115 protein-coding genes and 3 tRNA genes (2 of these 118 only partly in view) are annotated in these 113,584 nt (G+C 53.4%); 58 read left to right on the top strand and 60 right to left on the bottom strand.

Features of this window, described 5'->3' with window-relative positions; genetic code table 11:
• The 3 genes from AB9F27_RS11760 to AB9F27_RS11750 all read right to left on the bottom strand — a co-directional run.
• On the bottom strand, positions 1 to 355 hold the 5' portion of the coding sequence (locus AB9F27_RS11760; RefSeq protein WP_369757727.1) for a hypothetical protein. It extends 152 nt beyond the left edge of the window; 355 of the gene's 507 nt are visible here — the first part of the coding sequence; it begins with the start codon at positions 353 to 355; the stop codon falls past the left edge of the window.
• 52 nt (positions 356 to 407) lie between these two features.
• Complete coding sequence (locus tag AB9F27_RS11755; protein WP_335585428.1) at positions 408 to 614, bottom strand: hypothetical protein; 207 nt, start codon at positions 612 to 614, stop codon at positions 408 to 410.
• A gap of 208 nt (positions 615 to 822) precedes the next feature.
• Positions 823 to 2,517, bottom strand: a complete 1,695-nt coding sequence (locus AB9F27_RS11750) for an alkaline phosphatase family protein (RefSeq protein WP_335585429.1) — start codon at positions 2,515 to 2,517, stop codon at positions 823 to 825.
• Positions 2,518 to 2,862: 345 nt separating this feature from the next.
• On the opposite strand from AB9F27_RS11750, the gene AB9F27_RS11745 reads away from it, so the two are divergent.
• The 5 genes from AB9F27_RS11745 to AB9F27_RS11725 all read left to right on the top strand — a co-directional run bounded on the left by AB9F27_RS11745 (position 2,863) and on the right by AB9F27_RS11725 (position 5,835).
• The gene (locus AB9F27_RS11745) at positions 2,863 to 3,348 is read left to right on the top strand and encodes a fasciclin domain-containing protein (protein ID WP_335585430.1); all 486 of its coding nucleotides are present in this window, start codon (positions 2,863 to 2,865) and stop codon (positions 3,346 to 3,348) included.
• Between the two features lie 83 nt (positions 3,349 to 3,431).
• Positions 3,432 to 3,935, top strand: coding sequence for an aggregation factor core (locus AB9F27_RS11740; RefSeq protein WP_335585431.1), 504 nt, complete (start codon positions 3,432 to 3,434; stop codon positions 3,933 to 3,935).
• Positions 3,936 to 3,963: 28 nt separating this feature from the next.
• Positions 3,964 to 4,374, top strand: a complete 411-nt coding sequence (locus AB9F27_RS11735; protein WP_369757725.1) for a thiol-disulfide oxidoreductase DCC family protein — start codon at positions 3,964 to 3,966, stop codon at positions 4,372 to 4,374.
• A gap of 169 nt (positions 4,375 to 4,543) precedes the next feature.
• The gene (locus AB9F27_RS11730; RefSeq protein ID WP_335585433.1) at positions 4,544 to 5,206 is read left to right on the top strand and encodes an SDR family NAD(P)-dependent oxidoreductase; all 663 of its coding nucleotides are present in this window, start codon (positions 4,544 to 4,546) and stop codon (positions 5,204 to 5,206) included.
• 71 nt (positions 5,207 to 5,277) lie between these two features.
• On the top strand, positions 5,278 to 5,835 hold the full coding sequence (locus AB9F27_RS11725; RefSeq protein ID WP_335585434.1) for a CIA30 family protein: 558 nt from the start codon (positions 5,278 to 5,280) through the stop codon (positions 5,833 to 5,835).
• A gap of 774 nt (positions 5,836 to 6,609) precedes the next feature.
• On the opposite strand, the gene AB9F27_RS11720 is transcribed toward AB9F27_RS11725, so the two are convergent.
• Positions 6,610 to 7,299 carry a hypothetical protein gene (locus tag AB9F27_RS11720; protein WP_335585435.1) on the bottom strand — a complete coding sequence of 230 codons (690 nt, stop codon included), beginning with the start codon at positions 7,297 to 7,299 and terminating at the stop codon, positions 6,610 to 6,612.
• 2,176 nt (positions 7,300 to 9,475) lie between these two features.
• Here AB9F27_RS11720 and AB9F27_RS11715 point away from each other — a divergent pair.
• Positions 9,476 to 10,336 carry a c-type cytochrome gene (locus tag AB9F27_RS11715; RefSeq protein WP_335585436.1) on the top strand — a complete coding sequence of 287 codons (861 nt, stop codon included), beginning with the start codon at positions 9,476 to 9,478 and terminating at the stop codon, positions 10,334 to 10,336.
• Positions 10,337 to 10,420: 84 nt separating this feature from the next.
• Here AB9F27_RS11715 and AB9F27_RS11710 read toward each other — a convergent pair whose 3' ends face one another.
• The 4 genes from AB9F27_RS11710 to AB9F27_RS11695 form a co-directional block, all read right to left on the bottom strand.
• Entirely contained in the window at positions 10,421 to 10,675 is a 255-nt protein-coding gene (locus tag AB9F27_RS11710) for a GlsB/YeaQ/YmgE family stress response membrane protein (RefSeq protein WP_335585437.1), read from the bottom strand.
• Between the two features lie 160 nt (positions 10,676 to 10,835).
• Positions 10,836 to 11,210 carry a rhodanese-like domain-containing protein gene (locus tag AB9F27_RS11705; RefSeq protein ID WP_335585438.1) on the bottom strand — a complete coding sequence of 125 codons (375 nt, stop codon included), beginning with the start codon at positions 11,208 to 11,210 and terminating at the stop codon, positions 10,836 to 10,838.
• A gap of 178 nt (positions 11,211 to 11,388) precedes the next feature.
• Positions 11,389 to 12,162 carry an L-iditol 2-dehydrogenase gene (locus tag AB9F27_RS11700; protein WP_335585439.1) on the bottom strand — a complete coding sequence of 258 codons (774 nt, stop codon included), beginning with the start codon at positions 12,160 to 12,162 and terminating at the stop codon, positions 11,389 to 11,391.
• A gap of 129 nt (positions 12,163 to 12,291) precedes the next feature.
• Complete coding sequence (locus AB9F27_RS11695; protein ID WP_335585440.1) at positions 12,292 to 12,933, bottom strand: TVP38/TMEM64 family protein; 642 nt, start codon at positions 12,931 to 12,933, stop codon at positions 12,292 to 12,294.
• Positions 12,934 to 13,546: 613 nt separating this feature from the next.
• Here AB9F27_RS11695 and AB9F27_RS11690 point away from each other — a divergent pair.
• Positions 13,547 to 13,816, top strand: coding sequence for a hypothetical protein (locus AB9F27_RS11690; RefSeq protein ID WP_369754519.1), 270 nt, complete (start codon positions 13,547 to 13,549; stop codon positions 13,814 to 13,816).
• Between the two features lie 461 nt (positions 13,817 to 14,277).
• On the opposite strand, the gene AB9F27_RS11685 is transcribed toward AB9F27_RS11690, so the two are convergent.
• The 6 genes from AB9F27_RS11685 to AB9F27_RS11660 form a co-directional block, all read right to left on the bottom strand.
• Positions 14,278 to 17,412, bottom strand: coding sequence for a multidrug efflux RND transporter permease subunit (locus AB9F27_RS11685; RefSeq protein WP_335585442.1), 3,135 nt, complete (start codon positions 17,410 to 17,412; stop codon positions 14,278 to 14,280).
• Between the two features lie 3 nt (positions 17,413 to 17,415).
• Positions 17,416 to 18,567, bottom strand: coding sequence for an efflux RND transporter periplasmic adaptor subunit (locus tag AB9F27_RS11680; RefSeq protein WP_335585443.1), 1,152 nt, complete (start codon positions 18,565 to 18,567; stop codon positions 17,416 to 17,418).
• A 182-nt stretch (positions 18,568 to 18,749) separates the two neighbouring features.
• On the bottom strand, positions 18,750 to 19,652 hold the full coding sequence (locus tag AB9F27_RS11675) for a DUF2950 family protein (RefSeq protein WP_335585444.1): 903 nt from the start codon (positions 19,650 to 19,652) through the stop codon (positions 18,750 to 18,752).
• Between the two features lie 4 nt (positions 19,653 to 19,656).
• A complete protein-coding gene (locus AB9F27_RS11670; RefSeq protein ID WP_335585445.1) occupies positions 19,657 to 21,021 on the bottom strand; it encodes a DUF3300 domain-containing protein in 1,365 nt (454 codons plus the stop codon).
• A gap of 54 nt (positions 21,022 to 21,075) precedes the next feature.
• Positions 21,076 to 21,537 (bottom strand): hypothetical protein, encoded by a 462-nt coding sequence (locus tag AB9F27_RS11665; RefSeq protein ID WP_335585446.1) that lies wholly within the window; start codon positions 21,535 to 21,537, stop codon positions 21,076 to 21,078.
• Between the two features lie 2 nt (positions 21,538 to 21,539).
• The gene (locus AB9F27_RS11660; RefSeq protein WP_335585447.1) at positions 21,540 to 21,812 is read right to left on the bottom strand and encodes a hypothetical protein; all 273 of its coding nucleotides are present in this window, start codon (positions 21,810 to 21,812) and stop codon (positions 21,540 to 21,542) included.
• A 227-nt stretch (positions 21,813 to 22,039) separates the two neighbouring features.
• On the opposite strand from AB9F27_RS11660, the gene AB9F27_RS11655 reads away from it, so the two are divergent.
• Both AB9F27_RS11655 and AB9F27_RS11650 read left to right on the top strand, forming a co-directional pair.
• Complete coding sequence (locus tag AB9F27_RS11655; protein ID WP_335585448.1) at positions 22,040 to 23,149, top strand: AI-2E family transporter; 1,110 nt, start codon at positions 22,040 to 22,042, stop codon at positions 23,147 to 23,149.
• Between the two features lie 12 nt (positions 23,150 to 23,161).
• Positions 23,162 to 23,497: a TfoX/Sxy family DNA transformation protein gene (locus AB9F27_RS11650; protein WP_335585449.1), complete on the top strand. Its 336-nt coding sequence runs from the start codon at positions 23,162 to 23,164 to the stop codon at positions 23,495 to 23,497.
• A 214-nt stretch (positions 23,498 to 23,711) separates the two neighbouring features.
• Here AB9F27_RS11650 and ndk read toward each other — a convergent pair whose 3' ends face one another.
• Complete coding sequence (gene ndk / locus AB9F27_RS11645; protein ID WP_335585450.1) at positions 23,712 to 24,134, bottom strand: nucleoside-diphosphate kinase; 423 nt, start codon at positions 24,132 to 24,134, stop codon at positions 23,712 to 23,714.
• A 127-nt stretch (positions 24,135 to 24,261) separates the two neighbouring features.
• Between ndk and AB9F27_RS11640 the strand changes: the two genes are divergently transcribed.
• The 3 genes from AB9F27_RS11640 to AB9F27_RS11630 are packed head-to-tail and all read left to right on the top strand — an operon-like array spanning position 24,262 to position 27,358.
• Positions 24,262 to 26,115, top strand: coding sequence for an ABC-F family ATP-binding cassette domain-containing protein (locus AB9F27_RS11640; RefSeq protein WP_335585451.1), 1,854 nt, complete (start codon positions 24,262 to 24,264; stop codon positions 26,113 to 26,115).
• A 2-nt stretch (positions 26,116 to 26,117) separates the two neighbouring features.
• Positions 26,118 to 26,750, top strand: a complete 633-nt coding sequence (locus AB9F27_RS11635) for a MarC family protein (protein ID WP_335585452.1) — start codon at positions 26,118 to 26,120, stop codon at positions 26,748 to 26,750.
• Between the two features lie 23 nt (positions 26,751 to 26,773).
• Positions 26,774 to 27,358 carry a TIGR02281 family clan AA aspartic protease gene (locus AB9F27_RS11630; protein ID WP_335585453.1) on the top strand — a complete coding sequence of 195 codons (585 nt, stop codon included), beginning with the start codon at positions 26,774 to 26,776 and terminating at the stop codon, positions 27,356 to 27,358.
• Here AB9F27_RS11630 and AB9F27_RS11625 read toward each other — a convergent pair.
• Positions 27,355 to 27,816, bottom strand: coding sequence for a DNA polymerase III subunit chi (locus tag AB9F27_RS11625; protein ID WP_335585454.1), 462 nt, complete (start codon positions 27,814 to 27,816; stop codon positions 27,355 to 27,357). The genes AB9F27_RS11630 and AB9F27_RS11625 overlap by 4 nt on opposite strands.
• On the bottom strand, positions 27,816 to 29,282 hold the full coding sequence (locus AB9F27_RS11620) for a leucyl aminopeptidase (RefSeq protein WP_335585455.1): 1,467 nt from the start codon (positions 29,280 to 29,282) through the stop codon (positions 27,816 to 27,818). Before AB9F27_RS11620 ends, AB9F27_RS11625 begins: the two co-directional genes overlap by 1 nt.
• 128 nt (positions 29,283 to 29,410) lie before the next feature.
• Here AB9F27_RS11620 and lptF point away from each other — a divergent pair, with 128 nt between their 5' ends.
• Genes lptF through rsmA form a run of 6 tightly spaced genes read left to right on the top strand, consistent with a single transcriptional unit; the run spans position 29,411 to position 36,894 of the window.
• The gene (lptF, locus tag AB9F27_RS11615; RefSeq protein WP_335585456.1) at positions 29,411 to 30,535 is read left to right on the top strand and encodes an LPS export ABC transporter permease LptF; all 1,125 of its coding nucleotides are present in this window, start codon (positions 29,411 to 29,413) and stop codon (positions 30,533 to 30,535) included.
• The gene (lptG, locus tag AB9F27_RS11610; protein WP_335585457.1) at positions 30,532 to 31,629 is read left to right on the top strand and encodes an LPS export ABC transporter permease LptG; all 1,098 of its coding nucleotides are present in this window, start codon (positions 30,532 to 30,534) and stop codon (positions 31,627 to 31,629) included. Before lptF ends, lptG begins: the two co-directional genes overlap by 4 nt.
• The gene (locus tag AB9F27_RS11605; RefSeq protein ID WP_369757724.1) at positions 31,629 to 33,797 is read left to right on the top strand and encodes an LPS-assembly protein LptD; all 2,169 of its coding nucleotides are present in this window, start codon (positions 31,629 to 31,631) and stop codon (positions 33,795 to 33,797) included. The genes lptG and AB9F27_RS11605 overlap by 1 nt, the downstream gene beginning before the upstream one ends.
• Before the next feature lie 47 nt (positions 33,798 to 33,844).
• Positions 33,845 to 35,071, top strand: coding sequence for a SurA N-terminal domain-containing protein (locus AB9F27_RS11600; RefSeq protein ID WP_335585459.1), 1,227 nt, complete (start codon positions 33,845 to 33,847; stop codon positions 35,069 to 35,071).
• Complete coding sequence (gene pdxA / locus AB9F27_RS11595) at positions 35,068 to 36,042, top strand: 4-hydroxythreonine-4-phosphate dehydrogenase PdxA (RefSeq protein ID WP_335585460.1); 975 nt, start codon at positions 35,068 to 35,070, stop codon at positions 36,040 to 36,042. The genes AB9F27_RS11600 and pdxA overlap by 4 nt, the downstream gene beginning before the upstream one ends.
• A 9-nt stretch (positions 36,043 to 36,051) precedes the next feature.
• The gene (gene rsmA / locus AB9F27_RS11590; RefSeq protein ID WP_335585461.1) at positions 36,052 to 36,894 is read left to right on the top strand and encodes a 16S rRNA (adenine(1518)-N(6)/adenine(1519)-N(6))-dimethyltransferase RsmA; all 843 of its coding nucleotides are present in this window, start codon (positions 36,052 to 36,054) and stop codon (positions 36,892 to 36,894) included.
• Positions 36,895 to 36,958: 64 nt separating this feature from the next.
• Here the strand turns inward: rsmA and AB9F27_RS11585 are convergent, their stop codons facing one another.
• From AB9F27_RS11585 to AB9F27_RS11565, 5 genes are all read right to left on the bottom strand, one after another.
• Complete coding sequence (locus AB9F27_RS11585; protein WP_335585462.1) at positions 36,959 to 37,681, bottom strand: DUF4167 domain-containing protein; 723 nt, start codon at positions 37,679 to 37,681, stop codon at positions 36,959 to 36,961.
• A 233-nt stretch (positions 37,682 to 37,914) separates the two neighbouring features.
• Positions 37,915 to 38,763 (bottom strand): peptide chain release factor N(5)-glutamine methyltransferase, encoded by an 849-nt coding sequence (prmC, locus tag AB9F27_RS11580; protein WP_335585463.1) that lies wholly within the window; start codon positions 38,761 to 38,763, stop codon positions 37,915 to 37,917.
• The gene (gene prfA, locus AB9F27_RS11575; RefSeq protein ID WP_335585464.1) at positions 38,760 to 39,809 is read right to left on the bottom strand and encodes a peptide chain release factor 1; all 1,050 of its coding nucleotides are present in this window, start codon (positions 39,807 to 39,809) and stop codon (positions 38,760 to 38,762) included. Before prfA ends, prmC begins: the two co-directional genes overlap by 4 nt.
• Before the next feature lie 299 nt (positions 39,810 to 40,108).
• Complete coding sequence (locus AB9F27_RS11570; protein ID WP_335585465.1) at positions 40,109 to 40,513, bottom strand: DUF1499 domain-containing protein; 405 nt, start codon at positions 40,511 to 40,513, stop codon at positions 40,109 to 40,111.
• Between the two features lie 25 nt (positions 40,514 to 40,538).
• On the bottom strand, positions 40,539 to 41,702 hold the full coding sequence (locus AB9F27_RS11565; RefSeq protein WP_335585466.1) for a M20 aminoacylase family protein: 1,164 nt from the start codon (positions 41,700 to 41,702) through the stop codon (positions 40,539 to 40,541).
• Positions 41,703 to 41,771: 69 nt separating this feature from the next.
• Here AB9F27_RS11565 and mazG point away from each other — a divergent pair, with 69 nt between their 5' ends.
• The 4 genes from mazG (at position 41,772) to AB9F27_RS11545 (ending at position 46,248) form a co-directional block, all read left to right on the top strand.
• Entirely contained in the window at positions 41,772 to 42,599 is an 828-nt protein-coding gene (mazG, locus tag AB9F27_RS11560; RefSeq protein WP_335585467.1) for a nucleoside triphosphate pyrophosphohydrolase, read from the top strand.
• Positions 42,600 to 42,720: 121 nt separating this feature from the next.
• Positions 42,721 to 43,719 carry a Fe(3+) ABC transporter substrate-binding protein gene (locus tag AB9F27_RS11555; RefSeq protein WP_335585468.1) on the top strand — a complete coding sequence of 333 codons (999 nt, stop codon included), beginning with the start codon at positions 42,721 to 42,723 and terminating at the stop codon, positions 43,717 to 43,719.
• Positions 43,720 to 43,848: 129 nt separating this feature from the next.
• The gene (locus AB9F27_RS11550; RefSeq protein ID WP_335585469.1) at positions 43,849 to 44,802 is read left to right on the top strand and encodes a nucleoside hydrolase; all 954 of its coding nucleotides are present in this window, start codon (positions 43,849 to 43,851) and stop codon (positions 44,800 to 44,802) included.
• A gap of 27 nt (positions 44,803 to 44,829) precedes the next feature.
• Positions 44,830 to 46,248 (top strand): protein adenylyltransferase SelO family protein, encoded by a 1,419-nt coding sequence (locus AB9F27_RS11545; protein WP_335585470.1) that lies wholly within the window; start codon positions 44,830 to 44,832, stop codon positions 46,246 to 46,248.
• 59 nt (positions 46,249 to 46,307) lie between these two features.
• On the opposite strand, the gene AB9F27_RS11540 is transcribed toward AB9F27_RS11545, so the two are convergent.
• The 9 genes from AB9F27_RS11540 to phhA form a co-directional block, all read right to left on the bottom strand.
• A tRNA-Asp gene (locus AB9F27_RS11540) sits at positions 46,308 to 46,384 on the bottom strand.
• Positions 46,385 to 46,415: 31 nt separating this feature from the next.
• Positions 46,416 to 46,492 (bottom strand) — tRNA-Asp (locus tag AB9F27_RS11535).
• Positions 46,493 to 46,735: 243 nt separating this feature from the next.
• A tRNA-Val gene (locus AB9F27_RS11530) sits at positions 46,736 to 46,811 on the bottom strand.
• A 53-nt stretch (positions 46,812 to 46,864) separates the two neighbouring features.
• Positions 46,865 to 47,458 carry a histidine phosphatase family protein gene (locus tag AB9F27_RS11525; protein WP_335585471.1) on the bottom strand — a complete coding sequence of 198 codons (594 nt, stop codon included), beginning with the start codon at positions 47,456 to 47,458 and terminating at the stop codon, positions 46,865 to 46,867.
• 179 nt (positions 47,459 to 47,637) lie between these two features.
• The gene (locus AB9F27_RS11520; protein WP_369757723.1) at positions 47,638 to 48,003 is read right to left on the bottom strand and encodes an HU family DNA-binding protein; all 366 of its coding nucleotides are present in this window, start codon (positions 48,001 to 48,003) and stop codon (positions 47,638 to 47,640) included.
• 172 nt (positions 48,004 to 48,175) lie between these two features.
• Positions 48,176 to 50,587: an endopeptidase La gene (gene lon / locus AB9F27_RS11515; RefSeq protein WP_335585473.1), complete on the bottom strand. Its 2,412-nt coding sequence runs from the start codon at positions 50,585 to 50,587 to the stop codon at positions 48,176 to 48,178.
• 304 nt (positions 50,588 to 50,891) lie between these two features.
• Positions 50,892 to 52,022: a tRNA guanosine(34) transglycosylase Tgt gene (gene tgt, locus AB9F27_RS11510; RefSeq protein ID WP_335585474.1), complete on the bottom strand. Its 1,131-nt coding sequence runs from the start codon at positions 52,020 to 52,022 to the stop codon at positions 50,892 to 50,894.
• A gap of 117 nt (positions 52,023 to 52,139) precedes the next feature.
• Positions 52,140 to 52,499: a 4a-hydroxytetrahydrobiopterin dehydratase gene (locus tag AB9F27_RS11505; RefSeq protein ID WP_335585475.1), complete on the bottom strand. Its 360-nt coding sequence runs from the start codon at positions 52,497 to 52,499 to the stop codon at positions 52,140 to 52,142.
• Between the two features lie 21 nt (positions 52,500 to 52,520).
• A complete protein-coding gene (gene phhA / locus AB9F27_RS11500) occupies positions 52,521 to 53,336 on the bottom strand; it encodes a phenylalanine 4-monooxygenase (RefSeq protein WP_369757731.1) in 816 nt (271 codons plus the stop codon).
• Positions 53,337 to 53,445: 109 nt separating this feature from the next.
• Between phhA and AB9F27_RS11495 the strand changes: the two genes are divergently transcribed.
• The 4 genes from AB9F27_RS11495 (at position 53,446) to tpiA (ending at position 55,701) form a co-directional block, all read left to right on the top strand.
• On the top strand, positions 53,446 to 53,907 hold the full coding sequence (locus tag AB9F27_RS11495; RefSeq protein ID WP_039000465.1) for an Lrp/AsnC family transcriptional regulator: 462 nt from the start codon (positions 53,446 to 53,448) through the stop codon (positions 53,905 to 53,907).
• Between the two features lie 99 nt (positions 53,908 to 54,006).
• Positions 54,007 to 54,372, top strand: a complete 366-nt coding sequence (locus AB9F27_RS11490) for an SUF system Fe-S cluster assembly protein (protein ID WP_039000466.1) — start codon at positions 54,007 to 54,009, stop codon at positions 54,370 to 54,372.
• A gap of 49 nt (positions 54,373 to 54,421) precedes the next feature.
• A complete protein-coding gene (locus AB9F27_RS11485) occupies positions 54,422 to 54,811 on the top strand; it encodes an iron-sulfur cluster assembly accessory protein (protein ID WP_039000467.1) in 390 nt (129 codons plus the stop codon).
• A gap of 155 nt (positions 54,812 to 54,966) precedes the next feature.
• Positions 54,967 to 55,701 carry a triose-phosphate isomerase gene (tpiA, locus tag AB9F27_RS11480; protein WP_335585476.1) on the top strand — a complete coding sequence of 245 codons (735 nt, stop codon included), beginning with the start codon at positions 54,967 to 54,969 and terminating at the stop codon, positions 55,699 to 55,701.
• Positions 55,702 to 55,808: 107 nt separating this feature from the next.
• Here tpiA and AB9F27_RS11475 read toward each other — a convergent pair whose 3' ends face one another.
• The 5 genes from AB9F27_RS11475 to AB9F27_RS11455 form a co-directional block, all read right to left on the bottom strand.
• Complete coding sequence (locus AB9F27_RS11475) at positions 55,809 to 57,203, bottom strand: TRAP transporter large permease (RefSeq protein WP_335585477.1); 1,395 nt, start codon at positions 57,201 to 57,203, stop codon at positions 55,809 to 55,811.
• A complete protein-coding gene (locus AB9F27_RS11470; RefSeq protein WP_335585478.1) occupies positions 57,203 to 57,871 on the bottom strand; it encodes a TRAP transporter small permease in 669 nt (222 codons plus the stop codon). Before AB9F27_RS11470 ends, AB9F27_RS11475 begins: the two co-directional genes overlap by 1 nt.
• A gap of 88 nt (positions 57,872 to 57,959) precedes the next feature.
• Positions 57,960 to 58,961, bottom strand: coding sequence for a DctP family TRAP transporter solute-binding subunit (locus AB9F27_RS11465; protein ID WP_335585479.1), 1,002 nt, complete (start codon positions 58,959 to 58,961; stop codon positions 57,960 to 57,962).
• A gap of 233 nt (positions 58,962 to 59,194) precedes the next feature.
• Positions 59,195 to 60,418: a sigma-54 dependent transcriptional regulator gene (locus tag AB9F27_RS11460; protein ID WP_335585480.1), complete on the bottom strand. Its 1,224-nt coding sequence runs from the start codon at positions 60,416 to 60,418 to the stop codon at positions 59,195 to 59,197.
• Between the two features lie 4 nt (positions 60,419 to 60,422).
• Complete coding sequence (locus tag AB9F27_RS11455) at positions 60,423 to 62,189, bottom strand: ATP-binding protein (RefSeq protein WP_335585481.1); 1,767 nt, start codon at positions 62,187 to 62,189, stop codon at positions 60,423 to 60,425.
• 89 nt (positions 62,190 to 62,278) lie between these two features.
• On the opposite strand from AB9F27_RS11455, the gene AB9F27_RS11450 reads away from it, so the two are divergent.
• Positions 62,279 to 63,460: a cytochrome P450 gene (locus AB9F27_RS11450; protein ID WP_335585482.1), complete on the top strand. Its 1,182-nt coding sequence runs from the start codon at positions 62,279 to 62,281 to the stop codon at positions 63,458 to 63,460.
• A 66-nt stretch (positions 63,461 to 63,526) separates the two neighbouring features.
• Here the strand turns inward: AB9F27_RS11450 and AB9F27_RS11445 are convergent, their stop codons facing one another.
• Positions 63,527 to 63,988 carry an Lrp/AsnC family transcriptional regulator gene (locus AB9F27_RS11445; protein WP_335585483.1) on the bottom strand — a complete coding sequence of 154 codons (462 nt, stop codon included), beginning with the start codon at positions 63,986 to 63,988 and terminating at the stop codon, positions 63,527 to 63,529.
• A gap of 205 nt (positions 63,989 to 64,193) precedes the next feature.
• Here AB9F27_RS11445 and AB9F27_RS11440 point away from each other — a divergent pair, with 205 nt between their 5' ends.
• From AB9F27_RS11440 to AB9F27_RS11420, 5 genes are all read left to right on the top strand, one after another.
• Positions 64,194 to 64,502, top strand: a complete 309-nt coding sequence (locus AB9F27_RS11440; protein WP_335585484.1) for a DUF2849 domain-containing protein — start codon at positions 64,194 to 64,196, stop codon at positions 64,500 to 64,502.
• Positions 64,495 to 66,165 (top strand): nitrite/sulfite reductase, encoded by a 1,671-nt coding sequence (locus AB9F27_RS11435; RefSeq protein ID WP_335585485.1) that lies wholly within the window; start codon positions 64,495 to 64,497, stop codon positions 66,163 to 66,165. Before AB9F27_RS11440 ends, AB9F27_RS11435 begins: the two co-directional genes overlap by 8 nt.
• On the top strand, positions 66,155 to 66,937 hold the full coding sequence (locus AB9F27_RS11430) for a phosphoadenylyl-sulfate reductase (RefSeq protein WP_335585486.1): 783 nt from the start codon (positions 66,155 to 66,157) through the stop codon (positions 66,935 to 66,937). Before AB9F27_RS11435 ends, AB9F27_RS11430 begins: the two co-directional genes overlap by 11 nt.
• On the top strand, positions 66,934 to 67,353 hold the full coding sequence (locus AB9F27_RS11425; protein ID WP_335585487.1) for a DUF934 domain-containing protein: 420 nt from the start codon (positions 66,934 to 66,936) through the stop codon (positions 67,351 to 67,353). The genes AB9F27_RS11430 and AB9F27_RS11425 overlap by 4 nt, the downstream gene beginning before the upstream one ends.
• 65 nt (positions 67,354 to 67,418) lie before the next feature.
• Positions 67,419 to 68,237 carry a ferredoxin--NADP reductase gene (locus tag AB9F27_RS11420; RefSeq protein WP_335585488.1) on the top strand — a complete coding sequence of 273 codons (819 nt, stop codon included), beginning with the start codon at positions 67,419 to 67,421 and terminating at the stop codon, positions 68,235 to 68,237.
• Between the two features lie 94 nt (positions 68,238 to 68,331).
• Here the strand turns inward: AB9F27_RS11420 and AB9F27_RS11415 are convergent, their stop codons facing one another.
• Positions 68,332 to 68,958, bottom strand: coding sequence for a translation initiation factor 3 (locus AB9F27_RS11415; protein ID WP_369757721.1), 627 nt, complete (start codon positions 68,956 to 68,958; stop codon positions 68,332 to 68,334).
• A 190-nt stretch (positions 68,959 to 69,148) separates the two neighbouring features.
• Here AB9F27_RS11415 and infC point away from each other — a divergent pair, with 190 nt between their 5' ends.
• Positions 69,149 to 69,694 carry a translation initiation factor IF-3 gene (gene infC / locus AB9F27_RS11410; RefSeq protein ID WP_082802370.1) on the top strand — a complete coding sequence of 182 codons (546 nt, stop codon included), beginning with the start codon at positions 69,149 to 69,151 and terminating at the stop codon, positions 69,692 to 69,694.
• A 145-nt stretch (positions 69,695 to 69,839) separates the two neighbouring features.
• Here infC and AB9F27_RS11405 read toward each other — a convergent pair whose 3' ends face one another.
• From AB9F27_RS11405 to AB9F27_RS11385, 5 genes are all read right to left on the bottom strand, one after another.
• Positions 69,840 to 70,394 carry an outer membrane beta-barrel protein gene (locus AB9F27_RS11405; protein WP_335585490.1) on the bottom strand — a complete coding sequence of 185 codons (555 nt, stop codon included), beginning with the start codon at positions 70,392 to 70,394 and terminating at the stop codon, positions 69,840 to 69,842.
• Between the two features lie 289 nt (positions 70,395 to 70,683).
• Positions 70,684 to 71,469 (bottom strand): xanthine dehydrogenase family protein subunit M, encoded by a 786-nt coding sequence (locus tag AB9F27_RS11400; RefSeq protein ID WP_335585491.1) that lies wholly within the window; start codon positions 71,467 to 71,469, stop codon positions 70,684 to 70,686.
• A 176-nt stretch (positions 71,470 to 71,645) separates the two neighbouring features.
• Complete coding sequence (locus tag AB9F27_RS11395) at positions 71,646 to 72,107, bottom strand: (2Fe-2S)-binding protein (RefSeq protein WP_335585492.1); 462 nt, start codon at positions 72,105 to 72,107, stop codon at positions 71,646 to 71,648.
• A gap of 101 nt (positions 72,108 to 72,208) precedes the next feature.
• Complete coding sequence (locus tag AB9F27_RS11390; RefSeq protein WP_335585493.1) at positions 72,209 to 73,198, bottom strand: molybdopterin-binding protein; 990 nt, start codon at positions 73,196 to 73,198, stop codon at positions 72,209 to 72,211.
• Complete coding sequence (locus AB9F27_RS11385) at positions 73,195 to 74,172, bottom strand: XdhC family protein (RefSeq protein ID WP_335585494.1); 978 nt, start codon at positions 74,170 to 74,172, stop codon at positions 73,195 to 73,197. Before AB9F27_RS11385 ends, AB9F27_RS11390 begins: the two co-directional genes overlap by 4 nt.
• Positions 74,173 to 74,420: 248 nt before the next feature.
• Here AB9F27_RS11385 and AB9F27_RS11380 point away from each other — a divergent pair, with 248 nt between their 5' ends.
• The 4 genes from AB9F27_RS11380 (at position 74,421) to AB9F27_RS11365 (ending at position 78,345) form a co-directional block, all read left to right on the top strand.
• Positions 74,421 to 74,708 (top strand): hypothetical protein, encoded by a 288-nt coding sequence (locus AB9F27_RS11380; RefSeq protein WP_335585495.1) that lies wholly within the window; start codon positions 74,421 to 74,423, stop codon positions 74,706 to 74,708.
• 174 nt (positions 74,709 to 74,882) lie between these two features.
• Entirely contained in the window at positions 74,883 to 76,094 is a 1,212-nt protein-coding gene (locus tag AB9F27_RS11375) for an acyl-CoA dehydrogenase (protein WP_335585496.1), read from the top strand.
• Positions 76,095 to 76,199: 105 nt separating this feature from the next.
• A complete protein-coding gene (locus AB9F27_RS11370) occupies positions 76,200 to 77,270 on the top strand; it encodes a glycosyltransferase family 2 protein (RefSeq protein ID WP_335585497.1) in 1,071 nt (356 codons plus the stop codon).
• A gap of 121 nt (positions 77,271 to 77,391) precedes the next feature.
• Complete coding sequence (locus tag AB9F27_RS11365; protein WP_335585498.1) at positions 77,392 to 78,345, top strand: phosphoadenosine phosphosulfate reductase; 954 nt, start codon at positions 77,392 to 77,394, stop codon at positions 78,343 to 78,345.
• Between the two features lie 10 nt (positions 78,346 to 78,355).
• Here AB9F27_RS11365 and ureG read toward each other — a convergent pair whose 3' ends face one another.
• The 4 genes from ureG to AB9F27_RS11345 all read right to left on the bottom strand — a co-directional run bounded on the left by ureG (position 78,356) and on the right by AB9F27_RS11345 (position 80,420).
• A complete protein-coding gene (ureG, locus tag AB9F27_RS11360) occupies positions 78,356 to 78,967 on the bottom strand; it encodes an urease accessory protein UreG (protein WP_335585499.1) in 612 nt (203 codons plus the stop codon).
• 72 nt (positions 78,968 to 79,039) lie between these two features.
• Positions 79,040 to 79,663, bottom strand: a complete 624-nt coding sequence (locus AB9F27_RS11355; RefSeq protein WP_335585500.1) for an urease accessory UreF family protein — start codon at positions 79,661 to 79,663, stop codon at positions 79,040 to 79,042.
• A 6-nt stretch (positions 79,664 to 79,669) separates the two neighbouring features.
• Positions 79,670 to 80,182, bottom strand: coding sequence for an urease accessory protein UreE (locus AB9F27_RS11350; protein WP_335585501.1), 513 nt, complete (start codon positions 80,180 to 80,182; stop codon positions 79,670 to 79,672).
• Positions 80,183 to 80,201: 19 nt separating this feature from the next.
• Positions 80,202 to 80,420: a DUF1127 domain-containing protein gene (locus AB9F27_RS11345; RefSeq protein ID WP_335585502.1), complete on the bottom strand. Its 219-nt coding sequence runs from the start codon at positions 80,418 to 80,420 to the stop codon at positions 80,202 to 80,204.
• Positions 80,421 to 80,625: 205 nt separating this feature from the next.
• Between AB9F27_RS11345 and AB9F27_RS11340 the strand changes: the two genes are divergently transcribed.
• On the top strand, positions 80,626 to 80,955 hold the full coding sequence (locus tag AB9F27_RS11340) for a hypothetical protein (RefSeq protein WP_335585503.1): 330 nt from the start codon (positions 80,626 to 80,628) through the stop codon (positions 80,953 to 80,955).
• Positions 80,956 to 81,012: 57 nt separating this feature from the next.
• Here the strand turns inward: AB9F27_RS11340 and ureC are convergent, their stop codons facing one another.
• The 4 genes from ureC to AB9F27_RS11320 all read right to left on the bottom strand — a co-directional run bounded on the left by ureC (position 81,013) and on the right by AB9F27_RS11320 (position 84,290).
• Positions 81,013 to 82,722 carry an urease subunit alpha gene (gene ureC, locus AB9F27_RS11335; protein ID WP_335585504.1) on the bottom strand — a complete coding sequence of 570 codons (1,710 nt, stop codon included), beginning with the start codon at positions 82,720 to 82,722 and terminating at the stop codon, positions 81,013 to 81,015.
• 75 nt (positions 82,723 to 82,797) lie between these two features.
• A complete protein-coding gene (locus AB9F27_RS11330; RefSeq protein WP_039000498.1) occupies positions 82,798 to 83,103 on the bottom strand; it encodes an urease subunit beta in 306 nt (101 codons plus the stop codon).
• Positions 83,104 to 83,121: 18 nt separating this feature from the next.
• Entirely contained in the window at positions 83,122 to 83,424 is a 303-nt protein-coding gene (locus AB9F27_RS11325) for an urease subunit gamma (protein WP_335585505.1), read from the bottom strand.
• Positions 83,425 to 83,432: 8 nt separating this feature from the next.
• Complete coding sequence (locus AB9F27_RS11320) at positions 83,433 to 84,290, bottom strand: urease accessory protein UreD (RefSeq protein WP_335585506.1); 858 nt, start codon at positions 84,288 to 84,290, stop codon at positions 83,433 to 83,435.
• Between the two features lie 206 nt (positions 84,291 to 84,496).
• On the opposite strand from AB9F27_RS11320, the gene pyrC reads away from it, so the two are divergent.
• The 12 genes from pyrC (at position 84,497) to AB9F27_RS11260 (ending at position 95,565) form a co-directional block, all read left to right on the top strand.
• Entirely contained in the window at positions 84,497 to 85,534 is a 1,038-nt protein-coding gene (pyrC, locus tag AB9F27_RS11315; protein WP_335585507.1) for a dihydroorotase, read from the top strand.
• A 19-nt stretch (positions 85,535 to 85,553) separates the two neighbouring features.
• On the top strand, positions 85,554 to 86,231 hold the full coding sequence (locus AB9F27_RS11310; RefSeq protein ID WP_335585508.1) for an orotate phosphoribosyltransferase: 678 nt from the start codon (positions 85,554 to 85,556) through the stop codon (positions 86,229 to 86,231).
• A gap of 150 nt (positions 86,232 to 86,381) precedes the next feature.
• Positions 86,382 to 87,890 carry a replicative DNA helicase gene (locus tag AB9F27_RS11305; RefSeq protein WP_335585509.1) on the top strand — a complete coding sequence of 503 codons (1,509 nt, stop codon included), beginning with the start codon at positions 86,382 to 86,384 and terminating at the stop codon, positions 87,888 to 87,890.
• Between the two features lie 70 nt (positions 87,891 to 87,960).
• On the top strand, positions 87,961 to 89,010 hold the full coding sequence (alr, locus tag AB9F27_RS11300; protein ID WP_335585510.1) for an alanine racemase: 1,050 nt from the start codon (positions 87,961 to 87,963) through the stop codon (positions 89,008 to 89,010).
• Positions 89,007 to 89,798, top strand: a complete 792-nt coding sequence (locus tag AB9F27_RS11295) for an ABC transporter permease (protein WP_335585511.1) — start codon at positions 89,007 to 89,009, stop codon at positions 89,796 to 89,798. Before alr ends, AB9F27_RS11295 begins: the two co-directional genes overlap by 4 nt.
• Positions 89,795 to 90,541 (top strand): ATP-binding cassette domain-containing protein, encoded by a 747-nt coding sequence (locus AB9F27_RS11290; RefSeq protein ID WP_335585512.1) that lies wholly within the window; start codon positions 89,795 to 89,797, stop codon positions 90,539 to 90,541. The genes AB9F27_RS11295 and AB9F27_RS11290 overlap by 4 nt, the downstream gene beginning before the upstream one ends.
• 99 nt (positions 90,542 to 90,640) lie before the next feature.
• Entirely contained in the window at positions 90,641 to 90,970 is a 330-nt protein-coding gene (locus AB9F27_RS11285) for a hypothetical protein (RefSeq protein WP_335585513.1), read from the top strand.
• A 47-nt stretch (positions 90,971 to 91,017) separates the two neighbouring features.
• A complete protein-coding gene (locus AB9F27_RS11280; protein ID WP_335585514.1) occupies positions 91,018 to 91,464 on the top strand; it encodes a paraquat-inducible protein A in 447 nt (148 codons plus the stop codon).
• 13 nt (positions 91,465 to 91,477) lie between these two features.
• Positions 91,478 to 92,842 (top strand): DNA repair protein RadA, encoded by a 1,365-nt coding sequence (gene radA / locus AB9F27_RS11275; protein ID WP_335585515.1) that lies wholly within the window; start codon positions 91,478 to 91,480, stop codon positions 92,840 to 92,842.
• 18 nt (positions 92,843 to 92,860) lie between these two features.
• Positions 92,861 to 93,469 carry a CvpA family protein gene (locus AB9F27_RS11270; RefSeq protein ID WP_335585516.1) on the top strand — a complete coding sequence of 203 codons (609 nt, stop codon included), beginning with the start codon at positions 92,861 to 92,863 and terminating at the stop codon, positions 93,467 to 93,469.
• A 210-nt stretch (positions 93,470 to 93,679) separates the two neighbouring features.
• Positions 93,680 to 95,146 carry an amidophosphoribosyltransferase gene (gene purF / locus AB9F27_RS11265; protein ID WP_039000510.1) on the top strand — a complete coding sequence of 489 codons (1,467 nt, stop codon included), beginning with the start codon at positions 93,680 to 93,682 and terminating at the stop codon, positions 95,144 to 95,146.
• Positions 95,146 to 95,565, top strand: coding sequence for a DUF1284 domain-containing protein (locus AB9F27_RS11260; RefSeq protein WP_335585517.1), 420 nt, complete (start codon positions 95,146 to 95,148; stop codon positions 95,563 to 95,565). The genes purF and AB9F27_RS11260 overlap by 1 nt, the downstream gene beginning before the upstream one ends.
• Positions 95,566 to 95,729: 164 nt before the next feature.
• Here AB9F27_RS11260 and AB9F27_RS11255 read toward each other — a convergent pair whose 3' ends face one another.
• Positions 95,730 to 96,326, bottom strand: a complete 597-nt coding sequence (locus tag AB9F27_RS11255; RefSeq protein ID WP_335585518.1) for a biotin transporter BioY — start codon at positions 96,324 to 96,326, stop codon at positions 95,730 to 95,732.
• Positions 96,327 to 96,432: 106 nt separating this feature from the next.
• Here AB9F27_RS11255 and AB9F27_RS11250 point away from each other — a divergent pair, with 106 nt between their 5' ends.
• From AB9F27_RS11250 to AB9F27_RS11235, 4 genes are all read left to right on the top strand, one after another.
• On the top strand, positions 96,433 to 97,113 hold the full coding sequence (locus tag AB9F27_RS11250) for an SDR family NAD(P)-dependent oxidoreductase (RefSeq protein WP_369757730.1): 681 nt from the start codon (positions 96,433 to 96,435) through the stop codon (positions 97,111 to 97,113).
• A gap of 176 nt (positions 97,114 to 97,289) precedes the next feature.
• Positions 97,290 to 98,078, top strand: a complete 789-nt coding sequence (gene surE, locus AB9F27_RS11245; RefSeq protein WP_039000514.1) for a 5'/3'-nucleotidase SurE — start codon at positions 97,290 to 97,292, stop codon at positions 98,076 to 98,078.
• Positions 98,075 to 98,716: a protein-L-isoaspartate(D-aspartate) O-methyltransferase gene (locus tag AB9F27_RS11240; protein WP_039000516.1), complete on the top strand. Its 642-nt coding sequence runs from the start codon at positions 98,075 to 98,077 to the stop codon at positions 98,714 to 98,716. The genes surE and AB9F27_RS11240 overlap by 4 nt, the downstream gene beginning before the upstream one ends.
• A gap of 78 nt (positions 98,717 to 98,794) precedes the next feature.
• On the top strand, positions 98,795 to 100,006 hold the full coding sequence (locus AB9F27_RS11235; protein WP_335586318.1) for a LysM peptidoglycan-binding domain-containing M23 family metallopeptidase: 1,212 nt from the start codon (positions 98,795 to 98,797) through the stop codon (positions 100,004 to 100,006).
• 72 nt (positions 100,007 to 100,078) lie between these two features.
• On the opposite strand, the gene AB9F27_RS11230 is transcribed toward AB9F27_RS11235, so the two are convergent.
• The 7 genes from AB9F27_RS11230 to AB9F27_RS11200 all read right to left on the bottom strand — a co-directional run bounded on the left by AB9F27_RS11230 (position 100,079) and on the right by AB9F27_RS11200 (position 106,404).
• On the bottom strand, positions 100,079 to 100,918 hold the full coding sequence (locus tag AB9F27_RS11230) for an ATP-binding protein (protein ID WP_335586317.1): 840 nt from the start codon (positions 100,916 to 100,918) through the stop codon (positions 100,079 to 100,081).
• The gene (gene tatC, locus AB9F27_RS11225; protein WP_335586316.1) at positions 100,911 to 101,837 is read right to left on the bottom strand and encodes a twin-arginine translocase subunit TatC; all 927 of its coding nucleotides are present in this window, start codon (positions 101,835 to 101,837) and stop codon (positions 100,911 to 100,913) included. The genes AB9F27_RS11230 and tatC overlap by 8 nt, the downstream gene beginning before the upstream one ends.
• Entirely contained in the window at positions 101,834 to 102,472 is a 639-nt protein-coding gene (gene tatB / locus AB9F27_RS11220; protein WP_335586315.1) for a Sec-independent protein translocase protein TatB, read from the bottom strand. Before tatB ends, tatC begins: the two co-directional genes overlap by 4 nt.
• A gap of 35 nt (positions 102,473 to 102,507) precedes the next feature.
• Entirely contained in the window at positions 102,508 to 102,726 is a 219-nt protein-coding gene (locus AB9F27_RS11215) for a twin-arginine translocase TatA/TatE family subunit (protein ID WP_039000520.1), read from the bottom strand.
• 206 nt (positions 102,727 to 102,932) lie between these two features.
• Positions 102,933 to 104,006 (bottom strand): ABC transporter ATP-binding protein, encoded by a 1,074-nt coding sequence (locus tag AB9F27_RS11210; RefSeq protein WP_335586319.1) that lies wholly within the window; start codon positions 104,004 to 104,006, stop codon positions 102,933 to 102,935.
• A gap of 93 nt (positions 104,007 to 104,099) precedes the next feature.
• Entirely contained in the window at positions 104,100 to 105,482 is a 1,383-nt protein-coding gene (locus AB9F27_RS11205; protein WP_335586314.1) for a sodium:proline symporter, read from the bottom strand.
• A gap of 142 nt (positions 105,483 to 105,624) precedes the next feature.
• Positions 105,625 to 106,404: an SDR family NAD(P)-dependent oxidoreductase gene (locus AB9F27_RS11200; RefSeq protein ID WP_335586313.1), complete on the bottom strand. Its 780-nt coding sequence runs from the start codon at positions 106,402 to 106,404 to the stop codon at positions 105,625 to 105,627.
• 228 nt (positions 106,405 to 106,632) lie between these two features.
• Between AB9F27_RS11200 and AB9F27_RS11195 the strand changes: the two genes are divergently transcribed.
• From AB9F27_RS11195 to AB9F27_RS11180, 4 genes are all read left to right on the top strand, one after another.
• Positions 106,633 to 107,682 carry a Hint domain-containing protein gene (locus AB9F27_RS11195; protein WP_335586312.1) on the top strand — a complete coding sequence of 350 codons (1,050 nt, stop codon included), beginning with the start codon at positions 106,633 to 106,635 and terminating at the stop codon, positions 107,680 to 107,682.
• A gap of 70 nt (positions 107,683 to 107,752) precedes the next feature.
• A complete protein-coding gene (locus tag AB9F27_RS11190; RefSeq protein WP_335586311.1) occupies positions 107,753 to 109,360 on the top strand; it encodes a peptide chain release factor 3 in 1,608 nt (535 codons plus the stop codon).
• Positions 109,361 to 109,481: 121 nt separating this feature from the next.
• Positions 109,482 to 110,285, top strand: a complete 804-nt coding sequence (locus AB9F27_RS11185; protein WP_335586310.1) for a hypothetical protein — start codon at positions 109,482 to 109,484, stop codon at positions 110,283 to 110,285.
• A 176-nt stretch (positions 110,286 to 110,461) separates the two neighbouring features.
• Positions 110,462 to 111,964 (top strand): DEAD/DEAH box helicase, encoded by a 1,503-nt coding sequence (locus AB9F27_RS11180; RefSeq protein ID WP_335586309.1) that lies wholly within the window; start codon positions 110,462 to 110,464, stop codon positions 111,962 to 111,964.
• A 98-nt stretch (positions 111,965 to 112,062) separates the two neighbouring features.
• On the opposite strand, the gene AB9F27_RS11175 is transcribed toward AB9F27_RS11180, so the two are convergent.
• Positions 112,063 to 113,584 carry the 3' portion of a ribonuclease J gene (locus AB9F27_RS11175; RefSeq protein WP_335586308.1) on the bottom strand. 155 nt of this gene lie beyond the right edge of the window, so only the last 1,522 of its 1,677 coding nucleotides appear in the window; its start codon lies off the right edge, out of view — the gene reads right to left on this strand; it ends in the stop codon at positions 112,063 to 112,065.

Raw genomic sequence — 113,584 nt, 5'->3', positions numbered from 1 at the left:
TAATAGAGTTCTTGACGCATGATACCTCAGGCGTATTGTCAAACTCTAAAGGCTCAAGTGTGAAACTAAAACACCATCCTTGGCCTTCGTGAATGACGTAAGCCCCCGATGTATGGCGGTATAAATTAGAACCACGCCACCACCCAGTATCTGACATCAGTTCTTTGGCAATCCGTTTGCCACTATATTCCACGAAAATTTTTCGCTTCCAATCGCTATGTATTCCGAACATTGGCGAGATCGACATTGTTATTTTTGGTCCTTTAGTCAGTTTCGCAGTCGCTTCATACGACCTAGGCCAAAGAGAGAATGCGCTAACCAAAGCAACACACAGAGCAAAAAGCCACTTCTTCATAATCAATGCTCCTATTCGATATTTCGATAGCTAATCCAAACCGTGAAATTCATCAACTTTTCATGGAAATGCCGTCCGCTTTGGGCTTTTTCCGGACTTTAGCTGCGGTGAATACCAAGGGCGGCTTGGGGAGTTCGCGACCGTGACGGTCAATCTCAATCGGGCTTATTCGAACGAGGCTACCGGCGGCCACATCCGCTGCCGTCATTCTCAAATCCGCAAGGATCACGGCTTGCCCCGACAGGGCCGCGTCAAACATGAATGCGCGGCTTACGTACGCGATAGCTCTCTCAGGATTGGCAATTTTCGACCCTGACGCCTTGGCACAAGCAGACCAATCTTCGCGCCATCGCCGACCACTGGCCAGTGGTAAGGCTAAAACATCATCTGCAGACAAAGGTGCCGTCGGAGAACTTGAACTTGAACTTGAACTTGAACTTGCATCTGGGCCCCGTGATCTAAGCAAGCTACTGTCCCAAGACCTCGAGCAAAACCTCTCCTGTGGCACCTGACGGTGGCCGTGTGCCGGCGAGGACGGAAAGAGTCAGCGCCACGTCGATTGGATGAACCCTTCGTGACACGGTTTGTGGAGAGATCCCCTGCCCGGCAAACAAGATTGGTACGAACGTGTCGTAGCGCCATGGTGATCCGTGGGTAACTGTCACCGACAACCCATCCATATCATTGATGAACGATTCCGGCTGGAACACGACATAGATATCGCCGGATCGGTCCGGGTGATAGTTGTTCAACACGGCTTGCATCAAGGCGTTGTCAGGGAGCGAACCTTCTCGCAGGCGTGAACTTGGCACCGCATAGGCCACGCCTTCGAAGGAAACCAATTCATCTGCAACGGCGCTCTCAAGTGCAACCCTGTCGATTTCGGGGTTATCGCGAACATCTGCGGCCAAGGTCAAATAGGGGTGATCATAGCCTTCGAAAAGTGGGCCGGTTATGCCAAACCTTGTTTTGATCCGCTTAATCGCAGGCGCGGTGTCCCATTCATCGGGCGAAACATAGCTTCCCGGCATCCCGATCGAGGCCAGATAGCCGGGTGCTTCAGGAGCCCCGTGGTCGGCCGCCAGTACAATCAGGGTGTTCTCAAGACCCACCTCGGCATCAACGTAGGCAAAGAGATCGGCCAGCGTGCGATCTAGTTGAAGCAGATTATCTTCGGCTTCGAGGCTTGAGGGGCCGAAGAAATGGCCAACGTAATCGGTGACAGAGAAACTGACACTAAGGAAGTCGGTCACGTCGTCATCGCCCAGTCCCTCTGCGTCGATTAGCGTTTTTGCGAAATCGGCCGTCATCTGGTCCCCAAAAGGGCTCAGCGTCAGCATAGTCGTATAGTATTTATCCTCTGTCGTTCCCAGCGGATGCGGAAAGGTGCGACCAAACCCTGCGAAATCCGGTTCCCAATCCTGATCATCGCGTTCGCCGAACAGATAGGTGCCAATCGGGTTCAAAAGTTCCCACGACAGGCCACTGTAGCTTTGAGGTAGACCCTTAGCGTTCCAATCCTCAACCCATGTTGGATATGCATCATAGTAGTAGTTGCTTGTTACGAATTGACCCGCCGCTTTTGAGAACCAGAAGGCCTTGCCAGCGTGTCCGGCCATTGAAACCGCGCCACGATCCTTGATTGAGACACCGAAGACTTTTGCTTGCCCAACTGTACTGACTGCCAGCTCATCGCCAAATGTCGATGTGAGAATAGTTCGCGGTGAACGCCCTTCGCTTGTCGCGGCGCGCTGCGTGGGGTCGATTTCGGTGGAATCGTCCACGTCGGCGCCGCTGGTCAGGATAGAATAGTCGGCGTCCTCAATGTTGTAGACTGTCCGACCCGCGGCGCGGTCGTACCACAGGTTGCCCACCATTCCATGCGCAGCTGGGTTTGCACCGGTTGCCAGAGTAGTGTGCCCCACAATCGTTTCGGTATTGGCGTGCGTATGGTGGGCATTGTTGTAATGGATGCCTTGCTCAAGCAGATACCGGAACCCACCTTCGCCGAACTGGTCCAAGTGTCTGGTGAGAAGATCTCCACGCAACTGATCGACAGTGATTTGCAGGATAAGCCTTGGTTTGTCTTGAGCGTTGGCAGCAAACGGGAATGCGCCCAATACACACACTAATAGGCTGGCGGTTTTTGAGTGAGAAATCATGGAGTATCCCTTTTGGCTGAGCGGTCTTGTGCCCGAGTATGCAACAATTAGTCAGGCCAAAGCAACTTTAGGTCAAGGATTAGCCTAGATACTCAGTTTGGCCTTGGAGCTGCCAATGACCTCTGCTGTCAATATTTGTGGGTTGAATGACGGCTTTGCATACATCGACTTAACAGTATGCAATTTCGGCGAAGGTCCGGATTCCGCCCTCTATGACAATTGCTGTCAAGTTTGAGATAGCCCAATTCACAATTTTTTCTAAAAAGTGATCCGACCTCGCTTAGGGGCCGTATACCTTTTATCCAGCACCTAGCTGGCGTCAATTTTACAATTTGGAGAGACCCTATGTTCCGCCGTACTTTTTTCGCAATCACTTCCGCAGCTATGCTGTCGTCAGCCAATCTTGCTTTCGCCGATGGGCACCCAAAAGACATCGTAGACACAGCAGTTGCAGCAGGATCATTCAACACATTGGTCGCAGCCGTTGGCGCAGCAGGACTTGTTGAGACATTGAAGGGTGAAGGTCCTTTCACTGTATTTGCCCCAACAGATGAAGCGTTCGCTGCCCTTCCAGAAGGCACTGTTGAAAATCTCTTGAAGCCAGAGAATAAAGATCAACTCGTTGCTATTCTGACGTACCACGTTGTCGCTGGAAAAGTGATGAGTGGCGATCTATCGAACAACATGATGGCAACCACCGTCCAAGGCGGCGACATCACAATCATGACTGAGGGTGGCGTAACCGTTAATGGAGCCAATGTAGTCTCCGCTGATATTGAAGCTTCGAACGGTGTCATCCACGTTATCGACGCAGTTATTTTGCCCAAGTAACACGTCGAAATGGCGGCCTTTTTCCTTAAAGGAGGCCGCCATTATTATTCTGCACGTTTTAAGAATTAGAGAGATACCCCAAAATGAAACTGTTTTGCGTTCTCACACTCGCTTGCCTCACAGCTTCGCAATCCTATGCTGACATTCATTTGGAATTCCTCGAAGGTGCGCCGAAGGACAAATTTATATTAACGAACGAAGGTTCATGCCAAGTCAAAAACGCCCTGGTTAAAATTGACCTTTCCGGTGCGGCTGCTGGGCTGATTTTTGACGTGACCGCCGCGGGGTCCGGAGTGGAGGTTTTTCAACCCCTTGAAATCACATCTGGGGCTGAACATTTTTCAACGATTCCAAAAGTATCAGACGGCGATCAATCTATTACACTTCAGCTACAGAATTTTGGCCCTAACAAAGTTGTGGCATTCACAATCGACGTTGACGACACTACGGGAGCGCGTGGAATCACCGTATCCGACAGCGAATTTGAAGGCGTGTCGGTCTCTGCAACTATGGGCGAGAAGCTCTTCTCAGCAACCCTACAAGATCGTTCCGAAGTACGCTTAGATATGGCGGGTTGTATTACATGACCGGTTCAATTCCGATGCCATTTTGTAGGTGAGCGACGTGGTGAAATCCTTAAATCCGCTCCACACCAAAACAAAAGTGTTTTTTGATGGAAGTTGCCCACTGTGTTCTGCTGAAATAGGCTATTACCAAACCATCGATAACGCGGGATCGTTCGAGGCGATCGACGTAAACACCAACGCGTTTCTTGAGCTAAATCTGTTGCCACATAAAACAGCGATGGTGCGGTTCCATGTTCTTTCATCGTTGAACCAACTCCTGTCTGGCGCCGAAGCATTTAAAGAAGTCTGGCGCGGCCTGCCAAGGTGGAAATGGCTTGCAAGAGGTGCAGATTTCCCGGGTGCTACATGGCTCCTAGAGAGGGTATATCGCGCCTTTTTAGTTATAAGGCCACTTACTGTCAGGGGGTTCCTTTACATACGCGGCGAACAGAAGGCGTAGTGATTTTTCGACGTAAATTCATGTGAAGGAAGCCGTTATGACGAAGTCGAGGTCCAATAGCGTTAATTTACTTATTTTTCTTGCCATTGTTGTCGGAGGGAGCATTCGTGTTGCTTCTTAACGCGGCTATTTTAATACTCAACTGACCTCAGAGAAGAGAAAGACATCAATGTGCAGAGCTTTAATCATCGGTTCATCTGGCGGTATAGGGAAGGCCTTAAAAGAAGAGCTTGAGGGCACGGGATGCGACGTTGTAGGCCTATCGCGGACAGAAAACGGACTCGATATAACGGATGAAGCCAGCATAATAAGTGTCACTGCAGGACTTAAGGGTACGTTTGATACCATTTTAGTCGCGACAGGTTCTCTTTCGCCGCGAGATCAAGGACCGGAAAAAACTTATAAGGTTTTAGATGCCGAAACTGCAGCTCTTCAGTTCGCGGTAAATTCAATTGGTCCGATGATGATACTCAAGCACACCGCGCATTTATTACCCCGGGATTCAAAGGCGGTTTTTGCAGTTCTCTCAGCGAGAGTCGGATCAATCGGCGACAATAATCTTGGTGGCTGGTACTCTTACCGAGCATCAAAAGCGGCCCTAAACCAATTCATTCGTACAGCGTCCATTGAGTTGGCGCGCACCCATAAAAGGTCAATATGTGTGGCTCTTCATCCTGGCACCGTCGCGACTGAATTCACCCGAAATTACACAACCCACACGTCCGTTTCCTCATCAGTGTCGTCCAAAAACTTATTGAACGTAATTGACGGCTTAACACCGCAAGAGACGGGACAGTTTTTAGATTGGGCTGGGAACCCAATTCCATGGTGATCATAAACATCCGAGCGATATTTCTGAGAACGACCCTAACTGATAAAACCACCCCGAGTAGGAAGACCAATATGAATCATTTCTTTAAACGTTATACCGTCGCATTCTTTGTGTTTTTTGCGCCCATGATGGCCACGGCAGGAGATACCGTTTTGGAAGATTTCAAGTCACAGCCAGAGACAAGATGGGGATTTTTCACGGATGGCGTCATGGGCGGAGTTTCCCTTGGGCAGGCGTCGTTTGTTGCAGAGAACGATGATGTCCACGCACATATGACTGGAAATGTGAGCACTGAAAACAACGGGGGTTTCATCCAAATCCGCATGGAACTACCGGATGGAGCGCCAGAGGATGCCAAGGGCGTGAGGCTCGTCGTGCGCGGCAATAATCAAGAGTACTTTGTCCATCTTCGCACTTCTGGAACACGCCTTCCGTGGCAATACTATCAAGCCGGTTTTGATGTCAGCAACGATTGGAAAGAAGTCATGCTGCCTTTCACCGACTTCAAACCATCTGGTAGCTTTCTTCGCGCTGTCCCTCGGGCAAGCAGCTTGAAATCCATTGGCGTCGTGGCCTTTGGGCGAGACCACGAAGCAGACGTCGACATAAAAGAAATCGGTTTTTACTGAGCTTTCATTGCGTCATTCGTCAATGGTCTCAACTCTGATTTTTGCAGCTAGAAAATATGCTGTTCTTTTAGCGAGGTGAGCAACTTGAGGTCGGTTGGTCACAACCGAACGAGACAAACGGTGGCCAAGTCATTGGCCTCAAACGGAACGATTTAGACCAGACCAAAGTCGCAGCGTTCTCGATTGTTGTTAATGACACCGCCGGTGCGAGCAAAATAACGGTGTCTGATAGTGAGATAGAAGGCGTCCAGTTTTCTACCGAGTTGGCAGTTCAAAGCTTTAAGGCCCGTTTAAGGCACCCAAAGGACTTGTCTTGAAAATAGGGCTACCAAAATTCGACTTCTCGCCAAATGAAAAAAGTCCGGTTCCCGCCCGTCCCGGCAATCGGTTTGAGCATGCTACGGGCATCCACCAAGCGCATCTTAGGGTTACCCCCTCACCCAACAGTTGAGAAACGCTGCAAGCACTGTGGTATCCGACCAACAACATGCGCATCATTAGTTCTGGATCAACCGAAGGTCGTTCAGTCGAACGAAAAAACTCGGACAGATGTTGGCGAACACTGGATAAAACAATGACGCCACCTATTGCCCTCAATACGTGGTCGGATGGAACATGACCTCAATCGAGAAGTCCTAGAATAGGGCGCTTTGTGTCTCCAGCTTTGGCACCAAAACCGCAATCAATCCCTCATATCTACAAGGAAATTGAAGCAGCAAAACGTTCTCAAATCAAGAAGAGTTTTTCAACAGAATAAGCCCATACCTACCAGATCTATGGGCATTCTGTTGGGAGATATGGATTGCGTTCAAGGTTAAGAATTTCAAAGCGCATCCTTTTTTTTGACCAGTTGTAGAGCTCTGCTTGTCCGCGAGAGGACGTGACAAGAATGGCATGGTAATCCAGAATTGTCGTTCCTGTCGGACCTGTTCTGCTCGTCGCGAACTCGGGAAGGCGCATTTCCCATACGGAGTTCAGTTCGGTGTCGTAATTATTGGGTTTGGGCACAAGAATACATGCAGCGGTAGTGTCATTGGCTGCCCCGACGTGGAAATACATGCCCAACGCTGAAGCCCAAGACCAAGTGGCAAGAAGGAAAAGAACGGCGAACCCTGCGCCATGAGACATCCGATTGGTTTGCCCGAGCGCGAAAACAGTACGGATCATCAGCAGATAACCCACACCCCCTAATGTGAAAAATAGCACGATAAAACCGACCGCTGGCGTTCCAACCGCACTTGTCATAAATGCAAAATATGTCCCGCCTATTAGGAGCAGGAATGCCAGTACCGAGAACACTTTTGCTGGCCATCGGTGTTCCTCAAGGGATTTTTGGGCGAGCAGCGCGGCAATTAGTCCAAGGATACAGCCAGCAACAGTAAAAACCGCCCATCTGCCCGCCGACACAGGAAACCAACTGCTGACCCAATAAATTAGAACAAGGAACGATGAGGCGACTTTCAAAAGAATTAATTCCTTACGCTAGCCTGCGCAACGACAGGACTGTGGTTTTGGATTTGATACCATATTTACGGGCATCGTCTTGGACCTTTTAAGCAGTGTCAAAAGCCAACTCAGGAACCTTAGTTGCGTCACCAATTTGCATCCGCTTTAAAGTGCTACATCATACCGCGGCATCACCCACGGTTACGTTACGATCATATCTTTACTTTTCAATGACTTACAACGACATTGACGATGGCCCAGATCCCTACCGTCGGAGCCAACACTCCCATTAAGACGTTGATAATAAACGATAAAGCGATCCGCACGGGGCGTTTGTCGCGTTTTTGCACACATTCTCTGACACAAACAACACGGAGTCGGAGTAATGGCACAGCAGAAAGTATACCAATATTTGGAATTTAGAGGCTCTTCTTTCCATTTTTGGCGTCGCATTCCGAAGTTTTTTTCAAAAAACAATCCAATCTCGTTTTTAGTTTTTGCGCTCCGTGCGCATGTGGTTAGCGAGGCCGAGGTGCCGGCCCGTCCTTTCACGTCCCTCACTCAGCCCCCCCCGCTTTTAGCTACGTGAAAGGTGCGAAAGAGACGGAAGTGAGAGTTATGGAGCGCGTATTGTCAGACCTGTTGCAATTTGAAACCTCAGCATCCGATCAAGCACGTGTCATCGCTCCTGAACGGTCCCTCACCGAAGCCAAAATGGCCCTTCAGCGGAATTTTGCACTATAAGAAACTTTGAGAGAGCCTCTATTTCTGCGCAACAGAGATGCTGCACAGACTCCCGCTCTGGATGAAGTAAAGCGCCTCGGGGTGGAATTCGACGAGAATTCCGCCGATTGGCAGCAGCTTGCCTACGAAGCAACCTGCGTCCTTTTAGATTTGAGCTTGGGACGCAACAAATGAGACAAAAGTGACTTCAAACATCCCAGCCCATATTTTCAGCCCGCGATCGCGCAACAAAAGGACGGACCTATGTCGGCGGCACGGTATTCATTGGCTGGCAGGTTAATGCAAGGCATTGGCCCAGAAGCAGCCCAGCGACATTTTACAAAAATAAACCCAAGTGCGGCGGGATAGAACTGTCCTATGCGAAGCGATTACGGGCACTTGACGACGAGAACGGTAAGCTGGGGGACGAATGCCTGATTGGGACACTTTTTGGCACATTGCGCGATGCCCGTGAAACGCTTGAAGAGTAGCAGGAGGAGTATAACTGGCGCAGACCACATTCAGCTCTAGCCAACGGGACACCGATGAAATTCGGAGAGGGTTCATGGACAAGATGGCTGCTTAAGGCCAATTTTTTGGCCACAAGGGCTCCGCGCAAAGCTGGAGGAAACTTGGACCTCAGGTCAAAATCCATCCATTTGATGGAGGCCATGGAAAGTTCCCGCTCCCAGTTTTTGTAAGCTATTGTCTTAACCTTCTTTTTTCCCTCGTATCCTTCCAACACGCGGGCAAGTTTTTTCATCATCTGCCCCATTCGAAAGTAAGACAATGAGAGTCGCGATTTCGTCAATATGGAGATATGTCAGGTGCTGTTTTTGAAACTTGGGTGTGAGTGTGTCTCTTAGTCGTCTGTACTTTTTAGCCGCCGTTTTATTAAGTTCTTATCGCCCAGATCAGCTAGAACTGCCTCCAGTACCGCCATTCCTCGCTTTTACGCATCAGTTATCTGCGAATACGGGTTAACAACGGACATACCGTGTAGAGAAGAAACAGCAGCATCTGCGGCGGGTTGTGGATGCGTTTCACGCGCAGCCGAACAATCCCAATTCACTGTCGGATCGGGCCAAGATTGCCATTGCATCGGAGCGCAGGGTGGCCCGTTTATTTCCCAAAGAAACCGGCCTAAGTTTCCGAAAATGGCACCAAAATCCATTGCCTAAAACACAGTACGCGGTGCCCTGAATATGCTGCATGAAAAAGCGGCGTTACTGTTTGTAAAAATCTGAGTACGGAGGGCAAAAAATCGCTCCCTACGATCCCTGAAAGTGAAATTCAATTGCCACAGATTGTTTTCGCCTGCGCTGCCCCCCCAATTATGCCCGAAGTTTCAGTTCGCTCGAATTGCCTACACCTCTTGATCGATCTCAAAGCCCCTTCGATTCAAAGTCTTTGAGAGAATCAAATTTTCGGTTATGTTGTCCAATGCACTGTGACAATGGAGGCCACTTCAATGATCAGATTAGAACCCTATAAAATTCATTCTACTGTCCATATGGCAGCAGCTATTGTGGCTTTCACCACGGGGGCGGCTTTTGCAGAACCCTCGCTGGAGCGGGGCACGTATTTGGTTGAAGGCCCGTCTGCTTGCGGCAATTGCCATACGCCCCAAGGGCCCGACGGACCGCTTCCTGATATGGCGCTTGCTGGAATGCTCGTTGATAAAAACGAAAACTTCACTGCCATCGCACCGAATATTACACCCGGGGGGCGTGTTGGAGATTGGTCGGATATCGAGTTGGCCAAGGCCATTCGTGAAGGCATTCGTCCCGATGGAAGCGTGATTGGGCCACCAATGCCTATGGGGCTCTATCGTGGTTTATCCGATGACGATCTCATGAGCATTATCCTGTATCTGCGTCAGGTGCCCGCTGTTGATAACGACCCTGGAGTGAGTGAGTACAATATTCCGCTCCCTCCCGCCTATGGGCCGCCGATTGAATCTGTACCCGCAATCCCGCAGGGCAAGACTGTCGAATACGGAGCGTATCTTGCTGGCCCTATCGCGCATTGCGTTGAATGCCATACATCTTTTGGCCCGCAGGGGCCGATGTTTGAGACCCATCTCGGGGCTGGCGGATTTGCTTTCCATGGGCCGTGGGGCACATCGATTGCGGCCAATATCACTCCGACAGGCCTCAGCAAGTATAATGATGCCGAGTTGGGCACAATAATTCGGAATGGGCAACAGCCAGACGGCACCCAAATGATGCCACCGATGCCCTATCCCTATCTCGCCAATATGACGGACGACGATTTGGCCGCGATTGTTCTATACTTGCGGGCAATGCCGCCGCTGCCCGACGGCGAATAAAGGGGCTGAGTGCTTGAACTGAAAGTTAGTTTTCAGTTCAAGCACGGCCTACGCGATCACCGAATAACCGGTGCGTTCTTCGAACTAAGCGCGTTTAACCAAACCAATGACGAAGAGCAGGATTACGGACCCAATGGTCGCGTAAATGATCGAAGCAATGAAGCCACCGCCAACCGAAACCCCAAGTGCGGGAAAAATTATTCCAGCCAAAAACGCCCCGACGACACCCACGATAATATTGCCAACAACCCCAAAGCCTCGCCCCTTCATAATCCGGCCAGACAACCAGCCAGCGAGAGCGCCGACCACCAACATGACGATAATACTTTCAAACTGCATGATTATTCCCCTTACGATAACCCAAAATTCGACCAAAGATGCGTGCTCTCGCCAAGTGGGAGAATTCTCCCCCCCACGGGATCACAGACACGCCCCTCGTCACAAAAAATCAGACCAATCGAGGGACCTGAGCCCCCCAATCGGTTCACACATTCATCGACTAGCCTTCGACTGGTCCGCCGGCGTCTTTCCATGATGAAAAACCACCAACGTTTGAAACGTTCTTAAAACCCATATCCTTCAACGTCTTGCCACTGAGCGCGGCCTGTCCACCGACACCACATACAAGAACAATATCGGCGTCCTTTTTGAGGGCTGGATTGTGCAATGCATGAGAGTCGTCAGCTAGAAATTCAATCATCCCGCGCTTAACCATTTCCGCTCCGGCGATGGTGCCTGACGCCGCGATATCCGCGCTGTCACGCACATCGACAAATACAGAATTGCCAGTTCTATGCTTTGCAATGCCTTCTTCGACAGTAATTTTTGGGACGACTGCATTTGCTTCGTCCAGATAGTCCTGTGCAGTTTTCATTCTTAAAATCCTTTATTCTATGTGGGGTGTCACACGTTCTCGGGTATCAATTTAGTCGACCCTTCGAATAGTATAAGATGCTGACCTTCATCATTCCAGAGTTCAAGGGGTAAACGCCCGCTGCGAGATGGACTGGCGGCAAGGCGCCTCGTTTACACGCGCATCTAGCGCATGAATTTCAACTCATCCATTGACCGCCATCGACGTTGTAGGTTTGCGAAACAATATAGTCTGCATCGGAAGACGCCAAAAACACCGCCATTCCCGCCAAATCTGCGGGCACCGCAAAGCGCCCCGCAGGAACACTCGCAGCCACCTCTGCTTTTTTCTGGCCCAGCGGTTTGCCTTCAAGCTTGGCGAACATCGCGTCGACGTGTTTCCAATGCTCACCGTCCACAACTCCCGGCGCAATGGCGTTAACGTTGATCCCATCCTTGATAAGATCAAGCCCCGCTGATTGCGTTAGCGAAATCACTGCCGCTTTGGTTGAACAATAGACCGCGACAAGTGGCTCGCCCCGCCGCCCCGCCTGTGACGCCATGTTGATGATCTTGCCACCGTGCCCCTGTTTGACCATTTGGCGCGCGGCCGCTTGCATCGTAAACAACGTGCCCGCGACATTCACCGCATAAAGCTTTTCATAACTCGCCCGCGTGATATCCACCGTGCGCGCCGCATCAAAAAGCGCCGCGTTATTCACAAGAATATCCAGCTTCCCTGCCCGCGAGACCACAGCCTCAATCGCCGCATCGATGCTACTCTGCTGGGTCACGTCAATTTCGACCGCATAGGCTGCGGGCCCAAGATTGGCCGCTGCTTGCGTGGCCGCCTCCAAGTTGATATCAGCAATGGCGACGGTTGCGCCTTCAGCAAGGTACGCCTTGGCAAAGCCAAGCCCCAGCCCCCGCGCCGCCCCTGTGATCATGGCGGATTTTCCCTCTAGTCGGTTCATATCATTCAGCTTTCCTATGGGGCGCGTGATGCCGTTTCGGGGGTGAACTTAGCAGAAGTTCCGCTCAATAGTAGAGGTAATTTATCGGTGTATCGCAAAGGGCAGACGTGTCATTTTTTCTCCACTTTGCTAAATCCATTTCCTCGACTTTGCGAAGCTGTGCCCCAGAATGACGACAAAAATCCCCGTGGTCGAAACAATCAAAAGTATTGGCCAGTCCATTGTTTTCATTTGTGACCCTAAATATGTCGACATCACCGTCATTGGGAGAATTCCCACAGCACTGGTCCAAACGAAGGTCCAAACACGAACACCTGTGAGGCCTGCTGCATAGTTCACAAGGTTAAAGGAGATCACCGGAATAAAGCGACTGATGAGCAAGGTGAACGTGCCCTGATCCTGCGCCCAGCGGTCTAGCGTGTTAGCTTGGCTAGGCGACAACCACGCGTGGACAACATCCCGCCCCAGCAGTCGAGAAAGATAAAAAGCCAGCAACCCCCCTAACATCGCCCCAGCCCAAACCAGCGCGCTACCAACAAGTGTTCCGTAGACAGCTCCAGCGCAAATGGCCAAAATCTCGGCGGGGAAAGGGATGAAACTGTGCAGTATCATCAGACCGATAATCGCAAACGGTCCCCATGCACCAAGACCACGCAGCCAAATTGTCAACTCTTCGGGTGATGGAAGGTTCAAACCAACAAAATACACCAGCAGCGCGCATAGAAAAGCGGTGGCCAAGATCAAAAGAATGAGGGTGGTTTTCCTAGACAAAGGGAAGAGATTCTCCAAAGCTGCCCCCAAACGAGAGGTATCGTCCTATTACTAGCAAATTAGACAAAATAGCACGATACGATAAACTCTCTCTGCGCGAAAAATTCCCAGCGGAAGCCAGCCCGAATTTGCGTCACCCCGCGTCAATCATCTAACCACTCAGGTTTGGCCCTCGTTTTGGCAGCAACTTATGGCTCACATCTTACCAGTGGTTTCCCAAAACGAGTACCTTCTATCCAAGGGTCTCCCCATGAAGATTGTCCTCCTCGGAAAAACACGGAAATGCCCCCTTAAGCATCTGGCAGCGAGCACTGCTTGAAATTTGGCGCACTTATGTGGCGGGTTTCACACTAAAATCTTTCCACCGACTAAATTGATCATTTCAATGAAAAAATATCTGTTCCCCAGCATCCAGTGTTCCAACAGAACCAACGTTTGCGCAGTTTCAATAATCAAGGACGAGCTTGGATGCCAAAGCTATTATTACACGGAGGGCTGCCCAAAACAGCTACGACAACCGTTGAAGGTTTCTTGGTACGAAGCGCATCAACTGCTCGGAAACCTCTTTCGCCACTCTCCATGAGAAAATGCGGAGCCCTTTTCAGGCTTCGACGTGTTTCCAACAATTTTCCTACGCAGACAGGACCATTTGATAGATGCAGCACTTAAAGAAAACAAGAAAAACGGCGGCGAAGTTATTGACCGCACAGAATACTTAAAAGCGCGTCAAAGTTGGTCCGATTACAATGATAAACTTTCGCAATGGGCGCGTGTGTTTGAAGCGGACAATATTTTGATTGCGTTTTTTGACATAGGCAACGGGCACCTAACCGTTGTGAAAATGTCTTTTGACGAAATTGGAATTAACTTTAGCGATGATTAGGTACTCTTTGGCGACCACAACGGAAGCCTTTCTTAGCGCGATGCCAACCAAGCGACGTATCGGTCCAAATTCACCCTCTATTTCATTTTTCTGGGACAATTTTCGGAAAAAAAACTGACCTTTCTAGGTGGGAAAGTATTTTGCCCCGCGGAAAGATTGAAATTATATTAGGATGTCGCGACCTCAAACGCCAAAGTTGCACGGGATTATTTAGGACGCGAAGGCGGTGTGTTGTTCCCAAATGCACCACCGAGCCTCGATGCTGAATGGGATGCATACACCGGATTGACAATGGAGATAGCAGCCAAAATTGGTAGTTTCCTTGCCGACAGATTGTACGCGCGAGCGCCCTAATGGCGAAAAGCATACCCATTTCGCATCAAGACGCCGACTTAAGGCTAGCGGCGGGCATAAGTGTAATATTTGCCCGCCCTCTTGATGTATTGAAAGCGGGCAAAGGTTTAGCTGTCCGTTTGCTTGGCCCCTTTTGTCGTTAACCCCTTGAACCACTCACGCAGACTTTGCAGGACAACAAACAACACTGGCACGAGTATAACCCCAAGAACTGTCGCCAAAAGCATCCCTCCAAACACTGCAATCCCGATGGCTTGCTGGCTCGCGGCTCCTGCGCCACTGGCAACAACAAGCGGAACGACCCCCAAAAGGAAAGACAAGGCCGTCATCATAACTGCGCGGAACCGTTTTGATGTGGCCTCAACTGCGGCTTCGCGGATGGTCATGCCATTGTGGCGTTGCACGATCGCGAACTCCACGATCAAAATCGCGTTTTTGGAGGCGAGTCCGATTAACATAATCATCCCGATTTGGGTATATAGGTTGACGTCCCCTCCTGTGAATTGAACCGCCAACAAGGCCCCAAACAGTGCCACAGTCACCGACAGAAGGATGCCAACCGGCAGACTCCAACTCTCATATTGTGCAACGAGAAACAGATAGCCAAAGACAATCGCCAAGATCAAAATAACCACGACCAAACCACCCGCGTCGAGCTGTTGTTGCGCAATACCCGTCCACTCGTGGGAATACCCCGGTGGCAGCGCATTCACCGCCTCTTCTTGCAGCACGCGGATCGCATCGCCCGTAGAAAGCCCTTCAGCGGGGATTGCGGTCACAGTTGCGGAGCGGAACATATTATAGCGATTGAGCGCCACAGGGCCGAGCTCATTAGATATGGTAATCAGCGCACCCATCGGAACCATCGCGCCCGTTTGCGACCGCACATATAGAGCGTCAAGATCCTCGATCTTGTTGCGATATTCGCCTTCAGCTTGGATCATCACCCGATAAACGCGCCCGAACAGATTGAAATCATTCACATAAAACGACCCCATATAGGCCTGAAGCGTGGAGAAAACATCTGCGACCGAAACCCCGAGGGATTTGGCCTTTTCACGGTCCAAATCCACATAGACCTTCGGAACATTGGCACGGAAGGTCGTATAGGCCTGTGCAATTTCGGGACGTTGATTGGCGGCATAAACGAGGGAGCCAAGGGCCGCAGATAGTTCTTGGGTCGTCCCGCCCCCCGTTTGCTGCACCTTCATTTCGACACCTGCACTCATGCCAAGACCAGAAATCGCTGGCGGATTGAACGCAATAATACTAGCGCCAATTTCCTGACTGGCGAGGGCTTGAATTTCGCTCAAAACGCCGTTCGCGCTGAGGGCTTCTGTCGTGCGGTCATTCCACGACTCCAAATTGGTCACAATCATCGCGCCATTCGATCCACCGCCATTCAACAGGCTGAATCCGTTCACGTTTACTGTTGACGAAACTCCGGGGATTTCCCGTATTTTCGCGTCGAAACGTTCCGTAACGGCTTCTGTGCGCTCAAGCGATGCTGCGTCCGGAAGTTGGATATCAACAAACAAATAGCCGTTGTCTTCGATGGGAAGGAACCCTGCAGGAAGGGATTTGAGCAAACCACCAGAGCCAAAAATAACCGCCGCAACGATTGCGAGGCCGATCAACGGAACACGCACAAGGCGGCTTACGATGCCCACGTACCCACCGCGTACAAACCCGATGCCCTTGTCAAAAAGGGCAAGAACGCCTTTTGAAGGGCCGTCGCGTTTTTTCAAAATGATCGAACACAAAGCGGGCGAAAGTGTGAGCGCATTGATCGAGGAAATCACCACAGCCACAGAAATCGTTGTCGCAAACTGAGAATACAAACGCCCCGTAATGCCCGGCATAAACGTCACGGGCACGAAAACCGCGAGCAAAACGAGGGTCGTCGCAATAATAGGCCCCGTGATTTGCCCCATGGCCTTGCGTGTGGCGTCGGGGGCACTCAGGCCCTCTTTTTCCATAATGGATTCAACGGCTTCAACCACGATGATTGCGTCATCAACCACAATCCCGATGGCGAGCACCAAAGCGAAAAGCGAGATTGTATTGAGCGACATGCCAAACATGAGCATAAACGCAAAGGCGCCAATCAAGGAAACAGGGATCGCAATCGCCGGAATAAGTGTCGCGCGCGCACTGCCCAAAAAGAAGAACACAACAGCCATAACAATGACGAATGTTTGCATCAGTGTCGTTAAAACGTCATCCAAAGATTGCTGTACAAATCGTGTAGAATCAAAGGGAACGTCATAGACGATATCGTCGGGAAACGCTTGAGCAAGCCGCTCAAGCTCCAGCGAAACCCCCTCCGCAACCTTCAGCGAATTGGCTCCTGGCGCTTGGTAAATTGCCAAAACGGTTGAGGCTTGGCCCGAATACAGGCCCGATGCGCTGTAATATCCCGCGCCTAATTCCACGCGCGCCACGTCTTTCATCAAGACAATACTGCCCGCCTCGCCCGTGCGCAGAACAATGTTTTCAAACTCTTGAACCGTCGTGAGGCGCCCTCTGGACACGATGGTATATTGGAATTGTTGGCCCGTTGGGACAGGGCTTGATCCGATTTGACCGGCGGATACTTCGAGGTTCTGCTCACGAATTGCCGCAATGAGATCGCTGGGCGCAATGCCAAGGCTGGCCATGCGATTTGGGTCCATCCACATGCGCATCGCATACTCGAAATTGGTCATGATGGTGGCTTCGCCCACCCCACTCACCCGCGCCAACGCGTCCCGAAGGTTGATCGCCGCATAGTTCGACAGGAACACCTCGTCGTAGGTCCCATTGGGCGACAGAAGTGTCACCAAAAGCAACATATTGGTCGAGGCTTTCTGCGTGACCACCCCCGAATTTGTAACTTCAGCGGGCAAAGAGGACATCGCTTGTGCAACACGATTTTGCACATTGACGGCAGCAAGATCGGGATCGGTTCCAACTTTGAATGTGACCGAGAGCGAATACGAGCCTGTGTCCGTACTGTCGGAGGACATATAAATCATGTCATCCACGCCGTTCACTTGGGCTTCAATAACCGCAGCAACCGTGCTTTCGACGGTCTCCGCGTTTGCGCCTGTATAATTGGCGCTCACCTTGACGACGGGCGGGGTAATGGAGGGGTATTGTTCAACCGGAAGGGCGAAATACCCGATGACGCCCATGATGGTTAACACCAAGGAAATAACGATCGCCATTTTGGGGCGTGCGACGAAAATAGAAGAAAACACGCTTTAGTTCCCTTCTGCGGAGGTTGCACTGCCCGCGAGTATGGCATTGACTTCAACCCCTGGGCGCACGCGCTGTAGGCCCTCGATAATGACGGCTTCACCTTCGACAAGACCGTCGTCGACGACAACCGAAACCCCGTCTTGACGACCTAAAGTCACGTAACGTTGCTCGACGGTTTGCTCGGCCCCAACCACCAAGACGAAATCGCCGCGCTGATCGCGCTGAACGGCGGCTTGGGGGATAAGGAGTGCATCGGTTGGCGCGTTATCTTCGATACGTAAACTCACAAAAGATCCATCAAAAATCAGGCCATTATCATTGGGAAATTCGACATCCAAACTCACCGTTCCGGTTTCGGGATCAATCCGATTGTCGGCAAAAACGATGTGGCCAACCTCCTCAAGCTGCGTCCCATTTGGCAGGGAAACAAATACATCCAGCGCTTTTGAGCCATTGGCAAGGTTTTCAAGCGAAGCGTCATGAACCTGCAAAAAGTTCACCAACTGCTTTTCGGTGAGCGAGAACTCGACGTAAATTGGTGCGGTGCGAATGAGGGTGACCAAGGGCGCCGTCGTCGGGCCAACCAATTCGCCCACACTTGGGTTCGCGCGGCCAATCCGCCCATCAAAAGGCGCGGCGACACTGGTATAACTTAGGTCAAGTTCTGCCAACTGAATCGTCGCATCCGCAATTTCGATATTGGCTTCGGCGACCTGAAAATTTGCCTGCGCGATATCACGATCCGCGACGGTGCCAGACTCACGCCGCAACAATTCCGACTTTCGATCAAGTTCGATTTGCGCCAGTTTAAGTTGGGCAACGGCAGAAGCCTTATCCGCCTTGCGCGCGGCAAGGTTGGCAGCATAAGTTCCAGGTTCAATCTTAAACAGGACTTCACCTTTTTTGACATCTGCGCCGTTTTTAACCAAGAAATCCTGCAGAAATCCACTAACGCGCGCGACAATATCAACCTTATCAATCGCTTTGCCACGCCCGATAAAGGTAGCTTCCAAAACTAACCCCTCGGTATGCGCTACGGCAATCGAAACCATCGGCCCGGAGGGCGCTTCTTGGGCAACACTGACCTGTGATGACGCAAAAAGTGCGGCCCCAAAAGTGATTGCTTGGAAAAACGATTGGCCTGTGAGTTTCATGCGTACCCTACCCCATGAGTTCAATTTTATTTCCCCACGAAGTGTAAGAAACAATTTTTAGGCACGTCTCCGTACCTGTCGTAAATTTGTAAAGGAGCCCCACGCTATTTTGTGGCGGCTCCTGAAGTTTTTGTCTCTAAAGCAGCCACAAGATTATAGAAGCCTTGAGGCTTTTAGACAGATTATTCCACAGGGCTCCAAGCGGTGTCCGGATTATACGTCAGAATTTCAAGGGCGACATCAAGGCTGTTTTCCCCCAAATCCGCCGCAAAGACGCGCCCGTTTTCCGAGACGATGAAGCTGTGAACACCGGTTTCATTATAGGTCGCAGGGACCGCTAAAAGCGCGTGGCCCGCGATCATGTTGCCACCGACGATATAGTCAAGCGCGCCTCCCGGAGCGGACGCGCCCTGCCCCTGAAGCACACGATAATAGTAGCCGCCGAATGGCTCGGCTTCTTGATCAGTTTCGCCATCCGAAAAGCCATCTAACGATGCCAATGCGATGCGTTCGCCAAGCGGGCTGTCTTCATCAGCCCAAACCAACCCGTCCCGCGCGCCGTCGCTTGAGAGAATAGAGGCGGCAAATTCCAACACCCCGTCCGCGTCGTGATCAACAAGGCGATAGGCCAACTGAAGCTCGACATACGCTTCAATCATATCGATCGTTTCAAGTTCATTCAGGCCAATGCTGCGGTAAAACACTTCGTCACGCCCCGCCTCAATATCAAAAGCCCACGCTGTATCCGTTTTGGCCAATGGGATTGGAAACGGCCAAGCCTCGGCTCCCAAAAGCAACGTTACACGGTTTTCTTCGTCAAGTTGGAAGCGGTACCCTTCTTGAATCAGCGCTTCGATTTCGGCGCGGTTTTCAGCATCTTCTTGGGCATCACCAGACACTAAGACATCCGTCGCATCGGTGCCAAAAACCTCAAGCACAGCTTCGCGGTTCCCGAGAGCGGCGACAAATGCCTCGAGCGCATCTTGCGGAGTGGCATAGGTTGCAGGTCCGTCTGCGGCAAAAGTCGGAAGAGTTGACGCCAAAAACGCGAAACCTGAGATGCTCATTTTAAGATTGTGTTTCATGCTCTTATCTCCTTCTTCCGCCACTAGCAGCCTTACCACGAGCCTTACCTGATTTAGCACTGTGAGAGGACGGCCGTTTTTTCATGGCTGTGTTTTTCTTTGCTGCGGGTTTGGCTCTTGGCTTTTTTGCTGCCTTTGGCTTTTGTATCGCCGCCTTTTTCTTCGTTGCCTTTGCCTTGTTTGCGCCACCAGCTTTTGCCTTGGCACCGTCTCTCGTGGGAGGTGCCCCCGTCCGGTTTACCGCCGCCTTTTTATTTGCGGTTCCGACCTTAGCTGCTCCAGCCGGCCGTTTGGACTTGGCAACGGCATCACGGGGCTTCTGAACTTTTGAAATGTCTTTCGTTCCCGTCGACTTCGCGAGGTTGGCCCGCATGTCGTCGCCCCGATTGGGCGTTTTCGCAGGCAAGGTTGTGGCGCCATTCGGGCCGCGTTTATTAGTTATCTTCTTCTGAGCATCTTTTTTGCGGCGCTCGTCGGGCTGCCAACCGCCAACATTGCCCGCACGGTTTCTATCCCCATTATTTTTGCCAAGGTTGTTACCGTTATTATTCCCAATTTTGTTGCCAATATTCACATTTCCATCAACGCCGATATCAATATTCGGATTTCGATAAATCGGCCCACCGCCCCAACCACCACAGTTGCGACATCCCCAGTAATCGTTCCAAGGGTCGTTATTGTCGAAAATTGCATCCAACACTAAATATGAACCGAATCCGATCAAACCTGCGGTCAGGACGTCGTTTGTGCTGTTACTTTCCTGCACATAAACAACATTTGAATCATATTGAGGCACATAGACAATTTCGGGGTCGGTGGGTTGAATGACGATGGCTTCCTCGCCGCTCGCCCCCTTCGTAACCTCAACTGTTTGCTCGTCCCCTGACACCAAAACACCGCTGGCATTCGCCACTTCGCGCCGGTTTTGGACGGCGACCATAACGTCGTCACTTTGGGCCAGCATTGCTGTGCCTATGGTATCCGTCCAATCGACATGCTCGGCCATATCGGCCAAAACATCTGGGAAGGCCGCAGCCAAAACAGCAACGCTTTCGTCCCAGCCTTGCGCATCAATGGTTTCCTTCAACGCTTCAGGTTCGACACCTTCGTTGTCTTTAATCAGCCGATCCGCCTTCATCACATCAAGCGGGAACGTCGCCGCAACCAATATTTGGATCAACAACGTGTCTGGATACAGCGCGACGGGGCCAACGAGTGTTTGTAGCTCTTCAGCGGTTAAGAGCGCTTCTTCTGTGGCCGCGACCGCGGTCGTTTCTGCCGCCTCCGTGGCGCTGGTCTGAGCGCCTGCAACGCTCGGTAAAAACAAAACGGACCCTAAAATCGCAGCTTTGAGTGTTAAATGTTTCATTTGTTAATTCCTTTACTGCTAAACTTTGGCTCCTAGAAGCCACAGATTAGGACCCTATTTTTTCAACGCCTTTAACAAGGCTGCAACAACGCCATTGAGTAAACCCGGTGCAAACATCGCAAATGGATCGCGCGCCATAGAGCGCACACTTTGAGCGAGGAGTTTTGCTTCTTGGGTCGCATCTTGAATTTCTGCTTCCAAATCTTCAAGAGCCAAATCCCGCACTTCGGCAACGCTTGCGACGTCGGCATCTGCGTTTTGGTGATTGGCAATGGACACAAAGAGACCCGCCACGAGGAAGTTGGCAAACGCCACGATCAAGGCCGCCATCGGCTTTGACACTTGGGTCGCTAGTTCAAAATACGCGGCGCCATTTAGCATGACTATGCCAAGACCCGCGGCAATCCCTGCCATCACCATCATCACGGTTTGACGCCGCAAAACCGCCATGCGCCGTTGCGCCATCAGGCGCTCAGCACGTAAAATGATTGTTATATTCCTGCTAATACGGCTCATAACTACCCCCTATGCCCAGAACGTCCGAACAGATAGCCAACGAAAAATATTCCCAACGCTGTCAGGACTGGCTTGCGGTGCGGCAGTGTTTCGAGGTCTTCCAATGCTTGATGGACCAGCCCCGCAAACTCGCCCTCTTCAAACAGCCCAGACGAGTCGGCTTGGGCTGCTGCAGTGTCCGTTTGAACGTCCTCTTGCGAGGTCACGTTCTTGATTTCGCTTAACGCCTTTCGAAGTTGAGCCAGCTCCGCCTCGAGTTCCGCTTTCGTCGCCATAGCTTGTGCTCCTGTTCATTTTCTTGGTTCCGCAGCCATCCTGTTAGCCATAATTGCGCGAAAAACTGCACGCGTTTTTCCGCAACAAAGCCCCCCAGCCAATTACAATCGTTAAATAAATTTCATTCAATCCCCCGTGCACAAAAGAGTTTAACATCGCCCCCTCTAAAGTATAGGATTATTTCGGAGAATGGATTCTTTACGCGTCGCAAAAAAGGGGAAGACGATTGGACACTGACCGCCCAAGCAACATTCGTTTCACCCAATCCAGCGCGCAACAATGGATACCTGTCGTTGTTTTGACGGTTATCGTTACATTTCTTTACTTGGACGTCGCACGTCCGTTTTTGGTCTCTCTCATCATGGCAGCAATTGTCGCCGAGATGTCGGAACCTTTGTATAATTTCGTGCTGAGACACCTGGGAAATCGGCGCGGCCCCGCGACCGTCGTGACACTGCTCGTATTACTTGCATCGATCATTACCCCGCTGATCGGCGTCGCGTTTATGGCAGCCGAGCAAGCCTCGTCTCTCACGACGGGGGCTGTGGGTCTCTATCAAACCATTGCAAAGAATCCGCCGCATTTTGAGATTCCCGACTGGGTTCCCTTTCAAAGCGACCTTGAAGATGCTTTGCCCCAAATTCGTGCGAAAATTCAGGAATTGGTTGTAACTTTCGCAACGTATTTCGCCAGCGTTTTGGGAGCGCTTACAAAAGGAACCGCCTTCTTTTTTCTGCACCTTTTTGTGTTTATCTACTCCATGTTTTATTTCCTCCAAATGAAAACCTCCATTATTTCGCAGGTTTTGGCGTATTCAACCCTCCCCCTCCCCCTCCAAGCTGCGCTCAACGAACGAATTATTTCCGTCAGCCGCGCAACCCTGAAAGGCACGCTTTTAATTGGCATCGCCCAAGGGGCCCTCGGTGGCCTAGGCTTCTGGGTTGCCGGAATTAGTGCGCCCGTTTTCTGGGCCGTTGTGATGGCAATTGTCTCCATCATTCCTGCGCTCGGCCCGACCGCAGTTGTGCTCACGGGGGCGATATATTTGGGTGTTGAGGGGGAAACGGGTCCGGCCATTGCGCTTGGGCTATGGGCGTTCCTTGTTGTCGGGACGATTGATAATTTCCTGCGTCCGATCCTTGTTGGGCGGGACGCGCAAATCCACAACATTCAGATTTTGATCGGAACTTTGGGCGGGCTGGTGGCATTTGGCGCGGTTGGCCTTGTCTTAGGGCCGGTTTTGGCGGGGCTTTTCACAACCGTTTGGCAAACCATCCGCGACATGGCCCCTGACGCAAACACTAAGGCAACGGCGCTCCCCGTCGCCAACGATTAACGGAACCTTTAAGTGTCACAGAACGAACCCGTTTCAATCATTCGCAATATTGGGCCAGCCTCGGTAGACCTTTTTGCGCGGGCCGGAATTCACTCCGCCGAGCAGGTGCGCGAGCTTGGGCCGGATGCGACCTATCGCAAACTCGTCACGGCAGGCACGCGTCCGCATTTCATTGGCTATTACGCTCTGGTGATGGGTCTTCAGGGGCGTCCATGGAATGACTGTAAAGGTGCCGAGAAAGAAGCGCTTAGGGTGCGGTTCGATCAGATAAAAGATAGCACACAGGCCGCGCCATTGGCCGGGATCGAAAAAATTCTCGACGAAATCGGGGTCCGCGCAAAGAAATAGACGCCCGCGCATTTTCAAGCGCAATCAGCTTGTTGATCTAGGCCTCAATCAACCGCCGTGGCTAAATCGGACGTTTGCACTGAATATCGTTTCACCTCAGCGCTTAATCAGACTTCGCCAAAGGTTAATCCAGCGTTTCTGCCCCTGTTCCCCAAAACGCAAAAAGCCCGCACCAGTTAAGGCGCGGGCTTTCCTTTGGTAAACCTAAAAAGGCTTAGCCAACCAATTCAAGGCCAGAGAAGAAGAACGCGATTTCTTCTGCTGCTGTTTCTGGAGCGTCGGAACCGTGAACCGAGTTTTCGCCAATTGAAAGTGCGAATTCTTTGCGGATTGTGCCGGCTGCTGCGTCTGCTGGGTTAGTTGCGCCCATAACTTCGCGGTTTTTCGCGATTGCGTCTTCGCCTTCAAGAACTTGAACAACAATTGGCTCGGAGATCATGAATTCACAAAGTTCGCCAAAGAAAGGACGCTCGGAGTGTACGCCATAGAATGTTTCTGCTTGAGCAAGTGTCATTTGAATGCGCTTGGATGCAACGATGCGCAGGCCAGCTTCTTCGAATTTTGCTGCAATTGCGCCTGTAAGGTTGCGTTTTGTAGCGTCTGGTTTGATGATCGAGAAAGTGCGTTGAACAGCCATGATGGGCTCCTATCGGGTTGGACAATCAGGCAAAAGCCCGCGAAAATATCGCCGCTCTGCTAGCATGCCCTTGCTCGGTTGAAAAGCGGCGATTGACCGCGCCCTCACAATGGGGCAAACCCCGCCCATGTTGAAAATTTCTGATATATCTTATTCGGTCAATGGCCGCCCGCTCCTGCAGAACACATCTGTTACGATTCCTGATGGCCACAAAGTTGGCATCGTGGGTCGTAATGGCACGGGGAAGACGACTCTTTTCCGCCTCATCTGGGGGGAATTGGTGTTGGAAACCGGTTCCATCACGATGCCCAAAGGCGCGCGCATGGGCGGTATTTCACAGGAAGTGCCGTCAAACGAAGTGTCCTTGATTGATACCGTTTTGGCCGCCGATACCGAACGCGCCTCCTTGATGGCGGAAGCCGATACCGCCACCGACCCCCACCGGATTGCCGAAGTGCAGACCCGTCTAACCGACATTGACGCATGGAGTGCCGAAGCCCGCGCAGCCCAGATTCTTAAGGGTCTTGGCTTTGATTCCGAGGCCCAAAAACGCCCCTGTTCGGATTTCTCGGGCGGTTGGCGCATGCGGGTCGCTCTTGCGGCCGTGCTGTTTTCAAAACCCGATTTATTGCTCCTCGATGAGCCGACAAACTACCTCGATCTTGAGGGCGCTTTGTGGCTTGAGAACTATTTGGGCAAATATCCGCATACCGTTTTGATCGTGTCGCACGACCGTGGGTTGCTCAATCGGGCGGTTGGTTCGATCCTGCATCTTGAAGACAAGAAACTGACATTCTATCAGGTGCCATACGACAAATTCGCCGAACAACGCGCCGCGAAATTGGCCGCTGCGGCCTCCGAATCTAAGAAGCAAGACGCCCGCCGCGCCCACCTTCAGAGCTTTGTTGACCGCTTTAAGGCGAAAGCTTCTAAAGCGACTCAGGCCCAAAGCCGCGTAAAAATGCTCGCAAAAATGACGCCAATCAACACACCGAGCGAATCCGCGCTCAAACGGTTCTCGTTTCCTGAGCCAGAAGAGTTGTCACCACCGATTATTAATATGGAAAGCGCAAGCGTGGGCTATGGCGACAAGGTGATCCTGAAAGGCCTCGACCTGCGGATTGACCAAGACGACCGCATCGCGCTGCTTGGGAAAAACGGCGAAGGGAAATCGACCCTGTCGAAACTGCTTTCAGGCCGTTTGGAAACCATGAGTGGTCGGATGAATTCGCACAATAAGCTGCGGATCGGATATTTTGCCCAGCACCAAGTCGACGAACTCCATGTGGATGAAAATCCGCTCGACCACTTGCGTCGGGTGCGCCCCAAAGAATTGCCCGCCCGTCACCGTGCGCGGCTCGCAGGCTTCGGCCTTGGGGCAGATCAGGCCGACACCCTTGTAGGTCGGCTTTCTGGCGGCCAAAAAGCGCGGCTTTCGCTCCTCTTGGCAACAATCGACGCACCGCATCTCCTCATCCTCGATGAGCCCACCAACCACCTTGATATCGAAAGCCGCGAAGCGCTCGTTGAGGCGCTCACCGCCTATACAGGGGCCGTTATTTTGGTGTCGCACGACATGCACCTCCTCTCGCTGGTCGCGGATCGGTTGTGGCTTGTAAAAGATGGCACCGTGCATCCGTTCGAGGACGATCTGGAAGCCTATCGCAAGTTGCTACTCACGAGCGATGCCCCCAAAAAGGCACGCAGCCCAAAAGTTGCCGCCAAGAGCAAACGTCCAACTGGGGATCAGATGAAAGCGCTGCGCGCCGACGTGAAAGTTTGTGAACAAAGAGTCGCAAAACTCAACGATATGGGTGATCGTCTTGCCAAGAAACTTGCCGATCCGTCTATCTATGAAGAAGGTAAATCGGGTGAAGCCGAGGTTTGGCAAAAGAAATACGGCGAAGTACGTGACGCGACGGATCGTGCCGAAGCCATGTGGATGAAATCGCTAGAGAGGCTTGAAAAAGCAGAAGGTTAAGTTTGGATTTTACGATCTTAATTCCGGCATTCGCGACCCTTTTCGTGATCATTGATCCGATTGGATTGATGCCGCTTTTTGTGGCGATGACCCAAGGGATGTCCCAACATCGCCGCCGCGCAATAGCGGTGCGTTCCGTGGCAACCGCGGCCGTTTTGCTCACTCTGTTTGGACTTCTCGGCGAAACCGTTCTGGGATTTATCGGCATTTCAATGGACGCTTTCCGCATAGCGGGCGGCGCTCTTTTGTTCCTAACTGCGCTTGATATGCTGTTTGATCGCCGCTCAAAACGCCGTGGCGACCAAGCCGCCGAAGCGACAAGCGAGGAAGATTTCGACGACCCCTCGGTTTTCCCCCTCGCAACCCCTCTGATTGCAGGGCCTGGGTCCATCGCGACTATGATCCTGCTTGTCGGCCATTCCGAGGGCACAATCGGCTTGATCGGAATTTTGCTCACCATGTTTGCGGTGCTGCTGTGTGCCCTTGCGCTCTTCTTTGCAGCAAGCCCTTTTGAGCGCATTTTAGGGCCAACGGGGATCAACGTTGTAACACGTCTTCTTGGGATGCTATTGGGAGCACTCGCCATTCAATTCATACTAGACGGCATACAGGGCTTCATTCAGTCTGCCCTTTAATCCATTGAACTAAAGAGGTTTTCATGAGCGGAGACGACACAGGACGATTGATCTACTTGGTTCTTCTTGGCACTGTCATTGCCAGTTGGTTCTTTGTCCAAAACCGCCAATCCATGGGAAAAACTCTACAACAGGGCGCGCTTTGGGGCCTGATTTTCGTCGGGTTCGTCGCCGCTTACGGCCTCTGGGAAAACATCAAATCCGACCACGCGACGCAGTCATCCTTTCAGGACGGCGACGGTGAAATCATCACACTCGTGCGCCACCGCGATGGCCATTTTTACGCCGAACTCACAATCTCGAATACTCGAGTCGAATTCCTTGTAGATACGGGAGCCACTGACATTGTTTTGAGCCAAACTGACGCCCAAAAACTGGGAATTGAAGTAAACGACCTACAGTTTTTCGGCACAGCAAATACCGCAAATGGCGTTGTAAAAACCGCGCGGGTCCAATTGGCGGATATTGAGTTTAATGGGATCAAAACGCCCAGAATCGCCGCATATGTAAATCAAGGCGACCTCAATATATCCCTTTTGGGGATGTCCTATCTGAGCCAAATGAGCAGCATTGAAATCGCTGGCGACAGAATGATTTTGCGCCGTTAGGAGCTCTCGGCCTTTTTTACCCAAGAGCCCGTTTCTTCTGACCAATAAATCGCCTTCGCCCCCTCAGACGTCAGGGTTTTCCATTGCGCGCGCGCGCGGTCAACGGACTCGGGGTCGGTCCCGTCAAACAAAACACAGGCCCGTTCGGATGCAGAAATTTCCTCGGGTGAAAGCGTCGCCCCTTCGAGGGAAATCAAACAGGTCGCGCCGTTAAGGATCTCCGATTTAGTGGTCAACAATACCGGCTGGTCGGCATCATGTGGGCCACCCGCAAGGCCGTGCGGCAAAAATCCGTCACGCGGGTTGCGCCACAAAGCATCATCGATTTGTGCCAGAGATCCCGCATCGACCCCGCGCACAGCGACACGCCACCCTGCCTGAAGCGATTTTTCAAGCAGGGTTGTCAGCGTTGCAATAATGGGACTTTGGGTGACGTGATAGAAATAGACCTGTCCCATCAGTCCTCAAAACGATCGCGAATTAGGCGGTCGATGGCAACAACACCCCATCCAGTTGCCCCGCCCGGTGCAAGATCTGTGCCGGTTTTAATATGAGCCACACCCGCGATATCGAGATGTATCCATGGCGTTTTCTTTTGGACAAACCGTTGAAGGAACTGCGCCGCCGTGATCGATCCTGCCGCGCGTCCACCAATATTTTTCATGTCGGCAATCGGGGATTTCAAAAGCTTGTCATAGCTGGCGCCAAGGGGCATCCGCCATGCGCCTTCATTCTCAGTGCGCGCCGCCTTGAGGAAGCGATCACAGAATTTGTCATTATTGGAAAACACGCCCGCGTTGTCATGGCCCAACCCAACAATAATTGCACCCGTCAGCGTCGCCAGATCGATCATCCCTGAGGGATTAAACCGTTCCTGCGCATACCACATCACGTCGCACAAAACGAGACGCCCTTCCGCGTCCGTGTTCAAAACCTCAATCGTGTCGCCTTTCATCGAGGTCACAACATCGCCCGGACGCATGGCCTTGCCGTCGGGCATATTCTCAACGATTCCAACGAGCCCCACGACATTTGCTTTGGCATTACGAAGCGCGAGGCTGCGCATAACGCCCGCAACAACACCCGCACCACCCATGTCCATTGTCATGTCTTCCATGCCCGCGGCGGGCTTGATGGAAATGCCCCCCGTATCGAACACAACGCCCTTGCCGACCAAGGCCAAAGGCGCTTCTTTTCCGCCACCGTTCCACTGCATAACAACAACTTTAGAAGCGCTTTCGCTGCCCTGCCCAACGGCCAAGAGCGCGCCCATACCAAGTTTTTCAAGCTCGGCTTCCTCAAGGATTTCCACCTCTAAACCGAGGTCTTGCATGGCCGCCAAACGCGCTGCAAAATCATCGGTTGTCAGAACATTCGAAGGCTCGTTCACCAAATCGCGGGTGAAGAATACCCCTTCTGCAAGAGCGGCAAACGGAGCGGCCTTCGCAGCAATATCTTCAGGCTTTCCGACTTGAAAGCGCACTTCGCCGCGTTCTTTTACACCGCTGGTTTTATGGGGTGTAAAATCATAGGACCGCAAGGCAAGCCCAAACGATATCTCGGCGGCTTTGCCAATTGTATTGGCGCAAACCAAAGTGCTTTCTTTGGTTAAGCCCTTGGCGATAGTGGCCCCTGCTTTGCGTGCATTTTCGATTGTTGGATTGCGGGAAAGGCGAATAACCTGAATGGCAGTTGCCAACATGCCCGACGGATAGGCCAAATCAAGCCCCATTCCTTCCTTCATTTCTTCAAAAGCATCACTCAAGATAAACCGTCCAAGTGCACCCTTTGTAATACGGTTAATCCGCCGAGATGAACGATCAAGCCTCCCGTGAGGCTCTAAAAACACAACAATGCGTCCAGTTTGTTTTGCGATCGAATCTAAACTTATGTCGTCAAAATACAGGGCAATGGGTGTGGTCATCAGAGACTCCTTTGAATGTGTCCCCATATTGGTAGCCTCCAAACGGCGACATGACCAGATAGCAGTTTTCCCCAGCGCAATATTCCGATAAGTTTACCCAATTCAACCAAGATTTCGAGGGGATTCACGTGGCGAGATTCGACAGATATGTCCTGTCGCAACTGATGGTGCTCTTTGGTTTCTTTTCCTTGGTTCTCGTGCTGGTCTATTGGGTCAATCGCGCGGTATCTCTGTTTGATCAAATCATCTCAAGCGGTCAATCGGCTGGCGTTTTCCTTGAACTTACCGCGCTTGCTTTGCCACGCGTCATCGTCCTTGTTTTGCCATTTTCTGCTTTTGTTGGAACGGTTTACGCGGTGAATAGACTTTCGTCTGAGAGCGAAATGGTTGTTGTCCAGTCGGCAGGTTTCAGCCCGTATCGCATGGCGCGTCCGGTGATCGTTTTCGGGTTTATTGTGGCGATTATGATGAGCATTCTGTCCCACGTTCTTATCCCTGCGGCGACGAAACAGATTGGAATCCGATCGTTAGAATTGTCGCGAAACATCACCGCGCGCCTTTTGGTGGACGGGACATTTTTAAATCCGACCAAGGGAATTACGCTCTATATTCGCAATATTTCACCTGACGGAGCCCTGAATGAGATCCTTTTATCGGATGCACGCTCTAAGGGCGTCCGAACCACATATACGGCCAAACGCGCGCTTTTGGTGGAAGACGCCTCTGGACCAAAGTTGTTGATGCTTGAAGGCATTGCGCAAAGTTTGCGGGCGGAGGGGCAACGGCTGTTTACCACAAGTTTTCAGGATTTAGTTTTTGATATCAATGACCTAATCGCCGCGCCCTCGACAAGAAACCGAACGATCAGCGAGTTATCCACTTGGGAGTTGTTACATCCGACACCTGCCCTCCTCGCGGAAACGAAGGTCAATGAAGCCCGTATGCTGTCTGCCGCGCATCAAAGGCTTTCCCAACCTCTCTTGGCGTTGGTGAGCGCACTTATCGGGTTTTCCTGCCTTCTTTTGGGTGGGTTTAGCCGCTTCGGACTCTGGCCGCAGATTGGATTTGCCTTTGTGCTGTTGATTGTTGTGAAGGCTGTCGACTCGGCAGCCCTCGACATGAGTTTACGTGCCGCAAACTTTTGGTGGGCAGCCTATCTTCCAGCGCTTGTTGGTGTCGGAATGTCCGGTACCCTGCTTTGGTTTGCCGCCAATCCGCAAGTCCTTGCCCAATTGCGGAGGTGGGCGCGATGACTCTCTATTTCTATTTGGCACGCAAGTATTTGAAAGCCATTTTTGGTGTCTTTTCCGTCTTTTTGGGCATTGCCTTTCTGCTCGACATTGCTGAACAAATTCGCAAATTTGGCAATGTCGATCTTGGATTTTCCGATCTGATTACCCTTGCGGCGCTCAATACCCCGAGTTCGATGTATGCTATTTTGCCACTTGTTGTTGTGCTCGCGACCCTTGCGCTGTTTCTGGGGCTTGCACGTAGTAGCGAATTGGTTGTCATTCGCGCCTCTGGTCGAAGTGCGATCAAAAGTTTGATCTCGCCGGTGATCGTCGCGTTTCTGTTTGGGGTCATCACAGTTGCGGTTTTCAATCCCATCGTGGCCGCCACAAAAAAGCAATATGAATATGTGTCGCGCCAATTCACGACGGACCAATCCTCTGTTATGTCGATCAGCGCGGAGGGCCTTTGGCTTCGGCAGGTGGACAGCGAAAACCAAACGGTAATTCGCGCCGCAGGAGCCAATCTTGACGGCACCGAATTGCAGCAAGTGACGTTCCTTATCTTCAGTCAGGAAGGCGACCCGTTGACGCGCATTGAGGCCGCAACAGCGGTGCTTGAGGACGGATACTGGGCATTGAGCGGGGTCAAAAGATGGCCCCTTGAAGGCAGTACAAACCCAGAGCGCGATGCCATTCTGTTGGAAGATTTTGCCCTTGAAAGCGACCTGACTGTTGACAAAATTCGCGACAGTTTTGGAACGCCCAATGCGATCTCGATTTGGGATTTACCAAATTATATCGATCAGCTGGAACGCGCGGGTTTTTCTGCCCTTAAACACAAATCTTGGCTGTATCGCGAGTTGGCAATGCCGTTGATGTTTGTGGCTATGGTGATGATTGGCGCGGGTTTCACGATGCGCCACACTCGTTTTGGCCGCACTGGGGTGATGATTTTAGCCGCGATACTCCTCGCCTTTAGCCTTTTCTTCCTTCGGGATTTCCTTCAAATTTTTGGAGAAAACGGACAACTGCCGATTGCTCTTGCCACGTGGTCACCACCCATCGTGTCAATTTTTATCGCGATGGCCCTCTTGTTGCATATGGAGGACGGGTAATGCTCGAAATCCGTCCTGTGACACGCATTTTGGCTAGCGCGGTACTAGTGGCGTTTGCAATCCCCGCCACGTTTGCCCATGCGCAAACCACGACCCAACAGGAACAGAATGGTCCTGCAAGTCTGGTGGCCGATGCAATTTCAGTGAACAGTGACGGCGATTTGGTCGCGACGGGGAACGTCGAGGTTTTCTTTGACGAGGCGCACTTGAAGGCGCACAAAATCACCTATCAATCCAAACAAGAAACGCTGCTGATCGAGGGGCCCATGAGCCTTACTAGAGGCACCGAAACTCTGATCTTGGCGGATAGTGGTGCGTTGGACCGCGACCTTCAAGAGGGTCTTCTTGTCGGCGCGCGTCTTGTCCTAAACCAGCAATTGCAAATGGCCGCGAACCAAATTCAACGCGTCGACGGCCGCTATACCCGCCTTTACAAAACGGTTGCGTCCTCCTGTGAGGTCTGTGCGAGCAACCCGACACCGCTTTGGGAAATACGGGCCGAAAGCATCGTACACGACCAATTGGAAAAACAACTCTATTTCGAAAAAGCGCAACTACGGGTCATGGGGGTGCCTATTTTTTACTTGCCATACATGCGCCTTCCCGGCCCATCGCTCGAACGCACACGTGGTTTTCTCATCCCGTCCCTCGTGTCGAATTCCCAGTTGGGCCAAGGTGTGCGGATTCCGTATTTTCTGCCCTTTGGCACCTCAAAAGACCTCACCCTCGCCCCTCTTGTTACCAATAATACCAATACGATGGAGTATCGTTACCGCCAAGCCTTCCAGAACGGATTGCTTGAATTTGAGGGTGCGATTTCGAAGGACGACATCATGCCCGACATCACGCGCGGGTATCTCTTTGGCGGTGGTGAACTCGCTGTGGCACAGGACTTTATCTTGAAAATTCGCGCCGAAATCGTTTCGGATCATGACTATCTTTTGACCTATGATTTCTCGGACCAAGATTTGCTCAACAGCACCATCGATTTGTCGCGGGCGAAACGATATGAGTATATTAGCACCGCGCTTTCCAATGCGGAATCCCTGCGCGAAGGCGACGACAATGCCACCTTGCCCAACCTCGCCTTTGACTCGGTCTATGAGCGACGTTTCTTTCCTGTCGGCGTTGGTGGATCGGCAACGTTTTCTGCCTCCTTTCATGCCGCACAGCGCCAATCCGACGAAAACATTGTCGGACGGGACGTGCAACGCGGCGCGGCCTTTCTAAGTTGGAAAAAGACAGCGCTCGTTGGCAACGGCATGCTCTTTTCCGCGGGGGCGGATGTGGGGGCCGAACTGTATGGTATTGAGCAAGATACGACATATCCGCCGTCCGAGTTCCTAACTTATGGCACCCTTGGGGCCGAATTGCGCTGGCCGCTCATGAAGTCATCTCAGGATGGCACAAAGCACCTTTTGGAACCCATCGTTCAAGTGTTTTACAGCCCTCTTCAAAGCGACTTCCCGCCAAATGAAGACAGCCAAGACGCCACATTGGACCCGGGTAACATGTTCTCGGGCAACCGTTTTCCCGGATTGGATCGACGCGAAGCGGGGACATGGGCCAATATTGGGTTAACTTACAAACGCGTTAGCCCAGACGGATTAACCTTTGGAGCAACCGTTGGGAGGGTGGTGCGCGCCCAAGACCCCGATTTGTTCTACCAAGGGTCGGGATTAGCCGGTTTTCAATCGGATTGGTTAGCGTCTTTTGAAGTCGATATCCTAAACAGATTGTCCTTTGCATCGCACTCCCTGATTGACGACGACTTCTCGTTTACGCGTAGTGAAAACCTCCTGACTTACACCGATGATCGGTATAATATTTCAACAGGCTATATTTGGCTTACACCGGAACCAGCGCTTGATCGATATACAAACACTTCGGAATGGACGTTTGATGCTGACTACCTGATCAACTCAACGTGGTCTGGTGATGTATATTGGCGCTATGATTTGGCCGCCGTCACCCCCACAGAAGCGGGTTTCGGCTTAACCTATCAAAATGAATGCGTTGAGATTGACCTTTCGCTCTCGCACCGCTTCACTTCCTCCGATAACGTGGACCCTTCAACGAGTGTTGGCATGACCGTTGCTCTTACTGGGTTTGGCTCGGATGGCTCAAAACCCAAGAAGTCGGTTCAAAAATGCAGGCGTTTCAATTAATCATGCGACGTGACGACCAGAATGACAAATAACAAGGCCCAGTAGCAATGACAGTATCTAAACACTTCTTTCATACGATCCTTGCCGTTTTTCTCGTGCTTGGCGCCGTGCCTAGTGCGCAGGCTCAGGGTCCATTTGACATTGTGGTGCGAGTCAACGAGCGCATCATCACACAATATGAACTCGAACAACGCGCCCTCTTCTTGAAAGCGTTGGGCACCGCTGGCAACCTCACCCAAGAATCCACCGACCGTTTGATTGATGAGCGTCTCTATTTGGATGCCGCTGAGCGCCTCGGTATTTCCGTTGAGGACGAGGCCATAAACCAAGGCATGATTGAGTTCGCTGGGCGCGCAAAGCTTGAGCCAGAAGAGTTCATCCAAGCCATGGCCGAAGAGGGCATTGACGTTCAAACGTTTCGGGATTTCGTCGCTTCAGGCATCCTTTGGCGCGAGGTAGTGGGCACGCTCTTTGGTCAACGCGGGCGCGTCTCAGAGGCGGAAGTTGACCGCGCCCTTTCTCTGTCGTCCCAAACCGGTGGCGTGCGGGTGCTGTTGGGCGAAATCGTCCTTCCGGCTGACACGCCCGAGAACCAAGAACGCGCGGCCGTCATTAGCGCCGAAATCCAGAAGATCACGAGTACAAAGGTTTTTTCCGAAGCAGCAACAGCCGTTTCCGTTTCGCAATCCGCGCCAAATGGTGGCCAGTTAGACTGGCTGTCCCTCGCTGATTTGCCGCCTGCATTTCGCCCTCTTCTCCTGACACTCGCCCCCGGTGAAATCACCGACCCTATTGAAATTCCAAATGCATTGCTGTTTTTTCAAATGCGTGCAATTCAGGAAACGGCTGCGCCAATCCCGACGGCCCTCGCGGTGGAATACGCACGGCTCTATTTAGCAGGCGGGCGCGCACCGAACGTCGTGAAGCAAGCAATGAGTCTGCGTTACACTGCTGATTCCTGCGACGATCTATATGGGCTGTATCCCAATTCAACCGAGGAGCAGCTTGAGATCATCTCGCAAGCCCAGTCAGACGTGCCAAGCGACATCGCGGTAGAGCTTGCGAAACTTGACGAAGGCGAAGTCTCGGCGAATTTAACCCGCAACGACGGACAGACTTTGGTGGTGCTTATGCTTTGTGGGCGCACGGCCGAAATCGTTGAGGACGAGACTCGCAACGCCCTTCGCACCCGCCTGATTAACGAGCGCGTCACATCTTATGCCGATGCGTATTTAGCTGAATTGCGGGCAACCGCTTTGATCCGCGAACCATGATTCCACCGATTGCTTTAACCTGTGGCGAACCTGCGGGCGTGGGTATGGAAATATCCGAGAAGGCTTGGTCTGAACTGTCGGGATCTGTGCCGTTTTTCCTCATCGCCGATCCGCGCCACTTGGTGGGGTCGGTGCCCCATGTTTTGATTGACCACCCAAATGAAGCCGCAAGCGCGATGGCCGGTGGCCTACCCGTTTTGCCCCATTCTTTTGCTACGCAGAACCACTTCGGAACCGCCACTGCGGCCAACGCCCAAGGCGTGATCGACGTGATAGAAAGGGCGGTTAAATTGGTTCAATCCGGCCAAGCCAGCGCAGTTTGCACCAACCCCATCCACAAAAAAGCCCTTAAAGATGGCGCTGGATTTGCCTTTCCCGGCCACACGGAATTTTTAGCGGATTTGGCAGGGGTGGAGCGCGTAGTGATGCTGCTGGCCTGTGATCAGTTGCGCGTTGTACCCGTCACAATCCATATTGCGTTGAGCGAAGTTCCAAAACAACTCACCCCCGAATTGCTGCGCGAAACCTTGCGGATTACAGTCGCCGGATTGCAGGGCGACTTCGGCATATCCAAACCTCGAGTTGCCGTCGCGGGCCTCAACCCACATGCTGGAGAAGGCGGGGCAATGGGGCGTGAAGAACTCGACATGATCAACGGTGTGATCGCGCAAATGCAGGTCGAAGGAATGGACCTTCGCGGCCCCCTGCCCGCAGATACCATGTTCCATGCGCGCGCCCGTGCGAGCTATGATGTAGCGGTCTGTATGTACCACGACCAAGCCCTGATCCCGATCAAAACGCTCGATTTTGATCGCGGTGTCAACGTCACTCTGGGCCTTCCCTTCGTGCGCACCTCGCCCGATCATGGCACCGCTTTTGACATTGCTGGCCGTGGGATTGCTGAACCCACAAGCCTTATCGAAGCCCTCAAACTTGCGCATAAAATGGCGACTGCGCGTGCGCAAAATTAGGACCGAACAATGGCAACAATAGACTCCCTCCCTTCGCTCGCGCAGGTGATCGAAAACCACCAACTTTCCGCCAAGAAATCCCTAGGGCAAAACTTTCTACTCGACCTCAATCTGACGTCCAAAATCGCCCGCCAAGCGGGGGACCTAACGCAATGCGATGTTCTCGAAATCGGCCCCGGCCCGGGCGGGTTGACCCGTGGTTTGCTGGCCGAAGGCGCGCGCCGCGTACTGGCCGTGGAAAAAGATGCGCGCTGCCTCCCCGCACTCGCGGAAATTGCCGCTGTCTATCCAGGGCAACTTGAGGTGATCAACGGCGACGCGCTGGAAATCGACCCATTGTCCATGCTGACACCGCCCATCCGTGTTGCGGCCAACTTGCCCTATAACGTGGGAACCGAACTGTTGGTACGCTGGCTCACCCCCGCCGTATGGCCGCCGTTTTGGCAGAGCCTGACTTTGATGTTCCAGCGCGAAGTGGCGAATCGTATCGTCGCCGAACCGGGTGGAAAAGCCTACGGGCGACTCGCGATTTTGGCGCAATGGCGCTGTGATTGCCGTATTGTCATGAGTCTCCCACCCGAGGCCTTCACGCCCGCGCCAAAGGTTCACTCTGCCGTAGTTCATTTACAAATGCGCGAAAAACCGTTGTTTGAGGCCGACCCCAAAGTTTTGTCCCGCGTTGTGGCTGCGGCTTTCAATCAACGCCGCAAAATGCTCCGCGCAGCCCTCAAAGGGCAAGCACCCGACATCGAGGATCGTCTGATGGCAGCGGGCATCAAACCCACCGAACGCGCAGAGCAATTGTCCATTGAGCAATTCTGTGCCTTGGCCCGTGAGTTAGCCAAACCCTAAACTCTAGGCATAAAAAAGGGCTAAAGGTTTCCCTTTAGCCCTCTCTTTAACGAATTTTAAAGACCTACTCGCCTGTTGGCTCGGACCGGGGAGCAGCCTCTGAAGCAGGTGTACCCGCATCGACATTTTTCTCGATTGGCTTACGACGGCGCGGGGCACGTTTTGGCTTTTCTGAAGCTGGCTCGGCCCCGTCTACTGGGGCGGCAACTGGGTTTTCAGTCCTAGGCTTACGCGGCGGGCGATTAGAAACCTTGCGCGGTTTGGCCTCAGGCGTATCCACCAATCCGCTATTATCAGTGCTTGTATCCAACAAATCAGGTTGTGGGCCAGAACCCAAATCAGGCTGAACAAAGGGGCGCGGCGTATCTGGCTTGGCAACCGGCGTCGGAGCGGATTGTACGGGCGGTTCAATCGGGGAAGTACCTGCGGCCTGCGTTTCTTGACGTTCGAACCGCTCCGTGCGCTCGCTGTCGCGCTGCGCCTGACGGTCACGGTTTTGGGCTTCTTGGCTTTCACGGCGCTCTTCGATTTCGCGCATATTTTCGGCCAACAGGCGGGTGTAATGCTCGGAATGCTGGGCAAAATTCTCTGCAGCGACTCGATCATTTGACAACTGAGCATCGCGCATCAGTTGGTTATATTTGTCGATTATTTGCTGTGGCGTCCCGCGCACCTTACCTTCAGGTCCCGAACTATCGAAAACCCGATTGGTTAAGTTTCCACCATTGTTTGATGGAAAACGGCTACGGTTATTCTTACCGCGTGAGCGTGTTTTGGAAGATCTCATATTTTTTCTATCCAGCCCTATATGGCAGTCGTAAGGTCCATGCCGCGCCTCTTGCGTGGGGTTTCTATACCGGCCCTGACGATTTCTGGCTTATCAGCAAGGGGGACCGCCTATTAAGCATCCGCCGCCTTACCTTAATCAGGAGTAAACACGACCCCGCGCGTAAAACAAGCATAAATTTCATCTTAGAGGCATCATTAGGCGATTTTCGCACAATACGTGTGAAATTTCCGTCAATTTTCCGCCCAAACCCCCGAAACAGCCCTGTCATTGTTGGAAAGGTCTTTGGAAACAGCAACCTGTGTGAAGCCTGCCTGTTCAAACATTTGAGCCACCTGTAGACCTTGATCAAAACCAATTTCCACGATGAGGCGTCCGTTTGGCACAAGGTATCTGGGCGCGTTTTGGGTAAGAATTTGGTACGGGCCAAGTCCGTCTCCCCCCGGCGTAAGGGCACCATGCGGTTCCCAGTCGCGCACTTCGGGTGCAAGGGTTTGCATGGCCTGTGCACTGATGTAGGGAGGATTGGACACGATTAGATTGAAAGCCTGTGGTGGAATGTCAGCGAACCAATCGCTCGTTATGAATTCAGTGCGGCTGGTAAGGTTGAGCGCTTCGGCGTTGCCGCGCGCCACAACCAACGCGGCCGCACTCACGTCGGTCGCAAGCCCCGTGGCCTTGGTCTCCGCCAGCAAAGTGAGCAGGATGCAGCCGCTGCCGGTGCCAAGATCAAGCACCCGCTCAAAAGGGCGTTCAAGGGCCAAGTCAATCACAAGTTCCGTATCTGGACGCGGATCTAAGACATCGGGCGTCACCCGAAAGTCGCGCCCATAGAAGGCCCGCAGGCCGATAATTTGCGACACGGGTTGGCGGCCCATGCGCGCCGCAATAAGTGTCTCATACTCCGCGAGGGCCACGCTGGACATCGGCTCCTGATCCACCAAAGTGAGGCGCGCGCGTTCCGTTTTTAAGGCATGCGCGAGTAAAATACGCGCGTCGGTGGCGGGATCGGCGACCCCTGCCCCTTTAAGAAGTCGAACTGCTTCGAAAAGGGCAACCGCCCCCGTCTTCTCAGGGGTCAATTTTCCATCTCGGCCAAAAGCTCGGCCTGAGCATGGGCGGTCAGCGCGTCAATGGTTTCGTCCAAATCGCCCGCCATCACCTGATCAAGTTTATACAGGGTCAGGTTGATTCTGTGGTCGGTCATGCGCCCTTGCGGGAAATTATAGGTACGGATACGTTCACTGCGATCGCCCGACCCCACCATGCTTTTGCGGCTGGCAGAGCGTTCGTCGTGTAGCTTTTGGCGTTCCAAATCATAGAGACGCGTTTTGAGCACGGTCATGGCGATTTCGCGGTTGCGGTGCTGCGATTTCTCGGCGCTCACAACGATGATACCTGTGGGGATATGGGTGATCCGCACGGCGGAATCGGTGGTGTTAACGTGTTGCCCACCCGCGCCGGAAGCCCGCATGGTATCGATGCGAATATCATTGGTATTGATATTAATATCAACATCTTGGGCTTCGGGAAGCACCGCAACGGTTGCCGCTGACGTATGTATCCGCCCGCCACTTTCAGTCGTGGGTACGCGCTGAACACGATGAACGCCACTTTCGTATTTCAGGCGCGCGAAGACGTTCTCGCCCGAAATCCGCGCGACCAATTCCTTGACCCCGCCAAGCTCGCTTTCATTGTATTCAATGATCTCAAATTTCCACCCGTGATTGTCGCAATAGCGCTGATACATGCGCATCAAATCGCCTGCAAACAACCCCGCCTCATCGCCCCCAGTTCCGGGACGGATTTCCAACATCGCGGGACGAGCATCGGCCTCATCCTTGGGCAGGAGTGTAAGTTGCAAAGCGGATTCAGCGAGGGGAAGACGGGCGCGCAAAACGGGCAGTTCCTCATCCGCCAGCTCTTTCATCTCGGGATCCAACAGCATCTCTTCGGCATCAGCTATATCACTGGTGAGTTGTTGATAGGACTGAATTTCATCAACCACGGGCTTAAGGTCGGAATATTCCTTGGCCAGGACCGCAATATCAGACGTCCCCTCCGCCATAGAAGCTTCGAGAAATTGAAACCGTTGAAGGATCTGCATGAGTGTGTCTGTTGCTATCATGCTATGGAAATGCGTTATCTGCCGGATTTGGTCAAGGGGGCGAAATGTGCTAAGATCGTCATATGAACGGTTTAAGCTTAATTTTTGCTTTGCTGGGCACAGCAAGCCTTGCCGAAACGGCCAACCAAAGCGTTGCTACGCCACCGCTGCCTGAGGTTTCATGCTACTGCACCGACAAAACGGGAAGCCGTGTCGAACTGGGTCAAACCGTCTGCTTACAGGTTGATGGACGTATGTTTACCGCCCGCTGCGAGATGTCGCTCAACAACCCAATGTGGCGCGAACAATCCGAGGGCTGCCTATCCTCCGGTCTGTATCAAATCCGCGACCCATCCTTGGATACGCGCCTGATTCACCCCAAGATCTTTTTTCCCAAATCTTGACCTGCCAACAATCGTCGTCTCGGATCCTGATTGCTCAATTGTGGTATAATCTGGGAAGTTCCAAAGCGCTGAACGGGTGATATAGGTGACGTGCCGCTCCTCGGGAGAGCCCGCCAGAACCTTTGTGCGGTCCGTTTGCAGGATAAGATCATGCAGTTGCAAAAAATCGATCCCCTGAAGCGTGGTCCGATAACTCTTCTCAGACGGTTCCGCTATGTCATGAACCGAACGGTGCCACAGTGATGCAGGACTAGGTGCCAATCGGACATAGAGCGAAAAAAGGGCCAAGACCCCCACCAATCCCATGAGTAGTTTAATCATTACGTGTCAATTCTCTAAATGAAGGTCAGGTTAAAGGCTGGGAGTTTTCTACCATACGGGCAAAGAAAGACGCGCCAATCGGTAGGATTTCATCATTGAAAACATAGGCGGGGTGGTGAACTTGCGCGCCCATACCCTGCCCCAAATGAAGATAGGCCCCGGGGCGTTCTTCGAGCATATAGGCGAAGTCCTCGGCGGCCATGATCCGACTTGCGTCTTCGTCCACATTGGCCTCTCCCACGATGCTCCGTGCCACTTCTGCGGCCTTTGCGGTTTGCGCGGTGTGGTTGATCGTGGCCGGATAACCTTTGTGATAAACTAGCTTTGCATGCACCCCGTAAGCGCTTGAATATCCGCTACAAAGTTCCTCAAGCCGTTTCATCACCATGGCCTGTACATCCTTTGAAAAGGTGCGCACGGTTCCATTGATATAGGCCGTATCGGGGATAATATTGTCCGCGGTCCCCGCGTGAATTTGTGTGACAGATACCACCAAATCGTCGGTCGCTTTGTGATTGCGACTCACAATGCTTTGGATGCCTTGCGCAAGCGCGACAGCAGCCATAATCGGGTCGGCGGTTTCGTGCGGCATCGCGGCATGTCCGCCGGTCCCTTTGATGAAAATATCAAAGCTATCAACCGCTGCCATATTCGGCCCGACGCAGGTTTCAAACTTGCCGACAGGCACTTCGGGCGCGTTGTGGATGGCATAGACTTCTTGGATGTCAAAGCGGTCCATGACGCCTTCTTGGCACATCACTTCGCCGCCGCCGCCGCCTTCTTCGGCAGGCTGGAACAACAATGCTACCCGCCCCGAAAAATTGCGGGTTTCCGCGAGATATTTGGCCGCGCCCAGCAACATCGTCGTGTGTCCATCGTGGCCACAGGCGTGCATTTTTCCGTCATTCTTGGACGCATATTCTACGCCGCTTTCTTCTTGCATCGGGAGAGCATCCATATCGGCGCGCAGGCCAATTGTGGGGCCAGGTTTCTGGCCGTTGATGATCGCAACAATCCCCGTTTTGGCGATGCCTTCCTCAATCGAATCCACCCCAAATTCACGAAGTTTCTGAGCGACGAACGCAGCTGTCTCGTGGCATTCAAAGCCAAGCTCTGGGTTCTCGTGCAATGCCCGACGCCAAGTAGTCATTTCCGCACTCAGATCCCCTATCCGATTGATAACTGCCATCTGCTCTGGACTCCCATGCCGTCGTTTGTCTAACTCGCGATAGTCTTTCTGAAACAAAAGGGCGCTGCAATGGCACAACAACCTCTCCTGACGTCAAATGGCGAAATTTCACGACTTTTGGCCATAATGGAGCGTCTAAGAGACCCCGAAACGGGCTGCCCTTGGGATGTCGAACAGGATTACGCCAGTATCGCCCCTTATACGATCGAAGAGGCCTATGAGGTTGCCGACGCAATTGAACGAGGTGACATTGCGGAACTTGAGGGCGAATTAGGCGATTTACTCCTTCAAGTCGTGTTTCAAGCGCAAATCGGGGCCGAGGCCGGAGATTTCACCTTCCAAAGCATCACCCAAAACATCAGCGACAAGATGATCGCCCGCCACCCGCATGTTTTTGGTGACGAAAGCCGCGACAAATCTGCAGCGCAACAAACAGTTGATTGGGAAAAAATCAAGGCCGCCGAGCGTTCCGACAAAGAACAAAAAGGTGCTCTGGAGGGAGTGGCCGTTGGGCTTCCTGCCCTGCTGCGGGCTGTGAAATTGCAAAAGCGTGCGGCGCGGGTCGGCTTTGATTGGCCCGATATTTCGCAGGTTTTGGATAAGGTTGTTGAGGAAACCCACGAACTCGCCGAGGCACGCGCAGAGCTTACCCAAACCGAAGTTGAAGAAGAATTCGGGGATTTGCTTTTCGTCATGGCCAATGTTGCCCGCCATATGAAAGTCGACCCAGAGGCCGCGCTCCGTGCTGCAAACGCCAAATTTACACGGCGCTTTGAGGGGATCGAAGCCCTACTTGCGGAGCAGGGAAAAACTCCGGTCGAGTCCAATCTGGCTGAAATGGACGCGTTGTGGGATGCTGTGAAACGCCTAGAAAAGCGCGCAGTTACAACAGGGTAATCTACCCGCGACAATTATTCCGATTATTTTAGTGGGGTATTATCCACTCCACTCTTGACCTGAGTGTTTTAGTCAGATTAAAAGCCCTCATACAATTCGCACCTTTTTACTCGGAGATACCATGCGCCTGATCACTACGCTTGCCACTTTGGCCCTCGCTTCCCCCGTTCTTGCCGACGAAGTGAATGTCTATTCCTATCGTCAACCAGAACTGATCGCCCCCCTCACAGAAGCTTTTACCGCGGAAACAGGCATCGACGTGAACGTCGCTTTCCTTGAAAAAGGCATGGTTGAAAAACTGACCGCCGAAGGCAATCGCACCCCCGCTGATGTCATTTTGACGGTCGATATTGCGCGTTTGAATTCGGTCATCGAAGCGGGCCTCACCCAACCTGTCGAGAGCGAAATCCTCACCGCCAATATCCCTGCTAACCTTCGCGGTGAAAACAATGAATGGTTTGGCCTTACCACCCGAGCCCGCGTCATCTATGCGTCCAAAGAACGTGTCGCTGACGGCGAAGTCACAACCTATGAGGACCTCGCAGATCCGAAATGGAAGGGGCGCATCTGTACCCGTTCTGGAACGCACGCCTATAACACAGCGTTGATCGCAGCCATGCTTTCGCACCATGACGAGGCCTATGTCACCACATGGCTTGAAGGTGTAAAAGCCAACCTCGCGCGCAAACCCCAAGGCAACGACCGCGCACAGATCAAGGCGATTTGGGCCGCAGAATGCGACATCGCGATCGGCAACACTTATTACATGGGCCAAATGTTGGCCGACGAGGAACAAAAGGCATGGGCCGACTCAGTTGATATCGTTTTCCCAACGTTTGAAGGCTCTGGCACACACGTCAACATCTCTGGTGTCGCGATGACGAAATATGCACCAAACAGGGACAATGCCGTGAAATTCATGGAATTCTTGGCGTCCTCCAAAGCTCAAGAAATCTACGCTGCGAAGAATTTTGAATACCCAATAGCACCGGGAACAAGCGTCGATCCTGTTGTTGCAAGATGGGGTGAATTCACCGCAGACGAGACCAACTTGATGGAAATCGCACAGTTGCGCGCACAGGCCATTCGCCTCGCGGAAACAGTAGATTTTGACGGTTAATATTCGGTCTGACCAAACGAAAACACCCCTGCCAATTGTGCGGGGGTGTTTGCATTTATAGCCAAGTCTTTACTTGCAAATCCGTGTTTGTCTGCGCAATCTTCGACTTCACGATAGGAAGCCAAGTTAATGAATGCACATAAAACGCCCCGCAAAATCATCATCGATACCGACCCCGGCCAAGACGACGCCGTCGCCATCCTTTTGGCGCTCGGAAGCCCTGAAGACATAACCGTTTTGGGGATAACTGCTGTCGCTGGCAACGTGCCCTTGCCGCTCACAGAAAAGAACGCGCGCATAGTTTGTGAATTGGCGGGAAAGCCCGACACAAAGGTTTTTGCGGGCTGCGACGCGCCAATGAAACGCCCATTGGTCACCGCAGAGCATGTGCACGGAAAAACCGGTCTTGATGGCCCGGTGATGCCTGAACCGACGATGGCGCTGACTGCGGGTCATGCCGTGGATTTCATCATCGAAACCCTGCGCGCGGAACCCGCTGGTACCGTTACGCTTTGCCCGCTCGGTCCCCTCACCAACATCGGCTTGGCGTTTGAAAAAGCGCCCGATATCATTGCGCGTGTCCAAGAGATCGTCTTGATGGGCGGTGCGTACTTTGAAGTAGGAAACATCACTCCCGCCGCAGAATTCAACATCTACGTCGACCCAGAAGCCGCTGATATTGTTTTCAAATCTGGCGTGAAGATCACAGTCATGCCCCTCGACGTCACCCACAAAGCTTTGACCACAAGCGCGCGGGTAGACGCTTTTCGCGCGCTAGGTACTGCTCCTGGGAAAATGGTCGCCGAATGGACGGACTTCTTTGAACGTTTTGACAAAGAAAAATACGGCTCCCTCGGGGCGCCGCTCCACGATCCCTGCGTCATCGCTTATTTGATTAAGCCCGAGTTATTTCAGGGCCGTTTCGTTAATGTCGAGATCGAAACCACCTCCGAACTTACTCTTGGAATGACGGTCGCCGATTGGTGGGGGGTGACGGACCGCGCACCGAATGCTACCTTCATGAGCGAGATTGACGCCGATGGGTTTTTCGCTCTTTTAACGGAGCGCATCGGGCGGCTTTAGACTGAAATAACATTAAGAGGCGCGCGTATGGCACTGTTTAAATTTGATAACTCTTATACGCGCCTCCCTAAAACGATGTTCGCGGAAACAGCCCCAACTCCGGTTGGCGCGCCGGAACTGTTGGCGCTCAATCAGGAACTCGCGCTGGAGCTTGGGCTTTCCGAAGATCTGTTCCACAGCGACAACCTGCTCAACATGCTCTCAGGCAATGCCATTTCCGAAGGCTCGCAGCCCATCGCGCAGGCCTATGCCGGACACCAATTTGGCAACTTCGTCCCACGCCTTGGCGATGGGCGCGCGCATCTTCTGGGCGAAGTCCTCACCCCCTCCGGCGCACGGTTTGATATCGCGCTCAAAGGCTCTGGCCCCACCCCCTATTCGCGCAACGGCGATGGTCGCGCGTGGCTTGGCCCCGTCTTGCGGGAATTCCTCGTGAGCGAAGCAATGCATGCCTACGGCGTCCCCACAACGCGGGCCCTCGCCATTGTCGCGACGGGGGAGCGCGTTCAACGCGAAACAGCCCTCCCCGGCGCTATTCTCACACGGGTTGCCAGCAGTCACTTGCGCGTCGGCACCTTTCAATACTTCGCCTACCGCAACGACACCGAAGCGCTTACCCTCCTGACGGACATGGCCATCGCACGCCACTATCCCGAAGTTGATGGCCCGCTTGACCTCTTGCAAGCCGCCGTCAACGCGCAAGCTGATCTTGTGGCTCAATGGATGGGTTTGGGCTTTATTCATGGCGTGATGAACACCGATAATTGCCACGTGGGTGGAATCACCATCGACTATGGCCCCTGTGCCTTCATGGACGGATTTGATCCCGCGCGCGTGTTTTCGTCCATCGACCAGCAGGGGCGCTATGCTTATCAAAGCCAGCCCGATATTGCCGCATGGAATCTCGCACAATTCGCAAGCAGCTTGATTGCAATTATGGGCCCACAAGACGAGGCCATTGCCCAAGCGACCCAAGCCGTAAACAGCTTTGTTCCGCGTTTTCATCGCGCGTGGCTCTCCGTGTTTGGCAAGAAAATTGGGTTTGATGCGGCCAAAGCCTCCGACCGCCCTCTTCTCGTCGATTTGCTTGGAATCATGGCCGCCGAGGAAGTTGATTTTACGCTGTTTTTCTGGTCACTGTCGCATGGAGGGAGCGCCGCGTTATTCAGCGACCCCACAGGTTTTGAGAACTGGGAGATTCGCTGGAAAGAGCGCCTTGAATCGGAGAGCGATCCAGAATCAGTGATGGCCCGCGCAAACCCAGCCGTCATTCCCCGCAATCACCGCGTCGAACAAGCGATCCAAGCTGCAGTAACAGGCGACCTCGCGCCCTTCGCGGCCCTCCACGCAGCACTAAGCACCCCATACGAGCGGCCCGAGGATAAAACGCTCATGGACGCCCCAAAGGACGATGAACGCGTCTATGCGACCTTCTGCGGAACCTAGGAACGCTTAAGTGGCGTAATATGCCCTGCGGCGAAAATTTTACTTTGAGAAAAGGAAAGTGGCGCGGTTGACGGGGCTCGAACCCGCGACCCCCGGCGTGACAGGCCGGTACTCTAACCAGCTGAGCTACAACCGCGCATCGCAACGGGCGTCTTCCAAAAGTGCAGTGGCGCGGTTGACGGGGCTCGAACCCGCGACCCCCGGCGTGACAGGCCGGTACTCTAACCAGCTGAGCTACAACCGCGTGCTGCACTCTTGAGTAACTACCCAAGCGTGAGGCTGCTTTTAGGGTGCGCGGTTGCTGGCGTCAAGCCGCGTTCGTCCGAAAAGAGCAAGGAAAGTGAACAAATATTTTCAGGCTTATTTTTTCAGTAAACCGAAGCTCTAATTGCCCCATAACAGCAGGGAAAACCGTTGAAATAGCTCGACGTCAAACAGGCATCAACAGATGATGCGTTTTGAAATTCATACGGTACTTTGGGATAAATGGTGGGTCGTGAGAGGCTCGAACTCCCGACATCTTCGGTGTAAACGAAGCGCTCTACCAACTGAGCTAACGACCCGGTAAGCGCTAATTAGCCTAGGCACATGGGGGGATGCAAGAGCAAAAATGCGATTATTTTGCTTCTTGCAAAATTACTTCCACGCCATCGCGAACTTCAAAGATACATCCTTGAGTCAGTGGCAACTTGCACATCGCCTGATGGTCCAACCCACAAAGGATTCCTCGCAACATTACTGAGCAAATTCCGTGCGTTATGAGAACAGTTGTCGTGGTAAGTTCGTTGAGAAACGCAGTGCACCTTTTGCGAAGTTTATCAACGCCCTCCCCGTTTATCGCCCCCGTATAATACTCGAAATCACAGGGTGCTTGGCAAGAACTTGGCCAAAGCCGCTTGATTTCGCTGCGTTCCAAACCTTCCCAGAGCCCCGCCGAAATTTCAGCAATACGTGGATCGAATCTTGGAGGGGAAACAAGCTTATGACCGCGCAGGGCAATCTCGGCGGTTTGACGGGTTCGTCCGAGGGGACTCACCACAACTTGCGCCGCTTCTCGCGCGAACACCCCCGCCAGAAGGCGTTGCTGCACGACCGCTTGCTCCTTGCCACGCGCAGTCAGAGGAGAATCCAGCGATCCCTGCAACCGATGCCCAAGATTCCATTCGGTCTGGCCGTGCCGCAATATGAATATAGGAGGGAATTTCGACATTGGGGCCTCGTACTTTGTGTTTTTTCAAACGGCTAACGCCCCTGCAAAGGGAGGGCAACCCAACGCAAAGGGAGGGCAACCCAACGCGATCTTTTTGGTTCTAAAGAAAGTACGAAAACCTTGGATGTCCCACGGACTAAGCGGCCTCGATTATGGCCACTTTTCGAAGAACCAAGCGATCAAAGCGATTTGGAGCGCCGAATGCGGCAGACGGTCACTGTTGCATTGGGCATATCTTTTGTTTTCTTAATGACAAGCTTGCCCATGGGCTGAAGGTTGAGCGTTTCGCCCTTGCCAATCGCCTCTCCAAGAACGGAAAGCAGGGTTTCGACCAATGGCTTAACGTCTTTTCGCTTCATACCGTTCTTGGCAATGATGCGATCGATCAAATCGTTCTTTTTCATCTCGGGAGCGCGCTCTGTGACGTTCTCCGAAGGAGTAACACCCTCCACCGTGCGAGGAGCGGTTCCCTCTGTTGGGACAGATTTTGGCCCAACCGTGGTGGCTTTTTCGCTCAATGTTGTTTTTTTGCTAGATGTGGTCATGAGGCTGTCCAATTGTTTCGATTATGGGAACAGCGTATCTGATCCCTCCTTAACAATCTACTCATTCGAAAGAAACCGCATAGTATTCAAAGAGATATTTCAAAAACGCAACACAGCGCATGCGGAAAGGGCGCCGATTTCTCGACGCCCTAAAACTTCTTAGGTGTTAGTCTTAGTGTGCGACTGGGTGGTTCGGATTGCTGCTTTGACTTGCAATTGACGCCAACCGCGCAGCTTCCTCGGCTTCTTCATCCCACAAAATCGGCTCCGGCTTAGAGACCAAAGCGTGTTTCAGAACTTCGCTCACATGCGACACCGGAATAATCGTCAAACCATCTTTGACGTTGTTCGGAATATCCACCAGATCTTTTTCGTTTTCTGCTGGAATGAGAACGGTTTTCACCCCGCCCCGCAACGCCGCCAATAGCTTCTCTTTCAAGCCGCCAATGGGCAACACATTGCCGCGCAACGTGACCTCGCCGGTCATGGCGATGTCCTTTTTCACAGGGATTCCCGTCAACACAGACACAATCGACGTCACCATGCCAACACCAGCGCTTGGCCCGTCTTTTGGAGTCGCGCCCTCTGGAACGTGCACGTGGATGTCGATTTTCTCGAACACCGGTGGCTTCACCCCAATTTCGGGACTAATGGAGCGCACAAAACTACTCGCAGCTTCGATGCTTTCCTTCATCACGTCGCCCAATTTGCCGGTTGTTTTCATCCGACCCTTGCCAGGCAATTTAAGCGCTTCGATCGAGAGCAGTTCACCGCCAACACTGGTCCAAGCAAGGCCCGTTACAACACCAACTTGGTCTTCTTCTTCGGCCAAACCATAGCGGAAACGCCGCACGCCAAGGAACTCAGACAGGTTGTCGGAGGTCACACGCACGATTTCTTCCTTTTTGCGCACAATCATGGTCACAGCTTTACGTGCCAATTTCGCCAACTCACGCTCAAGGTTCCGCACACCAGCTTCCCGTGTGTAGTACCGCAAAATGTCCATGAGCGCCCCATCTGTGACCTCAAATTCATTTTTGCGAAGACCATGATTTTTGATCTGCTTTGAGATCAAATGTTGCTTGGCGATCTCGGCTTTTTCATCTTCTGTGTAACCCGCAAGCGGAATGATTTCCATCCGGTCCAAGAGCGGACCCGGCATATTATAGCTGTTCGAGGTTGTCAGGAACATCACATCAGAAAGGTCATATTCGACCTCAAGATAGTGATCCACAAATGTGGAGTTTTGTTCCGGATCAAGCACTTCCAGCATAGCAGACGCGGGATCGCCACGGAAATCTTGGCCCATCTTGTCGATCTCATCGAGCAAAATTAGCGGGTTCGACGTTTTGGCCTTTTTCAAAGCCTGAATGATTTTACCCGGCATGGAGCCAATATACGTCCGGCGGTGGCCACGGATTTCGCTTTCATCGCGCACGCCGCCAAGGCTGATGCGAATGAACTCACGCCCCGTGGCCTTGGCAACCGATTTTCCGAGCGAGGTTTTCCCCACCCCTGGAGGGCCAACGAGGCAAAGAATGGGGCCCTTCAGCTTCTTGCTGCGTTGCTGAACGGCAAGGTATTCCACAATGCGTTCTTTAACTTTTTCGAGGCCATAGTGATCATCGTCGAGCACTTTTTCAGCCGCCGCTAGGTCTTTTTTAACCTTGCTACGCTTGTTCCACGGAATGGACAGCATCCAGTCGAGATAGTTGCGCACAACCGTTGCCTCGGCTGACATTGGGCTCATGTTTTTGAGCTTCTTCAGCTCCGCATTCGCCTTTTCGTGCGCTTCCTTGGAGAATTTGGTTTTGGCAATGCGTTCTTCAAGCTCTGCAACTTCGTCTTGCTCTTCGTCGCCGTCGCCCAATTCTTTCTGAATGGCTTTCATTTGCTCATTCAAATAGTATTCGCGCTGGGTGCGCTCCATTTGGGTTTTGACGCGGGTTTTGATCTTTTTCTCGACCTGAAGCACAGACATTTCGCCCTGCATGAGGCCATAAACCTTTTCAAGCCGCACGTCGATCGGCAAGGTTTCCAAAAGCTCCTGCTTTTGTTGGACTTCGATCCCCAAATGACCGGCCACAAGGTCGGCAAGCTTTGCGCTATCCGAGGCGTCGGATACAGCGGCGAGCGCTTCTTCGGGGATGTTTTTCTTAACCTTTGCATAGCGCTGGAATTCTTCGCCAACCGAACGCACAAGGGCTTCAATCATGTCTTCTTCGCCGGGTACCTCTTCAAGGAACTCCGCCGTTGCTTCAAAGAATTCAGCATTCTCGAGATATTCGTTAATGCGCACGCGCTGAATACCCTCGACCAAAACCTTCACGGTCCCGTCGGGCAATTTCAACAGTTGCAGCACGTTGGCCAAAACGCCAACTTTGTAGATTCCGTCGCTATCCGGATCATCCACAGCGGGATCGATCTGGCTTGCGAGAAGAATGTGTTTGTCATCGGCCATCACTTCTTCGAGGGCGCGGACAGATTTATCGCGACCAACGAAAAGCGGCACAATCATATGTGGAAACACCACAATATCGCGCAATGGAAGTACGGGATAAGAGGAATTAAGTTGCTCGTGCATGTTCAGTCCTTATTATTAGCAAGAAGAAATGGCCCCGCTTGGCGGCAACCGGTATCTTCTCCGTGTCGGATTTATAGTTGGGGGCCTGTCCCCGAACTTTCAACCGTTTCCGGCAAAGCTTTGGGTAAGAATGCCTTTATGTGGGGCTTATTTCAAGGGCACAAACACGCGTGCCCTCAGGGTTTTCAGCCAAATTAGATGTTAATCCGCAGATATCCACGTTTTTTGGCAATAATCACGGGGACTTCACGAATTATTCACCTTCAGCACATTTTCGCGCAGGAGTTGAATCTTGAAGGCCCATCTAGAGCGGCTCAATGTCTCCTGCCGCCCGATCTTCGTGGAATTTCTTTTGGAACGCCTCAAAAGCGCCGACAGCAATAGCCGCGCGCATTTCCGACATCAACTCTTGGAAATAGTGCAGATTGTGCCACGTCAAAAGCATCCCCGAGATCATCTCTTGCGAGCGGAAAACATGATGCAAATAGGCGCGGGAATAGTTGGAACAGGCGGGGCATGTGCAAGCTTCATCCAAGGGGCGTGGGTCATCCGCGTGGCGCGCGTTTTTGATATTAATCACCCCATTGCGCGTGAACAATTGACCCGTGCGACCAGAACGGCTGGGAAGGACACAGTCCATCATATCGATGCCCCGCGCCACGGCCCCAACGATATCATCGGGCTTACCGACGCCCATCAAATAACGCGGACGGTCGGTGGGCAACATGTCGGGCGCATAGTCCAGCACCCCAAACATCGCCTCCTGCCCCTCGCCCACGGCAAGGCCGCCAACAGCATAGCCATCAAACCCAATTTCGCGCAGTTTTTCCGCGCTTTCTGCCCGCAAATCCTGCGTGACGCCGCCTTGTTGGATACCAAACAACGCGTACCCCGGACGGTCGCCAAAGGCATCGCGTGAACGTTGCGCCCACCGCATCGACATTTGCATTGATTTCGCAACTTCGGCATCGGTCGCTGGCAACGCGGGGCATTCGTCAAAACACATGACGATATCGGAGCCGAGAAGTTTCTGAATTTCCATCGAGCGCTCGGGTGTCAACATATGTTTGGACCCGTCAATGTGAGAGGAAAACTTAACCCCCTCCTCACTCATTTTACGTAGACCCGCGAGGCTCATCACCTGAAATCCGCCGCTGTCCGTGAGGATCGGCTTATCCCAGTTCATGAATTTATGCAGCCCACCCAAACGGTCAATCCGCTCCGCTGTGGGGCGCAGCATCAAATGATAGGTATTCCCCAAAAGGATATCCGCCCCCGTCGCCGCCACGCTTTCGGGCAACATCGCCTTGACCGTCGCCGCCGTCCCAACGGGCATAAACGCCGGTGTGCGAATGTCACCGCGTGGCGTGGAAATCACACCCGTGCGGGCTTGTCCGTCGGTGGCTTGCAGATCAAAGGTGAACTTTTGCGTCATTTTGGCACTCGATTTGGATTCGGAACGGCCCCTAGTGGACCACAAAGTATGGAATTGGCCCTTGTAGGGAATTTACGTCGAATGCCAAGCTATTTTCCCAAACAGGCCGCTTTGCCCTCAAGCTCTCGCAGTGACGGCCACCATTTGATCGAGCTTGGCGGCGCAAATGAAATCATTCTCCGACAATCCGCCCAACTCGTGACTGGTGAACAAAACCCGACAATACCCCCACCCAAAACTCACGTCGGGGTGGTGCCCCTGTTGGTCCGCCAAAAACGCTGCCGTGTTAGCCATATAGACGGCCTTGGCAAATCCCTTGAACGTGTATTCGCGGGTCAAGCTTTTGCCATCGTCGGCCAACACCCACCCGTCCGCTAATTGCGCCATCATTCCTTGTGCGGCGCTCAATTCCATCGCTTCGCCAATCCCTTGGCAAGGTGCGCAGGACTTGTCACTCAACATGCAAACTTCCGTCATAATTTCGCTCCATATCTGCGCCTAGGACGCGGCTTTTTCTGGGTAAGTCGGAGCAAAGAGGCCCATGGATTGTGCGACTCGCACATCCGCCAGCAGATCGCGCTCCGACATTTCCTCCAGCTCCTCAATCGATTGTATCACGAAATAGACTGGCTGATGAATATCAATCCGATAAGGGGTGCGCAGCACGTCGAGCAGATTAAACTCCCGCCGCTCTGGCACCTCGGAACTGACCGAATAGGCAAGCTCGGTGGGCGACGACGCCAGCCCTGACCCTAGAGCCTTCACGCCCTGCCCTTGCTGTAAAAGGCCAAATTCAATCGAAAACCAATACAGCCGGATCAGCCAACTATAGTCCTTAGCCTCGGCCTTTAGACCCGCTTTACCAATGGCCTGAGACACACGCGCAATCCGCGGATCGGCCAAAAGCGGCGTGTGCCCGAAAATCTCGTGAAAAATATCAGGCTCTTCGATGTAGTCGAAATCCTTGCGGCTACGAATAAACGAGGCCGCGGGGAAGGTTTTATCCGCCAACATTCCAAAGAATCGCCCAAAACCGATGAGTGCAGGCACGGGTGCCACTTGCCAACCGGTCAAGTCACGCAGCCGGTCGGAAACCTCGTTGCATTGTGGAACGCGATCATGTGGCAAATCCAAGACCTTTAACCCCCGCAAATACGGCTCGGCCATATGTCTGTGAACGGGTAACTCTTGGACTGCATAAAGGTCGCGCCAAACGCCATCTTCTTCCTCAGAATAAGCGATGTGCCCCATTTCGTCGGGAATTTTTGCAGAATATGCACTCATTTTGGTCACTTGCGGCCTCCTCTTCGCTATAAGAAGGATTTCACAAACGAGGGGAAAAATCTTGCTTCAAACCTGTCTTTAGCGCAATAATGAGGCAAATCTTCCCTCAAAAGTCAAAGTAACTGGAAATCACCACCAAATGGATGCTTTAGATTCCCACGACATCGCCATATTAGCCGCGCTCCAGCGTGATGGAAAAATGAGTCTGCAAGATCTCGCCCGCGAAGTGAACCTCTCGACATCCCCTTGTTGGCGCCGCGTTCGAAAGCTGGAGGAAAACGGCACAATTGCACAATATACCGCCATTCTGGACGCCCGAAAAATTGGCCTCAATACACAGGCCTATATTCATATTTCCCTTTTAGATCATACTCAAACGACAATAGACGCTTTTGATGCATTTGTTGCCCGCGAAGAACAAATCGTCGAATGTGCTTCGATCACAGGCTCAGATGATTATCTGCTTAAAATCGTCGCAAAAGACCCAGAGGACCTTGAAACCTTCCTGATGAAAGGCATTTTGAGCCTCGGTATTGTGCGTTCGAGCACCACTCATTTTGTTTTACGTCAGAAAAAACAAAGCACCTTCCTGCCTTTATGAGCGTTGGGGAGTCCGGTCACAACATTGGGTACGAGCCCCTCTGGACGTTTGCTTCGTTATCCCTATATAATTGGTCAACTATTATAAATGAGGCCCAAAATGGACGCGACTTCTCAATCCCCGATCGAAGGGGCTCCTTTGATCAAACCATCCAGTAGCGAACACGCGCTTTATGACTCGATTGTGGATGCGTGCCGCACAGTTTATGACCCTGAAATCCCTGTAAATATTTACGATTTGGGTCTGATTTATACGATTGAAATCAATGAGGAAGGTGACACAAGCGTCATCATGTCCCTCACGGCACCGGGGTGTCCTGTGGCTGGTGAAATGCCCGGCTGGGTAGCCGAAGCCATCGAATCCCTACCCGGTGTAAAATCGATAGAAGTTGATCTCACATGGGAGCCACCCTGGGGTATGGAAATGATGAGCGACGAAGCACGCCTTGAACTTGGGTTCATGTAACCCCATTTTTGTAAGGTACCACCTTAAGGAATTTGAGTAGGAAAAGAATATGTTTGGCATTCCCGGCAAAAACGCGGTGACGATGACCCCTTCAGCCATCGCACAGATTTCGCGTTTGATGGCGCGGGACGGGTCGGAAGGGCTGCGCATTGGGGTCAAAAAAGGCGGCTGTGCGGGCATGGAATATACGATGGAATATGTGTCCGAATTAAACCCGCATGACGAAGTGATCCGCGAGGGCGATGCCGTTGTGATGATCGCCCCAATGGCGCAAATGTTTCTTTTTGGAACCAAAATTGATTATGAAGTATCCTTGCTAGAAGCGGGTTTTAAATTCATCAATCCCAATGTTGTTGACGCCTGTGGTTGTGGAGAATCGATTAAATTCGCGGACGTAGAAGAGATGGCCGCGCAAGGTTTGACAATTCCCGGAGCTTAGGGCTTCGGGTTTTCCCACTGGGATTTCAAACCGCTTTGCCCTCCTGCATTGAAAAAATTCTGCAGGTTTTAAAGGCCACACTTCCCAACCCCGTCTTGATCCGCTAGCAATCTCCTCGGCCCGTTATAACATTTAACCGACTGGAGACTGCCAAAATGCGCAGAAAACTTGCCGCAGGAAATTGGAAAATGAACGGGACCGGTGCAAATCTGTCCGAGTTGGCGAACCTTGTGTCCCCCGAAAACATAGACGTTCTGATCTGTCCGCCAGCGCCTCTTGTGTCACGCGCGGCCCAATCCAATGCCAAAATCGCAATCGGTGGCCAAGACTGTCACGCCGCTCAAAATGGCGCACATACAGGCGATGTATCGGCTGCTATGCTCGCTGACGCTGGGGCGACCTATGTTTTGACGGGGCACTCAGAGCGGCGCACAGATCATGGCGAAAGCAATGCAATTGTTGCTGCTAAAACTGCGGCGGCGTGGGATCAAAACCTCATTGCTGTTATTTGCATTGGCGAAACTTTGGCGCAACGTGAAGTGGGTGAAACCCTCGCTGTTATTGCAGATCAACTGACCCATTCCACCCCAAATGCTGCGACGGGTGGCAACACTGTGATCGCATACGAACCCGTATGGGCCATCGGGACAGGCCTTATCCCAACCCTTGAACAAATCGAAGAAGTCCATGATTTCATCCGCGCGGAACTTGCCAACCGCTTTGGCACAGAAACAGCAGAATCCATACGCCTCCTGTACGGCGGCTCCGTAAAGCCCTCAAATGCTGAATATATATTCGCAACGTCCAATGTGGACGGGGCCCTCGTTGGTGGCGCTTCTCTTAAGGCATCTGATTTCAACGGGATTATTTCGGCCCTTTCTCTGGCCTGACTTTAGACGAAACACGTCCTTACAAACGCAACCGCCGTGCCAAAGGCACGGCTACCGAATACCATGGGCGCGGCAGGTTTTGGCCTGCCGCGCCACCGCATTTGCGGTTAGTTGGTGATAATTTCCGGCCCCATCATCAGATCAGGCAAGAAGGTCGAAATGATCGGCACATAGGTCACGATAATCAGGAAGACGAACAACACCGCAAGGAACGGCAAAGCTGCGCGCACAACGCTCATCATCGGCATTCCCGCGACGCCGGACGTCACGAAAAGGTTCAGCCCAACTGGCGGTGTAATCATCCCAATTTCCATATTCACGACCATGATGATACCCAAGTGAATGGGATCAATCCCAAGTTCCATCGCGATTGGAAACACCAGTGGTGCGACAATCATCAAAAGACCGGACGGCTCCATAAATTGCCCCCCGATCAGAAGGATCACGTTCACGGCGACAAGGAACATAATGGGGCCGAATCCAGCCGCAAGTATCGCTTTAGCCACGTTTTGGGGTACTTGCTCGTCTGTCAAAACATGTTTCAGGATCAAAGCCATCGAAATGATAAACATCAACGTTACCGTCAACTTACCCGCTTCAAAGAGCGCATCTCGCGTGTCACGGTGGAAAAAAGCCGTCACGAGTGTGTGTGGTTTTTTCAGCAGGCTTTTGTTTTTGCCTTCGCCCTCAGTTGCCAACGGTCCCATGTCGCGGTATACGAAATTCGCGATTAGAAAGGCATAAACTGAGGCAACAGCGGCCGCCTCTGTGGGGGTAAATATCGCTGGATAAAGCCCGGGAACGCCATAAATCCCAAGCATGATAACCGCAATCAAGGACAAACCCCAACCCGCCTCGTGAAAGCTAGCCCCGACTTCACGCCAACCAGCCCATTCGCCCTTCGGCATGTTCTTGATGCGCGCCATGACATAGATCGCGATCATGAGCATAAAACCCGCCATCAGGCCTGGAATGACCCCCGCAAGGAACATCCGCCCGACGGAAACATCCACCGCCGCAGCATAGACAACCATCACAATCGATGGCGGGATCAAGATCCCAAGCGTCCCTGCGTTACAAATCACGCCCGCGGCGAACTCTTTGGTATAACCCGCTTTCACCATGGCCCCGATCACAATGGAACCAATGGCAACGACCGTCGCGGGGCTACTGCCCGAAAGCGCTGCGAAAATCATGCACGAGAACACCCCTGCAATCGCCAAACCGCCCCGCATATGCCCGACACAAGCGATCGAGAAGCGAATGATCCGCAGCGCGACCCCTCCTGTGGACATGAAGGTTGAGGCCAAAATAAAGAACGGGATCGCAAGGAGGGTACTGTGCCCCTCAAAGGCGCTGAACAAAGTCTGTGCGACGGAGGCCATGGAACTGTCTGAGAACCAGAGCAAAAACAGCACAGAACTCATCCCCAGAGAGATCGCAATTGGCACGCCGATCAACATCAGACCAACGACCATAATAAATAGAATTGAGACTTCCATTAGCCGTGCTCCCCAAGGCGTTCCCGCACTTCTGCGATTTCATCTTCAACTTCGTGGCTGGCCACAATCCGATCAATATCGCCCCGCCAAACCGAGACACCAACCTGAATATAGCGGAATAACAACAAGGCCATAGACAGCGGAAGGACCATGTAGGGCACGAGGCGCGGTAATTTTTCATACGCGACGCCTTCGTTAAAAAAGCCCTCCATCCAGCCTAGAAATGCGGGATGTGGGATGTCGTTGGTTTCGTACCAACCTTTGCCACGGAACGAGTCTTCAAAACCCAGTGGGAACCAGCGTCCGTTTGTGCCCGGAAGGTTGGCGAAGTTCGCCCAGTAATCCCACGCGCCTTTGAGCATCAAGAACGAGAAAACGATGCAAATTGTGATAGAAATCAGCGCCAACGTTCGGCGTCCTTTGGCTGGAAATAGATTGATAACGGCATCAACCCCCAGATGTGCGCCCTTTTTGACCGCATAAGAGGCCCCGAGCAAGACAAGCCATCCAAAGAGGAAAACAGTCGATTCAAGCGCCCATAGAATGTTGCCGTCCATTTGGCGGACCACGACATTGGCGAATGTAATGAGGGTCATTGCCCCTAGAATAATTGCGATTAACGTTTCTTCTATTTCATCAATTAGGCTTGTGCCTTTATTGGAATGCATGTCCCCGCCCCCCTTTTTTGCCGCACTTACACGGAAATTTAGATGGAAAAAGGGCGCGAAAAGCCGAGGCTCTCCGCGCCAGAAGTTCTTATAGACCTGCGTTGATCGCTTGTGCTGCGTCGATATTTTCTTGTCCAACGTCGCCGGAGAATTGCTCCCAAACAGGCTTCATTGCTTCGACCCAAATGGCACGCTGCTCAACTGTGAGTTCGCGAACTTCACTCCCCGCAGCAATAACACTAGCTTTGGCTTCTTCGTTAAGCATAGTCGCCTCGGCATTGCGCGAGACGGTCACTTCCTCAAGGATTGTAAGGAGTTGATCCCGCACATCGGCATCCAAGCTGTCCAGCCAATCCACAGACGCTACGACCATATAGTCGAGAATACCGTGATTGGTTTCGGTGATACCATCTTGAACTTCAAAGAACTTCTTGCCGAAGATGTTGGTCCAAGTGTTTTCTTGACCATCAACAACGCCCTGCTGCAACGCGCCGTAAACTTCTGCGAAAGCCATTTTTTGTGGGGAAGCGCCGATGGCATCCATTTGTGCAACAAGCACGTCGCTTGATTGCACCCGGAATTTTAGACCTTCTGCATCTGTTGGCAAAATAAGCGGTTTGTTCGCGGACAATTGCTTCATGCCATTGTGCCAGAATTGAAGCCCTTGAAGGCCACGGTTTTGCATGGAGTCCTTCATCGCTTGGCCCGCATCTGAGAATTGGAATTCGTCAACGGCGGCGACGTTTTTGAACATGAAGGGTAGATCGAAAATGCGGTATTGCTTGGTGAACTTCTCAAATTTTGAGAGGCTCGGCGCGGCCAGTTGGACATCGCCTTGCAGCATCGCTTCTAGAACTTTGTTGTCATCATACAGCGTGGAATTCGGATAGACTTCCATACAGGCGACGCCGTTCATTTCTTCATTCACGCGGCTTTCTAGCAACGAAGCGGCGATCCCTTTCGGGTGGTTCACGGCGGCGGTTACGTGCGCGAATTTGATGACGATTTCGCCTTCTTCACAGCTCGCTGCGGCAGCGTTAGCGGTAAAAGATGCGGCCACGATTGCGGCAGTTGCAGTAATAAATTTCATGCGGGGGCTCCTCCCAAAGTCCGATTATGTTGGCTCGAATGAACCATGCCACACCAAACACGCGCAGACAGTGCACGTTCAAGGGAAAATACCTCCGCGGGTCCCTTTAGGAGAGAGTACTTAAAAAACAAAGCCTTATATCTCTAAAAATATCATTTATTTTAATTGCGCTCCTCAAATTGGCGAAATTCCACACACCGTCAAAACCGAACTGTGCGGTTTTTCACACAGATTTATCGATACACTTCCGCACGAATCCCGTGACGCGTTAACTTATCGTACAGTGTCTTGCGAGGCAGTTTCAAAACCCGTGCGACTTCACTGGCGTTGCCTTTGTACTTGCGCAGCGCCTCGGTCAACAACGAGCGCTCAACACGCGACAACTGCTCAGCAAGGCCCAGATCATCCGCAACGTCGACCTCGGCAAACCCCATTGCAAACCGCATTGCCGCATTCATCAAGGCGCGCGCATTCCCCGGCCATTCCTGTGCCATAAGGCGTGCGATAACCTCCGGAGTGATTTCAGGGACCGGCAGCGCAGCCTGTTCGCAAGCCAAAAGCACATAATTACGAAACAGCACGGGGATGTCCTCCGGGCGCTCGCGCAGGCTTGGAATACGCACGCGCATCACATCGAGGCGAAAAAACAGCTCCTCATTAAACCGTCCATGTTCAACATATTCGGACAAATCTTTGTACGTGCCCGCCAAAATTCGCGCTCCCGTACCCTGCTCCATATGCTGCAAAAGCGCGAACTGTGTTGCAGGTGGCATGGAGGCAATACCGTCAATAAACAGGCTTCCGTCTTTCGCTTGGGCCAACGCGCCTTCCAATGCATCGACGCTCAACTCCGAAGCTGCAATTTTATCAAAGGTCGACATCGCAACGTTGGATAACAGGTGGATCACTTCTGCCACTTTGGACGTGCCCGAACCTGTCACACCTGCGATCAACACATCCGCGTTGGTTGCCGCAACGATGCGCACGCGGTTTCGCAACTCATCCGCCGGCTTTGATTGTCCAAAGAGCATCCGCTCTGCTGCATCCCCCTTTTCTAGCTGCTGTTTCAGACGACGGTTTTCAAGTACGAGACTGCGCGTGCGTAATGCTTTTTGGACAGCGAGCACTAGGTCTTGGGGCGCACAGGGTTTTTCAATAAAATCGAACGCGCCCGCCGAAATACCCCGCACAGCCATCGGCACATCGCCCTCGCCCGTCAGTAGGATAACTGGCAAATCGGGATCAATATTCTGGGTGTATTCCAAAAGGTGGAACCCATCTTTTCCTGGCATCCGAATATCGCTTAGTATAACTCCCTGAAAGCCCGCCGAAATGTGGTCTTTTGCTTCGATAAAACTCGCAGCAAGTGTCGGTACAAGATCGTTCAAGGCGAGTGTTTGCCCCAAAGCTTCGCGCACATGCGCATCGTCATCTACCAGCAAAACCCTTGAAATCACGCGCTTATTCCTCCTGCACACCGGTTCGAGCCGCCGCCAATTCCACAATGAATTCCGCGCCGCCCTCTAGATGGTTACGCCCACGGATATTCCCCCCAAAGCTTTGGATCAAGCCATATGAGATACTCAACCCAAGCCCCATGCCTTCGGCGGCCCCAATTTTCTTGGTCGAATAAAACGGGTCGAAAATCTTTTCGGGGGCGTCAATTCCGGGGCCAAAATCACGCAGATGGATGCGACAAGTCTCAGGTTGTGTGTCAATCCGAATGGATACTTTCTTAAGCGCGCTCGCGTCCATTGCATCCGCGGCATTGGCCAAAAGATTGGTCAAAACCTGCTGCAAACGCACCTCGCCACCACGCGCCCAAATGCTGGTTTGGGGCCGTTGCCAATCCACGGCAATGTCTTCCCGCAAAAGTCTCTCTTCACTCATCTCCAAAACCGCATCAACAACGGAACAAATGTCGACATTCGTAATCGGCTCATATTCTTGCCGCGCAAAGGCACGCAGGTTTTTGATTATGCGCCCCATGCGGCGCGACAATTCACTAATCCTCGCGAGGTTTTGGCCTGCAACTTCGGTATTCCCCCGCTCCAAAAACACCTCGGCGTTTTCTGCAAACGAGCGAATGGCCATCAGTGGTTGGTTTAATTCGTGGCTAATCCCTGCCGACATTTCCCCAAGGGCGGTGAGTTTGCTAGCCTGAACGAGATCGGCTTGCGCCTGTTTCAAGGCGGATTCTGCCTCCTCGCGTTCGGTAATTTCACGGCGTAAATCCGTGTTCGCATTTGAGAGCTCTTGGGTGCGCAATTGGACCCGCCCCTCTAGCTCAGCTTTGGCTTCTGCTTCGACTGCCAAAAGGTCCGCCAACCCTCGCCTGCGCTCAGAGGCCAGATACAGAAACGCGCCAAACGTCACACAAAGCGCCGCCGCCACAAGTGCTTGAAGCCATGCATTTCGTTCTGCGGGCGCTGTGGAAATCAACACTTCGCCCGTCATCCCGATCACCGGTACGGGTTGCGTCAAATGCAAAGCCCGCGCAGGGATATACGGCCACCCATTTGTGCGCCAAATCTCATGGCCAGAAATAATCTGCGTAGAATGTTCAAGGAACGGATGCGGGTTCTCTAAGGGGATCAATGCGTTGCGTTCCCGAAACAGCAGTTCTGAACGGTTTGAAACAAAGACCACACCCGCCTCATCCGTGAAGAAGATCGCCTGCGGATCCCCTCGCCAATCACTCTCCTCAACGGCCTCGATATCGACTTTGACAACCACCGCGCCAAAGGGGGCACCTCCCGCGAGCAGCGGCGCAGAAAAATAGAAAATTCGCGCGCCTATATCCTCGATTAAAAAATGGGATGCCCCCAAGGCACCATCCATCGCACGCTGAAAATATGCCTTTGAGTTTTGGTTTCTCTCGTTGGTCTTTACCCCTTCAGAGCTTGCCAAAACCTCGCCATTAGCCCCCACCAAAAATATCTCAAGCGGGCCTGTTTTGTCCGCAGCTTCGAGCAAAACTGAAAAAGTGTCTGGGTCGACTCCGCCTTTTGCAAGACTCAAAAGCGACGGATGATCTGCGAGCAAAACCCCAACCTGCTGAAACCTTTGCAACTCCCCCACCAACCGATCCGATGCAAGCGAAAGGTCCGCGTGTCCACGTTCCGCCAGCGGCGTAAGGGCCGCCGTAAAAGCAAACCACCAAACCAGCGCCGAAAATCCGGTAACGGCACATAAATACGCGATAATTGCACCAAAACGACGTGGCATAGGCTCCCCTTTTGCCACAGGATAGGCATCCGCCCTTGCCTTGACCACCCGCATTTGAAAGGTTGGGTTTTCAACTTCACGAGGCTTCCATGAAAACACTTTCCCAATCGCCAACAGACCCCGCATTTGTTCAAGACCCCTATCCATTTTACGAACGCGCGCGGGAATGTGGCTCAATGTTTCATTGGACCGACTATGACATGCCCTGTGCTGTTTCCTATGCTGCAGTAAATGCGATCCTGCGCGACCGTCGTATGGGCCGCGAAGTTCCAGCCGAAATGGCTGTTGCCCCCCCTGCCCATCAGGCTGGATTTTGGGCTATCGAGAACCACTCGATGTTGGAATTGGAGCCGCCGCGTCACACCCGCTTGCGCGGCCTCGTTTTACGCGCCTTCACCAGTCGCCGCATTGCCTCTTTGGGGCCAGAAATCGCTCAGCTTGCACATGAGTTAATCGACCGCTTGCCTGAGGGGGAATTTGACCTCATCAAGCATTTTGCCGAACCACTTCCCGTCATCGTTATCGCGCGATTTTTAGGCGTGCCAGAAGAGCGCGCACCTGACCTCCTCGCTTGGTCCCACGCGATTGTTGGCATGTATAAAGCGGGGCGTACCACGGAAGACGAAATTGCGGCGGCAACTGCAGGCCGCGCGTTTTCTGACTTCTTGCGCGACTATATCGCGTTTCGGCGTGACAAACCCCAAGACGATTTGATTACCCACCTGATTGCCGCAGAAGAAGACGGCGAAAAACTGTCAACCGACGAGCTAATTGCGACCTGTGTTTTATTGCTAAACGCGGGGCATGAGGCAACGGTTCATACGTTAGGTAACGGCCTCAAAGCCATGCTCCAGAACGATTTTTCGGCAGAGGTGGTGACGTCAGATACGATCGAAAAAACCGTCGAAGAAATGCTCCGTTATGACCCGCCCCTGCATATGTTTACGCGATATGTTTATGAAGATGTCGACATTGGCCCGCATAGGTTTTCGCGCGGGGATCGCATCGCCTGCCTGCTCGCCGCGGCAAACCGCGACCCGCAAAGATGGGAGGCCGCAGACCAATTCCAGCCACAACGCTTCAAACAAGTTAACGCAAGTTTCGGGGCTGGCGCGCATTTCTGCATCGGCGCACCCCTTGGCCGGTTGGAGCTGCAAACGTCGCTCCCGATTTTGTTTGAACGCATGCCGAATTTGGCACTCGCCCAAAAGCCGAAATACGCGCCGATCTACCATTTCCGCGGTTTGGACCGCCTCATGTTAACGCGCTGACGCCTGCAATGAGCACCGCCGCCGAGGAAGGCTCGATGCCTTTCTCGGCGGCTCTTCGGCAAAACCCTAAAGCGGCAACATCGTTGTCGATTTGATCTCTTCCATCGAAAGCAGCGCCGTCACATTGTAAATGCGCACTTCCGAAATCAGGGCTTGGTAAAACACATCATAAGCCCGCGCATTCTTGACCCGCACTTTTAGAATATAATCGATCTCGCCCGCGAGGCGATGCGCTTCTTGCACTTCGGGACGTTCAAGCAGCGCCTTCAGGAAGGCCTGTTGCCACTCCCCTTCATGCTCTGACGTGCGGATTAGAACAAAGAAGCAGGCTTCAAACCCAAGCGCCTCCGCATCAAGAACCACCGTTTGCTGGCCGATGATTTTGGCCTCCCTCATTTTCTTGATACGATTCCAAACCGGTGTCTTGGAACTACCCACTTTCGTCGCGATATCATCCAAAGACTGCGCAGCATCGCGCTGCAGCTCACTCAGGATTTTCCGATCTACATCATCCAAACGGACAGCCATCCCAATTCCTTCCTAATTCCAGAACTCATGTTCTTCTGCGCGCGACAATCGGAACATTCTTCCTTATTAGCAAGAGGGCATAGCAATAATTAGGGAAAATATCCTATATTAGAGGTCAGTATCAACGTATTTAGACGCAATCTCAAAATTCGTTTGAGTTTGAGGCCATAAAACCTCGCGTCCCCGAACCAAAGGAGCTTCTGTAATGGCCCGTGCTTTTACGCCAAAAGTTGTCACCGCCAATGAACTCATCTCTGGGGATGTGGTCTATCTCAGCGCCGATGGCAAATGGGCGCATCGGCATGCAGATGCTGAACTACTCACCGACGAAGTGCGCGCTGCGGTGCGCCTTCAATTGGCCGAAGCTCAAGTAGGTCAGATTGTCGGGGCCTACCTTGCGGATGCTGTCGCAAGCGATGCGGGCCCCGTCCCTGTCCACTTCCGCGAAGAATTTCGCGCAGCTGGCCCCTCAAACTACAACCACGGAAAACAGGCGGAGCTCCCAAATGTATAAGTACAACGATTTTGACGAAGCTTTCCTGCGCGCACGCACCGCACAATTCCGCAAACAAGTTGAACGTCGCATTTCGGGCAGCCTCACAGAGGACGAATTCAAACCCCTACGTTTGATGAACGGTCTCTATCTCCAGCTTCACGCCTATATGCTGCGCGTGGCCATCCCCTACGGCTCGCTTTCCTCCGCGCAAATGGACCAGCTCGCTTATATTGCCGACACGTGGGACAAAGGCTATGGCCACTTTACCACGCGTCAGAACATCCAATACAACTGGCCCAAACTGTCGGACGTGCCAGATATGCTCGACGCGCTGGCCGATGTGCAAATGCACGCGAACCAGACCTCCGGCAACACCATTCGCAACGTCACCAGCGACCCGTTTGCGGGGGCTGCTGTTGACGAAATCGAAGACCCACGTCCCGTAGCCGAGCTTTTGCGTCAATGGTCCACCGACCACCCCGAGTTTCAATTCTTGGGCCGCAAGTTCAAGATCGCAGTTGGCGCAAGCAAAGCGGATCGCGCGGTTCTGAAATCTCACGATTTGGCGGTCAATATCGTTGAAAATGATGCTGGAGAAACAGGCTATCAAATCCTCATAGGGGGTGGCCTTGGCCGCACGCCAATGGTGGGTAAGGTCCTTAACGACTTCTTGCCGCGCGAGGTTTTGTTGCCCTATGTTGAGGCTGTCCTTTCCGTTTATAACCTCTTGGGACGTCGGGATAATAAATATAAAGCTCGCCTAAAAATCACGGTCCACGAAAATGGCCTCGATACCATTCGTGCCCTTGTAGAAGAGCGTTTCGCCGAATTGCGCCCAACCTTTGCGGGTGGCGATCAGGCTTTGCTTACTGAAATCGCGACGTATTTTGCACCCCCAATCTATTCGGACGCGCCGGACGACGCCTATGATGCTGCTTACAATGCGGATCCACTGTTTCGCGCGTGGGCCGACACCAACCTGTCGCCGCACAAACATTCTGGTTACGCAATCGCGACAATCTCGCTCAAGGCACATGGCGAAACCCCCGGCGACGCAACCAGCGCGCAAATGCGCGTATTGGCACAGGTCGCGCGGGATTATGCGCACGATGAATTGCGCATCAGCCATGAGCAGAACGTGATCCTGCCGCATGTTCACAAACGCCACCTACCCGCGATTCACGCCGAATTGCGCGCCGCGGGCTTGGCGACAGCCAACATCGGGCTGATTTCCGACATTATCGCCTGCCCCGGCATGGATTATTGCGCCCTCGCAACGGCCCGTTCCATTCCCGTGGCCCAGAAAATTGCTACACGGTTTGACGAGTTAAAACTGGAGCATGAAATTGGCGCGCTCAAAATCAAAATCTCAGGCTGCATCAATGCCTGTGGTCACCACCACGTGGGCCATATCGGCATCCTTGGTCTAGATCGCGCTGGCGTCGAGAACTACCAAATCACCCTTGGCGGTGACGGTACAGAAACAACCGTGATCGGCGAACGCGCAGGCCCTGGATTTGCTTATGACGAGATTGTCCCTGCGATTGAACGTCTGATCATGGGCTATCTTGATTTGCGTCTAAACCACGATGAAACATTCCTCGCGACTTTCCGCCGCTTGGGCATGGCGCCGTTCAAAGACGTCCTTTATCCGGAGGCTGCGAAGCGTAATGCTGCATGATCCACTGAACCTTTCGGTCGTAGAGCGGGTTGCGCAACTCAACACGCGCTATGCCCATCACGGCGCAACGGCGGTCCTTGAACGTGCGTTGAGCGACCCGCAAGTCGGACGTATTGGCTTGGTTTCATCCTTCGGGGCAGAATCTGTGGTGCTGTTGCACATGATTTCGATCATGGATCGCAGCACGCCGATCGTCTTTATCGACACGGAAATGCTTTTTACGGAAACGCTTGAGTATCAAATGGAGTTATCTGAGCGTTTGCGCCTGACCAATGTGCAAGTCATCCGCGCGAGTGACGCCGATATCGCCGAGATCGATCCCGACGGCACACTTAATCAGCGCGATACGGACGCATGCTGTTCCCTGCGCAAAACGGAGCCCTTGCAAAAGGCATTGGGCGGATTTGACGCTTGGATTACAGGGCGCAAACGCTTTCAAGCGGGGAGCCGTGTCGCTCTGGATTTCTTTGAAAACGAAGATGACACGCGTATCAAAGTTAACCCTCTCGCTTATTGGGCGCCTGAAGATTTGCGGGCCTATATGGAAAACAACCGCCTGCCGCGCCACCCCTTAGTGGCCAAAGGCTACCCCTCGATTGGTTGTGCGCCCTGCACAAGCCCCGTCGCCGAAGGCGAAGATCCTAGATCGGGCCGTTGGCGCGGCCAAGAAAAGGTCGAATGCGGCATCCACTTTGTCGATGGCAAAATGGTGCGCGGCCCCCTACCTGTGGAACAAACCTCGGTCTCAGCGACCCAAGGAGCCGGACAATGACAGTACTGATTAACGACAGTGGCTTTGGAACCGACGATTGGGTCGATGCCTTTCTCACGCTCGAAGACCTTCCCGTTGCCAAAGGCGCTATCAATGTCGCCGTTGACCTTCCGAGCGATTGCGACCCTGCTAGCCTCGAGGGTCATTTGTCGGATATCGACATGATCCGCGTGGATTTTCCCTCCTCCGCCGATGGGCGCGGCTTCACCATCGCGCGCCGTTTGCGCTTGATGGGATTTGTGGGCCGCCTACGCGCCAAGGGGCATGTGATCTCGGATCAATACGCTATGGCCCGCCGCTCAGGTTTTGACGAAGTGGAAATTTCTGACGCCCTCGCGGCCCGTCAACCCGCCGAGGAGTGGGCGTTTCGCGTGAAATGGCAAGACCATGACTATCAGTCGCGGCTACGCGCCTAGAAACGCCGCACAAAATCCCTTATAGACCAGACACAGAGGGCAAAGCGCCGCTTTGCGATACAGATATGAATGAACAGGTAACCGTGACTGATACCCCCGTTAAACCCGTAAAAGCGCTCCCCAATGCGCAGACCGTTACTGCCGTAACACATTGGACGGATAGCCTTTTTTCCTTCCGCGTTACACGTCCCGCGTCGTTTCGTTTTCGCTCCGGTGAGTTTGTGATGATTGGCCTGATGGGCGACAACGGCAAGCCGCTTTTGCGCGCCTATTCCATTGCTTCCCCAAGCTGGGACGAGGAGTTGGAGTTCTATTCCATCAAGGTTCAGGACGGCCCACTCACGAGCAAATTGCAGCACATTAAGGTCGGCGACGAACTTATTTTGCGTCCCAAGCCAGTCGGCACCCTCGTGCATGACGCGCTTCTGCCAGGCAAACGTGTGTATTTCTTCGCGACGGGAACCGGCTTTGCCCCCTTCGCGAGTTTGATCCGCGACCCCGAGACCTATGAGAAATTCGACGAGATCATCCTAACGCATACGTGCCGCGAGGTCGCCGAGCTTGAGTATGGTCGTCAGTTGGTCGAGAGCCTCGAGGCGGACCCGCTGATTGGCGAAATGATCGAGGGCAAGTTGAAATACTACCCCACGACGACCCGCGAAGAGAGCCCCGTGATGGGCCGCGTTACCGATCATTTGAAATCTGGCGAAATCTTTGAGCGCTTGGGCATCCCCCCCCTTGATCCGGCATCCGACCGCGCGATGGTGTGTGGCTCAATGGGCCTCAACAAGGATATCACCGAAATTCTGGAAGCGGCAGGTTTGCGCGAAGGGGCCAATTCCGAACCTAAAGAGTTTGTGGTGGAAAAAGCCTTTGTTGGCTAACACCCCAAAATAAAAATAAAAAATGCGCCGCGAGATCACTCTCACGGCGCTTTTTTTATGCGATTGCCGCGCAGTTAAGCGCGGCAGATCGCGATCAAAGTCCCAAAGCAGACTTCACTTGAGCAAGTGTAGCTTTCAAAAGATCAGGGTTGTTACTGGCGGCTTTCACCGTTGTTTTCAACGTGGTTTTTTGAACTACATCAAGGCTTGATCCGTCGATCATCGCATTGACTTTGTCGAGGTCGAAGCCTTCAGCCGACAATGGGTCAGCATCAGCCATATCAGTGGCAGCGTCGTCAGCAGCAGCTTCAACTTCGTCTGTCGCATCCGTTGCGGCATCTGTTGCGTCTGTAGCAGCATCCGTTGCGGCATCCGTTGTATCACTTGCAGCGTCCGTTACGGCTTCCACAGCATCATCCACCGCATCCGTTGCGGTTTCAGCAGCTTCTTCAGCGGTTTCAGCAGCTTCTTCAGCGGCTTCTTCTACTGCTTCAGCAGCTTCTTCTGTCGCTTTTTGAGCGGCATCTGCAGCCACTTTTGCGGCCTCAGCAGCTTCTTCTGTAGCTTTCTTTGCAGCTTCTGCAGCTTCTTCCGAAGCTTCTTTTGCAGCTTCGGCAGCTTGCTCAGCGGCTTCTTTCGCAGCTTCTTGGTTGGAATAATAAGTATATCCACCCAATCCGGCGGCGATGATAAGTGCGGCAATAATCCAAGTTTTGTTCATCTCTATAATCCTTTAGATGCGGCATATAGCTGTGCATTTAGCATCAATTGGGGTCGGTGCAACAGCAATGAACGATTCATTCAACGAATCCGGCATCAGATCGCCCATTCCGCGCGTTTACTGGGTTGTAAGAAGCCGCGCACGATATTAAGTTCCGCAAAGTAACCACAACGATCAAAGGATCAAAGCCATAGCTCGCAAGCCACATAACGCCCCGCCGCAACGCGACACGGGCCCTCGTATCAACGATAAAATCCGCGCAACAGAAATCCGTCTTATTGGCGCTGATGGTGAAAACGGCGGCGTTGTAACGCCTGCACGTGCCATGGTCATGGCCGAAGAAGCCGGATTAGATCTGGTGGAAATCTCGCCAAACGCGATCCCTCCGGTTTGCAAGATCATGGATTTTGGCAAGTTCAAATACGAAACGCAAAAGCGCGAGAACGAAGCGCGGAAAAAGCAAAAAATCATTGAGATTAAAGAGGTTAAGTTCCGTCCGAACACGGATATTAATGACTATAATGTCAAGATGCGTAACGTTTACAAATTCTTGGAAAACGGCGACAAAGTAAAAATCAGCCTACGGTTCCGAGGGCGCGAAATGGCGCACCAAAACTTGGGACGTCAGCTTTTGGAACGTGTTGCCGATGACACCAAAGAACAAGGTAAAGTCGAGAGCATGCCGAAAATGGAAGGCCGCCAAATGATCATGATGATCGGCCCCCTTCCGAAGTAAGTCACCAATAGTTCACCAAAGGGCCTCCGTTTTCGGGGGCCTTTTTTGTTGGAATCAGTAGGCAAAGAAAAAGGCCCCCGAAATTCGAGGGCCTTCTCCTAACGTCAAAATGTGCTTACATCTGGGAAGACGTGCACGAATGGCGTTAGAACTGGGTGCTAAGACCTACAACAACTGCGTTGTTGCGATTTTCGATACCCGACACACCATTCAGTGTGGAGCTGTCAAAGGCGCGCGTGTGCCGAACTTCGCCGAATACGCCAATTGTTTCGCTCACGTCATAGCTGATGCCCAGCGCCGCACGACCACCAAGGCCGGAGTCCTCGTCGCCCGCAGAGGCTGTTTCAACCCAACCGAGACCAAGTGCGCCATAAGCTTTGAGCGGGCCACTGTTGACGAAGCTATAGCGCGCTATAGCCATAGCGGCGGTTGATTGGAGATCTTCACCGGACGTTTTGTAATCCGCGTTGGTGCGGCTCAAATCGAAACCCAATTCGAGGGCATCCATCCCGCCGAGACCGGAGTAATAAAGGCCACCACCATATGTCGTACCGGAGTCGACTTTTTCATCTGTGCCTCCAACTGCGAGGTCGCCCTCGAAGGTTCCCCCTCCGTAAACTTCAGCAGACCAATCTTGGGCTGCGGCTTGGGTGGCGGTTACACTTGCGATGCAAAGAGCTGAAATAACTGCGATACGCATTGTGGACTTCTCCTAATAACAATCTGTTTATTGAAGGCGGTTTTGCCTCTGCTACCGAAATAAGGTTTGAGCGTTTCTTTACAAGACGAGGTAAAGTTTCTGTGTTCAAAAATCGGCAATATCTGGCGCATATCCTTGAATTGGGGCTAAAATCCGCCGATATTCCCATGCAAAACCTGCCTCTCCCCGCTGTGATCATTCCCTCAAAGGCTATTGATAAAATGGAAGATATCAAAAAAAACGTCCCGAGGTTTCCCTCAGGGCGTGCTCTATTTTCATCGCGGCCAAGTTACGCCATGTCTACCACTGCGCGGCTTGCTAAAACCTTGATCAAATGGGCGCGGTATTCTGCGCTGCCATGCATGTCGCCGATCATCCCCTCTGCTGGGTGGGAAAGCCCTTCTAAAGCTGCTGCCGAGAAATCGGCCGACAGGGCCGCTTCTGCTTCGCGCCACCGAAAAACGCCCTCCTCGGCCGCGCCGGTTACCGCGACGCGCACCCCGTCGGCATATTTCGCGACAAAGACACCGACCAGCGCAAAGCGCGAGGCTGGTTGCACGAATTTTTGATAGCTCGCCCCTTCTGGGATTGGAAAGCTCACGGCAACAACGATTTCGCCGTCATCCAAGGCGGTCTCAAACATCCCTTGAAAATAGTCATCCGCCTGAATTTCGCGCGCATTCGTCGTGATCGTCGCGCCCGATGCCAACGCCGCAGCGGGGTAACAGGCGGAAGGGTCGTTGTTGGCGAGGCTGCCGCCAAGGGTACCGCGATTGCGCACAGCTGGATCGCCGATCCCCCCCGCGAGAGCCGCGAGCGTTGGATAGGCCATTGCGCCGATGGCAACATCGTCATGGGTAACCCCACCGCCGATTAAAATCGTACCTTCGGAAACCGATATCCCCTGCATTTCGGCAATTCCCGAAAGGCTCACGAGGACTTCCGGCGCAGCGAGACGCTGTTTGAGGGTCGGGATCAGAGTTTGACCACCGCCCAGCGCCTGTGCAACCTCGTTTTTGAGCGCTTCTACGGCCTGTGCGACCGTGGTTGGCCGCTCGATTTCAAATGCATACATCGTTCTCTCCTATTCCCGTCCTACTGTTGTGCGACAGGCGTGGCCTGCAGTGCGGCCCAAAACGCGCCAAGGCGACAGTGTCATACCCATTCAGGTTACATTCTTAGCGCTCTGTTGCAAAGCAGCGATCCAATTGCCCTCGCCCCCGTCGCCCTTCACACCTAAAGACTTCGGAACTAGCTGGCTGCTGCCGCCTGAATCGCTTTCACAATATTATGGTAACCGGTGCAGCGGCAAATATTTCCCTCCAAATAGTCGCGAATTTCTGTCTCGCTTGGATCTGGATTTCGTTTAAGGAGGGCTGCGGTCGACATCACCATGCCCGGAGTGCAAAATCCGCATTGAAGGCCATGGTGTGTTTGGAAGGCTGCTTGAATTTTGCTCAAGCTGCCATCGGGGTTGGCCATCCCTTCAATCGTGGTAACCTCTTTGCCTTCGGCTTCGGCGGCGAACATCGTGCAGGACTTCACGACCTTACCATCGACATGCACAACACACGTGCCGCATTGGCTGGTATCACATCCAATATGTGTCCCCGTAAGGCCCAAATTGTCGCGCAAATAATGCGACAACAACAAGCGTCCCTCGACCTCTGCTTCCGCTGGCTTGCCGTTCACCGACATGCTGACTTTCACCATGGGTTCATTCCTCCGTTTCATATTTTATCTAGGTTAATCATGCCCCCTCCGTGCTGAAAACACAAACATGCGGGTAAACACAAAAAAACGCCAATCCTCGCCTAAATTTTAAGGTCCCTTGGATGGGGGCGGGTTGCAATTTCTTTCAGAAGCCCCCCAACCCCCATATGTGAAATATCTTGCTGCGTGACCGCTACTCCACAGAGAAGCCGCTCCATCACCCAATCCGCGCCATTAAGGGCGGGTGAGCGTGCGCACCCAGGAAGGCCAATCACGGGCTTGCCGTCAAGGGTGCCGAAAAACAGCAAGTTCCCGGGATCGACGGGCATTCCGAAAACGTCTACCTCCCCCCCCGCGGCAATCAAGCTTGCGGGGGCCGTGTCGCGGATATCGGAGGTGGCTGAGGCTGTGAGGATCAGGATAAAGTCCCCACGGGCCTGTGTGATCGCGGCGCTTAGGTCTGAGATTTCATGGGGGACAATCGCATCGCGCACGAGCGACACGCCCAGCGCGGCAAGCCGTGTTTTTGTGGCTTCGAACCCTTTGTCGGTTTCCTCGTCCTGAAGGGAAGTCTGGATAAATCGCGCGGTTTGGTATTTGGGGTGATGCAGCATCAAAGCTCCCCGTGCCGCGTCACAGGCCGCGTCCACATCAGCTTCACGTACCCCATAGGCAATGATCTTGACCGTCGCGACCATCCCGCGCTCAATCATCCGTGCATAAGGCGCAACGGTGGCAACCGTCACCATCGGGTTGATCGCATTCAGCGCATGGATTGCCGCAACATTAATTTCCGCAACCCCTGCCCCCGCAGCAAGCACATTCACCCGCCCCGTCGCAGAACGCGTCACATGGAGGCCGCTCCCCTCTGGAACCAACGCCGCCGCAATCCGCCGCGCGGCCTCGTTCTCCTCAATGTCACCCGCTTCCAATTGCGCCACAACAACAGACGTGCGCCCAATATCCTCTAGGGCCGCGATATCCTTGGCCTCAAGCACATGCCCCTTGCGCAAACGCCCCTTCGGTAGCGGATGCGAATGCGCAAGGATCGCGCCCTCAGCCTCCCCTATAGGAACCTCGCCAAACTTCATGCGCCGCGCCGTAACACACGGGTCACTTCCCCCATGATAGCAATCGCAATCTCCGCAGGTGATTTTGCCCCGATATCTAGTCCAACGGGCGCGTGAATACGTGCGATATCCTCGGCGCTAAATCCCGCCGCTTCAAGGCGTGTCACCCGCTTGGCATGGGTGCGTGTGGACCCAAGCGAACCGATATAAAACGCCTGTGATGCAAGGGCAGTGGTTATGGCGGGGTCATCTATTTTGGGATCATGCGACAGGGTGATGACGGCCGTACGCGTATCAATCCCCCATGCGGTCAGCGCCTCATCGGGCCATGCTTCGCTTTCGACTTTATCGTCGGGAAACCGCTCTTGAGTGGCAAAGGCCGCGCGCGGGTCGATCACATAGGGATCATACCCAGCGGCGCGCGCCATTCCCACCAAGGGTTGCGCAATATGAACCGCGCCGACAATCGCCATGCGCAAAGGTGGATTGTGCAGGCCAACGAATGTCTGCCCGTCTTCCTCAAATCCCGACTTATCCGCCCGAAACCGCGCTTCATAGGTGTCATACTGGGCAAGGGAAACTTCCCCCCCTTCGGTATTGACCACATAGGCCACAGGCTCCCGTGCCGCACGTTTGGCAACTAAGGCCTCCAATACATCCAAAGGCAGCGCGCTCCCTACAGGCTCTACCATCACCCGTATACGCCCCCCACAGGCCAGACCAACCGCGAAGGCCTCGTCATCGGACACACCAAACTCCAAGATCCGGCGTTTGCCATCCTCAAGGGCATCAAGCGCCTCCGTCACAACGGCCCCCTCAACACAGCCCCCAGACACAGACCCCGCAAGTCCCGCCTCTCCTGATATGGCAAGCTGGCTTCCCACAGGGCGCGGCGCAGAGCCCCATGTCTCGACCACAGTGGCCAAGGCGGCCCCAATACCTGCGCGGTGCCACGCCAAGGCTACTTCGGGAATATCGTTATATCCGGTTGTCATCCTATTTACGTTCCTCACCTCTTTGGATGAAGTCTATCAAATCCCCCCACGTCCACAATCGGTTTCGCCCCAATTGGGCCAACACACAGCCCGCTCGCCTCTGCCTCCTACCGACCAAAGACCGCGCGCTTTCTAAAACAGACCGCTGCCTTTTAAGGAATGATGTCCACAAGCCACCCAGTTTTGGGAATCGTCAGTGACGAAAATTCAGGATGGAACTCCCCTAATTTCTGCGATAACCCTTGGGGATGAGCAATGATAGACTGACCCTCCCCGCTGGCTGGGAAGCCCCCGTAAACCCCCAAGCGCTTGAAAAAGAGCTCCTCGCTGAATTGACTTCTGATCACCTGTTATATGGTCACACAGCCCGCGCCATCGCGCAGAGCAGTGAAAGCGACGAAGCGGTTTTCATGTTTACCGGCGAGACCGAGTTTATGGCGATTGTGGCCCTCACATGGGAAGAAGCCCCGATCAAAGACCAACCGGAATTTGAAAAAATCAGCGGCATTTCCGAGCTTGAAGGTTTTTTCGACTAGCCACCCTGTGGTTCGTTTTAGGTGTGGGGCCTTTTGGGTGCTTCACGCGCTTTTTCACCCAGTAAATGCGCCGACGTATGCACATCAGAAAGAATTCGTTGGAATTGCGCTGATTGCACTTCCTGAAATGCTGGGCTACCGATGGGCAACTGATATTTTTGCAAGAGGCCCGCTATGCAACATCTCACTGGAAAAAACGCACCCGATCTTGGCAAATTTGATTGGGAGGATGCATTTCGTCTGAACGATCAACTCACCGAAGAAGAGCAAATGTTGCGCGACGGCGCACGTGATTTTGCTCAGGATAAGCTGCAGCCACGCATCATCAAAGCCTACCGCGAAGAAACCACAGACCCCGAAATTTTCGCCGAAATGGGCGCGGCAGGCCTATTGGGGGCAACCATCCCCGAAGATTTGGGCGGCTTGGGCGCGGGTTATGTCTCCTACGGGTTGATCGCGCGTGAAGTCGAGCGGGTAGATTCGGGCTATCGCTCGATGATGTCGGTGCAAAGCAGCCTCGTGATGTACCCCATCCATGCCTACGGCTCCCCTGAGCAACACCAGAAGTACCTCCCGGGCCTCGCGGCTGGCACGTTGATTGGTTGTTTTGGCCTGACGGAACCCGACGCTGGCTCCGATCCGGGCGGCATGAAAACCCGCGCCGAGAAGATCGACGGCGGCTATCGCCTCACCGGTAATAAAATGTGGATTTCCAACAGCCCCATTGCGGATGTCTTTGTTATCTGGGCCAAATCCGATGCCCACGAGGGTAAAATTCGCGGGTTCATCCTTGAGAAAGGCATGAAAGGCCTCTCCGCCCCCAAAATCGCGGGCAAGCTTTCCTTGCGTGCTTCTATCACTGGGGAAATCGTTATGCAGGGCGTCGAAGTCGGCGAAGATGCGCTGCTCCCCAACGTACAAGGCCTCAAAGGTCCGTTTGGCTGTTTGAACCGCGCGCGTTACGGCATCAGCTGGGGTGTTTTGGGCGCTGCCGAATTCTGTTGGCATGCGGCGCGTCAATACGGCCTTGATCGCCACCAGTTTAACCGCCCCCTCGCCCAGACCCAGTTATTCCAAAAGAAACTGGCCGATATGCAGACGGAGATCACCCTTGGCCTGCAAGGCTCACTCCAAGTCGGACGTTTGATGGATGCCGCCAATGCAGCACCTGAGATGATCTCGATGATGAAGCGCAACAATTGCGGCAAGGCCCTCGATATCGCCCGCATGAGTCGTGATATGCATGGCGGCAACGGCATTTCCGAGGAATTCCAAGTCATGCGCCATATGGTTAACCTTGAAACCGTCAACACCTATGAGGGCACCCACGACGTGCATGCACTCATCCTAGGGCGGGCACAAACTGGTCTTCAAGCGTTCTTTTGAGGAATTAAGATTGGCGGGGCATGATCTGTCCCGCCGTTCATAAATCCGTGACCAAGCCCCTATTGCCCCTTTAGGCTTGCGCGCCCTTCCTGCTAGGCTTGGATTATGAAAATTACCGCCATCCTCACTGTTCGCGACGAAGGCGCCTTCCTTTTGGAATGGCTCGCCCATCACCGCGCCATTGGTTTCACAGACTTCCTCGTGTTTTCCAACGATTGTACGGATGGCACCGATGCCATGCTTGATCGCCTCCAAGAGTTGGGCCACCTGACGCATATTCCCAATCCTGGCCCCTATGACGAAGGGGGAATACAATGGTCCGCGCTTAAACAGGCCGACAAACACCCCCTCACTCAGAACGCCGATTGGCTCATGTGCCTCGATATCGACGAGTTTGTGAATATTCACGTGGGCGACGGCACGCTCAAGGCCCTGATGGACGCCGTCCCCGATGCCACCGCCTTTGCCCTAACGTGGCGCTTGTTTGGCAACGCCGATGTGGATGCCTTTGTGGATGCGCCTGTTACCGAGCAATTTCAACAAGCCGCCCCCGCCGTTCTGTATTGGCCTTGGCGGGCGTCAATGTTCAAAACACTGTTTAAAAACGACGGAATCTATTCGAAAATTGGCGTTCACCGCCCCCGTAGCCCCGACAAATCCCGTCTTGATGAGGCGCGATGGTTCGACACGCGCGGCAAGGAAATTCTCGGCCCGCCAATCAAAACCCGTCGACTGTTTAATCAATTCGGCCGCGACAATTATCTGCTGGCCCAACTCAACCACTATGCCCTAGGTGCGCGCCAAAGCTATGTGCTCAAACGCGCACGGGGTCGGGTGAACCGTGGCGAAAAACTGATGGGGATGGACTATTGGGTCGAGCGTAACTTCAACCAAGCGCATGACGATAGTATTTTGCGCCACCGTGGCCTGTCCGCCCCCCTCTTGGCCCAGCTTCACGCGGACCCCGTGTTGCACGACCTTCATCAAAGGGCTGCCGACTGGCGCGACTCCACTTTCATCCGGTTGATCCTAGAAGACGAATCGCGGGCTTTGTACGGACGCCTCCTTCTCACGCCTCCAACCGAACCCCTTGCCAAGAAAAAGGCACAGGAGTTACTAAGAATTGGACGACGAGCGCAGTTATCCGTCAAAATTCAGCCTTTGGATGAAAAATAAAGGCCCACACACTTAAAAACCTCACGCTTCCTTCCAAATTTTGCCCGATTCATTGACCATAATGTAACCAACAGGTGGAATAAGGGCTCATATATTGGGCAACGAGTACAAAGGGATAAGAATGTCGCAGAATGCCACTCATAATCTGGATACCGAGGCGCAAGCTTGGCTCGACAGGCTCGACCCTATTGGCGAGGAGCGTGGCTATTTTGAACCCATCGGCAAACAGCATTCTGCAATCTTAACGGACGAAGGTCCCGATTTGATTGTCACGTTTGAAAGTATAAGCGGCATCCGCACCCACGACCCCGAGGCACAGCCCTTAGGCTTTGAAATGGTTGCCAAAAACGGCTATTCTAACCTGTGTATTCTGGCGCATGGCGACACTTGGTTTCGCGACGCATCTCTCTACGGGTATTTTGACAGACTGGTGGATGACGGTTTCTTTGAAGACTTCGATAACGTTGTTTTTTATGGTGCCAACATGGGCGGGTATGGGGCTGTAGCCTATTCTGTCGCCGCACCGGGCGCGACGGTCATCGCCGTGCAACCACAGGCCACCCTCGACCCCGCCGTCACAGGATGGGACACGCGCTTCAAAGGGCAGCGTCGTAAATGCTTTACAGATCGCTATGGATTTGGCCCAGATATGATCGAAGGTGCTGACCGCGCCTTTATCATTTTTGATCCCGAAGAAGAATTCGACGCCATGCATGCTTCGCTATTCACCCGCGCAAATACCACAATGGTGAAATGTCCGAATTTGGGCCCCCGAATTGAAGATAGCCTGCGGACGATGGAGATTCTCCAAGATCTGATCGAAACTGCGCTAACGGGGGATATGATGGCGGCCGACTTCTTTGAACTCTATCGGGCCCGCCGCGACAACGGCCAATACCTGCGCAATTTACTCACCCGCCTTGAGGATGATGGCCGTGTTGTCTTGATCGAAGCGCTGTGCAAAAACGTGATTGAGCGAACTGGGGGCGGGCCGCGTTTTCGTCGTCGTCTCAAAGAAATCCAAACACACAAATCCTCGCAGGACGCTCCCAAAGCGGATAATGAAACGGTTTAAGAACAACACCTTAAAGCCCACCCTCCCGTGTTATGAAGGAGACGATCTCGGCGACCCCGATATTTGATTTCAACGATGCCATCACGAAGGGACGGGTTTGTCGTGCGTTGGCGGCGTCACTTTCGAGCAAAGCCAAATCCACGTCGACATAGGGTGCTAAATCCACTTTGTTAATAATAAGAAGATCACTGCGCGTTAAGCCCGGGCCCTTTTTACGAGGAATATCTTGCCCCGCGGCGGTGTCGATTACATAGAGGGTCAAATCCGCCAGTTCAGGCGAAAACGTGGCTGCCAAATTATCCCCCCCGCTTTCGATGAAAATCACATCAAGATCGGGAAAGGCTGCGTTTAAATCGGCAATGGCCGCCAGATTGATGCTCGCATCTTCGCGAATGGCCGTATGGGGGCACCCCCCTGTTTCCACCCCCCGAATCCGCGCTTCCGGAAGGACTTGCGCCCGCACGAGGGCGTCCGCATCTTCGCGTGTATAAATATCGTTGGTGATGACAGCCACCGAATAGCTCTGAGTCAAGGCGCGGCACAACTGTTCAGTGAGAGTCGTTTTCCCTGCCCCAACAGGCCCGCCAATACCAACGCGAAGCGGTCCATTTTTAGAGGCCATGACGTGCATTTCTCCCAGTTTTGTTAACCATTTCGAGCGCCTTCAGAGACGCATAAAGGTAGGCTTTGTGTCTCATGTCTTAAATATCCTGACGTCCTGTGTTTCGTGCTGCATGGCGGCAATATCCGCGCCAAATGCGGCGCTCGCCATATCCGAAAAAGTCTGTGTCGCGGCCTGTGCGGCAACTTCCAAGATAACAGGGTGTAAGGCCGCGAGAGCTTTTTGCCCGTCGGTTTGCCCCAAAGGAATAAACCGAACCCCCACAGACACCAAATTCGAAGCAAAGGCATGTAAATAAAGGCTCACAACCTCTTGTGGTGCAAGCGTCAACCCGCGCGCGGCCACGCCCACTGCCACGGGAAAAGGTGCGTGTTGGGCCTGCGCTCCGCTCATACCATTCACCGTTTCAACAAAGGCGCGCCCCTGCGCTTCGCTCTCATGCAAGCGCTCTTTACTCGCGGCAAGCGCCCGTGCGGTATCGGCCATATCTTCACCTGAAATACTCTGACAAAGCAAAATCGCGTCCACATGCCCTGTGCCAAAACGCAGGATGTCCGCGATCCAATCGGTTAACGTTTCGCGGTCTGACACGGCGCCGTTTTCCACAACGGTTTCAAGGCCATGCGAATAAGCAAAACTCCCGAGGGGAAATGCAGGCGAGAGCCATTGTGTGAGCGTAAGGAGATCAGGATTCATGTGGATTCAGTGCTCATGCGCATGATCCGCGGGGCCGTGGCTGTGTCCAAAGGTGCGACCATGCCCATAAGCGCCACCCTCCGGCGTAAAGGGCAGCGTGAGGGGGACAACCTCTGCGCCTAGATGCGTAAGCATTTGCGCAAATACATGATCATGAAGGATAATCAGGCGATCATTTTCTATCTGACACGGCGTGTGACGATTACCTATGTGCCAAGCCAAGCGCGGCAGATTGGGGCCAGAGATCACCAAAACCGCTTCAGGCGCCGCAACGATTTGCACATGGCGACCGTCTGATAAAGCCAGCGCACCACCGTGCTCTAGGTTTGTGACTTTTTCAAGATCCAGAAGAACCACAAGGCCGTCGCAAAGTTTAAGCCGCTTGCGGCGCAAAAGGCGGTCTTCATACGCGAGGGAAACCTGAGCACAGGCCGCCTGTCCGCTCGCCAAAAGATGCCCAAAATCATGGGCATTCAGAACTGTATTGCAGGTCAGCACCGCCACAGCAGGCGCGCTCATTCCTGCACCTCAGAAGGTGTTAGAGGCCCATTTTGTCGGCAAAGACGTGCCGTACAATATCGTCGCGATCCAGACCGATGTCCGCCAATTGACGATCGCTCATGTTTTGAAAACGTTCGACTTGGTCCGACCGTGAATTTGATTCGATCAGGGCTGTGAAAAACGCGGAAAATCCGTTGGATACGGAAGCCCAGACTGATTTCTTTTGGGCAAGTAATTCGGTTGATGCGTAGGCCATTTTGTCTCTCCACTTTGGGGGAATAAATATATGTATCTCTCCCTCCAATATGGGCAGTATGCTGCGATGCAGCAATAGACAAATGGGAAAAGCGGCCATGCAGTGAACGCATACCCACCCCTGTTAACCCTATTTTTACTGAATTTATTTGCATTTTTTTAACCACCCTTGGTCCAATCTCTTGGTATAGCTGCAGGAGAATCCCATGCTCAATCTACATCCCTCTGCCGACCGTCTGGCTGCCATTCGGTCCCGCATTTCCGCTCTTAAAGAGGAGGAAGCGCGCCTTCGCATTACTTTCCTTGAAAAGGGCGATTATGGCCTTCACCCAGGACTTACGTGCAACGTGATTGTTGAGCGTGAAGAAGCCCGCGAATTTGACCCAAGCCGCCTTCCGATTGAAGTCCGCCTTGACCCTCGATATTGGACGACGCGCTTTCGCACACAGATCAACATTCAAGAAAAGTCTAGTTCTTGCGAATGGCAAAACGACGACGTGATCGACCTTGTCGAACAGGGCGGCGTCTTTTGTTAACTTAGGACGCCGCACTGCCTGCCCCGTCGACTTATTTCCCACGCGTTGGCTCATTCCCTAGAACATGAAATAGCGTTGGGCCATCGGCAGGGACTTGGCGGGTTCACAGGTCAAAAGCTCGCCGTCGGCCCGCACTTCGTAGGTCTCTGGATTGACCTCAATATGCGGGGTCGCGCTGTTCATCACCATGTCGGATTTCCCGATGGTACGGGTATTTTCCACCGCCAAAGTCGTTTTTCGAAGTCCAAGGGCTGCACCAATTCCGTCTGCCTGTGCGGCCTGACTCACGAACGTGACCGCACAATGCGCAACCGCTCCGCCCATCGCACCAAACATCGGGCGTGAATAAACGGGCTGTGGCGTTGGGATAGAGGCATTTGGATCGCCCATTTGCGCCACAACGATCATCCCGCCCATCAACACCATTTCGGGTTTCACACCAAAAAATGCGGGGGACCACAGCACCAAATCTGCGCGTTTCCCAACTTCAATTGAACCAATATGGCGCGAAATCCCATGGGCAATTGCCGGATTAATTGTGTATTTCGCCAGATAGCGTTTGACCCGAACATTGTCGTTGTCGCCTGTTTCTTCGCTTAAACGGCCCCGTTGTTTTTTCATTTTATCCGCAGTTTGCCATGTGCGAATCAAAACTTCGCCCACGCGTCCCATAGCCTGACTATCGCTCGCGATAATCGAAAATGCGCCGAGGTCATGCAGGATATCTTCGGCGGCAATCGTTTCGCGCCGAATGCGACTTTCGGCAAATGCCACATCCTCGGGGATGGATTTATCAAGGTGGTGACACACCATGAGCATATCCAAATGCTCCTCGATAGTGTTGACAGTATAGGGGCGCGTCGGGTTGGTTGACGACGGTATAATATGTTGTTCCCCAACAACTTTAATGATGTCCGGCGCATGACCACCGCCCGCGCCTTCGGTGTGAAACGCGTGGATTGTGCGCCCCTTGATGGCGGCAACGGTGTTCTCGACAAAGCCACTTTCATTTAGCGTATCCGTGTGGATCATCACCTGAACGTCCATGTCGTCGGCGACGGAAAGGCAGCAATCAATCGCCGCCGGAGTTGTGCCCCAATCTTCGTGCAATTTCATCGCACAGGCGCCGCCCTTGATCATTTCCACAAGGGCTTCGGGACGGCTTGCGTTGCCTTTGCCGGACAGCCCGATGTTCATCGGAATGCCATCAACGGCCTGCAACATCCGCGCAATATGCCACGGGCCGGGTGTGCAAGTGGTGGCCAACGTGCCATGCGCGGGTCCTGTGCCCCCGCCGAGCATTGTCGTCACACCAGAATGCAGCGCGTCTTCCATTTGTTGTGGGCAAATAAAGTGAATATGGCTGTCAAACCCGCCCGCCGTCAAAATACGCCCCTCGCCCGCAATTATTTCAGTCCCAGGGCCGATGATAATGTCTACGTTTGGCTGTGTATCCGGATTTCCTGCCTTTCCAATCGCCGCGATAAACCCACCACGCAAGCCCACGTCTGCCTTGTAAATCCCTGTCGTGTCGACAATGAGGGCGTTGGTAATTACCGTATCCATGGCTCCGCCAGCCCTCGAAATTTGGCTTTGCCCCATGCCGTCACGGATGACTTTGCCGCCACCGAATTTCACTTCCTCACCATAGGTCGTCAGGTCGCGTTCCACCTCGATGATCAAATCCGTATCCGCCAACCGGACGCGGTCGCCTGTGGTTGGCCCATACATATCGGCATAGGTCGCGCGTGAAATTTTCGCAGGCATTGGCTTTCCTTTAATTTCCGTCCCATTGACCGCAGTGCGGCGGGAATCTCTTCTCTCGAATTATGTCATCTCGCTTCAAAGCGGCCCCATAACCTTCTGATTAAAACCATAGATTTCGCGCTTACCCCCGAGCGGAACCAAGGTCACTTCGCGTCTTTGCCCAGGCTCGAAGCGCACGGCCGTACCCGCAGCAATGTCCAACCGCATGCCGCGTGCCACCGCGCGATCAAAATCCAAAGCGGAATTCGTTTCTGCGAAATGATAGTGGCTTCCGACTTGAACGGGTCGATCGCCCGTATTGGCGACCATGCAGACGCGTGTTTGCGCGCCAGCATTTAGGGTTATGTCACCGTCGACGGTGAATATCTCTCCCGGGATCATGCCTGCTCCTCCTTGGGATTAACGAATGGGATGGTGAACGGTCACAAGTTTTGTGCCGTCGGGAAATGTAGCTTCGACCTGCACGTCGTGGATCATTTCAGCGATACCCTCCATGCATTGATCGACCGTAATTACATGCGCGCCAGCTTCCATCAGATCCGCCACCGAGCGCCCATCTCGCGCACCTTCGACAACGTAATCCGTAATAATTGCGATCGATTCAGGGTGGTTCAGCTTCACCCCACGCGCGAGGCGTCCGCGTGCGACAATCGCCGCCAGACTGATTAGGAGTTTATCTTTTTCTCTTGGGCTTAGGTTCATTTTCTTCCCTATTTTTGCCAGACACGCGGCAGTGGATCGACGCGCAATTCATTTAAAACTTTCGCCACGACACGCTGCAACGGCCATCCGTCATCCGCAAACAGCCGAATAATAAGCCTTCCGTTCCATCCGCTTGCCGCCGCTGTGACATCCGAAAAAGTGGATAGAATAGAGCGGACGGGCCCAAGGGCGTCCTGTGCTTGCGGTGCAAATAACGCGATTGTCGCAAGAGCGCGCGCGCCAGAAAGCGTTGCTGCGCGCTTGGGGTGTGTGAAGTTGCGCTTATCCAGCGCAAAGGGTTCAATCCATTCTGGGCGCCCGTTAACACGTACCTCCCGCCAATCCGAAAAGGTTGCATTAACGAGCGTTTCCCCCATCGCTGCGCGCCCCAAAATCACGGTTTCAACCATAAGAAACTCAGCATCAGAAGCCAAATCTACAAGCGTCTTGCGCGCCATATTGGAGCCTTCAAACAGGATGGTTTCCTGAGGCAGCCAATCCAAACGCGCCCCATCACCCACGGTCAAATTCACATCAACCCGCCCCGTGCCACTCACGGATTGATAGGCGCGTTCGGCGGTTTGGGTCGTCGCATTCACCCGCGCGCCCGCGCCGACATCAAGACCATACGAGATGTGGTCGCCCCCCGTGACGCCGCCCGAAGTGTTCAAAAACACGATTTCGGGCGTGGGCGCATGGATTTTTGGTAGGAACACTTTTGCGGACCCAGATTGGTGCAAATCTTTCAAACGGATTCGTCCGGACACAGCATGAACCGAGGCAAAACCTCGCCCAAACATGCGCTGCAATCTAGGCGATGCTGTGCATTCAGACCCGCTCTCTATTTGTGCCTCTAAATCCAGCATAACCCCTCGTTTCGCGAGAAACTTAGGCAGCATGTATGCCGCCAGCAAGATAATGGGCGATCGTTCACGCACTTGTGCCGAAAAAATATGCCTGAGCTTAAAAAATAGGCGAAAAAATGTACAGCAGGTCACTCCCTAATCGTTTCATGAAAACTAACCTGCAATCCACGCTGGAAAAACCTGCACTAATTGTGTAGCGCAAGGATATGACCCAAAAACTCACGCTCAAACGCCCCGATGATTGGCACCTCCACCTGCGCGATGGCGCAATGCTTAAAGCGGTGCTGCCTGAAACCACCCGCCATTTTGGGCGTGCGATCATTATGCCAAACCTTGTTCCACCCGTTGTGACGAGCGCTCAGGCCTTGGCCTATCGGGATCGTATCCTCGCGGCACTGCCAGAGGGAAGCAACTTTACGCCTTTGATGACCCTCTATTTGACTGAGCAAAGCGACCCAGACGATATCGCCGCAGCCTATGCGGGCGGGTTGATTTCCGCCGTGAAACTCTATCCTGCCGGAGCCACCACAAATTCCGCAAGTGGCGTCAGCGATTTTGACAAAGTGCGCCCTGCGTTGGAAATAATGGCCGAGATTGGCCTGCCTCTTTGCCTGCACGGAGAAGTCACTGACGCTGAGGTCGACATTTTTGACCGCGAAGCTGTTTTCATCGACCGCGTCCTTGATCCAATCCGCCGCGCCACCCCGGGCTTAAAAACGGTGATGGAACACATCACCACAAAGGACGGCGTCGATTACGCAAAATCGCAAGACAATTTGGGCGCAACAATCACCACGCACCACCTTGTGATCAACCGAAACCACATCCTCGTGGGCGGCATCAAGCCCCACTATTACTGCCTTCCCGTAGCAAAACGCGAAACGCACCGCGTTGCCCTTCTTGAAGCCGCAACCAGTGGCGATACACGATTCTTCCTTGGAACAGACAGCGCACCGCATACCGACCTCCTCAAAGAGAACGCCTGTGGATGTGCGGGATGTTTTACGGCCACGAATACAATGTCGATCCTTGCGGAAGTCTTTGAAAAGGCGGGCGCATTAGACTGGTTAGAGGGCTTCACTTCGCTGCACGGCCCCGCTTTTTACGGCCTCCCCGTAAATGACACAACGCTCACCCTGACCAAGGGCGCGCCCGTTACATACCCCTCAAAAATCGAAGTCGGCGCGGAAACCGTCACCGTCTTTGACCCCGGTTTCCCCCTGCATTGGACCGTCACCGCCTAGCGAAAACAAAGGACCTGTCATGATCCCAACATCCTATACCGACGCCACCGAAATTGCGCGTCTTACCGCGAAAATGCTCTTGGAAATCAAGGCGGTACATTTCAACACGCGGGAGCCTTTCATCCTCGCCAGCGGCCTTCCCAGCCCGACATATATTGATTGCCGTAAGCTAATTTCCTATCCCCGCATTCGCAGCACTTTGATGGATTTCCTAACCATCACGGTCATGCGCGACGCGGGCTTTGAAGCCTTTGACAACGTGGCTGGTGGCGAAACCGCAGGCATCCCCTTTGGCGCATTGGTCGCCGAACGCATGGCCCTCCCTATGAGTTATGTGCGCAAAAAGGCCAAAGGTTATGGCCGCAATGCGCGAATTGAAGGCGAAATGACGGAAGGCCAACGGGTTTTGCTCGTCGAAGACCTCACAACCGATGGCGGCAGCAAGCTGTCCTTTGTCGATGCCATTCGCGAAACGGGCGCGACCTGTGCGCATACGGCGGTCATTTTCTATTACGGGATTTTCCCAGAAACCGAGAAAACCCTCGGCGACCACGGAATCCAACTGCACCACCTCTGTACGTGGTGGGATGTTTTGGCCGAAGCCAAGGAGTCCGGTGCCTTTGATACGGAAACCTTGACCGAAGTCGAAGCCTTCCTCAACGACCCACGCGGTTGGCAGGACGCTCACAAAACTTAAAACGATATTAATGAGATTTCATCCATATCTAGGCAAAATGTCGACAGACATGCCTAGATATGGTAAATCAAGGTTATCCACAGCTTTATACAATTTGCGACTTCCATGAAGTCTGCGCTAAGCAGACACCCAATCCGGTCGGGGAATCAAATGAACGAAATCGTACCAGTCAGCAATGGCGCAGGGCTTCCTGCAACGAACTCAGAGGCCTCTGAGTTAAGTGCACAACCGCATAATATTGAGGCGGAACAGCAGCTTTTGGGTGCGATTCTCACCAACAACGAGGTGTTCGACCGCGTGGCTTCTGTCATCAATGCCACGCATTTCTATGAGCCGACTCACGCGCGAATCTACGAACTCGCGTCGCACCGTATTGCTAAAAATATGAACGCGTCACCGGTGACCTTGAAAGCGTTCATGGAAGACGACGAGGGCCTCAAAGAACTTGGTGGACCCGCGTATTTGGCACGTCTTGCAGGGGCGGCGATTTCCAGTTTTGCCGCGCGGGACTATGCGCAAATTATCTATGATTTGGCGATCCGTCGCGAACTTATGGGGCTAGGCCGCGAGATCATGGACAAGGCGGCAAATGTAAATGTCGCGAGCGAACCCAAAGAGCAAATTGTTGAAGCCGAACAGGCGCTTTATGCAATGGCCGAGCAAGGTCAAACCGAGAGCGGATTTCAATCCTTCCTCAAAGCTGTGACCGAAGCCGTAACTGTCGCCAATACTGCATATCAGCGCGAAGGCGGCATGTCTGGGATCTCTATGGGATTGATAGATATGGACAAAATGCTGGGTGGTTTACACCGCTCCGACCTTTTGATCCTTGCCGGACGGCCCTCAATGGGGAAAACCTCACTGGCCACCAACATCGCCTATAACATCGCCAAAGCCTATAAGAAGGGCAAAAGGCCTGATGGAACCGAGGGCGCGATCCAGGGTGGCGTTGTAGGGTTCTACAGCCTCGAGATGTCCGCCGAACAACTCGCCACACGGATTCTTTCGGAGGCCGCAGAGGTCCCGTCTGGCCAAATTCGCAACGGTGACATGACCGAAGAAGAGTTCCGCCGTTTTGTGGAAGCCGCCAAAAAACTCGAATCCTGCCCACTTTATATCGATGACACGCCCGCCCTGCCGATCTCGCAATTGGCGGCGCGCGCCCGCCGTTTGAAACGGACGCATGGGCTGGACGTGCTGATTGTGGACTACCTTCAACTCGTGCGCCCCGCCACCGCCAAAGACAGCCGCGTAAACGAAGTTTCCGAGATCACGCAAGGGCTTAAGGCCATTGCCAAGGAACTCGATATTCCCGTCATCGCCCTCTCCCAGCTCAGCCGTGGCGTTGAAAACCGCGAAGACAAACGACCGCAGCTTTCCGACCTTCGGGAATCGGGCTCGATTGAGCAAGACGCCGACGTCGTGATGTTTGTGTTCCGTGAGGAATATTACAAAGAGCGCGAGAAACCGGGCGATCACGAGCTGGACAAAATGGCTGCGTGGCAGGAAGAAATGGACGCGCTCCATGCGAAGGCCGAAGTTATTATCGGCAAGGCGCGTCACGGGCCAATCGGCCACGTCGAGCTTTCGTTTGAAGGGCAGTTCACCCGCTTCGGCAATCTTGTCAAAGCATGGCAAAGCGAACCCAACGGCTATTAATTTATGCACCATTGTCTCGCCTTTCGATTTCCCCTTGCCAGCCCGTGCGCCAATCGTCAGAACGATCTCCATGTCGACAGGTAAACTCAAAATTGATCTCAACGCGCTGGTAGATAACTGGCGCGTTCTCGATGCCCTCACTGAAGCTTCGGTTGAAACGGCGGCGGTGGTGAAAGCTGACGGATACGGCTGCGGGGCGGAGCGCGTCGCCAAAGCTCTTCTCCATGCCGGCGCCCGCACCTTTTTCGTGGCGACGGCCAACGAGGGCGCCCAAGTGCGGCAAGCCGTTGGTCCCAATCCAAAAATAAACTTGTTTTCCGGACATATGGCCGGCGCTACAGATATGATTCACGACATGCAACTGACACCGATGCTTAATTCTGTGGCCCAGTTGACCCGCCATTTCGAAGCCCTGCCCGGTGCGCCGTTCGGTATCCAACTTGATACGGGCATGAGCCGTCTGGGCATGGAAGCCGCCGAATGGCACGCTGTGCGCGACATTGCATTAGAGCGATCCCCGACCCTTGTTATGAGCCATTTGGCCTGCGCCGACGAACCAAATCACTCGGCGAACGATGCACAATTGCAAAACTTTCGCGCCATGACAGAAGGTGTGCAGGCGCCGCTTTCCTTGTCGGCCACAGGCGGTATTTTCCTATCGTCCGAGTACCACTTTGATTTGGTGCGCCCCGGTATTGGCCTCTATGGCGGCGCGCCTTTTGATGCCGCCAGCCCCGTGGTTAGCCTGTCGTTGCCCGTGATTCAAACGCGGGATTTGGACGTGGGTGAAACCGTGGGCTATGGATGTACTTGGCAGGCCGAAGTTCCCAGCAGGATTGCCACGCTATCCTCGGGCTACGCCGATGGATTGCCCCGCGCCCTTAGTAACAATGCGACCCTCTGGTTTGGCGATATTCCCTGCCCGCTGGTAGGCCGCGTTTCGATGGATTTGATCACGGTCGACGTCACCCATTTAACCGAACACCCCGATCAACTCGACATCCTGTGCAGACACCAAGGCGTTGACGACTTAGCGCTTTCCGCCGGAACCATTGGCTATGAAATCCTGACCTCCCTTGGCTCTCGCCACGCGCGGCGCTATGGCGAAGTTCTTTCATGATTCTGCGCGCGATGGCTTCGCCTCTGGCGGCCTTGGGGCGCGCGGTCATGGGCTTCACGGCGTCCATTGGACGAGTGTCGATTTTTGCATCCCAAGTTGCGGGGCATACATTTCGCCAGCCATTTTACGTTAAAGAACTCCTGCAATCCCTTCTGAATATTGGATATTTAAGCCTTCCCGTCGTTGGATTGACTGCGATTTTCACGGGCGGGGCTTTGGCGTTGCAAATCTATGCGGGCGGCGCACGGTTTTCGGCCGAAGCCGTCGTTCCGCAAATTGTCGCCATCGGCATGGTGCGCGAACTAGGCCCCGTTTTGGTCGGCCTTATGATTGCCGCGCGCGTGACCTCCTCAATCGCCGCCGAGATCGCCACCATGCGCGTGACCGAACAAATAGACGCCCTCGTGACGCTCTCAACGCACCCGATTAAGTACCTTGTTGTACCTCGGGTGGTTGCAGCGTTGATAACCGTTCCGTTGCTTGTGGCGGTGGGCGATATCATCGGCATCTTCGGGGGGTACCTGATCGGAACTGGCAGTTTGGGGTTCAATTCCGCCGCCTACCTCCACAATACGGTGAATTTTCTTGAGCCACTGGACATCATTTCTTCCCTCGTCAAAGGTGCGGCTTTCGGAGTCATTTCCGCTTTAATGGGATGCTACTATGGCATGAATTCCGGTCGCGGGGCTCAAGGGGTTGGTCGCGCAACCAAAGGTGCCGTCGAAGCCGCAGCCGTGCTAATCTTGGCGGCAAACTTCCTCCTAACAAGCGTGTTTTTCACCATATGATTACGCTCTCAAAAATTTATAAAACCTTTGATTCCAACCAAGTATTGCGCGGTGTCGACCTGCAGGTCCCGCGCGGTGAAAGCATGGTCATTATTGGTGGTTCTGGAACGGGAAAATCCATATGCATCAAATGCATCCTTGGGCTTGTCACCCCAGATTCTGGTGAGATCATCGTGGACGGGCAAAACGTCGAAACCGCAGAGCGGGATGCTTTCCTTGCGCGTTTTGGCATGTTGTTTCAGGGCGGCGCGCTCTTTGATTCTATGCCGATTTGGCAGAATGTGGCGTTTCGCCTTTTGCGCGGCGGCCTAAAGCGGCCAAAAGCCGAAGCCCGCGAAATTGCCATCGAAAAACTGCGTCGTGTAGGCCTGTCCCCCGATGTGGCCGATCTTTTTCCCTCCGAACTTTCGGGTGGCATGCAAAAACGTGTGGGCTTGGCGCGTGCAATTGCCGCCGAACCCGAGATTATCTTCTTTGACGAACCCACGACGGGTCTTGATCCAATTATGTCTGGTGTTATCAACGAGTTGATACGTGAAATCGTTGTCGAAATGGGGGCAACCGCGATCACAATCACCCACGATATGTCCAGCGTCCGCGCCATTGCCGACAAAGTTGCCATGCTGCATAATGGCGTTATTCAATGGACAGGTCCGGTCGCGCAAATGGATCAAAGCGACGATCCTTATCTCACCCAATTTATCAGCGGCAGCGCATATGGCCCTATCGAATCTGTTCGATAGCTCCAATAAATTTCAAAATTTATCTAGACCCTTAACCATTTGTTAGGGAAGATTAGCCAAATTCAGACTGGGTTAGAGTCTAGAACGGAGGCCTTAAAAATGACGATCACCGAACTTTATCTCAGGCTGTTTTTTGTCGCTGCTCCCGCGATTGTGACCTATTTTGCAGCGCGCCGCGTTTTGCATTCCCGTAGCGATCACTGGGCCGTATATATTATTAACGTCGCATGGGGTGCCTATGTGACGGTGTATATTGGTCGAGATATTTTTCTGGCGACGTCCCTCCCTATTGAAGCCTTTGCTGTTGCCACCACCCCTGTGGTTTTCTGGATTGCGACCGTGGCGTTTTGCAATCGGCGCAACAATTCCACCCGTCGTTACGCTTCATCGCATAAACGTCCGTCAGACGAGCACGAATTCTCGATTTAGCAGAGCACCTCTTGAAATGCCTGCGGTAAACTGCGACCTCTACGCGTATGAAATTTCTGCGTATTGCCAACCTTTTGTTGCTTATTGCCTTTCCAATCGCGTGGTTTGCTCCGCTTTTGCGAGCGGGCTTGCTTCCACTGTTCAGATTGTCGGAAATATCAGTCGTTTCGGGGCTGCAAAGCCTGTGGAAAACAGATATATTTCTCGCCGTTTTGGTGACGGTCCTCGCGCTTTTGGCCCCCTACCTCAAAACCGTCGGACTGGCGCTTGTGCAGTTTGATCTTTTGGATCGGCGCGTCCTCCCCGCGTTGCGCGTTCTTGGGAAATTGGCGATGGCTGATGTTTTCCTGCTCGCGCTCTATATTGTGGTGGTCAAAGGCATCGGAGTTGGGCGGGTCGAGACAGGCTGGGGCCTCTATGCCTTCACCGGATGCGTTCTAGCGAGTTTTGCGATTTCTTTTGCAACTGAGAGCTTGGAAAAGCGCGCGGCTTAGGCAATAACCCCTTATGGCAAAAACCAAAAACTTCGTCTGTAAAACCTGCGCCTCTACTTATACCAAGTGGTCGGGAAAATGCGATTCCTGCGGGGAATGGAACACGATTTCTGAGGAAATACCCTTTTCTTCTGGTCCGCCCAGCAAATCCCTTGGCGCAAAACGTGGCAGCCCCATTGCCTTGTTTGATCTTGCGACCGAAGAAGATCCCCCAAAGCGCACCCGTTCAGGATCCGGCGAGTTAAACCGTGTGTTGGGCGGAGGATTAGTACCGTCAAGCGCGGTTCTGGTGGGCGGCGATCCGGGTATCGGTAAGTCGACCCTCTTGTTGCAAGCCGCCGCGAGTTTTGCCCGTGCCGGTTTAAAAACCATCTATGTTTCGGGCGAAGAAGCCAGCGCCCAAGTCCGGATGCGCGCGAGACGGTTAGGCATCCAAGAGGCGCCAGTCAAGCTCGCCGCTGAGACCAATTTACGCGATATTCTTACGACGCTTGAGATCGAAAAACCCGACCTCGCGATCATCGATTCCATTCAAACCATGTGGTCCGACAATGTCGATTCCGCGCCCGGATCTGTAAGCCAAGTGCGCGCCGCCTGCCATGAGTTGACGACCTTTGCCAAACGCAAAGGCATGGCGGTAATTCTTGTGGGGCATGTCACCAAGGACGGCCAAATCGCTGGCCCCCGCGTGGTTGAACACATGGTCGACACGGTTTTGTACTTTGAGGGCGAACGCGGCCATCAATTCCGCATTCTGCGCGCCGTGAAAAACCGCTATGGCCCGACGGACGAAATCGGCGTCTTTGAAATGACGGGCAAAGGCCTCGCCGAAGTAAAAAATCCCTCGGCACTGTTTATGGGCGATCGCGAAAACCCCGCACCGGGTTCTGTGGTTTTTTCCGGCATCGAAGGCACCCGCCCGATGCTCGTTGAGCTGCAAGCCCTCGTCGCCCCCTCGCCTCATTCCCAAGCCCGCCGCACGGTTGTGGGTTGGGATGGGAGCCGTTTGGCGATGATTTTGGCCGTCCTAGAATCACGTTGCGGCGTGCCATTTACGGGGCTCGATGTGTACCTAAACGTCGCCGGCGGGCTGCGTGTGTCCGAACCTGCGGCCGACTTGGCTGTTGCGGCGGCGCTACTTTCTGCGCGCGAAGATCATTCTTTGCCCTCTGACACTGTGGTTTTTGGCGAAATTAGCTTATCAGGGGCACTTAGACCCGTTGGACAAACGGAAAACAGGTTGAAAGAAGCGCAGAAACTTGGTTTTAGCTCAGCTATCATGCCTTCGGGTGGGAAAAAACTAGATCAGACGGGAATGAAGATCAGCACAGTGTCCGATCTTACCACTTTCGTAAAAGACGTATTCGGGGACTCTTAACCCCCAACAGGAGAAGATATGGAAGGTTTTACCATAGTAGACGGCGTCGTAGCCATTGTGATTATCCTCTCGGCGGTATTGGCGTATTCCCGTGGTTTTGTTCGCGAAACGCTTTCGATTGCCAGTTGGGTGGTTGCGGCAATCGTGGCCTATATTTTCGCCCCTAAGGTCGAGCCTTTGGTGCGCGAAATTCCCATCCTGAAAGACATGATTGGCGGACAATGTGAATTGTCGCTGATGGTGGCTTTTGTCATCGTGCTTGTGGTTGGTTTGGTCGTTATGGCGATTTTCACCCCGCTGTTTTCGAGTATGGTCCAACGCAGCATTTTGGGCGGGCTTGACCAAGGTATCGGTTTTCTCTTTGGCGCGGCGCGCGGTGTTCTGCTGGTTGTGGTGTCGCTCTTTATTTACGACTGGGCGGTTACGGATCAAACGTTTGAAGTCGTCGACAACAGCCGCAGTGCTGTGATTTTTAGCTCCCTTGTGGGCCAAGTTGGCGAAAATGTACCAGACGATGTTCCGGGCTGGTTGCAGGCGCGCGTCAATTCCTACCTCGCACTTTGCGAAGCGCCAGCAGATATCGTACCTGCTGAAGCGGCTCCTGCAGAAGTGGTTCCCGCCGAATAGGCCTGTTTTTCAGGCAACCTTTGACATCAAGGTCGCTCCTTTTGGGGCGGCCTTTTTACATTTCTTCGCCCAATCAACGGCAAAGCGACAAAAGCCACGCTCTTTATCAAAAATATGACAATTTCCTATCATCCGACGGATGACATCCCCGCTTGGCTCCCGTAAGAGGGGGTCGAAGAACCAAAGCTATGGAATCGGAGCCACCTGCCAATGCGCGATATGCCCCCCAGCCACCCGTTCGATGACGACAAGCTAAAAGAAGAATGCGGAATTTTTGGCGTCGTCGGCGTTGCCGATGCGGCTAATTTCGTTGCACTCGGCTTGCACGCTCTACAACATCGCGGTCAAGAAGCCGGTGGCATTGTAGTCCACGATCACGAACACGGATTTAACTCCGCCCGTCGATTTGGCTATGTTCGCGACAATTTCACCTCTCATTCTGTGATGCAAACCCTGCCCGGGCCCATCGGAATTGGCCATGTGCGCTACTCCACTTCGGGCTCCAAGGGGGCCACGGCCATCCGCGACGTACAGCCCTTCTTTGGTGAGTTTTCCATGGGCGGAGCAGCGATTGCGCATAACGGTAATATCACCAATGCAGATGCCCTAAGACGCGATTTGATTGAACGCGGCTCGATTTTCCAGAGTTCGTCTGATTCCGAATGTATCATCCATCTGATGGCGCGTTCGATGCAACGCAACATTCCCGAACGTATGAAAGACGCGCTCCGATCAGTCGAGGGCGCGTTTTCCGTTGTGGCAATGACACGCACCAAATTAATCGGTGTGCGCGACCCACTTGGTGTGCGCCCGCTGGTTTTGGGTAAGTTGGGCGACGGCTGGGCGCTGAGTTCCGAAACCTGTGCGCTCGACATTGTTGGCGCTGATTTCATTCGCGAGATTGAGCCCGGCGAGATGGTTGTCATCACCGAGGACGGTGTTGAAAGCTATCACCCGTTTGAGAAAAAACCCTCACGGTTCTGTATTTTCGAACATGTTTACTTTAGCCGTCCCGATTCCATTCTGGGCGGCCGTTCGGTCTATGAAACGCGCCACCAGATCGGTGTAGAACTGGCCCGTGAAGCGCCTGTTGACGCAGATCTTGTGTGCCCTGTGCCCGATTCAGGCACCCCTGCGGCGATTGGATACTCAAAAGAAAGCGGTATTCCCTATGCTATGGGCATCATCCGTAACCAATACATGGGGCGCACGTTTATTGAGCCCAGCGAGCAAATCCGCAACATGGGTGTGCGCCTCAAACTCAACGTCAACCGCGCGCTCATTAAGGGCAAACGGGTGATCTTGGTGGATGACTCGGTTGTTCGGGGTACGACTAGCCGCAAGATAAAACAAATGATTTTGGATGCTGGAGCTGCGGAGGTTCACTTCCGTATCGCCTCACCGCCCACAATGTGGCCTTGTTTTTATGGGGTAGACACCCCTGAGCGCGACAAGCTTCTGGCCGCGAATATGAACGAAGAAGAGATGCGCGTGCACCTTGGCGTTGACAGCCTCAAGTTTGTCACACTCGATGGACTTTATCGTGCAGCGGGCGTTCCCGAGGGCCGTGATGCCAAAGCCCCCAAATATTGCGACGCCTGTTTCTCGGGCGAATATCCCGTGCGCCCGACCGATATGATGGCCAAAGGATTTACACTAAAAACTGCTGCTGAATAATGAATGCCCCCCTGAAATTCCGCCCGCACCACTTTTTGTGCGCGCTAGGATTTCAGGGCAAAGGCTATTCCGAGAGCTTTACCGAAAACATGCACGCCATTGTTGTGGAACAATTGCGCGCAGAGGGCGGCGATGAGCGGCAGATTCAGACCGTAGGGATGACCGATGATATCTGCGGCCCCTGCCCCAAACGCCGCGGCCGTCTGTGCAGCAATCAACCCAAGATCAAGGCGTTGGATCGCAGCCACGCTGCCGCGCTTCAATTGTCGGCCAATGAGGTTTTGACGTGGGGCGAAGCCAAGGCACGGATTAAAAAACACGTCCCCGTGGGTAGCTTGAAGCAGGTGTGCGCCGGCTGTCAGTGGCTTGAATACGGTATGTGCGAGGCCGCCCTCGCGGCGCTTCACGAGACCCCATAAGCTCCAGAAGAAAAAGGAAATGCTCCCGCCAAGATCACCCCCCCTGCGGGGGTTACTCCTGTTGGGCGTAGCCTCGCGATGCTCGGCAGGCACGATGAGAGTGCAACGAAAAACGCCGCGCTCGGGGACCGAGGCGGCGCTTCAAGGTATTAATTTTGGAGTGTTTATTTCGCTTTAGGTGCGTCTAAAACTTTCCATGCGCCCGTCACGACAAGAGCCGCGATAACCGCTTTCACTGCGTCACCAATAAGGAAGGGCGACATGTACCATTTCCAGATGGAAGCGAAGCTATCCGCACCCCATTTAGCAGCGTCAAGGCCCGCAACTTCGCCAATCCACATCGCCCAAGCTACGCCTGGAATGTAGATGAACGCGGAAAGAACGATGGCGGTAAGAGCTGTGCCAACAAAACCTTTAGCAATGCCCTTCTCGACGGCCAGGCCTGCGAGGAATGCCATGGCAACGAAGCCAGCGAGGAAGCCAGCGGTTGGTCCAACAAATGCGAGGGTTGAAGCGCCGTGCGCGAAGACGGGCAGACCAGAAGCGCCTTCAGCGAGGTAGGCAAGCAACGTTACAGCGCCCAGACGGGAGCCGAAAGTCAAACCAACGATCATAATCGCAAGGGTTTGCATTGTCATCGGAACGGGGAACATTGGAACGGACACTTGGGCCGCCAATGCGATGAATGCAGAACCGAGCAGGACCATCATCCCTTTGGTTGCGAGGGAATTGGAACCGATCAGGGCTTTGGTTAATGTCATGTTGGGGTCTCCTTGGATACATGCTCTCAAGTACGCTTTTTGGGCAATATGCCGCAAAAGTCAAGGAACCCCTTGCATGAAAGAGACGCAAGTGAGAAATGAAAGCATGACCGATATATCGCAAAACCCCGTCCCAGACACTCCCGTAAAAATCGCTCTTGTAACCGGAGCGTCCCGTGGCATCGGTGCTGCGCTGGCTTTGGCGCTCGCTAAAACGCACCATGTTGTGGCCGTGGCTCGAACGACGGGCGCTTTGGAGGAGTTGGATGATCGTATTCAAGCTCAAGGCGGAGCGGCAACATTGGCCCCACTTGACGTAACCAACGAAGGGGCAATGCAACATCTTTGCCTCTCGATTTTCGAGCGCTGGGGCCACATTGATACATGGGTCCACACAGCCATTCACGGCGCGCCCTTGGCCCCTGCCGGCCATGTGGACACCAAAGATTTCGATAAATCCATCGCCTGCAACTTGACAGCGACTCAGCGTTTGATCACCTATGTCGCGCCACTTCTTTCGGTTGCGCCCGATGGCAAAGCGGTTTTCCTTGACGACGACATGGCTGGCAAAAGCTTTTTCGGCAGCTACGGCGCAAGCAAAGCCGCGCAAATGGCCCTTGTGCGCAGCTGGCAGGCAGAATCGGTCAAAACCGGCCCCAAAGTCATCATTCACCAACCTGCACCCATGCCTTCGAGCCTGCGTGCACGCTTTTTCCCTGGTGAAGATCGCACAAAACTGATGGATGCGGAGGGGCAAGCCGCCCGTGTTATGGACCTCTTAAAATAGCCAAACAGCATCGAACCCTAAAATCTTCGTTATTTTGCGGTCATAATCGCCCAAAGCGAGTCAAAAATGCACGTATTTTTTGCAAAAAGTTAGAAAAACATAACGCATCTTAGTGCATTCTTTACCTGTGTGCCTGCCTGCACTAGGACTATAAACAAGAAGACTGGAACCTTTGAATGCGCATTTTAATCACGAATGACGATGGTATTAACGCCCCGGGGTTGCGGGTATTGCATGGTATAGCAACCGAGCTTGCAGGCCCCAAGGGCGAGGTTTGGTCCGTCGCCCCCGCCTTCGAGCAATCCGGCGTCGCCCACTCGATTTCCTACACCAATCCTATGGCCATGGCGAAACTGGGCGAACGCAATTACACAACCGAAGGCAGCCCCGCCGACTGTGTCCTCGCCGCGCTCTACGATGTCATGCCCAACAATTGGCCCGACCTAGTGTTATCTGGTGTGAATCGTGGCAATAACGCGGCTGAAAACACCCTTTATTCGGGCACAATTGGCGGCGCTATGGAAGCCGCGCTTCAAGGCATCCCTGCTATCGCTTTGTCGCAATATTTTGGCTCCGCGAACGCGACACTCGCGAATCCGTTTGAGGCCGCCGCAAGTCATGGCGCCGACACAATCCGCGCGATCCTCAAGGCCGCGCCTAAGGATACCGCCGATTACCGCCTGTTTTACAACGTTAATTTCCCGCCCTTCGCGGCAGCGGACGTCAAAGGCATTCGCACAACGGTTCAGGGATTTCGCAAAGGTACGAGCTTCTCTGCAGAACCGCATTTGTCGCCTTCTGGCCGCCGATTCCTGTGGATTAAAGGCGGCGATCAGCAAGTCGAGACGGGCGAAGGCACCGATGCATCGGCCAATCTCGCGGGCTATACTTCGGTTACCCCCATGCGCGCCGATTTGACCGCCCATAACGTCCTGCAAGACCTTAAAGACGCTATCGACACATGAGTTTAGCCGAGCGCAAAATGCAGTTTCTTTATGCACTGCGCTCAAAAGGCGTCACGGATAAACGCGTCCTGACGGCCATGGAAACCATTGATCGCGGTCCCTTTGTGCGCGGGGTTTTCGCGAATCGCGCCTATGAGGATATGCCCCTCCCCATCGCCTGTGGCCAAACGATCAGCCAACCCTCGATCGTGGGCCTGATGACGCAGGCCTTAAACGTCCAGCCGCGTAACAAAGTTCTCGAAATTGGCACGGGTTCTGGTTATCAGGCCGCTATTCTCAGTCAATTGGCGAGGCGGGTGTACACCGTCGATAGGCACCGTCGCTTGGTGCGAGAGGCCGAAGATATCTTTGCGCAAATGGGCATCGGAAACATTATAACGTTCACCGCCGACGGCAGCCGCGGCCTCGAAGACCACGCCCCGTTTGATCGGATCCTTCTCACGGCCGCCGCCGAGGACGCTCCCGGGCCCCTGCTGGCACAATTGCGCGTCGGTGGAATTATGGTCCTTCCCGTCGGGCAATCCGACACCGTACAAACTTTGATCAAAGTCACACGATCTGAAACGGGTTTTGATTACGAGGAATTACGCGGCGTACGTTTTGTTCCACTGCTCGAAGGGTTGGGCGACGAAGAATAGGCCTGCAAACCCGTTTAAATTCGTGTATAAGAGATTAAATAAGCCCGCCAAACGGGCAAAGGCAGTTGAGGACGAACCATGCAGAGATTACCCACCCACCCTTATTCGGTGCCTTTTTTTCACAGCGCGCGCACCGCGTCTCGCACCCTACTCGCAACGAGCGCCCTATTTGCGGTGACCGCTTGTAGCGACGGCTTTGACACTGATTTGCGTGGCAATTTCGGCAATTCCTTCACGACCACATCCCAATCCACCCGTCCAACGGAGCCTGCACCAAAACCGGATGCACGCGGCGTTGTCTCCTACCCGAGCTATCAAGTGGTTTTGGCGCGCAAGGGCGAAACGGTTGCCGATATTGCCAGACGTTTGGGTTTGAATGAAAATGAATTGGCGAAGTACAATGGCGTAAGTCCGAGCACTCAAATGCGCTCAGGCGAACTTCTGGCGCTCCCACAACGGGTTGCTGAACCCGCCACCTCGTCAACAATCACCTCAGGCGCGATAGATATTACCACTTTGGCCGGTGACGCCATCGACCGCGCAGGAACGCCCATAAGACCGGCCTCGACGCCCGCTCAACCCGCCACCGCCAAGGTAGCAGAACCCGTCCGTCACAAAGTTGAACGGGGGGAAACTGCCTATTCCGTGGCACGCCTGTATAATGTTTCTGTGCGCTCGCTGACGGAATGGAACGGCCTCGGCAGCGATCTTGCCGTGCGCGAAGGTCAATATTTGCTCATTCCGCTACCGGACGCCGAAGCAGAAGAGATCGTTACGGTTTCAGCCGTCGAAACCCAACCCGGTCAAGGCTCAGTAACGCCCTTGCCACCGAGTGCCGCCGTAGCGCTTCCCGCCGAAACGCCCCTAGCTGCCGCAGCAGTCGTGCCCACCCCTGCCTCACCTGATATGGGCGCGCAGCAAACCGCAGCGTCCGAAAAGGCGACGAGATTGCAAATGCCGGTAAGCGGGAAAATCATCCGCGAATACCAAAAAGGTAAAAACGACGGGATCGATATTTCCGCCGCCGTCGGCACGCCGATTAAGGCGGCGGAGGCAGGAAAAGTAGCTGCCGTGACCGTGGACACCGAAGGTGTAACCATCGTTGTTATTCGCCACGCGGATGGGCTTTTGACGGTTTATGCAAATGTTGACGGGGTAACCGTCCAAAAAGGCGAGACCGTCACGCGCGGCCAAAACATTGCTAAAATGCGGGCAGGCAACCCTGCATTCCTGCATTTTGAGGTTCGCCAAGGTTTCGACAGCGTCGATCCTACGCCTTTTGTCAGCTAAGGTCAGAAGGCTAAAAACAAAAAACGCGGCGTCCCTTCGGAGCCGCGTTTTTTTGTATCATTTTTTCGGCAACTAGAGCGAAATGCCGCGTCGCCCCGCGAGATCAGTGAAGTACTGCCAAGCAACCCGCCCCGAACGGCTTCCGCGTGTGGCTTGCCATTCAATGGCCTCCGCCCAGAGGGTTTCTTCGTCAATTTCAATCCCGTGCGCGCGGCAATAGCCACGGATCATTTCAAGATATTCGTCTTGCGAGCAGGGATGGAACCCAAGCCACAGCCCGAAGCGATCTGAGAGGGAAACTTTCTCCTCAACCGCCTCTGACGGGCTGATGGAGGAGGAGCGCTCATTTTCGATCATATCGCGCGGCATTAAGTGGCGGCGATTGGAGGTGGCATAGAACACAACATTATCTGGCCGCCCTTCGATTCCCCCGTCCAAAACTGCCTTCAGAGATTTGTAATGTTGATCGTCATGCGAGAACGACAAGTCATCGCAAAACATCAAAAACCGCGCATCAGCATCACGGATCAAGGCCAAGAGATGCCCAATCGAAGGCAGGTCTTCGCGCTGAATTTCAACGATTTTCAAGTCGTGCCCTTGGCGCAAAACTTCGGCGTGGATCGCCTTCACAAGGCTGGATTTCCCCATGCCCCGCGCCCCCCAAAGGAGCGCATTATTGGCGGGCAACCCGCGCGCAAATTGCAACGTATTCTCAAGCAAAGTATCGCGCGAGCGATTGATGCCAACCAAGAGATCAAGCTGCACACGGCTGACCTTCGCGACGGGTGAAAACCGATTTGGCTCTGTGTGCCACACAAAAGCATCGGCCTTTGAGAAATCTGGGGCGGCAACCGGCGCTGGCTCCATGCGTTCCAGCGCCTCAGCAATCCGTGTTAGAAGCACTTCACTCATCAGCCGCTTTCCCATCGTCTTCTGGCGGAGTCTCTTCATCATCGACCCCAAAATTACCGTCGCCGTGAATGTCCTCATCCCAAAGCCCATCGGCCTTCAGCTTGGCTTCGCGCCGCTTTTCGATCCAATACACGAGCCAGATTGAAGCCTCATAAAGGCCAAAGACCACAACAAACAAAATGACCTGTGTGATCACGTCGGGCGGCGTCACGAGGGCAGCGAGCACGAGGATGCCCACCACGGCGTATTTGCGCACACTAGCAAGGCCTTTGCTCGACACAAGGCCCGCTTTGCCCATAAGGGACAGCAGGACCGGAAGTTGGAAGCACAGCCCGAAAGCCACGATCATTTTCAATGTAATATCAAGGGTTTCGTTGACTTTCCCATTGAAATTGATCTTGATTCCAGCGTCGGGATCGACCGGAATAGGGACCCCATCCGTCGGAACCACCGACCCTAAAATGGACGTCGCATCCGCGAAGCCAAGGAAGAATTTCATCGCCATCGGTGTCACCACATAATGTGCAAATCCGGCGCCAAGCAGGAACATAATCGGCGACGCCAAGAGAAACGGAAGAAACGCGTTCTTCTCGTTTTTATAAAGGCCGGGCGCCACAAAACGCCACAGTTGGGTGCCGATGATTGGAAAGGAAAGCCCAAGCCCAAACACCATAGAAAGCCGTACAAGCGTAAAGAAATACTCCTGTGGCGCCGTGTACTGCATCGCGGGATTTGGATCGCCAAGTTGGCGCATGGTTTCTTCGATTGGCTTGAGTAAGAAATCCAAAAGCTGTGAGCCGAAGGTAAAACAAAACAGCATCGCCACAATGAAAGCGACAGCAGAACGAATCAAACGCGTGCGCAACTCTGCGAGGTGTTCGATCAGCGGGGCGGAGCTGTCTTCGACGTTTTCGCTCATGTTTTAGGATCTGCTTTCTTAGTGGTTTTTTTAGCGGCTGTTTTCTTGGCGGCAGGAGCTTTGGTTGTCGATTTTGGTGCCGCCGCTTTTTTCACCGGCGTCTTTTTGGCGGCCGTTTTTGGAGTGGCCTTTGTCGCTGCTGGCTTTTTGGCCGCCGCTTTTTTCGCAGGCGCTTTTGTGGCGGTCTTCACAATGGGATCAGCAACATCCGCCTTCGCAGCTTCCGCCGCTTCCTTAGCGTGGCGCTCGGTCGCTTTGTTCGCCATCGCTTTGTGAATTTTCTCGGCCTTCTCTGCGCGCTCTGGAGTGAATTCTGCGGTTTTCACACCCGGCTTGGCTGCGGCCGAGCTATTAGACTTTGGATTCCAGTCTTCAAACTTTTTGGCCGCGTCTTCAAGCGCGTCCAAGCCAAGGTTTTTCTTGGACGTCACGTTTTTGAGGTCTTTTGCAACATCGGCCACACCGGCCTCATCCGCAGCATCGTTCATCGCGCGTTGGAATTCCTTCGCCATACCGCGCGCTTTGCCCGTGAACCGCCCCACAGTGCGAAACATTCCGGGCAAGTCCTTGGGGCCCACGACGATCAACGCCACAACGCCCACAACCAACAGTTCGGTCATACCAATATCAAACATCTGAAACGACCCTAACCGCGTTTGCTCTGACTAATTCAGGCTTCGTCTTTTTTTGTCTCAGTTTCAGGTGTGATATCACGTGGCTCTTCGACTGAGTCCGCAAGCTCTTTCTGGCCTTCGCTGATGCCTTTTTTGAAGCTGGTGATGCCTTTGCCAACTTCGCCCATCAAAGACGAAATTTTACCACGGCCAAAGAGAACCAACACAACAACGGCGATAAGAACGAGACCCATTGGGCCAATATTATTTAGCATTTTGTACTCCTTTGGTGCGCCAACCGGCTCACCTTCCTAGTTTCCCTACTGTATGTATTGGTTAAACGCGCGGTTTCAAATACCCAAATGCACGCAGAGGCCATGTTTTTGTGATTATTCGGTGGGCGCGTTGTCGCAGAATACACCAATTTGCGTCCAAATAGAAGCTATTGGCAATTTCGAGGGCACTTCAAGGCCCATCACTTTTAAGCGTTGAACACGAAACAACGGTCCCGACGGATCATCAACCACAAGGGAGTGCCCTCTTTTGGCAAGAAAACGGACGGTACAGTCGCGCTCAAAATGGAATCATCATAGTCCATTTTGAATTCCACAAGACTCTCTCGCCCCATAAACCTCGCGCGGGTCACAATACCGCGTGCAGGGGAGCCATCAACGGTCGTGGGGTTTGGACCACGGCCCGCGCGATCAAAATCGATGCGCAGATGTTGTGGCCGAATTGCGATATTTAACACGGTCCCATTGGGCTTTCCGGGAGCGAGGAATTGACCGAAGGGTGTGTCGCACAAGGCGCCTTGAACTTCGCCACGGATCACATTGATATCACTAAAGAACTTCGCCGCTTCCAGATCAAAGGGGCTGTTATAAAGGTTATAGGGCGCACCCTGTTGTACAATCCGGCCATCGCGCATCAGGGCGATTTCGTCGGCCATACGCATGGCCTCGTCGGGTTCATGCGTGACCAGCAAAACGGCGGTGCCTTCATCCTTGAGGACCGCGAGTGTTTCGTCGCGAATGTCGTCGCGCAATCGGTTATCAAGGCCTGAAAACGGCTCATCCATCAGCATAATCGACGGGCGTGGTGCAAGGGCACGTGCAAGGGCAATCCGCTGTTGCTCGCCGCCCGAAAGCTCATGGGGATAACTTTGAGCAAAGTGCCCTAACCCCACCCGCGTCAAAAGTTCCTCAACCCGCGCCATGTTTTCGTCGCGGGTTCCCGTTAGGCCAAAGGCTACGTTTTTGGCGACGGTTAAATGCGGAAACAGCGCGAAATCCTGAAACATCAGGCCAATAGAACGCCCTTCTGGCGGCACACGATAAATCGTATCACACACGAGGTTGCCATCGACGTAAATCTCGCCTCGGTCCTGCATTTCGACGCCAGCAATAATCCGAAGGGTGGTTGATTTTCCGCATCCTGATGGACCAAGCAGGCAAGTCACCTGCCCCGGCATCACCCTGAGCGACACATCATCAACCACATTACGACCGCTAAACGCCCGCGAAATCCGGCGAATTTCAAGGCGTGGTGTTTCCATTTCGATTTTGGAGGGCGATAGTTGCGTCACTGAGCGGCCTTAACCTGAAAGAAACGGTCGAGAAGACCAATTCTATGTCAGATAACAGTGTGGCTAAGGCTGGGCAACCCTTTGACCACGTTCAATCCCAAGGAAGGTTGCGACAAATCCTACCGCAAGAACGACAATGCAAATCAACAAGAGCTGTTCGTACTTATGCCCTTCGGGGAGGATCATCGCCACAGTTTCGTTGGCACGCAGAAAATACAACGCCGCCCCAATAAGCGCCGCGACATAGCTGACCAAAAAGGACCACAGGGCGATGGGCCGTCCGAAAATCAAACCAACAAGAAGGGTTGGCGTTAAAAACATCGACGCGGTTCCCGAGACGGCAACGGCATCGAACAGGCTGCTGTTTCCCCAAAGCGTAAGAGCCGCCCCCAGCACCATAAAGACGACCATCGCCAAGCGCCCCCCCGCTAAACTGCGCGGCAGGATTTTCAACTCCTCAACCGTGAGACGCGCCGCAGAAGCCAGTGCACTATCAAGAGTCGAGAGCGCGGAAATCAGCAGCGACAACATTAGGGCGATAAAAATCCCTTGAGGGAAAATTGCCGCCCAAGTGCCCAGCAACTCGCCTTGATACTCCGCGCCCATCAACCCCGCTTGAATACCAAACATCCCAAACCCAATAATAAAGAGGCTCGAAATCCAAAAGGCGTGCAGAAAGGAAGCTTTGGTTATGCGCTCATCGGCCAAGAATCCGCGATCCATCATTACAGGGTCATGAATCGGGTAGGAGAACACCTGAAGGGCGGCGACCGCCATAAGGATCCAACCGTTATAGCTGCCCGACGTGCCAGTGCTTGTGACGATTTTGGCAAGAGAAAAGTCGGGTTGAAAAATGAGTGCGATGAAGGCTACGGTAAAAACCACAATGAACACAAGCATTTGCAACACATCTGTACGCAGAGCCGCCGAAAGGCCACCCCATGCGGAATAGGCTAACCCAAGGATAGAAACGAGGAGGATCGCCGCTCTCGGCGCATTGACGACATCGGGCATCAAGGCACCGATAACAAGCCCGATAACCAGCAGGTTGGCGAAAACTTCGGACAAAAGTCGCAGCGCAATAACCACGTTATAGCATTTGGTTCCCGTGCCGCCAAAATGCGCCGCCAGCCAGTCCTGAACCGACCCAGCCCCCGCTCCCCGCAAGTGCCCAACTACATATCCGCCCGTTAAAAACGAAAGGTAATACGCCGCATAGGCCATGGTTCCGGCCATCCCGTAAAAATACCCCAAAATGGCTGAATTCATCAGGGAGCGTGCAAAAATCCACGTGGTGACCTGAGAGAGAACAAGCGTCCAGAGGCCAGGCGATGCGCCACCGATCTGCCCTTGAAAAAATCCCTCAACAGTCGCGCGTTTGGGCGCCACAAGAAGGCTCGCCAAAGCGACAAGGCCAAATCCGCCAATAATCCAGTAAGCTTGCATGTATGTCCCCAATCTCGTGAAACCCCATGTGGGGAAACTTTGTTCCCACCAGAAAATCACTATTTTGGACGGGGGCACGACCCCAAAAAGGGCAGTCTGACGCAAACGTGACCTTCGTTTTGGCCCGTTTGCGCCATTTGTTTTACATTGTTGCGTTCATTGAACCGCCATCCAAAAGGATGTTTTGGCCGATCATATAGCCAGCATATTGGCTGCACATAAACGCACAAGTTGCGCCAAATTCACCCGCCGTTCCGTAGCGGCGCGCTGGAATACCCGCTGAGCGCGTTTCAATCGCTTGCTCCATCGAAATGCCCTGCGCCTTTGCGACACCCGAGTCCAACGAAACCGCGCGATCGGTTGCGTGAATACCCGGAAGCAGGTTGTTAATCACCACGCCCGAAGGGGCCACTTGGCGCGATGTCCCCGCAACATAGCCGGTCAAACCTGCCCGTGCCGCATTGGACAATCCAAGCGCTGCAATCGGGGATTTCACCGACTGGCTCGTGATGTTGACAACCCGCCCCCATCCCTGATCGATCATCGCTGGCAAGAGCGCTTTCATCAAAGCAATAGGCGTCAACATATTGGCATCCAACGCTTTTACGAAATCTTCACGATCCCAGTCGGACCAAATTCCCGGAGGTGGCCCACCCGCATTCGTCACCAAAATATCGACGTGCCCCGCCGCGGCAAGGACCTTTGCGCGCCCCTCTTCGCTGGTAATATCCGCAGCAACTGCTATGACTTTCACCCCATAGGTGTCGCGAATTTTCTGCGCGGTTTCTTCCAGTGGGCCGACGGTGCGCGCGTTGAGCACAAGATCAACACCTTCCGCCGCCAAAGCCTCGGCACAACCCTTGCCCAAACCCTTGGAGGACGCACAAACCAATGCCCGTTTTCCTGCAATTCCCATGTCCATATCGTCACTCCCTTTGTTGCTTTTCTAATTCCTATCAGGTTCCACAAAAGATGGAAGCCAACGTCAGCCCCAAAAAATGGGCACCAACCACGCATTGAAAGGAAAAAAACGAGCCTTTTCACACCCTTTGCCTTAATGTTGCCCCTTCTATTGAACACTTATTAACTAGAACCAATTTAACTAGGAGCACCGCCCAAGAGGCGTGCCCCAAATCTGGACGACACGACCATGACGATTACGGCTCCGAAAAATTTCACGGCACAGAGCGTTACTGCAACGCATATTCGGGATTTACCCGTCTATTTGGCGTCGGAATTTAAGGTTTTTCATGGGGCAAATCTTGGCGATGATCTGGCCGATGCGGACGACCTCTGTTTGGATGATATCTATAGCCTTGCCATGGACGCCCGTGAATCAAATATCACCGTCACTGAGTCGCAAAGTGGGCCGTTTATTGTTTCACAAACCAGTCTTGTGGGCACCGCCGGATTTCAACTTCACCTTGATTGCGCGATCACCCTTATGTCACAGGGCGGAGAAACCATCGAAGCCCTCGTTTTAGCCGAGGTCGACCCTTCGGAAAACGCGCTGGATGCGGTCTATTTGCTGCCGCTTTCGTCGCTAAAACGGCAAACCGAATACCGGCTAATGCGGGTTGATCCCGATGCTGCACGTACACGTCTCGCCGAAGTCGCCTGTGTCTCGTTCATGCGCGGAACCCACATTACAATGGCCGATGGCCGCCAAAATCCAATCGAAAACCTACGTATTGGAGACCGTATTTTAACCCGTGACAACGGCCCTCAAGTCATTCGCTGGATCGGCAACCACACCAGTCGCGCCGTAGGAGATTTCGCCCCCATCGTGATCAAGGCCGGCGCGCTTAATAACGAAAACGACCTGCACGTCAGCCCGAATCACCGGCTGTTTATCTACCAACGACGCGACGACCTCAAACTCGGCCGTCCCGAAGTTTTTGTACGGGCCAGCGACTTGGTGAATGGCGAGACCGTGACAGTCCTTGAAGGTGGATTTGTTGAGCATTTCCAAATCCTCTTTGATCACCACCAGATTATTTATGCTGAAGGCATTGCCGCCGAAAGCCTCCCCTTTTCCAAACGCACGACCGCTGTTTTGCCGCCCGACCTCGCAGAACGTCTGGAGCGGGAAATCGTCAGTCATCCCCAACAGTTGCATCGCGATATTGAAGTCACACGCGCAAACCTTGCAGAGAACAACGCCGCCGAGCGCCTTCGCCGTTCATCCCTTGGGTCATAAGGTACATTTCACCGACACGCCCATGCGCGTTTCGATTGCACGCCTGTGATCGCCAAGCTATACCGCCGCAATGACAGATATCATCGCCTCCGCTAGCAATTTACCGCCCGAGATCGCTCGGCGCCGTACATTTGCGATCATTTCGCACCCTGACGCTGGGAAAACGACCCTCACCGAGAAGTTTCTTCTGTTTGGCGGTGCTATTCAAATGGCGGGCCAAGTGCGGGCCAAGGGCGAAGCGCGCCGTACGCGCTCCGACTTTATGCAAATGGAAAAAGACCGCGGGATCTCGGTTTCCGCTTCGGCGATGTCCTTTGATTTTGGCCCCTACCGGTTCAACCTTGTCGACACGCCCGGCCACAGTGATTTTTCCGAAGACACCTATCGCACCCTAACGGCCGTTGACGCTGCGGTGATGGTCATCGACGGCGCAAAAGGTATTGAGAGTCAGACCCAAAAACTGTTCGAAGTTTGCCGGATGCGCGACCTGCCGATCCTGACGTTCTGTAACAAAATGGACCGAGAAAGCCGCGAAACATTTGATATCATAGACGAAATCCAAGAGAATCTTGCCATTGATGTGTGTCCCGCAAGTTGGCCCATCGGCTCGGGGCGCGACTTTTTGGGCTGTTATGATCTTCTGCGTGACCGGCTGGAACTTATGGACCGCGCCGACCGCAACAAAGTCGCCGAGAGCATCGAAATTAATGGCCTCGATGACCCACAACTTGCGCAACACGTCCCAGCGGAATTGCTTGAAAAACTCCGCGAAGAAATCGAAATGGCGCGTGCTTTACTGCCCGCTTTCGATCATCAAGCCATGCTCGACGGAACCATGACCCCGATCTGGTTCGGCTCCGCCATCAACAGTTTTGGCGTCAAAGAACTGATGAACGGTATCGCGAAATTTGGCCCCGAACCTCAGCCCCAAGCCGCCAGTCCTCGCGCTGTTCACCCAGAAGAGAAAAAAGTTACCGGATTTGTCTTTAAAGTTCAGGCGAATATGGACCCAAAACACCGCGACCGCGTCGCCTTTGTGCGTCTTGCGTCGGGTCATTTCAAACGCGGCATGAAGCTTACGCATGTGCGCACCAAGAAGCCGATGTCCATTTCGAACCCAGTTCTCTTCCTCGCCTCTGACCGCGAATTAGCCGAGGAAGCTTGGGCGGGCGACATCATTGGCATTCCCAACCACGGTCAATTGCGCATCGGCGACACGCTCACCGAAGGCGAAGTCATACGCGCCACGGGCATCCCATCGTTTGCCCCCGAACTCTTGCAAGGCGTGCGCTCGGGCGATCCGATGAAGGGTAAACACCTTGAAAAGGCCCTCATGCAATTTGCCGAAGAAGGCGCCGCAAAAGTGTTTAAACCCGCTTTTGGTTCCGGCTTTATTGTCGGTGTTGTTGGCGCACTTCAGTTTGAAGTTCTCGCCAGTCGCATAGAACTTGAGTACGGCCTCCCTGTGCGCTTTGAACCATCCCAATTCACCAGCGCTCGATGGGCCACGGGCGGAAAAGCCGCAATTGAGAAATTCGAAGCCGCCAACAAACAGCATATCGCACACGACCACGACGGTGACATTGTTTTTCTGACGCGTTTACAATGGGATATCGACCGTATTGGGCGCGACTACCCTGACGTGACGTTGACGGCAACCAAAGAAATGATGGTCTAATCTATGGATATTCTTGCCTGCATTTATAGGGGCACTGCGCGATAATTTCGCAGTGAAAGAATTTGCATCATGCGTGTATTTCTGCTTGGCTCGACCCAAAGTTCGCCCTCAAGGAGACACCATGACCGGTACCGACAGCAATCCAAATGGGGCTTATCCATTAGGGTTTGAAGGCGTCCTCAGAAAAATTTCGGCCCACCGAACGCAATACGCGGACATCACTGGAATTTTGCCCTATGCGGCTGCAAATCTTCCGGAAACTGTGGCCAAAACAGTTACCGCTGGCCCCTATATTAAGCCCGAAGCGCGGGATCGGCGGCCCATTGTTGATCTATGGTCCAAACAGCTTGAGTTTAGCCAAGAGTTCGAGGGAAAATCGGACATTTTGGTGGTCCACGGCCTCTGTATCGCGTGCTTGCGGCGCGACGCCCCGCCCCCTGAAACAATCGCTTTGTTTCATACATTATGGCGGGACTATCGCCCGCTTTTGATCGCGCAGCTCAACATGCGCTGGCTCATTTCTGCCGCAACCACCTTCGGCGACCACGGCCAAAACTCCACACAAATCAAGGTCGGGAGCAATTTGGAAATGCTCTTTGGCTTGTTTAAACTTTATGAGAGCGAACGCCTCCACGCCGGATTCGCTCCAGGCAAGCCACATCCCTTTCGGATGGATAAAAACCTTAAGCTTCCCCTAGGAATGTCGAAATATGCCATCGCTGGCGGTGATCTCGACCAACAATTGCTCGGCAAGCTTTACCTAAATGCCTGCGACGATCCGATCATGGAAGATTTGTGCCACACGATGCTTAATCGACTGATTTCCACTAATAAATCGATATTTTCGCGGTTTCGGATTTTACGGGATCGTCGCGCAGCGAGTCGGAAAGGCCCGAGCAATAACGAAACAATCACGGATACGTGATGTAATTATTGCACTTGTGGCATCAACCTGCCGCAAATTCGTCGCCTTCATTGACCCGCGCGCCAATCTGGTTTATTGGCAAGTGCAGTCCGCATTCTGCGGCTCTTGAACGCTGGGACGCGTTGTAGCAGGCGTCCCTCAACCTTGCGGCCCGATGCCGTAATAGATGGACATCAATGACTAAATTTAGCGATCTAAAACTCAATCCCAAAGTTCTCAAAGCTATTGAAGCTGCGGGTTACGACACGCCAACGCCGATTCAGGCAGGTGCGATTCCTCCAGCACTCGAAGGGCGTGATGTCTTGGGCATCGCCCAAACGGGCACTGGTAAAACCGCCAGCTTTACCCTTCCGATGATTACGATGCTCGCCAAAGGGCGTGCCCGTGCACGGATGCCGCGCAGCCTTGTTTTGGCCCCTACCCGCGAACTTGCCGCACAAGTTGCCGAAAACTTTGACGTTTACGCCAAGGGTACAAAATTGACCAAGGCGCTGTTGATTGGTGGGGTCTCGTTCAAGGAGCAAGACCAACTGATTGATCGTGGTGTTGACGTTCTAATTGCGACACCTGGCCGTCTGCTCGACCATTTTGAGCGTGGCAAACTGTTGCTCACTGGCGTGCAAATCATGGTTGTCGACGAGGCTGACCGGATGCTTGATATGGGGTTCATCCCCGATATCGAACGCATTTTTAGCCTTACCCCCTTTACCCGCCAAACCCTGTTTTTCTCGGCCACGATGGCGCCTGAAATTGAACGGATTACCAATACGTTCTTGTCCAACCCCGTTAAAGTCGAAGTGGCCCGTGCGGCCACAACGAGCGAAACGATTCAGCAATCCGTTGTGATGGTCAAACCAAGCCGCAAGGACCGCGCCGCAAAAGAAAAACGTGATGTTTTGCGGGCTTTGATCGAGCAAGAAGGCGACGCGTGTTCCAATGCCATCGTGTTCTGCAATCGCAAAGTTGACGTGGATATTGTCGCGAAATCCCTAAGACAACACGGGTATAACGCGGAACCTATTCACGGCGATCTAGAACAAAGCAAGCGTATGGCGGTGCTTTCTGGCTTCCGCGAAGGGGCAATTCGCTTCCTTTGCGCGTCAGATGTTGCCGCACGCGGACTTGATATCTCAAACGTGAGCCACGTCTTTAACTTTGACGTTCCAAGCCACGCCGAAGACTATGTGCACCGGATCGGCCGCACAGGTCGTGCAGGACGTTCCGGCAAAGCCATCACCATTTGCTCCACACAAGATGAACGCAATTTTGAAGACATCCTGCGGTTGGTGAAAATGGACGTTCCCGTCATGGAGAACCCTTTGGCTAAGGCTAAACCTGTTGAAGCTGCCACCGAAAGCCCCGTTGAGGCGAAACCCGAAGCAGAGGTTTCCGAGAAACCAAAGCGGACACGCCGTCGTCGCGGTGGTGCAAAAACGGATGCAGCGGCCCCTGAGGTTGCACAAACCGTTGAGGCCGAAGCCCCCGTTGTTGTCGACAACGTCGTCGCTTTAGAGCAACCAACGCCTGAGCCTAAACCTAGACAGCCACGCGCCCCCAAAGAAGCGCCCGCCAACCACCAACAACGTGAGGGTCGCGGCCGCGACAACCGTGTTGTCGGAATGGGCGACCATCTACCGGGATTCATTGCTATGAGCTTTGAAGAGCGCCGGACGAGTTAAGCGAAGGTCAAAAACCTAAATAAAACCAAATAAAAAAGGGCGGTCCATGCGACCGCCCTTTTTTTATCTCTTAGCCCTTAAGTTGGTCTAGAGGGGGGCTAAGCCCCCATCAAACGGCTCACAACAACAGTCACTTCTGCCTTTTTGCCAACTTCATTCTGTGTGGTTATACGTGTCGCGCGACGGATTTGCTCTTCGATTTTATCGTCGTCCAAAAGCGTTTTGTCGTCCATACGCATCATCACCTGCGTCAGATCACCCTCAAGCACTTCAACCAAATCTGCATTGCTTGTGCCGTTGCGGGGGAGGCCCATCGTCTCGACCCATGGCTCGCCAAGCGGCGTGTCATCCTCGTCGATAATAACATTAACCATCACGTGCCCATGCAGCGCCATGCGAATGCGTTCCCGCACAACCCCGTCCATTGCGCCGATTTTCACGGAGCCATCGAGATAGGTACGGCCTGTATCAATATACTCGACCACGGAGGGACGGTTTCCAGCAAAATCGACCATCATTCCGTTCACCGCAACAAGGCTCGCAATGCCGCGCGCTTCACCAAGTTTTGCGTGTTGGCGCAAATGGCGATGTTCACCGTGCATCGGAATCAACATTTGTGGCTTGAAAATCTCATGTGTGCGTTCGATATCTGGCCGATTAGCGTGGCCGGACACATGGTAAAGGCCATCGTCGTCGTCCACAATATCAACGCCCATTTCCGAGAACGCATTCATGATCGAGATCACACCGCGTTCATTTCCGGGAATGGTTTTAGACGAGAACAACAACGTGTCGCCCTCTTTCATCGACATCCCGAGGTACTTTCCGCGCGAGAGTTGCGCGACGGCGGCACGGCGTTCGCCCTGTGATCCCGTGGCCAACAATAACAGGTTGTTGCGGGGAATTTCGCGGGCTTCCTCAACAGGAATAACCGTCGGGAAATCCTTGAGCAAACCGGTTTCCATACCCGCCTGCACCATGCGACGCATGGCGCGCCCCAACAACACAACCGAACGTCCGGACCGCTGCCCTGCGAGCGCAAGCGTTTTCAAACGCGCAACGTTGCTCGCGAAAGTCGTCGCAACAACCATACCCGCGGATTCACCGATGAGGCGCTCAATTTCTGGGCCAACAGTGGCCTCTGAACGGCCTGCTTTGACGGAAAACACATTCGTTGAGTCACAGACCAGAGCTTTGACGCCAGGTTTGGCGATCTCGGCCCAGAGTTTGGGATCAAAAGCTTCGCCCAAAACAGGTGTTTCGTCGAGCTTGAAGTCGCCCGTGTGCACGATACGACCTGCAGGTGTGTCGATCACAAGGCCCGAACTTTCGGGGATCGAGTGCGCGACAGGGAAGAAGGACACCTTAAACGGCCCCGCTTCCGTGACGGCAGGATAGACCGGAACGGTGTTGACGGCGCTCGGATCCGCACCCTGCTCTTCCATTTTGCGGCGTGCGTGGTGGGCCGTAAAGACCCGCGCATAAACAACCGGCGCACCAAGTTTGCGCCACATATGGGCGATACCGCCGATGTGGTCTTCGTGGGCGTGGGTGATGAAAACCGCCTCTAGGCGATCTTTGTTTTTCTCAAGCCACGTGATGTCGGGCATGATCAGGTCA

The sequence above is a fragment of the Falsihalocynthiibacter sp. CO-5D18 genome (assembly GCF_041205445.1).
Lineage (GTDB): Bacteria > Pseudomonadota > Alphaproteobacteria > Rhodobacterales > Rhodobacteraceae > Falsihalocynthiibacter > Falsihalocynthiibacter arcticus.
Note: the sequence above shows the minus strand (reverse complement) of the source record. Positions and strands in the feature narration are given on the sequence as shown.

Coding starts and splice junctions, on each gene's coding strand:
- AB9F27_RS11755 (WP_335585428.1), bottom strand. CDS start 614: ATGTTTGACGCGGCCCTGTCGGGGCAAGCCGTGATCCTTGCGGATTTG.
- AB9F27_RS11750 (WP_335585429.1), bottom strand. CDS start 2,517: ATGATTTCTCACTCAAAAACCGCCAGCCTATTAGTGTGTGTATTGGGC.
- AB9F27_RS11745 (WP_335585430.1), top strand. CDS start 2,863: ATGTTCCGCCGTACTTTTTTCGCAATCACTTCCGCAGCTATGCTGTCG.
- AB9F27_RS11740 (WP_335585431.1), top strand. CDS start 3,432: ATGAAACTGTTTTGCGTTCTCACACTCGCTTGCCTCACAGCTTCGCAA.
- AB9F27_RS11730 (WP_335585433.1), top strand. CDS start 4,544: ATGTGCAGAGCTTTAATCATCGGTTCATCTGGCGGTATAGGGAAGGCC.
- AB9F27_RS11725 (WP_335585434.1), top strand. CDS start 5,278: ATGAATCATTTCTTTAAACGTTATACCGTCGCATTCTTTGTGTTTTTT.
- AB9F27_RS11715 (WP_335585436.1), top strand. CDS start 9,476: ATGATCAGATTAGAACCCTATAAAATTCATTCTACTGTCCATATGGCA.
- AB9F27_RS11710 (WP_335585437.1), bottom strand. CDS start 10,675: ATGCAGTTTGAAAGTATTATCGTCATGTTGGTGGTCGGCGCTCTCGCT.
- AB9F27_RS11705 (WP_335585438.1), bottom strand. CDS start 11,210: ATGAAAACTGCACAGGACTATCTGGACGAAGCAAATGCAGTCGTCCCA.
- AB9F27_RS11700 (WP_335585439.1), bottom strand. CDS start 12,162: ATGAACCGACTAGAGGGAAAATCCGCCATGATCACAGGGGCGGCGCGG.
- AB9F27_RS11680 (WP_335585443.1), bottom strand. CDS start 18,567: ATGAAACTCACAGGCCAATCGTTTTTCCAAGCAATCACTTTTGGGGCC.
- AB9F27_RS11675 (WP_335585444.1), bottom strand. CDS start 19,652: ATGAAACACAATCTTAAAATGAGCATCTCAGGTTTCGCGTTTTTGGCG.
- AB9F27_RS11670 (WP_335585445.1), bottom strand. CDS start 21,021: ATGAAACATTTAACACTCAAAGCTGCGATTTTAGGGTCCGTTTTGTTT.
- AB9F27_RS11665 (WP_335585446.1), bottom strand. CDS start 21,537: ATGAGCCGTATTAGCAGGAATATAACAATCATTTTACGTGCTGAGCGC.
- AB9F27_RS11660 (WP_335585447.1), bottom strand. CDS start 21,812: ATGGCGACGAAAGCGGAACTCGAGGCGGAGCTGGCTCAACTTCGAAAG.
- ndk (WP_335585450.1), bottom strand. CDS start 24,134: ATGGCTGTTCAACGCACTTTCTCGATCATCAAACCAGACGCTACAAAA.
- AB9F27_RS11640 (WP_335585451.1), top strand. CDS start 24,262: ATGTTGAAAATTTCTGATATATCTTATTCGGTCAATGGCCGCCCGCTC.
- AB9F27_RS11630 (WP_335585453.1), top strand. CDS start 26,774: ATGAGCGGAGACGACACAGGACGATTGATCTACTTGGTTCTTCTTGGC.
- AB9F27_RS11625 (WP_335585454.1), bottom strand. CDS start 27,816: ATGGGACAGGTCTATTTCTATCACGTCACCCAAAGTCCCATTATTGCA.
- AB9F27_RS11620 (WP_335585455.1), bottom strand. CDS start 29,282: ATGACCACACCCATTGCCCTGTATTTTGACGACATAAGTTTAGATTCG.
- lptG (WP_335585457.1), top strand. CDS start 30,532: ATGACTCTCTATTTCTATTTGGCACGCAAGTATTTGAAAGCCATTTTT.
- AB9F27_RS11605 (WP_369757724.1), top strand. CDS start 31,629: ATGCTCGAAATCCGTCCTGTGACACGCATTTTGGCTAGCGCGGTACTA.
- AB9F27_RS11600 (WP_335585459.1), top strand. CDS start 33,845: ATGACAGTATCTAAACACTTCTTTCATACGATCCTTGCCGTTTTTCTC.
- pdxA (WP_335585460.1), top strand. CDS start 35,068: ATGATTCCACCGATTGCTTTAACCTGTGGCGAACCTGCGGGCGTGGGT.
- rsmA (WP_335585461.1), top strand. CDS start 36,052: ATGGCAACAATAGACTCCCTCCCTTCGCTCGCGCAGGTGATCGAAAAC.
- AB9F27_RS11585 (WP_335585462.1), bottom strand. CDS start 37,681: ATGAGATCTTCCAAAACACGCTCACGCGGTAAGAATAACCGTAGCCGT.
- prfA (WP_335585464.1), bottom strand. CDS start 39,809: ATGATAGCAACAGACACACTCATGCAGATCCTTCAACGGTTTCAATTT.
- AB9F27_RS11570 (WP_335585465.1), bottom strand. CDS start 40,513: ATGATTAAACTACTCATGGGATTGGTGGGGGTCTTGGCCCTTTTTTCG.
- AB9F27_RS11565 (WP_335585466.1), bottom strand. CDS start 41,702: ATGGCAGTTATCAATCGGATAGGGGATCTGAGTGCGGAAATGACTACT.
- mazG (WP_335585467.1), top strand. CDS start 41,772: ATGGCACAACAACCTCTCCTGACGTCAAATGGCGAAATTTCACGACTT.
- AB9F27_RS11555 (WP_335585468.1), top strand. CDS start 42,721: ATGCGCCTGATCACTACGCTTGCCACTTTGGCCCTCGCTTCCCCCGTT.
- AB9F27_RS11550 (WP_335585469.1), top strand. CDS start 43,849: ATGAATGCACATAAAACGCCCCGCAAAATCATCATCGATACCGACCCC.
- AB9F27_RS11545 (WP_335585470.1), top strand. CDS start 44,830: ATGGCACTGTTTAAATTTGATAACTCTTATACGCGCCTCCCTAAAACG.
- AB9F27_RS11525 (WP_335585471.1), bottom strand. CDS start 47,458: ATGTCGAAATTCCCTCCTATATTCATATTGCGGCACGGCCAGACCGAA.
- AB9F27_RS11520 (WP_369757723.1), bottom strand. CDS start 48,003: ATGACCACATCTAGCAAAAAAACAACATTGAGCGAAAAAGCCACCACG.
- lon (WP_335585473.1), bottom strand. CDS start 50,587: ATGCACGAGCAACTTAATTCCTCTTATCCCGTACTTCCATTGCGCGAT.
- tgt (WP_335585474.1), bottom strand. CDS start 52,022: ATGACGCAAAAGTTCACCTTTGATCTGCAAGCCACCGACGGACAAGCC.
- AB9F27_RS11505 (WP_335585475.1), bottom strand. CDS start 52,499: ATGACGGAAGTTTGCATGTTGAGTGACAAGTCCTGCGCACCTTGCCAA.
- AB9F27_RS11495 (WP_039000465.1), top strand. CDS start 53,446: ATGGATGCTTTAGATTCCCACGACATCGCCATATTAGCCGCGCTCCAG.
- AB9F27_RS11490 (WP_039000466.1), top strand. CDS start 54,007: ATGGACGCGACTTCTCAATCCCCGATCGAAGGGGCTCCTTTGATCAAA.
- AB9F27_RS11485 (WP_039000467.1), top strand. CDS start 54,422: ATGTTTGGCATTCCCGGCAAAAACGCGGTGACGATGACCCCTTCAGCC.
- tpiA (WP_335585476.1), top strand. CDS start 54,967: ATGCGCAGAAAACTTGCCGCAGGAAATTGGAAAATGAACGGGACCGGT.
- AB9F27_RS11475 (WP_335585477.1), bottom strand. CDS start 57,203: ATGGAAGTCTCAATTCTATTTATTATGGTCGTTGGTCTGATGTTGATC.
- AB9F27_RS11470 (WP_335585478.1), bottom strand. CDS start 57,871: ATGCATTCCAATAAAGGCACAAGCCTAATTGATGAAATAGAAGAAACG.
- AB9F27_RS11465 (WP_335585479.1), bottom strand. CDS start 58,961: ATGAAATTTATTACTGCAACTGCCGCAATCGTGGCCGCATCTTTTACC.
- AB9F27_RS11455 (WP_335585481.1), bottom strand. CDS start 62,189: ATGCCACGTCGTTTTGGTGCAATTATCGCGTATTTATGTGCCGTTACC.
- AB9F27_RS11450 (WP_335585482.1), top strand. CDS start 62,279: ATGAAAACACTTTCCCAATCGCCAACAGACCCCGCATTTGTTCAAGAC.
- AB9F27_RS11445 (WP_335585483.1), bottom strand. CDS start 63,988: ATGGCTGTCCGTTTGGATGATGTAGATCGGAAAATCCTGAGTGAGCTG.
- AB9F27_RS11440 (WP_335585484.1), top strand. CDS start 64,194: ATGGCCCGTGCTTTTACGCCAAAAGTTGTCACCGCCAATGAACTCATC.
- AB9F27_RS11435 (WP_335585485.1), top strand. CDS start 64,495: ATGTATAAGTACAACGATTTTGACGAAGCTTTCCTGCGCGCACGCACC.
- AB9F27_RS11430 (WP_335585486.1), top strand. CDS start 66,155: ATGCTGCATGATCCACTGAACCTTTCGGTCGTAGAGCGGGTTGCGCAA.
- AB9F27_RS11425 (WP_335585487.1), top strand. CDS start 66,934: ATGACAGTACTGATTAACGACAGTGGCTTTGGAACCGACGATTGGGTC.
- AB9F27_RS11420 (WP_335585488.1), top strand. CDS start 67,419: ATGAATGAACAGGTAACCGTGACTGATACCCCCGTTAAACCCGTAAAA.
- AB9F27_RS11415 (WP_369757721.1), bottom strand. CDS start 68,958: ATGAACAAAACTTGGATTATTGCCGCACTTATCATCGCCGCCGGATTG.
- AB9F27_RS11405 (WP_335585490.1), bottom strand. CDS start 70,394: ATGCGTATCGCAGTTATTTCAGCTCTTTGCATCGCAAGTGTAACCGCC.
- AB9F27_RS11400 (WP_335585491.1), bottom strand. CDS start 71,469: ATGTATGCATTTGAAATCGAGCGGCCAACCACGGTCGCACAGGCCGTA.
- AB9F27_RS11395 (WP_335585492.1), bottom strand. CDS start 72,107: ATGGTGAAAGTCAGCATGTCGGTGAACGGCAAGCCAGCGGAAGCAGAG.
- AB9F27_RS11390 (WP_335585493.1), bottom strand. CDS start 73,198: ATGAAGTTTGGCGAGGTTCCTATAGGGGAGGCTGAGGGCGCGATCCTT.
- AB9F27_RS11385 (WP_335585494.1), bottom strand. CDS start 74,172: ATGACAACCGGATATAACGATATTCCCGAAGTAGCCTTGGCGTGGCAC.
- AB9F27_RS11380 (WP_335585495.1), top strand. CDS start 74,421: ATGAGCAATGATAGACTGACCCTCCCCGCTGGCTGGGAAGCCCCCGTA.
- AB9F27_RS11375 (WP_335585496.1), top strand. CDS start 74,883: ATGCAACATCTCACTGGAAAAAACGCACCCGATCTTGGCAAATTTGAT.
- AB9F27_RS11370 (WP_335585497.1), top strand. CDS start 76,200: ATGAAAATTACCGCCATCCTCACTGTTCGCGACGAAGGCGCCTTCCTT.
- AB9F27_RS11365 (WP_335585498.1), top strand. CDS start 77,392: ATGTCGCAGAATGCCACTCATAATCTGGATACCGAGGCGCAAGCTTGG.
- ureG (WP_335585499.1), bottom strand. CDS start 78,967: ATGGCCTCTAAAAATGGACCGCTTCGCGTTGGTATTGGCGGGCCTGTT.
- AB9F27_RS11355 (WP_335585500.1), bottom strand. CDS start 79,663: ATGAATCCTGATCTCCTTACGCTCACACAATGGCTCTCGCCTGCATTT.
- AB9F27_RS11350 (WP_335585501.1), bottom strand. CDS start 80,182: ATGAGCGCGCCTGCTGTGGCGGTGCTGACCTGCAATACAGTTCTGAAT.
- AB9F27_RS11345 (WP_335585502.1), bottom strand. CDS start 80,420: ATGGCCTACGCATCAACCGAATTACTTGCCCAAAAGAAATCAGTCTGG.
- AB9F27_RS11340 (WP_335585503.1), top strand. CDS start 80,626: ATGCTCAATCTACATCCCTCTGCCGACCGTCTGGCTGCCATTCGGTCC.
- ureC (WP_335585504.1), bottom strand. CDS start 82,722: ATGCCTGCGAAAATTTCACGCGCGACCTATGCCGATATGTATGGGCCA.
- AB9F27_RS11330 (WP_039000498.1), bottom strand. CDS start 83,103: ATGATCCCGGGAGAGATATTCACCGTCGACGGTGACATAACCCTAAAT.
- AB9F27_RS11325 (WP_335585505.1), bottom strand. CDS start 83,424: ATGAACCTAAGCCCAAGAGAAAAAGATAAACTCCTAATCAGTCTGGCG.
- AB9F27_RS11320 (WP_335585506.1), bottom strand. CDS start 84,290: ATGCTGGATTTAGAGGCACAAATAGAGAGCGGGTCTGAATGCACAGCA.
- pyrC (WP_335585507.1), top strand. CDS start 84,497: ATGACCCAAAAACTCACGCTCAAACGCCCCGATGATTGGCACCTCCAC.
- AB9F27_RS11310 (WP_335585508.1), top strand. CDS start 85,554: ATGATCCCAACATCCTATACCGACGCCACCGAAATTGCGCGTCTTACC.
- AB9F27_RS11305 (WP_335585509.1), top strand. CDS start 86,382: ATGAACGAAATCGTACCAGTCAGCAATGGCGCAGGGCTTCCTGCAACG.
- alr (WP_335585510.1), top strand. CDS start 87,961: ATGTCGACAGGTAAACTCAAAATTGATCTCAACGCGCTGGTAGATAAC.
- AB9F27_RS11295 (WP_335585511.1), top strand. CDS start 89,007: ATGATTCTGCGCGCGATGGCTTCGCCTCTGGCGGCCTTGGGGCGCGCG.
- AB9F27_RS11290 (WP_335585512.1), top strand. CDS start 89,795: ATGATTACGCTCTCAAAAATTTATAAAACCTTTGATTCCAACCAAGTA.
- AB9F27_RS11285 (WP_335585513.1), top strand. CDS start 90,641: ATGACGATCACCGAACTTTATCTCAGGCTGTTTTTTGTCGCTGCTCCC.
- AB9F27_RS11280 (WP_335585514.1), top strand. CDS start 91,018: ATGAAATTTCTGCGTATTGCCAACCTTTTGTTGCTTATTGCCTTTCCA.
- radA (WP_335585515.1), top strand. CDS start 91,478: ATGGCAAAAACCAAAAACTTCGTCTGTAAAACCTGCGCCTCTACTTAT.
- AB9F27_RS11270 (WP_335585516.1), top strand. CDS start 92,861: ATGGAAGGTTTTACCATAGTAGACGGCGTCGTAGCCATTGTGATTATC.
- purF (WP_039000510.1), top strand. CDS start 93,680: ATGCGCGATATGCCCCCCAGCCACCCGTTCGATGACGACAAGCTAAAA.
- AB9F27_RS11260 (WP_335585517.1), top strand. CDS start 95,146: ATGAATGCCCCCCTGAAATTCCGCCCGCACCACTTTTTGTGCGCGCTA.
- AB9F27_RS11255 (WP_335585518.1), bottom strand. CDS start 96,326: ATGACATTAACCAAAGCCCTGATCGGTTCCAATTCCCTCGCAACCAAA.
- AB9F27_RS11250 (WP_369757730.1), top strand. CDS start 96,433: ATGACCGATATATCGCAAAACCCCGTCCCAGACACTCCCGTAAAAATC.
- surE (WP_039000514.1), top strand. CDS start 97,290: ATGCGCATTTTAATCACGAATGACGATGGTATTAACGCCCCGGGGTTG.
- AB9F27_RS11240 (WP_039000516.1), top strand. CDS start 98,075: ATGAGTTTAGCCGAGCGCAAAATGCAGTTTCTTTATGCACTGCGCTCA.
- AB9F27_RS11235 (WP_335586318.1), top strand. CDS start 98,795: ATGCAGAGATTACCCACCCACCCTTATTCGGTGCCTTTTTTTCACAGC.
- AB9F27_RS11230 (WP_335586317.1), bottom strand. CDS start 100,918: ATGAGTGAAGTGCTTCTAACACGGATTGCTGAGGCGCTGGAACGCATG.
- tatC (WP_335586316.1), bottom strand. CDS start 101,837: ATGAGCGAAAACGTCGAAGACAGCTCCGCCCCGCTGATCGAACACCTC.
- tatB (WP_335586315.1), bottom strand. CDS start 102,472: ATGTTTGATATTGGTATGACCGAACTGTTGGTTGTGGGCGTTGTGGCG.
- AB9F27_RS11215 (WP_039000520.1), bottom strand. CDS start 102,726: ATGCTAAATAATATTGGCCCAATGGGTCTCGTTCTTATCGCCGTTGTT.
- AB9F27_RS11210 (WP_335586319.1), bottom strand. CDS start 104,006: ATGGAAACACCACGCCTTGAAATTCGCCGGATTTCGCGGGCGTTTAGC.
- AB9F27_RS11205 (WP_335586314.1), bottom strand. CDS start 105,482: ATGCAAGCTTACTGGATTATTGGCGGATTTGGCCTTGTCGCTTTGGCG.
- AB9F27_RS11200 (WP_335586313.1), bottom strand. CDS start 106,404: ATGGACATGGGAATTGCAGGAAAACGGGCATTGGTTTGTGCGTCCTCC.
- AB9F27_RS11195 (WP_335586312.1), top strand. CDS start 106,633: ATGACGATTACGGCTCCGAAAAATTTCACGGCACAGAGCGTTACTGCA.
- AB9F27_RS11190 (WP_335586311.1), top strand. CDS start 107,753: ATGACAGATATCATCGCCTCCGCTAGCAATTTACCGCCCGAGATCGCT.
- AB9F27_RS11185 (WP_335586310.1), top strand. CDS start 109,482: ATGACCGGTACCGACAGCAATCCAAATGGGGCTTATCCATTAGGGTTT.
- AB9F27_RS11180 (WP_335586309.1), top strand. CDS start 110,462: ATGACTAAATTTAGCGATCTAAAACTCAATCCCAAAGTTCTCAAAGCT.